The sequence below is a fragment of the Paenibacillus sp. FSL K6-4396 genome, assembly GCF_038002525.1.
Lineage (GTDB): Bacteria > Bacillota > Bacilli > Paenibacillales > Paenibacillaceae > Paenibacillus > Paenibacillus amylolyticus_B.
The window spans coordinates 1-115,343 of sequence record NZ_JBBOCR010000001.1; the positions used below are offsets into that span (position 1 = coordinate 1).

Annotated in this window: 103 protein-coding genes, 1 tRNA gene, 6 rRNA genes and 2 riboswitches (1 of these 112 running past the window's edge); of the genes, 95 read left to right on the plus strand and 15 right to left on the minus strand. The window is 47.3% G+C overall.

Annotated features, from left to right (window positions below):
* The 6 genes from dnaA to gyrB all read left to right on the plus strand — a co-directional run.
* On the plus strand, window positions 1-1,347 hold a 1,347-nt coding region (gene dnaA, locus MHB85_RS00005), incomplete at its 5' end, for a chromosomal replication initiator protein DnaA (RefSeq protein WP_301289659.1).
* A gap of 220 nt (window positions 1,348-1,567) precedes the next feature.
* Complete coding sequence (gene dnaN, locus MHB85_RS00010; protein ID WP_091012188.1) at window positions 1,568-2,710, plus strand: DNA polymerase III subunit beta; 1,143 nt, start codon at window positions 1,568-1,570, stop codon at window positions 2,708-2,710.
* 16 nt (window positions 2,711-2,726) lie between these two features.
* Window positions 2,727-2,942: a S4 domain-containing protein YaaA gene (yaaA, locus tag MHB85_RS00015; RefSeq protein WP_036611994.1), complete on the plus strand. Its 216-nt coding sequence runs from the start codon at window positions 2,727-2,729 to the stop codon at window positions 2,940-2,942.
* A gap of 57 nt (window positions 2,943-2,999) precedes the next feature.
* Window positions 3,000-4,112: a DNA replication/repair protein RecF gene (gene recF / locus MHB85_RS00020; RefSeq protein WP_017691406.1), complete on the plus strand. Its 1,113-nt coding sequence runs from the start codon at window positions 3,000-3,002 to the stop codon at window positions 4,110-4,112.
* A 14-nt stretch (window positions 4,113-4,126) separates the two neighbouring features.
* Window positions 4,127-4,375 (plus strand): extracellular matrix regulator RemB, encoded by a 249-nt coding sequence (gene remB / locus MHB85_RS00025; RefSeq protein ID WP_017691405.1) that lies wholly within the window; start codon window positions 4,127-4,129, stop codon window positions 4,373-4,375.
* 145 nt (window positions 4,376-4,520) lie between these two features.
* Window positions 4,521-6,431: a DNA topoisomerase (ATP-hydrolyzing) subunit B gene (gene gyrB / locus MHB85_RS00030; RefSeq protein ID WP_047841032.1), complete on the plus strand. Its 1,911-nt coding sequence runs from the start codon at window positions 4,521-4,523 to the stop codon at window positions 6,429-6,431.
* A 92-nt stretch (window positions 6,432-6,523) separates the two neighbouring features.
* On the opposite strand, the gene MHB85_RS00035 is transcribed toward gyrB, so the two are convergent.
* The gene (locus MHB85_RS00035; RefSeq protein WP_192136363.1) at window positions 6,524-7,471 is read right to left on the minus strand and encodes a YheC/YheD family protein; all 948 of its coding nucleotides are present in this window, start codon (window positions 7,469-7,471) and stop codon (window positions 6,524-6,526) included.
* A gap of 426 nt (window positions 7,472-7,897) precedes the next feature.
* Between MHB85_RS00035 and gyrA the strand changes: the two genes are divergently transcribed.
* The 6 genes from gyrA (at window position 7,898) to MHB85_RS00065 (ending at window position 17,910) form a co-directional block, all read left to right on the plus strand.
* On the plus strand, window positions 7,898-10,462 hold the full coding sequence (gyrA, locus tag MHB85_RS00040; protein WP_091012183.1) for a DNA gyrase subunit A: 2,565 nt from the start codon (window positions 7,898-7,900) through the stop codon (window positions 10,460-10,462).
* Between the two features lie 222 nt (window positions 10,463-10,684).
* Window positions 10,685-11,803 carry an HD-GYP domain-containing protein gene (locus MHB85_RS00045; RefSeq protein WP_192136364.1) on the plus strand — a complete coding sequence of 373 codons (1,119 nt, stop codon included), beginning with the start codon at window positions 10,685-10,687 and terminating at the stop codon, window positions 11,801-11,803.
* A gap of 467 nt (window positions 11,804-12,270) precedes the next feature.
* Window positions 12,271-13,823: ribosomal RNA gene (locus tag MHB85_RS00050) — 16S ribosomal RNA — on the plus strand.
* Window positions 13,824-14,135: 312 nt separating this feature from the next.
* Window positions 14,136-17,061, plus strand: a 23S ribosomal RNA gene (locus MHB85_RS00055).
* Window positions 17,062-17,140: 79 nt separating this feature from the next.
* Window positions 17,141-17,257: ribosomal RNA gene (rrf, locus tag MHB85_RS00060) — 5S ribosomal RNA — on the plus strand.
* Together the 16S, 23S and 5S rRNA genes form the textbook arrangement of a ribosomal RNA operon.
* A 212-nt stretch (window positions 17,258-17,469) precedes the next feature.
* Window positions 17,470-17,910 (plus strand): hypothetical protein, encoded by a 441-nt coding sequence (locus tag MHB85_RS00065; RefSeq protein ID WP_017691399.1) that lies wholly within the window; start codon window positions 17,470-17,472, stop codon window positions 17,908-17,910.
* Window positions 17,911-18,348: 438 nt separating this feature from the next.
* Here MHB85_RS00065 and MHB85_RS00070 read toward each other — a convergent pair whose 3' ends face one another.
* Window positions 18,349-18,873 carry a hypothetical protein gene (locus MHB85_RS00070; RefSeq protein ID WP_076216777.1) on the minus strand — a complete coding sequence of 175 codons (525 nt, stop codon included), beginning with the start codon at window positions 18,871-18,873 and terminating at the stop codon, window positions 18,349-18,351.
* Window positions 18,874-19,370: 497 nt separating this feature from the next.
* Between MHB85_RS00070 and MHB85_RS00075 the strand changes: the two genes are divergently transcribed.
* The 12 genes from MHB85_RS00075 (at window position 19,371) to rsmI (ending at window position 29,357) form a co-directional block, all read left to right on the plus strand.
* A complete protein-coding gene (locus MHB85_RS00075; RefSeq protein ID WP_017691396.1) occupies window positions 19,371-19,556 on the plus strand; it encodes a sigma factor G inhibitor Gin in 186 nt (61 codons plus the stop codon).
* A gap of 257 nt (window positions 19,557-19,813) precedes the next feature.
* The gene (locus MHB85_RS00080) at window positions 19,814-21,640 is read left to right on the plus strand and encodes an aminotransferase class I/II-fold pyridoxal phosphate-dependent enzyme (protein WP_192136389.1); all 1,827 of its coding nucleotides are present in this window, start codon (window positions 19,814-19,816) and stop codon (window positions 21,638-21,640) included.
* Between the two features lie 608 nt (window positions 21,641-22,248).
* Complete coding sequence (locus MHB85_RS00085; RefSeq protein ID WP_164783413.1) at window positions 22,249-22,599, plus strand: CidA/LrgA family protein; 351 nt, start codon at window positions 22,249-22,251, stop codon at window positions 22,597-22,599.
* Entirely contained in the window at window positions 22,569-23,261 is a 693-nt protein-coding gene (locus MHB85_RS00090; RefSeq protein WP_192136390.1) for an LrgB family protein, read from the plus strand. The genes MHB85_RS00085 and MHB85_RS00090 overlap by 31 nt, the downstream gene beginning before the upstream one ends.
* A 217-nt stretch (window positions 23,262-23,478) precedes the next feature.
* Window positions 23,479-24,126 carry a dTMP kinase gene (gene tmk, locus MHB85_RS00095; RefSeq protein ID WP_105602451.1) on the plus strand — a complete coding sequence of 216 codons (648 nt, stop codon included), beginning with the start codon at window positions 23,479-23,481 and terminating at the stop codon, window positions 24,124-24,126.
* A gap of 61 nt (window positions 24,127-24,187) precedes the next feature.
* A complete protein-coding gene (locus MHB85_RS00100; protein WP_017691391.1) occupies window positions 24,188-24,517 on the plus strand; it encodes a cyclic-di-AMP receptor in 330 nt (109 codons plus the stop codon).
* 343 nt (window positions 24,518-24,860) lie between these two features.
* Window positions 24,861-25,304: a YaaR family protein gene (locus MHB85_RS00105; RefSeq protein ID WP_017691389.1), complete on the plus strand. Its 444-nt coding sequence runs from the start codon at window positions 24,861-24,863 to the stop codon at window positions 25,302-25,304.
* A 9-nt stretch (window positions 25,305-25,313) separates the two neighbouring features.
* Window positions 25,314-26,285: a DNA polymerase III subunit delta' gene (gene holB, locus MHB85_RS00110; RefSeq protein ID WP_192136391.1), complete on the plus strand. Its 972-nt coding sequence runs from the start codon at window positions 25,314-25,316 to the stop codon at window positions 26,283-26,285.
* 117 nt (window positions 26,286-26,402) lie between these two features.
* The gene (locus MHB85_RS00115) at window positions 26,403-27,203 is read left to right on the plus strand and encodes a PSP1 domain-containing protein (RefSeq protein WP_053778939.1); all 801 of its coding nucleotides are present in this window, start codon (window positions 26,403-26,405) and stop codon (window positions 27,201-27,203) included.
* Window positions 27,204-27,231: 28 nt separating this feature from the next.
* Entirely contained in the window at window positions 27,232-27,600 is a 369-nt protein-coding gene (yabA, locus tag MHB85_RS00120) for a DNA replication initiation control protein YabA (protein WP_017691386.1), read from the plus strand.
* 95 nt (window positions 27,601-27,695) lie between these two features.
* Window positions 27,696-28,472 (plus strand): tRNA1(Val) (adenine(37)-N6)-methyltransferase, encoded by a 777-nt coding sequence (locus tag MHB85_RS00125; RefSeq protein WP_091018344.1) that lies wholly within the window; start codon window positions 27,696-27,698, stop codon window positions 28,470-28,472.
* Window positions 28,473-29,357 (plus strand): 16S rRNA (cytidine(1402)-2'-O)-methyltransferase, encoded by an 885-nt coding sequence (gene rsmI, locus MHB85_RS00130; RefSeq protein ID WP_036606130.1) that lies wholly within the window; start codon window positions 28,473-28,475, stop codon window positions 29,355-29,357. It begins immediately after the preceding gene.
* Window positions 29,358-29,637: 280 nt separating this feature from the next.
* On the opposite strand, the gene MHB85_RS00135 is transcribed toward rsmI, so the two are convergent.
* Window positions 29,638-29,892: an AbrB/MazE/SpoVT family DNA-binding domain-containing protein gene (locus MHB85_RS00135; RefSeq protein WP_024633700.1), complete on the minus strand. Its 255-nt coding sequence runs from the start codon at window positions 29,890-29,892 to the stop codon at window positions 29,638-29,640.
* A gap of 317 nt (window positions 29,893-30,209) precedes the next feature.
* Between MHB85_RS00135 and MHB85_RS00140 the strand changes: the two genes are divergently transcribed.
* The 14 genes from MHB85_RS00140 to MHB85_RS00205 all read left to right on the plus strand — a co-directional run bounded on the left by MHB85_RS00140 (window position 30,210) and on the right by MHB85_RS00205 (window position 43,165).
* Window positions 30,210-31,487: an HD domain-containing protein gene (locus MHB85_RS00140; RefSeq protein ID WP_091018341.1), complete on the plus strand. Its 1,278-nt coding sequence runs from the start codon at window positions 30,210-30,212 to the stop codon at window positions 31,485-31,487.
* Window positions 31,488-31,819: 332 nt separating this feature from the next.
* Window positions 31,820-32,590, plus strand: a complete 771-nt coding sequence (locus MHB85_RS00145; RefSeq protein ID WP_192136402.1) for a TatD family hydrolase — start codon at window positions 31,820-31,822, stop codon at window positions 32,588-32,590.
* Window positions 32,591-32,831: 241 nt separating this feature from the next.
* Window positions 32,832-33,085: riboswitch (cyclic di-AMP (ydaO/yuaA leader) on the plus strand.
* Window positions 33,086-33,358: 273 nt separating this feature from the next.
* Window positions 33,359-34,543: a 3D domain-containing protein gene (locus tag MHB85_RS00150; RefSeq protein WP_091018335.1), complete on the plus strand. Its 1,185-nt coding sequence runs from the start codon at window positions 33,359-33,361 to the stop codon at window positions 34,541-34,543.
* 155 nt (window positions 34,544-34,698) lie between these two features.
* On the plus strand, window positions 34,699-35,244 hold the full coding sequence (rnmV, locus tag MHB85_RS00155; RefSeq protein WP_017691379.1) for a ribonuclease M5: 546 nt from the start codon (window positions 34,699-34,701) through the stop codon (window positions 35,242-35,244).
* Window positions 35,245-35,248: 4 nt separating this feature from the next.
* Entirely contained in the window at window positions 35,249-36,151 is a 903-nt protein-coding gene (gene rsmA / locus MHB85_RS00160) for a 16S rRNA (adenine(1518)-N(6)/adenine(1519)-N(6))-dimethyltransferase RsmA (RefSeq protein ID WP_192136392.1), read from the plus strand.
* Between the two features lie 59 nt (window positions 36,152-36,210).
* The gene (gene yabG / locus MHB85_RS00165) at window positions 36,211-37,107 is read left to right on the plus strand and encodes a sporulation peptidase YabG (protein ID WP_091018332.1); all 897 of its coding nucleotides are present in this window, start codon (window positions 36,211-36,213) and stop codon (window positions 37,105-37,107) included.
* Window positions 37,108-37,260: 153 nt separating this feature from the next.
* Window positions 37,261-37,536, plus strand: a complete 276-nt coding sequence (gene veg, locus MHB85_RS00170) for a biofilm formation stimulator Veg (RefSeq protein WP_017691376.1) — start codon at window positions 37,261-37,263, stop codon at window positions 37,534-37,536.
* Between the two features lie 249 nt (window positions 37,537-37,785).
* On the plus strand, window positions 37,786-37,962 hold the full coding sequence (locus tag MHB85_RS00175; RefSeq protein ID WP_017691375.1) for a small, acid-soluble spore protein, alpha/beta type: 177 nt from the start codon (window positions 37,786-37,788) through the stop codon (window positions 37,960-37,962).
* Between the two features lie 149 nt (window positions 37,963-38,111).
* Window positions 38,112-38,966 (plus strand): 4-(cytidine 5'-diphospho)-2-C-methyl-D-erythritol kinase, encoded by an 855-nt coding sequence (ispE, locus tag MHB85_RS00180; protein WP_036606140.1) that lies wholly within the window; start codon window positions 38,112-38,114, stop codon window positions 38,964-38,966.
* A 97-nt stretch (window positions 38,967-39,063) separates the two neighbouring features.
* Window positions 39,064-39,891 carry a pur operon repressor gene (purR, locus tag MHB85_RS00185; protein WP_017691373.1) on the plus strand — a complete coding sequence of 276 codons (828 nt, stop codon included), beginning with the start codon at window positions 39,064-39,066 and terminating at the stop codon, window positions 39,889-39,891.
* 188 nt (window positions 39,892-40,079) lie between these two features.
* Window positions 40,080-40,364: a septation regulator SpoVG gene (gene spoVG, locus MHB85_RS00190; protein WP_017691372.1), complete on the plus strand. Its 285-nt coding sequence runs from the start codon at window positions 40,080-40,082 to the stop codon at window positions 40,362-40,364.
* Window positions 40,365-40,447: 83 nt separating this feature from the next.
* Entirely contained in the window at window positions 40,448-40,642 is a 195-nt protein-coding gene (locus MHB85_RS00195) for a hypothetical protein (RefSeq protein ID WP_124118801.1), read from the plus strand.
* Window positions 40,643-40,719: 77 nt separating this feature from the next.
* Window positions 40,720-42,111, plus strand: a complete 1,392-nt coding sequence (gene glmU / locus MHB85_RS00200) for a bifunctional UDP-N-acetylglucosamine diphosphorylase/glucosamine-1-phosphate N-acetyltransferase GlmU (protein WP_197997996.1) — start codon at window positions 40,720-40,722, stop codon at window positions 42,109-42,111.
* A 100-nt stretch (window positions 42,112-42,211) separates the two neighbouring features.
* Window positions 42,212-43,165, plus strand: coding sequence for a ribose-phosphate diphosphokinase (locus tag MHB85_RS00205; RefSeq protein ID WP_017691370.1), 954 nt, complete (start codon window positions 42,212-42,214; stop codon window positions 43,163-43,165).
* 105 nt (window positions 43,166-43,270) lie between these two features.
* Here MHB85_RS00205 and MHB85_RS00210 read toward each other — a convergent pair whose 3' ends face one another.
* A complete protein-coding gene (locus tag MHB85_RS00210) occupies window positions 43,271-43,516 on the minus strand; it encodes a hypothetical protein (protein ID WP_341072207.1) in 246 nt (81 codons plus the stop codon).
* A 94-nt stretch (window positions 43,517-43,610) separates the two neighbouring features.
* Between MHB85_RS00210 and pth the strand changes: the two genes are divergently transcribed.
* The 37 genes from pth to MHB85_RS00395 all read left to right on the plus strand — a co-directional run bounded on the left by pth (window position 43,611) and on the right by MHB85_RS00395 (window position 83,933).
* Window positions 43,611-44,171 (plus strand): aminoacyl-tRNA hydrolase, encoded by a 561-nt coding sequence (gene pth, locus MHB85_RS00215; RefSeq protein WP_036606126.1) that lies wholly within the window; start codon window positions 43,611-43,613, stop codon window positions 44,169-44,171.
* A 98-nt stretch (window positions 44,172-44,269) separates the two neighbouring features.
* Window positions 44,270-44,500: an anti-sigma-F factor Fin family protein gene (locus MHB85_RS00220; RefSeq protein WP_017691368.1), complete on the plus strand. Its 231-nt coding sequence runs from the start codon at window positions 44,270-44,272 to the stop codon at window positions 44,498-44,500.
* Window positions 44,501-44,772: 272 nt separating this feature from the next.
* Entirely contained in the window at window positions 44,773-48,300 is a 3,528-nt protein-coding gene (gene mfd, locus MHB85_RS00225) for a transcription-repair coupling factor (protein WP_192136394.1), read from the plus strand.
* Window positions 48,284-49,432: a peptidylprolyl isomerase gene (locus MHB85_RS00230; protein WP_091018326.1), complete on the plus strand. Its 1,149-nt coding sequence runs from the start codon at window positions 48,284-48,286 to the stop codon at window positions 49,430-49,432. Before mfd ends, MHB85_RS00230 begins: the two co-directional genes overlap by 17 nt.
* Window positions 49,433-49,763: 331 nt before the next feature.
* Window positions 49,764-50,306: a stage V sporulation protein T gene (gene spoVT / locus MHB85_RS00235; protein WP_036606123.1), complete on the plus strand. Its 543-nt coding sequence runs from the start codon at window positions 49,764-49,766 to the stop codon at window positions 50,304-50,306.
* Window positions 50,307-50,471: 165 nt separating this feature from the next.
* Entirely contained in the window at window positions 50,472-52,220 is a 1,749-nt protein-coding gene (locus tag MHB85_RS00240) for a putative polysaccharide biosynthesis protein (protein WP_341072208.1), read from the plus strand.
* A 147-nt stretch (window positions 52,221-52,367) separates the two neighbouring features.
* Window positions 52,368-53,861 (plus strand): nucleoside triphosphate pyrophosphohydrolase, encoded by a 1,494-nt coding sequence (mazG, locus tag MHB85_RS00245; RefSeq protein WP_341072209.1) that lies wholly within the window; start codon window positions 52,368-52,370, stop codon window positions 53,859-53,861.
* Window positions 53,862-54,169: 308 nt separating this feature from the next.
* Window positions 54,170-54,442, plus strand: coding sequence for an HU family DNA-binding protein (locus MHB85_RS00250; protein WP_017691362.1), 273 nt, complete (start codon window positions 54,170-54,172; stop codon window positions 54,440-54,442).
* Entirely contained in the window at window positions 54,442-54,720 is a 279-nt protein-coding gene (locus MHB85_RS00255) for an RNA-binding S4 domain-containing protein (RefSeq protein WP_017691361.1), read from the plus strand. Before MHB85_RS00250 ends, MHB85_RS00255 begins: the two co-directional genes overlap by 1 nt.
* Window positions 54,721-54,894: 174 nt before the next feature.
* Window positions 54,895-55,179, plus strand: coding sequence for a sporulation protein YabP (gene yabP / locus MHB85_RS00260; protein WP_105602444.1), 285 nt, complete (start codon window positions 54,895-54,897; stop codon window positions 55,177-55,179).
* Window positions 55,176-55,745 carry a spore cortex biosynthesis protein YabQ gene (gene yabQ / locus MHB85_RS00265; RefSeq protein WP_105602442.1) on the plus strand — a complete coding sequence of 190 codons (570 nt, stop codon included), beginning with the start codon at window positions 55,176-55,178 and terminating at the stop codon, window positions 55,743-55,745. Before yabP ends, yabQ begins: the two co-directional genes overlap by 4 nt.
* An 11-nt stretch (window positions 55,746-55,756) precedes the next feature.
* A complete protein-coding gene (locus tag MHB85_RS00270) occupies window positions 55,757-56,092 on the plus strand; it encodes an FtsB family cell division protein (protein ID WP_017691358.1) in 336 nt (111 codons plus the stop codon).
* A 198-nt stretch (window positions 56,093-56,290) separates the two neighbouring features.
* A complete protein-coding gene (locus MHB85_RS00275; RefSeq protein ID WP_017691357.1) occupies window positions 56,291-56,821 on the plus strand; it encodes a S1 domain-containing RNA-binding protein in 531 nt (176 codons plus the stop codon).
* 473 nt (window positions 56,822-57,294) lie between these two features.
* On the plus strand, window positions 57,295-59,802 hold the full coding sequence (gene spoIIE / locus MHB85_RS00280) for a stage II sporulation protein E (protein WP_179198589.1): 2,508 nt from the start codon (window positions 57,295-57,297) through the stop codon (window positions 59,800-59,802).
* A gap of 85 nt (window positions 59,803-59,887) precedes the next feature.
* Window positions 59,888-60,640, plus strand: coding sequence for a VWA domain-containing protein (locus tag MHB85_RS00285; RefSeq protein ID WP_091018321.1), 753 nt, complete (start codon window positions 59,888-59,890; stop codon window positions 60,638-60,640).
* Entirely contained in the window at window positions 60,624-61,571 is a 948-nt protein-coding gene (locus MHB85_RS00290) for a serine/threonine protein kinase (protein ID WP_036668459.1), read from the plus strand. The genes MHB85_RS00285 and MHB85_RS00290 overlap by 17 nt, the downstream gene beginning before the upstream one ends.
* A gap of 44 nt (window positions 61,572-61,615) precedes the next feature.
* On the plus strand, window positions 61,616-63,055 hold the full coding sequence (tilS, locus tag MHB85_RS00295) for a tRNA lysidine(34) synthetase TilS (RefSeq protein ID WP_192136396.1): 1,440 nt from the start codon (window positions 61,616-61,618) through the stop codon (window positions 63,053-63,055).
* A gap of 52 nt (window positions 63,056-63,107) precedes the next feature.
* Window positions 63,108-63,647: a hypoxanthine phosphoribosyltransferase gene (hpt, locus tag MHB85_RS00300; protein WP_017691352.1), complete on the plus strand. Its 540-nt coding sequence runs from the start codon at window positions 63,108-63,110 to the stop codon at window positions 63,645-63,647.
* Between the two features lie 100 nt (window positions 63,648-63,747).
* Window positions 63,748-65,793: an ATP-dependent zinc metalloprotease FtsH gene (ftsH, locus tag MHB85_RS00305; protein ID WP_036606115.1), complete on the plus strand. Its 2,046-nt coding sequence runs from the start codon at window positions 63,748-63,750 to the stop codon at window positions 65,791-65,793.
* A 299-nt stretch (window positions 65,794-66,092) separates the two neighbouring features.
* Window positions 66,093-67,031, plus strand: a complete 939-nt coding sequence (gene nadA, locus MHB85_RS00310) for a quinolinate synthase NadA (protein ID WP_036606114.1) — start codon at window positions 66,093-66,095, stop codon at window positions 67,029-67,031.
* 35 nt (window positions 67,032-67,066) lie between these two features.
* A complete protein-coding gene (nadB, locus tag MHB85_RS00315; RefSeq protein ID WP_341072210.1) occupies window positions 67,067-68,707 on the plus strand; it encodes an L-aspartate oxidase in 1,641 nt (546 codons plus the stop codon).
* Window positions 68,704-69,570 (plus strand): carboxylating nicotinate-nucleotide diphosphorylase, encoded by an 867-nt coding sequence (gene nadC, locus MHB85_RS00320; RefSeq protein ID WP_341072212.1) that lies wholly within the window; start codon window positions 68,704-68,706, stop codon window positions 69,568-69,570. The genes nadB and nadC overlap by 4 nt, the downstream gene beginning before the upstream one ends.
* 6 nt (window positions 69,571-69,576) lie before the next feature.
* The gene (locus MHB85_RS00325) at window positions 69,577-70,347 is read left to right on the plus strand and encodes a type III pantothenate kinase (protein WP_341072214.1); all 771 of its coding nucleotides are present in this window, start codon (window positions 69,577-69,579) and stop codon (window positions 70,345-70,347) included.
* A gap of 73 nt (window positions 70,348-70,420) precedes the next feature.
* On the plus strand, window positions 70,421-71,341 hold the full coding sequence (gene hslO / locus MHB85_RS00330; protein ID WP_341072216.1) for an Hsp33 family molecular chaperone HslO: 921 nt from the start codon (window positions 70,421-70,423) through the stop codon (window positions 71,339-71,341).
* Between the two features lie 23 nt (window positions 71,342-71,364).
* Window positions 71,365-72,315 (plus strand): peptidyl-prolyl cis-trans isomerase, encoded by a 951-nt coding sequence (locus MHB85_RS00335; protein ID WP_341072217.1) that lies wholly within the window; start codon window positions 71,365-71,367, stop codon window positions 72,313-72,315.
* Window positions 72,316-72,660: 345 nt separating this feature from the next.
* On the plus strand, window positions 72,661-73,599 hold the full coding sequence (gene cysK, locus MHB85_RS00340) for a cysteine synthase A (RefSeq protein WP_036606108.1): 939 nt from the start codon (window positions 72,661-72,663) through the stop codon (window positions 73,597-73,599).
* 140 nt (window positions 73,600-73,739) lie between these two features.
* Window positions 73,740-75,353 (plus strand): anthranilate synthase component I family protein, encoded by a 1,614-nt coding sequence (locus MHB85_RS00345; protein ID WP_341072218.1) that lies wholly within the window; start codon window positions 73,740-73,742, stop codon window positions 75,351-75,353.
* Between the two features lie 50 nt (window positions 75,354-75,403).
* Entirely contained in the window at window positions 75,404-75,979 is a 576-nt protein-coding gene (gene pabA, locus MHB85_RS00350; protein WP_036606106.1) for an aminodeoxychorismate/anthranilate synthase component II, read from the plus strand.
* A gap of 1 nt (window position 75,980) precedes the next feature.
* Window positions 75,981-76,865, plus strand: coding sequence for an aminotransferase class IV (locus MHB85_RS00355; protein ID WP_341072220.1), 885 nt, complete (start codon window positions 75,981-75,983; stop codon window positions 76,863-76,865).
* Window positions 76,862-77,725, plus strand: coding sequence for a dihydropteroate synthase (gene folP, locus MHB85_RS00360; RefSeq protein ID WP_341072221.1), 864 nt, complete (start codon window positions 76,862-76,864; stop codon window positions 77,723-77,725). The genes MHB85_RS00355 and folP overlap by 4 nt, the downstream gene beginning before the upstream one ends.
* A 115-nt stretch (window positions 77,726-77,840) precedes the next feature.
* Window positions 77,841-78,203 carry a dihydroneopterin aldolase gene (gene folB / locus MHB85_RS00365; RefSeq protein ID WP_053778905.1) on the plus strand — a complete coding sequence of 121 codons (363 nt, stop codon included), beginning with the start codon at window positions 77,841-77,843 and terminating at the stop codon, window positions 78,201-78,203.
* A gap of 9 nt (window positions 78,204-78,212) precedes the next feature.
* Window positions 78,213-78,761, plus strand: coding sequence for a 2-amino-4-hydroxy-6-hydroxymethyldihydropteridine diphosphokinase (gene folK, locus MHB85_RS00370; protein ID WP_341072222.1), 549 nt, complete (start codon window positions 78,213-78,215; stop codon window positions 78,759-78,761).
* Window positions 78,722-78,916, plus strand: a complete 195-nt coding sequence (locus MHB85_RS00375; RefSeq protein WP_036668438.1) for a helix-turn-helix domain-containing protein — start codon at window positions 78,722-78,724, stop codon at window positions 78,914-78,916. The genes folK and MHB85_RS00375 overlap by 40 nt, the downstream gene beginning before the upstream one ends.
* A 96-nt stretch (window positions 78,917-79,012) precedes the next feature.
* Complete coding sequence (dusB, locus tag MHB85_RS00380) at window positions 79,013-80,032, plus strand: tRNA dihydrouridine synthase DusB (RefSeq protein WP_091018303.1); 1,020 nt, start codon at window positions 79,013-79,015, stop codon at window positions 80,030-80,032.
* Between the two features lie 252 nt (window positions 80,033-80,284).
* Window positions 80,285-80,764 (plus strand): transcription elongation factor GreA, encoded by a 480-nt coding sequence (gene greA / locus MHB85_RS00385; RefSeq protein WP_036606099.1) that lies wholly within the window; start codon window positions 80,285-80,287, stop codon window positions 80,762-80,764.
* A gap of 116 nt (window positions 80,765-80,880) precedes the next feature.
* Entirely contained in the window at window positions 80,881-82,392 is a 1,512-nt protein-coding gene (gene lysS / locus MHB85_RS00390) for a lysine--tRNA ligase (RefSeq protein WP_047844500.1), read from the plus strand.
* 203 nt (window positions 82,393-82,595) lie between these two features.
* Window positions 82,596-83,933, plus strand: coding sequence for a TrkH family potassium uptake protein (locus tag MHB85_RS00395; protein WP_341072223.1), 1,338 nt, complete (start codon window positions 82,596-82,598; stop codon window positions 83,931-83,933).
* An 86-nt stretch (window positions 83,934-84,019) separates the two neighbouring features.
* On the opposite strand, the gene MHB85_RS00400 is transcribed toward MHB85_RS00395, so the two are convergent.
* Window positions 84,020-84,616 carry a TetR/AcrR family transcriptional regulator gene (locus tag MHB85_RS00400; RefSeq protein WP_341072225.1) on the minus strand — a complete coding sequence of 199 codons (597 nt, stop codon included), beginning with the start codon at window positions 84,614-84,616 and terminating at the stop codon, window positions 84,020-84,022.
* A gap of 79 nt (window positions 84,617-84,695) precedes the next feature.
* Here MHB85_RS00400 and MHB85_RS00405 point away from each other — a divergent pair, with 79 nt between their 5' ends.
* The 13 genes from MHB85_RS00405 to MHB85_RS00465 all read left to right on the plus strand — a co-directional run bounded on the left by MHB85_RS00405 (window position 84,696) and on the right by MHB85_RS00465 (window position 99,255).
* Window positions 84,696-85,247: a hypothetical protein gene (locus tag MHB85_RS00405; protein WP_341072226.1), complete on the plus strand. Its 552-nt coding sequence runs from the start codon at window positions 84,696-84,698 to the stop codon at window positions 85,245-85,247.
* A 438-nt stretch (window positions 85,248-85,685) separates the two neighbouring features.
* A 16S ribosomal RNA gene (locus MHB85_RS00410) occupies window positions 85,686-87,238 on the plus strand.
* Window positions 87,239-87,608: 370 nt separating this feature from the next.
* Window positions 87,609-90,536: ribosomal RNA gene (locus tag MHB85_RS00415) — 23S ribosomal RNA — on the plus strand.
* Between the two features lie 79 nt (window positions 90,537-90,615).
* Window positions 90,616-90,732, plus strand: a 5S ribosomal RNA gene (gene rrf / locus MHB85_RS00420).
* Window positions 90,733-91,099: 367 nt separating this feature from the next.
* Complete coding sequence (gene guaB, locus MHB85_RS00425; protein WP_036607306.1) at window positions 91,100-92,557, plus strand: IMP dehydrogenase; 1,458 nt, start codon at window positions 91,100-91,102, stop codon at window positions 92,555-92,557.
* 418 nt (window positions 92,558-92,975) lie between these two features.
* Window positions 92,976-94,364, plus strand: coding sequence for a D-alanyl-D-alanine carboxypeptidase family protein (locus MHB85_RS00430; protein ID WP_341072227.1), 1,389 nt, complete (start codon window positions 92,976-92,978; stop codon window positions 94,362-94,364).
* Window positions 94,365-94,581: 217 nt separating this feature from the next.
* Window positions 94,582-95,172: a pyridoxal 5'-phosphate synthase glutaminase subunit PdxT gene (pdxT, locus tag MHB85_RS00435; RefSeq protein ID WP_036671585.1), complete on the plus strand. Its 591-nt coding sequence runs from the start codon at window positions 94,582-94,584 to the stop codon at window positions 95,170-95,172.
* Window positions 95,173-95,446: 274 nt separating this feature from the next.
* On the plus strand, window positions 95,447-96,730 hold the full coding sequence (serS, locus tag MHB85_RS00440; RefSeq protein WP_091020218.1) for a serine--tRNA ligase: 1,284 nt from the start codon (window positions 95,447-95,449) through the stop codon (window positions 96,728-96,730).
* Window positions 96,731-96,928: 198 nt separating this feature from the next.
* Window positions 96,929-97,017: transfer RNA gene (locus tag MHB85_RS00445), tRNA-Ser, on the plus strand.
* A gap of 191 nt (window positions 97,018-97,208) precedes the next feature.
* Window positions 97,209-97,547: a hypothetical protein gene (locus MHB85_RS00450; protein WP_036607297.1), complete on the plus strand. Its 339-nt coding sequence runs from the start codon at window positions 97,209-97,211 to the stop codon at window positions 97,545-97,547.
* Between the two features lie 29 nt (window positions 97,548-97,576).
* On the plus strand, window positions 97,577-97,753 hold the full coding sequence (locus MHB85_RS00455) for a hypothetical protein (RefSeq protein ID WP_017691325.1): 177 nt from the start codon (window positions 97,577-97,579) through the stop codon (window positions 97,751-97,753).
* 21 nt (window positions 97,754-97,774) lie between these two features.
* Complete coding sequence (locus MHB85_RS00460) at window positions 97,775-97,927, plus strand: small acid-soluble spore protein P (protein WP_091020216.1); 153 nt, start codon at window positions 97,775-97,777, stop codon at window positions 97,925-97,927.
* Between the two features lie 233 nt (window positions 97,928-98,160).
* Window positions 98,161-99,255, plus strand: a complete 1,095-nt coding sequence (locus MHB85_RS00465) for a hypothetical protein (protein WP_047841148.1) — start codon at window positions 98,161-98,163, stop codon at window positions 99,253-99,255.
* A gap of 260 nt (window positions 99,256-99,515) precedes the next feature.
* On the opposite strand, the gene MHB85_RS00470 is transcribed toward MHB85_RS00465, so the two are convergent.
* Both MHB85_RS00470 and tadA read right to left on the minus strand, forming a co-directional pair.
* Window positions 99,516-100,085: a GNAT family N-acetyltransferase gene (locus tag MHB85_RS00470; protein ID WP_192136412.1), complete on the minus strand. Its 570-nt coding sequence runs from the start codon at window positions 100,083-100,085 to the stop codon at window positions 99,516-99,518.
* Between the two features lie 43 nt (window positions 100,086-100,128).
* Entirely contained in the window at window positions 100,129-100,635 is a 507-nt protein-coding gene (gene tadA / locus MHB85_RS00475) for a tRNA adenosine(34) deaminase TadA (RefSeq protein WP_091020213.1), read from the minus strand.
* 332 nt (window positions 100,636-100,967) lie between these two features.
* On the opposite strand from tadA, the gene MHB85_RS00480 reads away from it, so the two are divergent.
* Together MHB85_RS00480 and MHB85_RS00485 are read left to right on the plus strand one after the other, a co-directional pair.
* On the plus strand, window positions 100,968-103,307 hold the full coding sequence (locus MHB85_RS00480; protein ID WP_192136413.1) for an ATP-binding protein: 2,340 nt from the start codon (window positions 100,968-100,970) through the stop codon (window positions 103,305-103,307).
* Between the two features lie 18 nt (window positions 103,308-103,325).
* The gene (locus MHB85_RS00485; protein WP_091020211.1) at window positions 103,326-104,027 is read left to right on the plus strand and encodes a pseudouridine synthase; all 702 of its coding nucleotides are present in this window, start codon (window positions 103,326-103,328) and stop codon (window positions 104,025-104,027) included.
* Window positions 104,028-104,223: 196 nt separating this feature from the next.
* On the opposite strand, the gene motB is transcribed toward MHB85_RS00485, so the two are convergent.
* Window positions 104,224-105,042 (minus strand): flagellar motor protein MotB, encoded by an 819-nt coding sequence (gene motB / locus MHB85_RS00490; RefSeq protein WP_091020209.1) that lies wholly within the window; start codon window positions 105,040-105,042, stop codon window positions 104,224-104,226.
* Window positions 105,029-105,829 carry a flagellar motor stator protein MotA gene (gene motA / locus MHB85_RS00495; RefSeq protein ID WP_017691317.1) on the minus strand — a complete coding sequence of 267 codons (801 nt, stop codon included), beginning with the start codon at window positions 105,827-105,829 and terminating at the stop codon, window positions 105,029-105,031. The genes motB and motA overlap by 14 nt, the downstream gene beginning before the upstream one ends.
* Before the next feature lie 233 nt (window positions 105,830-106,062).
* Between motA and MHB85_RS00500 the strand changes: the two genes are divergently transcribed.
* The 4 genes from MHB85_RS00500 (at window position 106,063) to rbsK (ending at window position 107,931) form a co-directional block, all read left to right on the plus strand.
* Window positions 106,063-106,356, plus strand: a complete 294-nt coding sequence (locus MHB85_RS00500) for a hypothetical protein (RefSeq protein ID WP_091020207.1) — start codon at window positions 106,063-106,065, stop codon at window positions 106,354-106,356.
* A gap of 64 nt (window positions 106,357-106,420) precedes the next feature.
* The gene (locus MHB85_RS00505; protein WP_341072228.1) at window positions 106,421-106,576 is read left to right on the plus strand and encodes a hypothetical protein; all 156 of its coding nucleotides are present in this window, start codon (window positions 106,421-106,423) and stop codon (window positions 106,574-106,576) included.
* 30 nt (window positions 106,577-106,606) lie between these two features.
* Entirely contained in the window at window positions 106,607-106,903 is a 297-nt protein-coding gene (locus MHB85_RS00510) for a 4a-hydroxytetrahydrobiopterin dehydratase (RefSeq protein WP_017691315.1), read from the plus strand.
* A 44-nt stretch (window positions 106,904-106,947) separates the two neighbouring features.
* Window positions 106,948-107,931: a ribokinase gene (gene rbsK / locus MHB85_RS00515; RefSeq protein WP_091020206.1), complete on the plus strand. Its 984-nt coding sequence runs from the start codon at window positions 106,948-106,950 to the stop codon at window positions 107,929-107,931.
* A gap of 74 nt (window positions 107,932-108,005) precedes the next feature.
* Here rbsK and MHB85_RS00520 read toward each other — a convergent pair whose 3' ends face one another.
* The 5 genes from MHB85_RS00520 to MHB85_RS00540 form a co-directional block, all read right to left on the minus strand.
* Entirely contained in the window at window positions 108,006-108,362 is a 357-nt protein-coding gene (locus MHB85_RS00520; protein WP_036607288.1) for a c-type cytochrome, read from the minus strand.
* 150 nt (window positions 108,363-108,512) lie between these two features.
* On the minus strand, window positions 108,513-109,007 hold the full coding sequence (locus MHB85_RS00525) for a GNAT family N-acetyltransferase (protein ID WP_091020204.1): 495 nt from the start codon (window positions 109,005-109,007) through the stop codon (window positions 108,513-108,515).
* Between the two features lie 355 nt (window positions 109,008-109,362).
* The gene (locus MHB85_RS00530; protein WP_036607285.1) at window positions 109,363-109,833 is read right to left on the minus strand and encodes a C40 family peptidase; all 471 of its coding nucleotides are present in this window, start codon (window positions 109,831-109,833) and stop codon (window positions 109,363-109,365) included.
* A 3-nt stretch (window positions 109,834-109,836) separates the two neighbouring features.
* Window positions 109,837-109,974: riboswitch (cyclic di-AMP (ydaO/yuaA leader) on the minus strand.
* A gap of 245 nt (window positions 109,975-110,219) precedes the next feature.
* Window positions 110,220-111,071 carry a hypothetical protein gene (locus MHB85_RS00535; RefSeq protein ID WP_192136415.1) on the minus strand — a complete coding sequence of 284 codons (852 nt, stop codon included), beginning with the start codon at window positions 111,069-111,071 and terminating at the stop codon, window positions 110,220-110,222.
* Between the two features lie 10 nt (window positions 111,072-111,081).
* Entirely contained in the window at window positions 111,082-113,073 is a 1,992-nt protein-coding gene (locus MHB85_RS00540; protein WP_192136416.1) for a M1 family metallopeptidase, read from the minus strand.
* A gap of 101 nt (window positions 113,074-113,174) precedes the next feature.
* Here MHB85_RS00540 and MHB85_RS00545 point away from each other — a divergent pair, with 101 nt between their 5' ends.
* The gene (locus tag MHB85_RS00545) at window positions 113,175-113,678 is read left to right on the plus strand and encodes a YwhD family protein (RefSeq protein WP_017691308.1); all 504 of its coding nucleotides are present in this window, start codon (window positions 113,175-113,177) and stop codon (window positions 113,676-113,678) included.
* Between the two features lie 198 nt (window positions 113,679-113,876).
* Here MHB85_RS00545 and MHB85_RS00550 read toward each other — a convergent pair whose 3' ends face one another.
* On the minus strand, window positions 113,877-115,343 hold the 3' portion of the coding sequence (locus tag MHB85_RS00550; RefSeq protein ID WP_100528572.1) for a transglycosylase domain-containing protein. It continues 612 nt past the right edge of the window; only the last 1,467 of its 2,079 coding nucleotides appear in the window; its start codon lies off the right edge, out of view — the gene reads right to left on this strand; its stop codon occupies window positions 113,877-113,879.

The following is a 115,343-nucleotide window of genomic DNA, read 5'->3' on the forward strand; positions in this document are numbered from 1 at the left end:
GTGGACAGCCATACTTCTGATTTATGGCAGCAAATTTTATCAATCATACAAAACAAACTCAGCAAACCCAGCTTTGACACCTGGTTCAAAGCAACCAAAGCCACCAAGCTAAATGACCGTTCAATCGTCATTTCCGCACCAACCACGTTTGCCGTCGAATGGCTGGAGAGCCGTTACACGAAATTGGTTGGCTCGACGGTATACGAGTTGCTTGGCAAGCAAGTCGATGTGAAATTTGTCATCGAAGAGAACAAACCTGCTGAACCGGACCCGCAACTACCGGCGCCAACGCCTACAGTTGTACAGGAAGAAGCCGTACTCAGCATGCTGAATCCGAAATATACGTTCGATACATTTGTCATCGGGCCGGGCAACCGTTTTGCCCATGCCGCATCGCTGGCGGTCGCTGAAGCGCCCGCCAAAGCTTACAATCCTCTCTTTCTGTATGGAGGAGTAGGTCTCGGTAAAACTCACTTGATGCATGCGATCGGACACTATGTTCTGGAGCATGATCCGGGCAGCAAAGTCGTTTATTTGTCGTCTGAGAAATTCACGAACGAATTCATTAACTCAATCCGTGACAACCGCGGGGAGAGCTTCCGTAACAAATACCGGAGCGTCGACATTTTGCTCATTGATGATATTCAGTTCTTGGCGGGAAAAGAATCAACACAAGAGGAATTTTTCCATACGTTTAATGCGCTGCATGAGGAACGGAAGCAGATTATCATCTCCAGCGACAGACCACCAAAGGAAATTCCGACACTGGAAGAACGACTTCGTTCTCGCTTTGAATGGGGGTTAATTACGGATATCCAGCCTCCAGATTTGGAGACAAGGATTGCAATCTTGCGGAAAAAGGCACGTGCGGAAAACCTGGATATTCCGAATGAAGCGATGATGTACATTGCCAACCAGATTGACACCAACATCCGTGAACTGGAAGGCGCCCTGATTCGGGTCGTTGCTTATTCTTCACTGACTAATCAAGATGTAACCACTCATCTGGCAGCTGAAGCACTGAAGGATATTATTCCTTCCAGTCGTCCCAAAATGATCACTATTCATGACATCCAACAAAAGGTCGGCGAGTATTATAGCCTTAAGCTTGAAGATTTCAAAGCACGGAAACGGACCAAGGCAGTTGCTTTTCCAAGACAGATTGCCATGTATCTCTCTCGTGAACTGACAGACTTTTCTCTGCCCAAAATTGGGGAAGCATTCGGAGGACGAGATCACACCACTGTCATACATGCTCACGAAAAAATCTCCCAAGCGATTAAAAACGATCAGGATCTCTATAAAGTTATCAACAACTTAACCGAAAAAATAAAGAATCCAACCTGAACAAGTCCCAAGCCTATGCACAACGTATACACATGTGGATAGGCTTGGGTGTACGGGTTTATACCCACTTATCCACATATTCAGTGCCCCTATTACTATTATTACTAAAAAGATCTTAAAGATATCATCTCCAAAATAGCCATTTCGGAGCTTAGCCTTCGGCCTTTGAAAAACACCTTTTAACACCCCAACACCCAAAAAATCAGCTAGGAGTGAAACCATGAAAATCAGCATAATGAAAAACTACTTAAACGATTCCATACAGCAAGTATCCAAAGCGATCTCAAGCCGTACGACGATTCCGATTCTGAGCGGTATCAAATTCGACGTGAATCATCAAGGTGTAACGTTGACAGCAAGTGACACCGATATATCCATTCAATCCTTCATTCCGCTTGAAGATGGAGATAAAAGCGTAGTTCAGGTAGAACAACCCGGCAGTGTCGTTTTGCCAGCCAAGTTTTTCGTGGAGATCATCAAGAAGCTGCCATCACAGGAAGTGCACATGGAAGTCAAAGAGAACTTCAACACCTTTATCTCCGCAGGTGCTACCGAAATTCAACTGGTAGGTCTTGATCCGGAAGAATTCCCTGTACTGCCAAGCATCGAAGAAAACCAAACGGTCTCCATTCCAGGAGATTTGTTGAAAAATATGATCAAACAAACGGTCTTCTCCATTTCCACACATGAGACTACTCCAATCCTGACAGGTGTACTCTGGAGTTTGGGTGACAACGAATTGAAATTTGTGGCAACAGACCGTCACCGTCTTGCTACTCGATCAGCAATGCTGGATAATGCAGAAGGTATCCGCTTCAACAACGTGGTTATTTCCGGTAAAACGCTGAACGAGCTCAGCAAAATTGTTCCGGATCAAAATACCCTTGTGGATATCGTTGTTGCAGATAACCAGGTCCTGTTCAAAATCGACCGTGTATTGTTCTACTCCCGTATTTTGGACGGAACATATCCGGATACTTCTAGAATTATTCCAACGTCATACAAAACAGAACTTGTTTTAGATACAAAAAAATTAAGTGAATCCATTGACCGGGCTTATTTGCTGTCGCGTGAAGAGAAAACAAACATCGTGCGTATGCAAACGATGGATTCTGGATCCGTTGAAATTTCTTCAAGCTCTTCCGAGCTAGGTAAAGTAAGAGAAGAAATCGAACCTGCCGAGTTTACAGGAGATCCGTTAAAAATCTCGTTCAACTCCAAATACATGCTGGATGTACTGAAAGTTGTTGAAAGTGAGCAGCTGATGATCGCTTTTACAGGAGTCATGAGTCCAATTATCTTGAAACCGCTGGATGACAGTCACAGCCTTTACGTGATATTGCCATATCGAACGACCAACTAACGAAAGGAAGATCACAGTGAACCAAGTTACGATTCGTACGGAATATATTAAGCTTGATCAATTTTTGAAACTGGCTGATTGCATCCCAACTGGAGGTATGGCCAAAGCTCTGCTTCAGGAAGGACTTGTACGTGTGAATAAAGAGCCTGAGGAACGCCGGGGACGTAAGTTATACCCTGGGGATATCGTTGAAGTGGACGGAGAAGGCACATTCGAAGTTGCTGCAGAATAAGAAGACCAGTTCGATCCTGCTGCCTCCTGACGGACGGGATAAAAGGGAGGTTACCGCGTGTTTGTGAACAGCATTGATCTGCAGAATTTCCGCAATTATGAACATCTGAGACTGGATTCTTTTGGTCCCGTAAACTTGTTGATCGGGCAAAATGCCCAAGGAAAGACCAATCTTGCAGAGGCGATTTTTGTACTTGCACTCACCAAGAGCCACCGTACATCTCGTGACAAGGAGCTGATCCGTTTCGGTGAGGAACGTGCCAGACTTGCAGCAGAAGTTGACAAAAAGTACGGATCGGTCAAGCTTGAACTATCTTTGTCGCAACAAGGCAAAAAAGCAAAGATTAACGGCCTGGAGCAGCGCAAGTTAAGTGATTTTGTCGGAGCGCTCAATGTTGTGATGTTTGCACCGGAGGATCTGGAGATTGTAAAAGGCACACCGGGGGTCCGCCGCCGGTTTCTTGACATGGAGATTGGACAGGTTGCACCTGGTTACCTGTACCACCTGCAGCAATATCAAAAAGTGCTCGTTCAACGAAATAATTTGCTTAAGCAGCTATGGGGAAAAGGGGCATCGGCCCAGACCATGCTTGAGGTCTGGAACGAACAACTGGTCGAGCATGGTGTTAAAATCGTCAAAAAAAGGAAACAATTCATAAAGAAACTGCAAAAGTGGGCAGAAACGATTCATCAGGGGATTACCGGAGGCGGAGAAGTCTTGCGGCTGGCCTACCTTCCTTCCTTCAGCGAAGCCGCTGAGGAAGATGAAGCTGTCTTAATGGACCAATTTATGATAAAATTATCACAAATGAAAGAGCAGGAGATTCGCCGAGGCACAACCCTTAGTGGGCCGCATCGGGATGACCTGTCCTTTTTCATTAACGATCGGGAAGTACAAACATATGGCTCGCAGGGGCAGCAGCGCACAACGGCGTTGTCCCTTAAACTTGCGGAAATCGAACTTATTCACGAAGAAATCGGAGAATATCCGGTCCTGCTACTGGATGATGTTCTGTCAGAGCTGGACCCTTTTCGCCAGACGCAGCTGATCGAAACGTTCCAGAGCAAGGTGCAAACCTTTATTACAGCTACGGGCATCGAGAGCCTGAACGTTGACAAGCTCAAAGATGCCAGTATTTATCACGTTCATGCCGGACAGGTTGAACGCTAAGGAGTGAAGGGCTTATGTACATTCATCTGGGCGGTGAGAAGATCATCCGTTCTTCCGAATTGGTCGCTATTTTTGATATATCGATTGAAAAATCCTCAAAGATCTCCAAGCAGTATGTCACGCATGCCGAGCAGGAAAAAACAGTGGAACACATCGGCGAAGAGGAAGCCAAGTCCATTGTGGTGACCAAAAACATTGTGTACTACTCGCCTATTTCCTCAGCCACGCTGAAAAAGCGGGCTCACATTTTTCCGGATCTCTAGCGTTGTGTGGCATAAAAGATGTCACTTTTGCTGCTTGTCTTTAAATTTGAATAGCTGCTGAAATGAAGGACGTTGCCTATTTCAGCAAACAATTATTAGTTAACGCATATTTACGATATTGAATCTATAGAAGTAGGTGAAAGGCATGTCTATGAATCAACCGTCATATGATGCGAATGAAATTCAGGTCCTTGAAGGATTGGAAGCCGTACGGAAGCGTCCGGGCATGTATATCGGTTCCACCAGTTCCAAGGGCCTGCATCATCTGGTCTGGGAAGTAGTGGACAACAGTATTGACGAAGCGCTTGCAGGTTACTGCGACCACATTGAGGTCAGTATCCATGAAGACAATAGCGTGACTGTAGTCGATAACGGACGGGGTATTCCTGTCGGCGAACATACCAAAATGAAACGTCCTGCACTTGAGGTAGTTATGACTGTCCTCCATGCAGGGGGAAAATTTGGCGGCGGCGGATATAAAGTATCCGGTGGTTTGCATGGTGTTGGTGTGTCCGTTGTGAATGCACTCTCTGAAAAAGTGGTTGTAACGGTTAAACGTGAGGGACATATCTATCAACAGGAATATCGCCGTGGAGCTCCACAGTACGACCTGAAAGTGATCGGTACAACCGACGAAACAGGAACAACAGTTAGATTCCATCCGGACCCTGAAATTTTCACGGAAACAAGAGTTTATGAATATGACATCTTGCTGGCCCGTATTCGTGAGCTGGCGTTCCTGAACAAGGGTATTGGTCTTACACTGACGGATGAGCGTACAGGTGCAACCAACTCATTCCTGTATGAAGGCGGCATTATCGAATACGTCTCCTTCCTCAACCAGAAGCGCGAAGTACTGCATGAGAATCCAATTTACGTTGAAGGTTCCAGAGATAACATCCAGGTGGAAGTTGCCCTGCAATACAATGACAACTACACCGAGAATATCTATTCCTTCGCGAACAATATCAACACGCATGAGGGCGGAACGCATGAATCAGGTTTCAAGAGTGCCCTTACGCGGATTATCAATGACTACGCCCGTAAGGCGGGAGTTATCAAGGACAGCACGGGGAACCTTTCCGGGGATGACGTGCGTGAAGGTTTGACAGCTATTATTTCGGTCAAGATTCCGGAGCCGCAATTTGAAGGACAGACAAAAACCAAGCTGGGCAATAGCGAAGTGCGTGGAATTGTCGAATCCTTGTTTGCCGAGAAACTTCAGGAGTTCCTGGAGGAGAATCCTTCCGTATCCCGTCGCATTTTGGAAAAAGGTCTGCAAGCAGCACGTGCGCGTGAAGCTGCCCGTAAAGCTCGGGAACTGACACGTCGTAAAGGTGCACTCGAAGTAAGCTCACTTCCAGGTAAACTGGCAGACTGTTCATCCAAGGATGCTTCAATCAGCGAATTGTACATCGTCGAAGGTGACTCTGCAGGCGGATCAGCAAAGCAAGGCCGGGATCGTCATTTCCAAGCCATTTTGCCACTGCGTGGTAAGATTTTGAACGTGGAAAAAGCTCGTCTCGACCGGATCTTGGGTAATGCGGAGATTAGAGCAATTATTACGGCTATGGGTACGGGTATTGGTGATGACTTCGATATTGCCAAAGCACGCTATCACAAAATCATTTTGATGACCGATGCCGACGTTGATGGTGCTCATATCCGAACACTATTGCTGACGTTCCTGTATCGGTACATGCGTAAAATCATTGAGGCAGGTTATGTATATATTGCACAACCGCCATTGTTCAAGATTGAGCGTAACAAAGTGATTCGTTATGCCGGTTCCGAGAGAGAGCGCGATGAAATTATTGCAACGCTCGGCGAAAATGCGAAATTCAACGTTCAGCGTTACAAAGGTCTTGGCGAGATGAATGCCGGACAATTGTGGGAAACGACGATGGATCCGGAGAGTCGGACCATGATGCAAGTATCGATTAATGATGCCATACTTGCTGATACCATGTTTGACACCCTGATGGGGGATAACGTTGAACCGCGTCGTGACTTTATCCAGGAAAATGCAAAATACGTGAAAAACCTCGACATTTAACATATTCGAAGAGGCGCCTGAGAGGGCGCCTTTTTTATATTAGGGAAGGTAAGAACAGGGAAGGCGTAAACTTAGATCTCCCTATCCCATTGTTATCTGCGTACACGTTTTTTGGCAGATGAAGCCTTTGCTTTAGGGGATGGCCGGGAGCTCTTACCCTTTTTGGAGGGCAAACGACCGTACGCAATCGCATAACGTTTGATCTTCCGGTACGCCTCCTTGTCCGGTAATAAGCCAAAGGCGTAAATGCCTGGCAGTGTGTTGACTTCAAGAATCCAGGGACGCCCTGCTTCGTCTAGCGCAATATCAATACCAATCTCTTTGAGTCTTGGAAATGATGTTTGCAATTGCACAGCGGTATGAATACCTAAGCGGTACAGCTCAGTGCGAAGTTTCTTGAAGCCATCCTGGTGAAGATGGGGGAGTACGAGTTCTTCAAACGTGGCCAATCGCCCACCGCCATGAATGTTGGTGATGATTTTACCCGGGGCAGCAATACGTCCCAGAACACCTGTTGTTTCCCAGTTGTGCTGCAGATTTTTCTGAGTTAACACACGCAAGTCAAAAGGCAAATCTTCATGCTTCATCAGCGAGATTCCCTGTTGAATGATATACTCACGCTCCTGAATGCGATCATTCAGAACTCGTTCGAGTTCATCCAGGGAATGAAATGATCTCTCCTCTGTACCGTATTGGAGTTGATATGTTGTTGTGAGCTCGGTAGCTCTGGAGGTAATACCACTTGCTTCGAGTTCATCAGTTGGGTTCCGATCAATGGGTTCTTCCGGAACCTCTGCTTCTGTGGTGGGATCTTCGGAATTAACGACAGGTACGTATAAACGGGTTGTTTTCACCCGCATGACTCCATTACCGTAAGTACCACGGTCTGGTTTGATATAGTTGGACTCAAATAATTCAGTCATTCGTTCCAGAGTTTGACGACTATATTTTCGGGTGACTGGGATATATTCATTCACCATGCGACTGCGTTGTAACACAGTTGTTTTGGCCCATTTGCTGGAGACACGTTGGATACCCAAGATGCATCAGTCCTTTCATGTTTTGCTCAGTTCTTAAGAGGGAAAGACACGGAGAAATCAAAGGACAAGAGACGATTTCAGTGGTATAATAGAGAAATATGGCGTTTTGTGCGATGAGCTGCACAATTTGCAGTTTGATCGTAGGACGGGAATGGCTTTAGCCCCGGTAGGCACAGTACATATGCCGTTTTTCTAGCATTGTATGTGCAATTGGGGAGGAAGGCAGGGCGTATCCCCAGACACGCAGAAGTTCCCGGAAGAAAGGCTATTGCCCAGCGGACGTTTAATTATGTAACTTTTGTGAAAGTAATATAATAAAGAGTAGCGTTCTTGCGCGGTTTTAGCCTTGTTAGGCTTTTCACATATAATCAATTTTCTTGCATGACGGAATGGAACGTTTGTTGAAGGACAAGAAGGAGGTCCAGCATGGCGGAAGAAATGAACTCTCAGATTACAGATCGGGATATAGGCGTTGAGATGCGTGAATCGTTTATGGATTATGCGATGAGCATCATTGTTAGCCGTGCCTTACCTGACGTACGTGATGGATTGAAGCCGGTTCACCGGCGTATTCTGTACGCAATGTCAGAGCTCGGCATGACACCCGATAAACCACATAAAAAATCAGCCAGAATCGTCGGCGAAGTTATCGGTAAGTATCACCCACACGGTGACTCTGCTGTTTACGAGACGATGGTACGGATGGCACAGGATTTCTCCCTGCGTTATATGCATGTAGATGGACATGGTAACTTTGGATCGGTCGATGGTGATATGGCAGCAGCCATGCGTTATACCGAAGCACGTTTGTCCAAGATTGCTATGGAAATGCTCAGAGATATCAACAAGGATACGATTGATTTCCAACCGAACTATGACGGTGAAGAACATGAGCCAATCGTTCTGCCTGCTCGTTTTCCTAACTTGCTTGTCAATGGGGTCGGCGGGATCGCGGTAGGTATGGCTACCAATATTCCTCCTCATAACCTGGGTGAGGTCATTGATGGTGTACAGGCCATGATTCAAAATCCGGACATTACATCCATGGAACTCATGGATTACATTCAAGGACCAGACTTCCCTACGTCCGGCTACATTTTGGGCCGTTCAGGCATTCGCCAGGCGTATCAGACCGGACGTGGTTCAGTAACGATGCGGGCTAAAACCAACATCGAAGAGAATAACAACAAGGCACGAATTATCGTTACAGAGTTGCCTTATCAGGTAAACAAGGCGAGACTTGTTGAGAAAATCGCCGAGTTGGTACGTGATAAAAAGATTGATGGTATTACTGACCTTCGTGATGAGTCTGACCGTAATGGTATGCGGGTTGTAATTGAGCTTCGCAGAGACGTGAATCCGGGGGTTGTCCTGAACAACCTGTACAAACATACATCGATGCAATCCACTTTCGGGATTAACATGCTTGCGATTGTTAATAAAGAACCTAAAATCCTGAACTTGCGCGAAGTGTTGTATCACTACCTGCAGCATCAGATTGAGGTTATTCGCAGACGTACGCAGTTTGAACTGAAAAAGGCTGAAGCTCGTGCACACATTCTAGAAGGTTTACGTATTGCGCTGGATCATATCGACGAGATTATTACGTTGATTCGTTCATCAAGTAATGCGGATGCAGCAAGAGAAGGTTTGATTGAGCGCTTCTCACTCAGTCATGATCAGGCCCAAGCTATTCTCGATATGCGTTTGCAACGCCTCACAGGTCTGGAACGTGAACGTATTGAAAATGAATATAACGAACTGATGGTCAAAATCAGAGAGTATCGCGAAATTCTGGCCAATGAGCATCTGGTGCTTGAGATTATCAGTACGGAGCTACAAGAGATCCGCGACCGCTTCAGCGATGATCGCCGTACGGAGATCACTGTAGGTGAAGAGAGTATTCTGGATGAGGACCTGATTCCACGTGAAGAGGTTATCATTACGATTACTCATACAGGCTACGTGAAACGTCTGCCGGTATCCACATACCGCAGCCAGAAACGTGGTGGACGTGGGGTCGTTGGTATGGATACGAAAGATACCGACTTTGTCGAGCATCTGTTTGTGACCAACTCGCACAATTACCTCATGTTCTTCACTGACAAAGGTAAAGTGTATCGTCTCAAAGCGTACGAGATTCCAGAGCTTGGACGTACCGCACGGGGAACGCCGATTATCAACCTGATCCAGATCGAGCAGGGCGAATCGGTCAATGCCGTAATTCCGGTCCAGGAATTCGAAAGTGACAGATACTTGTTCTTTGCTACCCGCCAAGGGGTTGTGAAGAAGACGCCACTTGAGGATTACACCAATATTCGCAAAGGCGGCTTGATCGGTATTTCCTTACGTGATGATGACGTTCTGATCGATGTTAAGCTGACCGATGGATTGCAAGAGATCATCATGGGTACAGCTCACGGAATGTCTATTCGATTCTCGGAAGGTAACGTACGTTCCATGGGGCGTAGCGCAACCGGGGTCAAAGGGATTACCTTGGATGAACAGGACTCTGTTATCGGTATGGATGTAGTTGATAAAGAGCTTGATGTTCTGATCGTTACAGCCAAAGGTTACGGTAAACGTACACCTGTCAGTGATTATCGGATGCAGACTCGTGGCGGTAAAGGAATCAAGACTATTAATGTCACAGAGAAGAACGGCTCAGTAGTCAGCCTCAAAATGGTTAAAACCGAAGAGGATCTGATGATTATCACGTCCAGCGGTACGTTGATCCGGATGAGCATGGAAGGCATATCCACTATGGGTCGATACACGCAGGGTGTGAAGCTGATTCATATTCGTGACGAGGATTCAGTAGCTACAGTTAGCCGAATTGACAAAAATGAAGAGGAACCAGACGATGAGTCGCTTGAAGGCTTGGAAGGCGAGGAGTCCCAAGCTCCGGTAGTAAGCTTGGAAGAAGGCACCGTTTCTGACGCTGAGGTTAATGAAGTTGAGGGCGACGACGATTCCGGTTCGGAAGCATAAAATAGAATTTTATAAAGATTGATCTCTTTGAGATTGGAAGAAGATTGCGAGGGCTCCCACGGGGAGCCCTTTTGTTTGTATAAAGGAATCTCTTCTTTTATTCTTCCGAATCTGGGATGTACAGCCTGATTCCTGAGTAATATAATGGGAAATATCATGAAAAACCGGGACTATGGTCTTGTTTGTATTAACATAGAAGAACGATGAGTGAGGGGAATACACATGGGATTAATCACCCTGTCAGAAGTCAAACCAGGACTCAAACTTGGGAGTGATGTGCAAACACTTCGCGGCAACGTTCTGCTTCAGAAGGGAAAAGTCATTTTACCCAAGGATATGGAAGTGCTCAAAGCCTTTATGATTCAACAGGTAGATATTGAACAAGAAAGAACGGTGTCGAGTAGTACAGGAACCAAAGGTGCATCTGTGTCCGCAGGAAGTTCTGCCAATGACAACAATGGTGAACGGGCAGGGAAGACAGGAAACGTCACCACAGCTCCTGTAGTAACGTCTTTGCAGGATGAGTATGAGAAGATGGTCGGACTAACCAAAAATGCTTTCCTGTCCTCTCTGGCGGCTGAATTACCGGTCTATGAGTTACGTACACAGTTGGAGGCAGTGTTTGCACATCTCAAACAATATAATGTGCTTACCTTCAGTCCACGAGTAATGCAAGAACATGATTATGTATATCACCATGCCGTACTGAGTGCGATCACATCCTATCAACTGGCTCAATGGATCGATCTCCCCTCCAAGGATTGGATGCAAGTGGCTTTTGCAGGCTTGTTCCATGATATTGGTAACAACAAGGTAGATCCGCAGATACTCCATAAACCATCCACGTTGACGGCTACAGAGCAGGAAGAGATTCGTCAGCATACGAAGTATGGCTATCAGATCCTTAAACAGGCAAAGGCCATTAATGAGGGAGCCAGACTTGCAGCTTTGCAGCATCATGAAAAAGTGGATGGATCAGGCTACCCGTTGCAGCTTAGTGGGACGCAGATTCATATTTATGCCAAGATTGTAGCTATCGCTGATATTTTCCACGCCATGACGCTGGAGAAGATCTACCGCAAGGCACAATCACCATACCTAGTCCTAGAACAGATCCAAAGTGAGGCATTTGGGAAACTGGACCCTGCAATCGTAAGTGTATTTGTTCAACGGTCGACCCAGATCCATAATGGCATCCGAGTGAAACTCAGCAATAACCAAATTGGAGAGATCGTATTCTCTGATCGAGATCATCCTACACGGCCTATGGTGTCAGTAGAAGGAAACATCGTTAATCTTATGCAGCAACGGCAGCTTCACATCCAAGAGGTTATCGGATAACAATAGATATTAAAGGAACTTGATGAGAGGGTCTTTCTTTTATAGAGAGGCCTTTTACGTGAGATAAATGTGGAAATGTAGAAAAAAACAGAAAGATTATAGAAAGATATATAATTACTCAAAAAAAGACTTGCATTCAATAACTGTACATGGTATATTCTAATTCCGGCCAAGAAAACACGGTTTACACGGTGCGGCAAGCCAATGAAATAAGCTTCGAAAGAAACTTAAAAAAGAGCTTGCAAAGTTGGTTCGGATGTGATAAGATATAAAAGTTGCTGAAGAGAACAACATTCGGTAACAAAAATAAGTTTGATCTTTGAAAACTGAACAACGAGTGAGTAAACATTCTGCTTGCAGAATGAACGCGAAAGTTTGAAACAAGCCTTGGCTTGGATCGACTGGAGCACAAATGAGATTTTTAATCTCGTCAGATTCAAAATGAGCTTATCGCTCTTTTCAATACTTTATTGGAGAGTTTGATCCTGGCTCAGGACGAACGCTGGCGGCATGCCTAATACATGCAAGTCGAGCGGAGTTGATAGGAAGCTTGCTTCCTTGATACTTAGCGGCGGACGGGTGAGTAACACGTAGGCAACCTGCCCTCAAGTTTGGGACAACTACCGGAAACGGTAGCTAATACCGAATAATTGTTTTCTTCGCCTGAAGGAAACTGGAAAGACGGAGCAATCTGTCACTTGGGGATGGGCCTGCGGCGCATTAGCTAGTTGGTGAGGTAACGGCTCACCAAGGCGACGATGCGTAGCCGACCTGAGAGGGTGATCGGCCACACTGGGACTGAGACACGGCCCAGACTCCTACGGGAGGCAGCAGTAGGGAATCTTCCGCAATGGGCGAAAGCCTGACGGAGCAATGCCGCGTGAGTGATGAAGGTTTTCGGATCGTAAAGCTCTGTTGCCAGGGAAGAACGCTTGGGAGAGTAACTGCTCTCAAGGTGACGGTACCTGAGAAGAAAGCCCCGGCTAACTACGTGCCAGCAGCCGCGGTAATACGTAGGGGGCAAGCGTTGTCCGGAATTATTGGGCGTAAAGCGCGCGCAGGCGGTCATTTAAGTCTGGTGTTTAATCCCGGGGCTCAACCCCGGATCGCACTGGAAACTGGGTGACTTGAGTGCAGAAGAGGAGAGTGGAATTCCACGTGTAGCGGTGAAATGCGTAGATATGTGGAGGAACACCAGTGGCGAAGGCGACTCTCTGGGCTGTAACTGACGCTGAGGCGCGAAAGCGTGGGGAGCAAACAGGATTAGATACCCTGGTAGTCCACGCCGTAAACGATGAGTGCTAGGTGTTAGGGGTTTCGATACCCTTGGTGCCGAAGTTAACACATTAAGCACTCCGCCTGGGGAGTACGGTCGCAAGACTGAAACTCAAAGGAATTGACGGGGACCCGCACAAGCAGTGGAGTATGTGGTTTAATTCGAAGCAACGCGAAGAACCTTACCAGGTCTTGACATCCCTCTGACCGATACAGAGATGTATCTTTCCTTCGGGACAGAGGAGACAGGTGGTGCATGGTTGTCGTCAGCTCGTGTCGTGAGATGTTGGGTTAAGTCCCGCAACGAGCGCAACCCTTATATTTAGTTGCCAGCACTTCGGGTGGGCACTCTAGATAGACTGCCGGTGACAAACCGGAGGAAGGTGGGGATGACGTCAAATCATCATGCCCCTTATGACCTGGGCTACACACGTACTACAATGGCCGGTACAACGGGCTGCGAAATCGCGAGATGGAGCCAATCCCAACAAAGCCGGTCTCAGTTCGGATTGCAGGCTGCAACTCGCCTGCATGAAGTCGGAATTGCTAGTAATCGCGGATCAGCATGCCGCGGTGAATACGTTCCCGGGTCTTGTACACACCGCCCGTCACACCACGAGAGTTTATAACACCCGAAGTCGGTGGGGTAACCGCAAGGAGCCAGCCGCCGAAGGTGGGATAGATGATTGGGGTGAAGTCGTAACAAGGTAGCCGTATCGGAAGGTGCGGCTGGATCACCTCCTTTCTATGGAGAATCGTTTCCTGCAACGGAAACATTCAAATAAGCAGCTTAGCTGCAAAACACTCACTCGTTGCTCAGTTTTGAGAGCTCAAACTCTCAAAACAGCTTGCTTTTGCATGGAGCTTGTTCTTTGAAAACTAGATATCGAAACGAAACAAACGCGAATTAGAACATTCCTTTTTAGCTGAACTTGTGTTAAACAAGTTTAATAAATTGGTACTTAATTGCTTTTGCGATGGTATTGGATGGGAGTGACTTTTGGCTTTGGACGTAGTCCAAAACAAGGGAAGCGAGCAGCCAAAACCGGAGCAAACTGGTTAAGCTACTAAGAGCACACGGAGGATGCCTAGGCGCTAGGAGCCGATGAAGGACGTGGCGAACAACGAAACTGCCTCGGGGAGCTGTAAGCAAGCTTTGATCCGGGGGTGTCCGAATGGGGAAACCCAGCTGGGGTAATTTCCAGTTACTCACAACTGAATACATAGGTTGTGCAGAGGCATACCAGGGGAACTGAAACATCTAAGTACCCTGAGGAAGAGAAAACAATAGTGATTCCGTCAGTAGCGGCGAGCGAACGCGGAGAAGCCCAAACCAGAGAGCTTGCTCTTTGGGGTTGTGGGACGTCTCACATGGAGTTACAAAGGAACCGGTTAAGCGAAGAGGTCTGGAAAGGCCCGCCAAAGAAGGTAAAAGCCCTGTAGTTGAAAGTTGGTTCCCTCCGAGACGGATCCCGAGTAGTGCGGGGCACGTGAAACCCCGTATGAATCCGGCAGGACCATCTGCCAAGGCTAAATACTTCCTAGCGACCGATAGTGAAGCAGTACCGTGAGGGAAAGGTGAAAAGCACCCCGGAAGGGGAGTGAAATAGAACCTGAAACCGTGTGCTTACAAAAAGTCAGAGCCCGTTTTAGGGGTGATGGCGTGCCTTTTGTAGAATGAACCGGCGAGTTACGTTCCCGTGCAAGGTTAAGGTGAAGAGCCGGAGCCGCAGCGAAAGCGAGTCTGAATAGGGCGACTTAGTACGTGGACGTAGACCCGAAACCGGGTGATCTACCCCTGTCCAGGGTGAAGGTGCGGTAACACGCACTGGAGGCCCGAACCCACGCATGTTGAAAAATGCGGGGATGAGGTGGGGGTAGCGGAGAAATTCCAATCGAACTCGGAGATAGCTGGTTCTCCCCGAAATAGCTTTAGGGCTAGCCTCGGAAAACAGAGTCGTGGAGGTAGAGCACTGATTGGGTGCGGGGCCCGCAAGGGTTACCAAGCTCAGTCAAACTCCGAATGCCATAGACTTACTTCCGGGAGTCAGACAGTGAGTGCTAAGATCCATTGTCAAAAGGGAAACAGCCCAGACCATCAGCTAAGGTCCCCAAGTGTGTGTTAAGTGGGAAAGGATGTGGAGTTGCACAGACAACCAGGATGTTGGCTTAGAAGCAGCCACCATTGAAAGAGTGCGTAATAGCTCACTGGTCGAGTGACTCTGCGCCGAAAATGTAACGGGGCTAAACACACCACCGAAGCTATGGCTTGATGCTTTGCATCAGGGGTAGGGGAGCGTTGTATAAGGGTTGAAGGTGTACCGTAAGGAGCGCTGGACATTATACAAGTGAGAATGCCGGTATGAGTAACGAAAAGATCAGTGAGAATCTGATCCGCCGAAAGCCTAAGGGTTCCTGAGGAAGGCTCGTCCGCTCAGGGTAAGTCGGGACCTAAGGCGAGGCCGAAAGGCGTAGTCGAAGGACAACAGGTCGAAATTCCTGTACCACCGTAAGCCGTTATGAGCAATGGGGGGACGCAGTAGGGTAGTGACGCGGACTGATGGATGTCCGTCTAAGCAGTAAGGCTGATGTGTAGGCAAATCCGCACATTGTAAGGCTGAGCTGTGATGGGGAGCGAAAATTGTAGTAGCGAAGGTCATGATCTCACACTGCCAAGAAAAGCCTCTAGCCAGGTGAAGGTGCCCGTACCGCAAACCGACACAGGTAGGCGAGAAGAGTATTCTAAGGCGCGCGGAAGAACTCTCGTTAAGGAACTCGGCAAAATGACCCCGTAACTTCGGGAGAAGGGGTGCCCCGGTAGTGTGAATAGCACGAGGGGGCCGCAGTGAAAAGGCCCAAGCGACTGTTTAGCAAAAACACAGGTCTGTGCGAAGCCGTAAGGCGAAGTATACGGGCTGACGCCTGCCCGGTGCTGGAAGGTTAAGGGGAGTGGTTAGGAGCAATCCGAAGCTGTGAACCGAAGCCCCAGTAAACGGCGGCCGTAACTATAACGGTCCTAAGGTAGCGAAATTCCTTGTCAGGTAAATTCTGACCCGCACGAATGGCGTAACGACTTGGGCGCTGTCTCAACGAGAGATCCGGTGAAATTTTAATACCTGTGAAGATGCAGGTTACCCGCGACAAGACGGAAAGACCCCATGGAGCTTTACTGCAGCTTGATATTGAATTTGGGTACGATCTGTACAGGATAGGTGGGAGCCTTTGAAGCATGAGCGCCAGCTTGTGTGGAGGCAACGTTGGGATACCACCCTGATCGTATCTAGGTTCTAACCTGGTACCGTAATCCGGTGCGGGGACAGTGTCAGGTGGGCAGTTTGACTGGGGCGGTCGCCTCCTAAAGAGTAACGGAGGCGCCCAAAGGTTCCCTCAGAATGGTTGGAAATCATTCGAAGAGTGCAAAGGCATAAGGGAGCTTGACTGCGAGACCTACAAGTCGAGCAGGGACGAAAGTCGGGCTTAGTGATCCGGTGGTACCGCATGGAAGGGCCATCGCTCAACGGATAAAAGCTACCCTGGGGATAACAGGCTTATCTCCCCCAAGAGTCCACATCGACGGGGAGGTTTGGCACCTCGATGTCGGCTCATCGCATCCTGGGGCTGAAGTAGGTCCCAAGGGTTGGGCTGTTCGCCCATTAAAGCGGTACGCGAGCTGGGTTCAGAACGTCGTGAGACAGTTCGGTCCCTATCTGTCGTGGGCGTAGGAAATTTGAGAGGAGCTGTCCTTAGTACGAGAGGACCGGGATGGACGTACCGCTGGTGTACCAGTTGTTCCGCCAGGAGCACCGCTGGGTAGCTATGTACGGACGGGATAAACGCTGAAAGCATCTAAGCGTGAAGCCCCCCTCAAGATGAGATTTCCCAGTATGTAAGACCCCTTGAAGACGACGAGGTAGATAGGCTGGGGGTGGAAGTGCAGCAATGCATGGAGCTGACCAGTACTAATCGGTCGAGGGCTTATCCAATAGCAAGTGATAATTCGCATGTTTCGTTTCGAATCTAGTTTTCAGAGAACGATCTCTGAAATGTAAGCACAGCTATGCGTTTGGTGGCGATGGCGGAGGGGTTCCACACGTACCCATCCCGAACACGACCGTTAAGCCCTCTAGCGCCGATGGTACTTGGACCGCAGGGTCCTGGGAGAGTAGGACGCCGCCAAGCGAAGAACCACTGCCGATGTTATTCGGTGGTGGTTTTTATTTGTTTATAAGGATTAAGTATGATAAGTGGAAGCTCTGACATGATCGATACTGGAAGGTAACATTTTTGTTACGGATAACAGCGGCAAAACCAGTATAATAGGACTATGTTAAATATGCTAAAAGTACCTGACCACAGAGCTGGAATGTGCAGCTGTGAAAAGGAGGGTGTGTGTGTTAAGTTGGCGGAGACTTGGACTACAATCATTTCTGTTGCTTTGTTTGACCGTTGTTCTAGCAGGATGCGGTGAAGCATCAGGATCTGTATGGACTTCATATGAAGGTGCGGTGAACGAGAAGAGTTTTCCGGTGCCTAAAGTAGCGAATAAATCTGACCAGTCTGAAAATAATTCGGACATGGATTATGTTCGATATACGCTGTCTGGTATTAGTGAGAGTACTAGCTTGCCTGAGGTATATCTAGACGAGATTAAAAGCTGGGGTTGGACAGAGAGGCAAGCCAAGGGTACATCCAATGAATCCAGTACCTTGCGTGTATTTGCAAAGGAAGGACATACTGTGCATTTAGCAGTACATGATGGTTCCTTTACACTAATGGTTCCTAGAAATGATGCTACTCAAACGACAGTTAAATCATTGGCTGAAGACGATTGAGCTGTTGCGGGTAAGGTTGTATATGATTAATTAACGTTGTGATGTTCCTTAAAATATAGTAAAGTTCCCGTGTACTTGAACGGGGGCTTTTTGTTATTTAGCGAAGTAGGCTTTAGTAATGATGGGAGAAGCTATCACGTATGGTGGATCAGAGGTCATACAGGTTCAGAAGGAATGGAGCAGCGGGAGGAAAAGAGGAGAAGAACGGAGACTCGAATGGGGATAACTCATTTTACTATACCCATACTGTGGATAATGGATGAGAAAGGAACAATAAATAAAGGTTATCCACAGTGGATAACCTTTATTTGAGCATGTGAGGCTGAGTCAACTGAACGATACAACGATCATGTTTTTGTATCAGATTATTCGAAGGGCTCAGCGGTTATGTATTACAAGTAAGTGAATTACATTGAGTACTGCATAAATGAGGGAGTGTTATTGCAGATAGTATGAGACATCTTGTTCATTCAATTTGATAAGTCCGTCTTTGCGCTCGCGGGAGAGAACCATTACAACATATAAGCGAGGGCCCAGCAACCACAAATGCCAGAAGATCAGCGAGAGGGTGAAGGACAATGGCGACCATATCAAACATACTGTAATGATACATAGTCCAATCCAGCTCATGTTAAGGTGTACCCGGACAAACATACGGAAGCTAAAATGCTGATCAGGGATATAACCTAACCAGGGCATACGCAGATTCCAGCGCCAGCGTTTGGCGTAAGATGTACGGACCAGAAGTAATATGGTTCTGGCGATGACATAATGAATCCAGATGGTGATTGGACCTGCCAGTACAAAAAAGAAGAGGCCAGTCCAGGAGAATGCGAGTAGATTGAATAAGAGCATGATGACCGGCAGACACAGATAGCTGTAAATGACACTGCGGGCGATAGCCTTTTTTTTCAGAAGCCGGTATTGATAAAATGTTGCTTTATTCTCCGGTTCGGCGATCATACGATTATATATCCTCCTTCGGATTCACGTTTGTGTGGGGTAGGTATTCATTGTTCTTACACGAGTAAAAGGGAATGAATCATGCATGTATGTATATGAACCTTGTATCTCACACCATGACGATTGTACAAGATATTGAGATTCGACGGAGCTTATCTCAGTATACTCCCGAATACACGGGCTGTCAGGCTTTGATATCGCTATCATGTATTATATATCGGCTGGGATTCCAAGTTTTTTTAAGGAAATTAAATATAAGTTTGAGTCAGGCCAAGAGATACGTGATGTAGAGGTAAATGCGATGGATTGTAGGAGTACTGTATATAAATAAGCAGGTGAATGTTCTTGTAGGGAGTTGAATGTATTTTTCGGTACAGACACCCACGAGGGGGTGGGCGAATATATATATTTTATAGAAAGAAAGCACTATGAAAATGTTTAAAATAATAGAAACTGTGCAATACTGATAGTAAACGTAAAACAAGGTGGGATGGTTCATGGAAGAACATGCCGAACACACATGTATTATCTGCGAGCAAAGAAAAAGAGAAGGCATTTTTATTGTATCTGAATTCATATGTGACACTTGTGAAGCAGAAATGGTTCATACCGACGCGCAGGATGCCAAGTACAATTATTTTATTCATCAAATGAAGCAAATTTGGGTACAAAAAAACGCATAATGAATGTTGCTAATAGAAGTAGAAGCGAAACATCACATTGTAACGATGCTGATGTGTATAGAGGCCCAATGGGCCTTTTTCTGTTTTTAAGAGAAGAGAATGTCTTGTTTGCCATCTTGGGAAGGCGTATGCTGATATAATGGTATAGATCATTTGCAGTAGAGCGTGTGGAGATGGGGAAGAGTGCGTTCCCTTGGATTAGGAAGCATTTTGAAGCGCGTAGGGCGCACATTATATATGTACAGGATGGTTATTTCATGGATCATAAAAATAAATCAAGTAGAGCCCCTTTATATGAAGCGTTGCTTGCGTATCGTGATTCGAAGCAGCGTTCTTTTCATGTGCCTGGGCATAAGAATGGTCAAGCTTATCGACATTTGGTAGAACAAGCAGAAGCAGGGCAACCTCCAGTTAAGGATATCGTTAATGAGGAACACCAGCACAACGGAGAGATTCAGAGCGATGCAGGAGGGAACGTTAACGGAAGGATAGAGCAATTCAGTTCAGTGGAGAAACATGGGGCTAACATGGGGAGTGGGGAACGACTCAGCGATGAAGGGGCTCATTCGGAAATAGAACTGACACCAGTGCGTTCATTTCTCGAGATGATGGAGATGGATGTCACGGAGATTACGGGCACCGATGATTTGCATCATCCAGAAGGTGTGATCCAGGAAGCGCAGGAGCTTGCGGCAGATTGTTTTGGAGCAGAGGAGAGTTTCTTCCTTGTGGGTGGAAGTACGGCTGGTAATCTATCCTTACTTCTTACTGTGTGTGATGAGCTGAATAGTATTGTGCTGGTGCAGCGGAATGTACATAAATCCGTTATTCACGGGTTGATGCTGGCGGGCGCAAGAGCTGTATTTCTGGAGCCGTGGGTCGATCCTGCGTCTGGACTTGCGGTCATGCCGTCGGTAGAGACGGTTCAGGCTGCTGTCCAGTCCTACCCTGAGGCAAAGGGCGTATTAGTCACGTTGCCCAATTATTACGGCATGGGCGCTGATCTGACGCCCATAGCCGAAGTATGCCACGCTGCTGGCATGCCACTGCTCGTGGATGAAGCGCATGGCGCGCATTATGGGCAGCATCCGGAGCTGCCAGTCTCTGCACTGTCATGCGGAGCAGACGGTGTTGTGCAGTCGACGCATAAGATGCTGACGGCTTTCACCATGGGTGCCATGCTGCACATTCAGGGACCACGGTTAAACCGGTCCCTGTTAAGGCAGCGCCTGGCCATGGTGCAAAGCTCAAGCCCATCATACCCCGTGATGGCTTCGCTTGATCTTGCGCGCCGGCTACTGCATGTGCAGGGCGCGAACACTTTCACGGCGGGGCTCGCCGCCGTGAAAGCCTTTAAGCGCGGCCTCGCGGAGCTGCCGCGCTTCCAGTTGCTGCAGCCTGCACAGCCGCTGCAGCCAGAAACGCCAGCCGGAACAGCGAAGCCGGCTGGCTTGTCCGTGTCCGCTGCGCAGCAGACACGGGAGGGCCTGACCGCGGCGGCGATGCCATCTGCCGCGGGGTATACCGCTCAGGACCCATTCAAGGCCGTCATCTATGACGGCACAGGGGTGCTGAGCGGTTATGGGCTACAGCAGCAGCTGGAAGCATGCGGCTGTGTGCCCGAGATGAGCGACGAACGGTACGTCGTCTTGCTCTTCAGCCTAGGCTCAACGGTGCAAGATGCTCAGCACCTGTTGCAGGCTTTACACCATATCAGCTCTGCCGATGGGCATGAGCAGGTCCAATCCAATGCAGAGCCATCGCAACAGATTGCGAAAGGTTCGGCCCATTATATTTCCACGTGGAACAATTTACAAGAAAATACTTGCCACTCGGAACCGATTTCCTTTACACTGCAACCGATTGTAGAGATGGATACGATCAATGTCCCGATAGAAGAAAGCGCGGGTTGTAGATCAGCCGAGATGGTTATTCCATACCCTCCAGGGATACCGCTTGTATATTCTGGTGAACGTATTAGTACATCGATGGTGGCTCGTATACACCTCCTTCGGGATGAGGGTGCAAAGTTTCATGGGGTATCTGATGCATCTCTACAGGTATTGAAGGTTATGAAGGAATGAAGGGAATACATGAAGATCTGAATTGCATTCACCAATAGGTAGGCAATATGACCAATACGGATAGCGATATCGGACCCTACATATGTGAGGGTCTCTTGGTCATTATTTTAATTGCTAGGGTGTGTCTTCAAAACTCAGGCATGCAATACGCTGAAGAATGTCAGGTTCAACATCTTGAAGTCAAGGATTGCTGACCTGGCGAATTGTCCAGACGATTTTCTAAGGAACCGAGGACGTCTTATTTGGGCCTTCGAGTCCTCCTTTTATTTTGTAAGGAACCTGAGACATGTTATTAACCAAATTCACCCAACAAACACGCTGTAAACGGCTGGTTATTCCAATATAGCGTGTTTCAGATTCCTTAGATTGCTGCGGACGCTTCAAATCGCTGAATAAGACGTCACAGGGTCGTTAGCGCTCCGCCCCGTGCTCTGCTCCAGACACGTTCAGTTACGTTCCTGCTTTCGGCAGGTATGAAGATCCACTCTAGTTCAACTTATACAGATAGACATAAGAAAGAAGGGAACACTTTGGGTATTCCGCTAAAAAAATATACAGGAATAGTCCTGCAAGTTTTGTTGATGTACGGTTTTTATTGGATTGGAAACTTGATTCAAGCTGTATTACATCTGCCGTTAACAGGTAGTATTGTGGGCATGCTGGTATTGTTTGTCACCATTCAACTGGGATGGATCAAAATGAGCTGGGGAGAAGAAGGGTCAACGTGGCTTCAATCCCATTTACAATTATTGTTCATTCCACCTACTGTGGGCATCATTAATCATTTTGATTTTTTTAGAGCTAACACATTATTATTAGTTCTTGGTTTGATCGTTAGCACATTAATCACATGTCTGATATCTGCCAAATTAAGTGAGTGGCTTATGACATGGAGATCGTCTCATTCAGGCAAAAAGGAGGCGATCACTTGTCAGCATTCATCCTCGGAATTGGAATGATCGCGCTAACTATCGCTGTATATATTCCAGCCACTCGTCTATATAAAAGGCTGAGATGGCCAATACTTATGCCTGTACTTACAACGACTGCCATACTGATCCTTATCTTGGTGATTTCCGGTATAAAGCTGGATACGTACATGCTGGGTGGCAAATGGATACAGGAGCTCTTGGGCCCAGCAGTTGTATCTCTCGCTTTTCCCTTGTCCAGACACCTGCATGTGCTGAAGAAAAATATCATTCCAATTGTGGGCGGAACGATCGGAGGCAGTATTACAGGTGTGTCCACAGGGGCTTTAATCGCCATTCTGCTTGGCTATCCTCAGGAAATGGTCATCGCTTTATTGCCAAAATCCGTGACCACTCCTGTGGCTATTCAACTCGCTAATCAGGTTGGAGGGAATGCCTCATTCACATCGCTTTTTGTGATGATTGCAGGATTCTCAGGGATATTATTGGGGCCGATGCTCTTGAAATGGGCCAAAGTTCGCAGTAAACATGCCTATGGAATTGGACTGGGTTCAGCATCTCATGCCCTCGGCATGGCAAGGTCTTTTGAGTATGGAGAGAATGCGGTAGCCCTCAGTTCAGTTTCCATGATTGTAAGTGCCATTGCCGGATCAATTATGCTTCCATTATGGGTATGGATCATCTACGGTTGAGCGCTTTAGTTTGTTGTTCATGTTGGAGTAACTGCTGACCTATAGTATGATAGAAAGAAACAAGCTTGTATGATCTTGGTGTTATTATTACGTACCGATATAGCTGTAGCTATACACCTCTGGGCGGGGGAAATCATATCCTGTAGCAAGAGGGTCTAAGCATTTTCAATTACAGCAGCAATAGATGCAATTATCGACATAGAAAGCAGGGAAGCATATGCAGGGCAGAGGTAAATTCATTACGCTGGAAGGGGGAGAGGGTTCCGGTAAAACAACGATGATCGGTAGAATAGGTTCTTATTTTGAAGAACGGGGTATACCTTACGTAGTTACCCGAGAGCCTGGTGGAATTGAGATTGCGGAGAAAATACGTTCGATTATTCTGGACCCTCTTCATACGGCAATGGATGCTCGAACCGAAGCGCTATTGTATGCAGCTGCACGCAGCCAGCATCTGGCGGAGAAAGTAGAGCCTGCGCTGAGAGCTGGAAAAGCAGTCATCTGTGACCGATTTGTCGATAGCAGTCTGGTCTATCAAGGCTACGCCCGTGGACTCGGGATAGAGAATGTATGGGCCATTAATCGTTTTGCGATCGGTGATCTCATGCCGGATGTGACCTTATATCTGGACATTGAGCCTGAAGTGGGGCTTGCCCGGATCGATGCTCATGATGGCCGAGAAGTGAACCGTCTGGATCTGGAAAATCTGGAGTTTCACCGTAAAGTGCGAGAGGGTTACTTCCTATTAAAAGAGCAGTTCCCGGAACGATTCAGAGTTATCGATGCTTCCATGAAGCAGGAGGATGTCTTGGCAGCAATGATTTTGTCGCTGGAGACAGGGATTTTGAAGGATTTTGACGAGTAATTGTCTAATATATAGACAGGGCATTTGATAAAGGTGCTTATTCTAAAGGAGGTTATGCAGGATGAAACTGATTGTTGCGATTATACAGGATAAAGACAGCAACCGATTATCCAGCGCATTGGTCAAAGCAAACTTTCGGGCAACGAAGCTTGCCAGTACGGGCGGATTTTTGAAGGCAGGCAACACGACGTTTATGATCGGTGTCGATGATGGTCAAGTCGAATCCGTAATGAACGTCATTCGCAGCAGCTGTAAGGTTCGTGAACAGCTCGTGACTCCGGTCACACCGATGAGTGGAACAACCGACTCTTACCTGCCGCTACCTGTTGAAGTTCAAGTAGGCGGAGCTACTGTATTTGTTCTCCCGGTAGATCGCTTCGAACATTTCTAATTAAACCTATTGCATGGATCTCATGAGGGTCCTTCATGATCGATAGCATGTTGGAAACGATGGATGCAAGAAGAGTTAACAGAGTTCGTGCGTGCCACTTACGGAACGCCTTTCTTGATGAGAAGAATCAGCATACTCTTTCCGGATTGCATTTCCCAGCTGGGGGAATGGTTCATTTCGGAAAGAGGTTGACTACAAAGAACAAGTCCTTGATGGTGATGTGTATCTACCATTATATATAGAGTGTGATCAGCATATATAAAAGCCTCATTCTCACGCACAGGCGCAACGCGCACTGTGCTGATGGGCGATTGGCTAACTATGATAGAAAGCGGGCGTATCCATGAAAATCAATCCTGGATTCAGACCGATTCAGAGCGGGATCAGTTCTACTGATTCAGGTTCCAAACCGGTTCAATCCAAAAATTTCTCTGATATGATGAATCACCAGGGGGAACGGGCCTCACAAGCTGAACTGAATCGCCGGTTTAGTGAAATCCAGCTTCAGGGAGATCGCTTGGCACGTTCCATGACGATTCGTGAACTGAAGGCGTATAAGCAACTTGTTAAAAGGTTCCTGGAAGAGACCGTTCGTCGCGGTGTATCCATGAAAGAGACAAGGGGTTGGGATCGTCGTGGCAGAGGCAAGCGTTATAAGCTGATTGATGAAATTGACTCCGCTCTGTTATCCATGGCTGATGAACTGCTGGATACAGAAGAAGGAAAAATCTCTCTATTACAACAAGTAGGGGAAATTCGGGGGATGCTTATTAATTTAAGCTTCTGAGGAGGAAGTATGTCCTTTCAACAGATTATGGGTCAACAAGCGGCCAAGCAAATGTTACAAAGCAGTTTGAGACGTCATGCAATAAGCCATGCGTATTTGTTTAGCGGTCCAGCTGGTAGTGGGCAACGGAAGACGGCAATTACCTTTGCCAAGGCAATATTCTGTACAGAGCTTGAAGATGACGCTTGTGGGCAGTGTCTTGAATGCCGTAAGGTAGATCATGGTAACCATCCGGATCTAACCATGCTTGCGCCAGATGGAAACAACATTAAAATAGATCAAATCCGGGATCTGCAGCGTATTTTTTCATACCGATCAGAGGCAGGACATCCCAAAGTATATATTATAGAACAAGCTGAGAAAATGACGGTGCAGGCAGCAAACAGTTTGCTCAAATTTCTGGAGGAACCGCAGGTACCAGCAGTCGGCATCCTGATTACAGATAATGGACAGGCCATGTTGCCAACAATCCGCTCACGCTCCCAATTGGTGCCGTTCAGCGCACTTAATCCGGAAGAGATGCTGCAATCCCTGATCGAGGAAGGGAACCCTGCCAATCTGGCTCGCTCTGCCGTCCATTTAGCGTCAGGATTGGAAGCATGTAGAGAAATTCTCCAGCAGAATTGGTTTGCAGAAATTAGAAACGTAATGTTACAATTAGGGAAGGAGTCCCTGGGTAGAGGAAGTACATCATTGATCTCTGCACAGCAGAAGCTTTTTAAAACCGGACTCTCTGAACACCTGGACATGTTACTCAGTTTGTTCCATCTATGGTTTAGGGACATGCTGTATGTTCAGTACGATAGGCATGAACATATCGTTTTTATAGATCAGTTAGACATGTTATCTCAGTTGGCACATACCCGCAGCACAGAGCAGTGGGTCTCCTATATGGATATGGCCGCAGCATGCAGAAAAAAATTGCGTTTCAACGTCAATGGCCAGCTTTGTCTGGAGCAATTTTTGATCGGTTTGGCATAAGACTGGGAGAGGGCAAAGTTAGCTCCAATCATATGCAAACGGTTATAACTTCGGCCGGTTCCCTAAGAAGACGGGGCTTCAGACGAAGTGGGGTTGGCTTACAAGGGGGTTAATTTTTTGTACAGTGTAGTGGGTGTCCGTTTCAAAAAAGCGGGCAAAATTTATTACTTCGATCCCCTGGACCTTCCCATTGAGAAAGAAAACTGCGTTATCGTGGAGACAGCGCGGGGGGTTGAGTACGGTAAGGTTGTCGTAGGTAAGAAGGAAGTGGGCGAGTCCGATGTGGTGTTGCCGCTGAAGAAAGTCATCCGCGTTGCGGGCGAGACAGATGCCCGTGTGGTTGATGAGAACAAACGTGCAGCCAAAGAAGCATTCGGTACTTGTTTAAATAAAATCAAAGACCATGGCCTCAAAATGAAGCTGGTCGATGTGGAATTTACGTTTGATCGCAATAAAATTATATTTTATTTTACAGCTGAAGGAAGAGTTGATTTCCGGGAGCTGGTCAAGGATCTGGCAAGCATATTCCGGACACGAATCGAGCTGAGACAGATTGGTGTACGTGATGAAGCGAAGATGCTTGGTGGAATCGGACCTTGCGGCCGTGTGTTGTGTTGTTCTTCCTGGCTGGGAGACTTTGAGCCGGTATCAATCAAGATGGCTAAAGATCAGAGCCTGTCACTGAATCCGACGAAAATTTCAGGGTTGTGCGGAAGACTCATGTGCTGTCTGAAATTTGAGCATGATAACTATGAAAGTGTGAGAGAAGAACTGCCAGCTGTAGGCAAATTGGTCGTCACCTCATTGGGTGAAGGAAAAGTTGTCGGAATTAATGCCGGTAGCCGCACAGTCCATGTTCAACTGTTCGACATCAGTAAAGTCAAAGAACTTCCGCTGGATGACGTCGTTATCAAGTAAACCATAAAGGTTGCTTCGGGGTGGAAACTTGGAAAAGAAAAATCTGTTTACGCACATTCATGAAATGGAAACCCAACTGGGTCAGTTGCACGGTGATTTAGGAGAGTTAAAAATGATTGTGAAGGAGCTGCTTGAAGATAATCAGCGGCTTACCATCGAGAATGAGCAGTTACGCAAACTGCTCAAACGTGAGGCTCCGGCAGATCTGCCGATCTCCTCAGCACTCGCTCCTGTAGCAAGACCAGCAGGTCCGGCTACAGGCGAGGATGTTGTGGGTGAAGGGTATGATAATCTAGCCCGGTTGTATCACGAAGGCTTCCATATCTGCAACGTCTATTATGGACATTTGCGGACGGAAGGCGATTGTCTGTTCTGCCTGTCTTTTTTGAATAAATGAAGTGACCGTAGGGATCCCCTACGGTTTTTTTTCAAGGTTATAAACCTAAACTAAACGAACATGAGATATAGAGTACCGGAGGATGAGCGTAACATATGAAAGCAAATGAAGTTGTGTTACATGAGTCAGAGCGGATTGATGATCTGCTCTCTCATGATCTGAGAATCATTCAAAGTGATGAAGTGTTTAGTTTTTCGATGGATGCCGTATTATTAGCCCGGTTTGCTTCGGTACCTAAACGGGGTCGTGTACTTGATTTGTGTACGGGTAACGGGGTGGTTCCCATTTTGCTTACAACACGTACGCAGGCTAGTCTGGAAGGGATCGAGATTCAGCCACGTTTGGCTGATATGGCGCGTCGCAGTGTGCAATTAAATGCATTGGATGAGTCGATTATGATTCGTGAAGGTGATTTGCGAGAACTCGTGAAAGAAACAGGACATGCTGTATACGATGCAATAACGGTTAATCCTCCATACATGCCTCTGAATGGCAGTGATCTCAAGATGAACACACATCAGGCAATGGCACGTCATGAGATCGGATGTACCCTGGAAGAAGTGATACAAGCTTGCAGTCGACTTGTACGTAATGGCGGCAAAGTATCGATGGTTCATCGTCCGCAGCGCCTTGCAGAGATTATCTCGCTCATGCGTGAGTATAAGCTGGAACCAAAACGGATTCGGATGGTACATCCCCGTGCTCATTTGGAAGCCAACATGGTGTTAATTGAAGGAATGAAAGATGGTAAACCCGAAGTAAGGATGCTTCCTCCACTCATTGTCTACAATGAAGAGGGGAAATACTGCGAAGAGATTATGGATATTTACTATGGTCAGCAACCTGAGCGTACTACGAAAGGAGGGCTTTAGATGACTTTGCATATTCAAAAAAGCTATGCGGAGCAGCCTGAAGGATCAGGCAAGCTCTATCTGGTTGGAACACCCATTGGTAATCTGGAGGATATGACCTTCCGTGCCATCAAGACATTGCAGAGTTGTGACATCATTGCAGCAGAAGATACACGCCAGACCCGAAAGCTGCTTACCCATTTTGAAATTACACCTTCGATGCTGTTTAGTTATCATGAGCATAATAAGGGGGCGAGTGGACCTGAACTGATACGCTATATAATAGAAGGAAAAAATTTGGCACTCGTCAGCGATGCTGGTTTGCCAGCCATTTCGGACCCTGGTTCTGACCTTGTGCAGCTTGCACTGGAAGCCGGAATAACGGTCATTCCCATCCCGGGGCCCAACGCTGCATTGTCTGCTCTGATCGTGTCCGGATTACCGACGGAGCGTTTTACATTCGGCGGTTTTTTGCCGCGGGAGAAAAAGGACATGCGAAAAGTGCTGGAGGCGTTTGACGAATCCAACGGGACTTTGTTATTTTATGAATCGCCTCACCGTATCCGGAAAACATTAGTCCACCTTGAAGAAATTCTGGGTGATCGCTCGATTGTCCTGGCACGTGAACTAACCAAGCGTCATGAGGAATTCGCAAGGGGCACTGTGAGGGAATGCATAGACTGGCTTGAAGAACATCCGCCTCTTGGCGAGTACTGTTTGCTGGTAGAAGGCATTAAGGAAGAGGAGCGTAAGGCTGAGCGCGAAGCATGGTGGCAGCTCATGTCACTCGCGGATCATGTCAGCCATTATGAGGGTGAAGGACACAACCGCAAAGATGCAATGAAAAAAACGGCTACCGATCGCGGTCTGGCGAAGCGGGATGTGTATAATGCATTAATCGAGTAGTAATCTTACCAAATATCTTCTGTTGTGGGGAACATAACCTGAAAAGAAGCTTATATCCAACCTTAGTGGAATATTAAAAAGAGCAGAGTGGCTAAAAAAATTCCGAACAAATTTCATCGTTGTCTCCCAGTTCGCGTGTGACAGAATCACTTTGGGTAATGGAACCCATAACAAGGCAAAAAAATACCTTCCGCGGTGGGGTTCACACCGGGAAGGCTATTAAGGAATATTAAAAGGTTAGAAATAACAATTTAGATAAGTCCAGTATACCTGGTTTTTCTTATTTTGTCACAGGTGCAGGGATTTCGGAAATACATTCGTTACAAACAATTTTACCTTTGAAGTAAGTAACGTTCTCTGCATTACCACAGAAGATACAAGCAGGCTCGTATTTTTTCAACATGATGCGCTCGCCGTCAACGTAGATTTCCAGAGCATCTTTTTCACCAATACCGAGCGTACGGCGCAATTCAATTGGAATAACTACCCGTCCCAGTTCGTCCACTTTTCTTACAATACCTGTTGATTTCATCATTATAATCAGTGCTCCTCTCAGCTAACTATCTTTGTCATTATTCGACATTATTTTATGTTTTATGATACTCATCATACCAACGATTCCCAAATCAGTCAACCTTAAAATTAGCTTAAAATTAAGGGTGTTTTTCACAAGGTTACTGGTGGTAAGGGATTGGCAGCAGTTTTTCGCATTTAAACCTCAATGTCAGCTTTGTCGATTTGGAAAACGACAAAACTACTTCATTCGACAAAGTTCGTCATATGGTGTCGAATATTAGGTGAATCGCAGAGCTCAAAGCGTTAATATAAAAGGAATTAAAGGAGTGAGTCGACATGGAACAACGTTTAACGGAAGAGAAAGTATTCAAAGATCCGGTACATAATTATATCCACGTGCAAGATCCGGTTATATGGCAGTTAATTAACACCCCGGAATTTCAGCGTCTACGCCGGATTCGTCAGCTGGGTACTTCTTACCTTACCTTTCACGGAGCAGAGCATAGTCGGTTCTCACATTCACTAGGTGTTTATGAGATCACACGCAAGATCATCTCTCAATTTGAAAGAAGTCATTATTCGGATTGGCCGAAGGAAGAAAAGATTGTAGCTCTGTGTGCAGCTCTACTTCATGATCTCGGGCATGGGCCATTCTCTCACTCCATCGAGGAAGCTTTTGACATGAATCACGAAGATTGGACTTGTCGCATTATTACAGGTGATACCGAAGTAGGGGCGATCTTAAGACGGTATGCTCCTGATTTTCCTGAGAAAGTAGCGTCTGTCATTCAAAAAACGTATGAAAAGCCGATTGTGGTGAACTTGGTGACCAGTCCGCTTGATGCAGACCGAATGGACTATTTGCTCAGGGATGCCTATTTTACAGGTGTAAATTACGGCACGATTGACCTTGATCGTATCCTTCGGATGCTGCGTCCTTATCATGGGCGGATTGTAGTCAAGGAGTCAGGCATGCATGCTGTGGAGGATTACCTCATGTCTCGGTACCAGATGTATTGGCAGATTTACTTCCATCCGGTAACTCGTAGTTCTGAAATTATATTGCGGCAAATATTCAAGCGAGCAAAAACACTCATACAGCATGGTTTTCAATTTCGCTTCATGATTGATCCACTCCCTCAATTATTTGGAGGAGAATTATCCGTAGATGAATATTTGCAGTTGGATGAAGCCTTAATTCAGACGGCATTTACACAGTGGCGAAAGGAGGACGATACTGTTCTAAGTGAGTTATGCGAACGTTTTATGGATCGCAAGTTATATAAGTATGTAGAGCTTGAACAGGTCGACTTGACAATGATGGAAGAGATTCGGGAAGCTTTTGTACAGGCTGGTCTCGATCCCGAATATGATCTTGAAATTGATTTTCCCTCGGATAATCCGTATGATGTGTTTCGTCCGGATGAATCCACAGATAAGCAGATTCTTCTTCTGGATCGACAGGACAATTTACGTGAGTTGTCAGAAGTATCTGACATTGTCCGTTCCATCAGTGGGCTTCACCGAGGGAAACATCATTTGTATTACCCGCAAAACAAGGTGGATGCGATTATTCACGAATTACCGTCACATATACGCCCCTATTTCTTGTAATCGTGTGGGTATAATCCGATGAAGAATTTCGATATCAAAACACTTTCTAAAAGAGCTATTTTTCATGATACAGTAATCTGCTTTAATGGGGCGTATATGTAGATCGACATAATTTTGTAAATGCAAGCAGGGAGAATAAGCACAAATAGCAATATATAGATCAGAATATCCGTATATCTTCTATATATTGTAGTTGTGAAGAAACAAACGTAATGATGTAATACACAGATACCCAAAATGTTTTATGTATGAGTCATTGAATTATTGAATTTTACAAATGTGATTTTGAAAAAGAAGATAGTCGTTATTTCGACATGAAGGGAGATACAGACATGATGCTGTTCGACACACATACACATCTGGATGCACCACAATTCGACGAGGACCGCGAGGACATGATTCAGCGTGCTGTGGATGCAGGAGTTGGTCGCATGATCAACATTGGTTTTAACCGGGAGACAATTCCAACCACAATGAAACTCGCTGAAACATATGACTTTATATATGCAGCTGTAGGGTGGCATCCCGTAGATGCGATCACAATGCAGGACGGCGATTTGGAGTGGATTGCATCTTTATGCAAACATGAAAAAGTGGTTGCGATCGGTGAGATTGGATTGGATTATCATTGGGATACATCACCAAAAGAAATACAGCATCGCGTATTACGACAACAAATTGCTTTGGCGCGTGAAGTAAACATGCCGATTGTCATCCATAATCGGGATGCACATGAGGATATCATAAGAATTTTGCGTGAAGAGAAAGCGGGTGAAGTTGGTGGTGTGATGCACTCGTTCTCGGGTAGCTGGGAAACAGCCAAAAGTTGTCTCGATATGGGCTTCCATCTCTCCTTCGGAGGACCGATCACATTCAAAAATGCAAAGCAGCCCAAAGAGGTGCTGGAGAAGGTTCCTATGGACCGGTTTTTCATTGAAACAGATGCTCCATATTTGACACCTCACCCTTATCGTGGAAAGCGAAATGAGACAGCGCATGTACGTCTGGTTGCAGAGGCAGCTGCGGAAATTAAAGGCATTTCGGTGGAGGAAATTGCTGCAATAACAACCAAAAATGCCATGGAACGATTTGGAATTCGTTAAAAAAACGAGCAAATGAGGCGAAAAAGGCAGGTAAGCGGAGGTAATTTGCTCTTTGATCCAAATAAATCAAGAATATTACAATATTTTAACCAAATATTCAGAAAAACGTACTTGATCAACGCTTTACAACATGCATCAAAACAGGATATCATCTTTTCAGTGAATTGTTGTGCGGAAAATTGGACAGATGTTCGGGGGATGAACAAAGGGACACTTTCCGATGAAACAACATTACTTTCATGAATCAGTCTCGCTGAGTCTCCGTTAACGGAGAGCGGGGGAACCAATAGGGCTTAAACATCGGTGTATTTGGCCGATGCGCAACGTTCGCTGACCCAAAAGCAGCGAAGGGATCTGCGAAGCCGTATTTGATTTCTTCTTTGGGTCTCGGGGTGAATTCAAGGGCGTCCGCCATGAGCGGGTGACCCAAGATAGGGCGGCTCTCTTTCGCCCGAACCCGACAGCTAACCTCGCAAGCGGAAAAAGAGAGGCAACCTCGTGCATGAATTTCCGATATTCAAAATCATTCGGAAGCCACGAAAGAGTTCCTCTTACACTCTTTCTTTGGCTTTTTTGTTTTTGAATAAAAGAAATATTGTCATCATACGGTAGGTATTCAGGAGGATGACATCATGTTGCGAAGATTGATTCATGGTGCAGAACCGGATTATGTTGGTCCAATCTGTGTTCTGTAGAAAATTTGGTATAGTCACGTCAAAGACATCATGCATTACTTTAGACGGCGAGGCTATGAAGGAGGACGGAGAAGTGGGCACATTCCAACCAGAAGAGACCCATGAGTCACGATCATCCAGTAAGTCTTTCGCGTTGCGGTGGAAGCATGAGAACATGCGTCAAATGGCATTGATCGCGATTTTCTCAATTGCGCTTACAATCATGATCTTGTTAGTCGTTTACGGTCAGGCCGGGAAACAAATTTCACTGGTTATTGATGGCAAAGCTCAGGTGGTAGAGACTCGTACAGGAATGCTTCAGGAAATGCTGGAGGAGCAGTCGATCACAGTCAGCCCTCACGATAAGGTATCCATGTCCATGAACGGGGCAATTACAGATGGAGACCGAATTGTTATTGAGCGGGCCGTTCCAGTTAACATTACGGCAGACGGAGACACCAAGACTCTGTATACAACGGATTCATCGGTAGAAGATGCAATTCAAAAATCAGGTATTCAAGTTGAAAGTAATGATAAAGTGTATCCGGCGCTTGGAACTGCGATCAAAGCGGAGATGAAGATCCGTGTAGTGCGCGTAACAAAGCGTACAGTCGAAGTAGAGCAACCGATCGCTTACAAAGTCATTAAAACGGCTGACCCTAGCTTGTACAAAGGGGATAACCGTGTCGTTGTGAACGGCAAAGAAGGCAAACTTGTGCAGCATATCGAAAAGGTATTTCAGGATGGAGAATTGGTCTCCAAAAAAATGGTCCGCAAATCTGTCGCGAATAATCGTGTAGATAAAGTGATCGCTGTCGGCACCAAAGCAAAACCGGTCGTGAAAGAACCTGAGATTCAGACCGTATCGGCTCAAACTTCAACAACCAAAAAGGCTACAACAACGAACTCGAAGAAAACATCTGCCTCGGGCAGCAAAGTGATTACCGTATCCGGGACTTCTTTTAAATACTCCAAAGTACTTAAAAATGTATCCATGACTGCCTACTCTTCTGAAGAGCCTGGCATTGGAACTAAAACAGCTTCCGGTACTCGTGTAACGGAAGGGCGCACCATTGCGGTTGATCCCAAAGTCATTCCAATTGGCTGGTGGGTATATATCGAAGGTCTGGGATTCCGTCGTGCGGAAGACACAGGCGGTGCGATTAAAGGGAACAAAATTGATGTGTATTATGACAGTGTGAAGCATGCCCTGAATTTTGGACGCAAGAAAGGCAAGACGGTCTACGTGATCGGTCCGGTGAAGCCGGAAGCGAACTAAAATCGTTTTACTTTGAAATGGGAATGCTATAAAATAGTTGCATGAATGATTCATGCGGAATATGCGGCGGAGGAGTCTGAATTCAGTCTCCCCCGCCGTTTGGCAGAGAAGAGGATATTCCTCTTCTTTTTGCGTTAGAAAGGAAGAAATGGAACATGATAAAAGAAGTCATTGTGGTGGAAGGCCGTGATGATACGGTAGCCATCCGTCGGGCCGTGGAAGCCGATACAATAGAAACAGGTGGATCAGCCATCAACCAACGCATTCTGAAGCGGATTGCGCTTGCTCAGGAGAGACGGGGAGTCATTGTACTGACAGATCCGGATCATGCCGGCGAACGCATTCGTAAAATTATTGCGAATAAGGTGCCTGGATGCAAGCATGCTTTCATTCCGGAAGCCGATGCAACGCGCAAAGGAGACATTGGGGTGGAGAATGCCTCACCAGAGGCGATCCGTCATGCTCTGGCGCGCGTACATACATCATACGAAGGTGCTCCGAGTCTGATCGATTGGGAGGACCTGATCGCGGCAGGACTTATCGTGCATCCGCAGGCTGCTGCACGTCGCATGGAGATGGGCAATCTGCTGGGCATCGGTTATTGTAACGGTAAGCAGTTCCACAAACGTCTCAGTGTATTTCAGATTACACGGGAAGAGTTCTCTACAGCATTAGCGCAAATTGAACGTGAAGGATTGTGAGCATATGAAGGACATGGAAGATACGATAGAAATTGCAACGCCCAAGCGAACGAAGGAGATTATTCAAAAACATGGATTCTCATTTAAGAAAAGTCTGGGTCAGAACTTTCTGATCGATCAAAATATACTGAACAAAATCGTTAATGCAGCCGACCTGGACGAGTCCAAGGGCGCACTAGAGATCGGGCCGGGTATTGGAGCCCTTACGGAGCGACTGGCTCGGGTAGCCGGTCCTGTCACAGCCGTAGAGATTGATCAGCGCTTGATCCCAATCCTGGGAGAAGTGATGCAGCCTTATTCGAATGTACGTGTTCATCATGGGGATGTGTTGAAGCTTGATCTGGCTGAGTTGTTTAATACGGATTTTGCATCCGTGGACAAAGTCAGTGTCGTGGCTAACCTGCCTTATTATGTAACGACTCCAATCATGATGAAACTGTTGGAAGAGAAGCTGCCGGTAGACAGTATTGTTGTCATGATCCAAAAAGAAGTGGCTGAACGGATGGCTGCTGCACCAGGATCAAAAGATTACGGCAGTCTAAGCATCGCAGTTCAGTATTACAGTACGCCGGAGCTTGTGTGTATTGTGCCGCCCACGGTCTTCATTCCGCAACCTAATGTGGAATCGGCTGTCATTAAGCTGAAAGTGCGCGAGCAACCGCCAGTGGAGATTCCGGATGAAGCACACTACTTCGAAGTGGTACAGGCTTCTTTTGCCCAGCGGAGAAAAACAATCTCAAACAACTTGAAAGCACGTTTCTTCACAAAGGATAACCGGGGACAGGCAGACATTCTGCTGGAGCAGGCAGGTATTCAACCGTCCCGACGTGGAGAGACGTTGAGTCTGCAAGAGTATGCCACACTCAGCACCGTAATGTGGGAAGCAGGGGTACGTGCAGCGCTGTAAAATTTGAATGAACCAAACCGGGTCTCTGCCCATACGATGGGGTAGAGGTGATTACGTTGATGAATATCGGAGACTTGGTCGTTCGGAAGTCATACGGCGGCGATGTGACTTTTCGGGTGGAAGGCCTCCAGTTGGATGCTGCGGTCATTAAAGGGACTGAGTTCCGGCTGCTTGCCGATTCCCCGGTGGACGATTTGATACAGGTTCCCTATGAACCGCAAAGCGCCAAGACCAGACAGGCGCATGTTAAAGCACATCAGACCCTGTCCCGCCTGCAGCAGAATCGTATGGAACAGGCTGAGCGGAATCGCGAAGGTCTGGTACAGGATTGGTCTGCTCAGCAGGAACCGGCTTATTTTGAAATGCCTGGAAAGGTGCTTCATCTGGATGGAGATCCGAACTATTTGAAAAAAAGTATGGATCTCTATGAGCAACTTCGTGTGCCCGCAGAGGGACAATATGTCCATGAATCGGCAATGGCAGATACCTTATACCGCTTATTACCCAAAGTACGTCCGGATATCGTAGTTATTACGGGTCATGATGGGGTGCTAAAGACACGTCAGCCCTATGACTTATATAGTCTTGGTAGCTACAAGAACTCGCAAAATTTTGTGTCGGCCATTCAGGTGGCCAGACAATATGAACGCCATCTGGACGCACTCACTATTGTGGCAGGGGCCTGTCAGTCCCATTTTGAGGCACTGCTGCGCGCTGGAGCGAACTTTGCCAGTTCTCCAGGCAGAATTCTCATTCATGCACTTGACCCGGTCTATGTGGCAGCCAAGGCCTCCTTCACATCTGTGCGTGATACGGTCAATATGAGTGATGTTCTGCACAATACCATCAGTGGTAGCCAGGGTGTGGGTGGTGTCGAGACACGGGGGAGTTACCGGGTAGGTCTGCCTGGGCTGAATGATTTATCTACGTTAAAAGTGAACCCGTCGGCAGTCTGATGTAGGCCATTTAAAGTCCCAATTTGGGGCTTTTTTTGTTTGCAAAAAAATTCATTGACAACAACTTTTTGATGCTGATATAATAATTAGTTTTGATTTGACAATGACTGTAAAATCCGGTATAATGGACAAGAAAAGAGGTGGTCGTCGACAATGGCTAAAAACACGCTGTTGGATATCAAACGCAATCTCGATGCACATATTGGTCAGAAAATTATGTTGCGGGCTAATGGTGGCCGCCGTAAGACCATTGAGCGTACGGGTGTATTGGAAGAAACGTACCCTTCTGTTTTTATTGTTAAGCTTGATGAGGAGCAAGAAACCTTCAAGCGAGTATCTTATAGTTATGCGGATATACTTACGGAGTCGGTGGAAGTCATGGTTTATGACCCGGGCAGCCAGACGCATAGCTCCTATATGGAGACGTAAGTATCGATTTACAGGCGATTCGCCCCACAAGGCGGATCGCTTTTTTGTTTTTTTAAACACCAATTCGTCCTCTAACGTAACCCATACATACTCAGGAATGAGCGAGGAACGGTCGCGGCATACTATATGGACAGGTGAAGGACAGTTTCTTAAAGCAATGCAGGAAACTGAATATAGCCTGATGACAAGATGTCCAAAACGTGAACGAACTCATCACATTATGAAGGATACTTTGGAGGAGGATGGTTCATGAGTCGCAGAAGAAGAAGTGTTATGTCAGAGGATCTGAAGAATGAGCTCGCGAAAGACCTGGGCTTCTATGATACGGTCCAACAGGAAGGTTGGGGTGGAATTAAAGCCAAGGATGCAGGAAACATGGTGAAAAGAGCCATTCAACTTGCTGAGCAGGCTGCCCGCAAATCTTAATCCGATTCAAACAGACTGAAAAGCGGGGAAATCCGTCAGGAATAACCCCGCTTTTTCCCCTTAGATGCGGAATACAAATGACTTGACAGCCCCATTTTGATATAATATGTTAAGTTGTCTTAGGGAAAAGGTGAGGACGGGTGAACGCCTTGAAAATTTACGAAAAAGCGCCTGCTAAAATTAATTTGATGCTGGACGTTTTACATAAAAGAAGCGACGGATTCCATGAAGTTGAAATGATCATGACCATGGTCGATCTGGCTGATCGGCTGGAAATGTCGGAGTTGCCGCGAGATACTATTTTCATCTCCAGTCAGGCGGGTTATATCCCGCTCGACGAGAAGAATCTGGCTTTCCAGGCAGCCAGACTCATTAAGGAGCGCTATAACGTGCGTACGGGTGTCCATATTCATCTGGATAAAAAGATTCCAGTTGCAGCCGGACTTGCCGGCGGCAGCAGTGATGCAGCAGCAGCGTTGCGTGGATTGAACCGTCTGTGGCGGTTGAATATACCGGATCACGAACTGCAGGAGCTTGGAGCTGAACTTGGGTCGGATGTTCCATTCTGTATCACAGGAGGAACTGCACTCGCTACAGGCCGTGGTGAGAAGTTAACTCCCATTCCTAATCCGCCGCAATGCTGGGTAATTCTGGCCAAGCCTCCGATTAATGTGTCTACAGCCGATGTGTACGGAAGGTTCCGCAGTGACAAGATTGTTCGTCATCCGAGTGCAGCTAAAATGGAGCAGGCTATTCGCAATCAATCATTTACGGAAGTCTGTAATCAGATGGGCAATGTGCTTGAAGATGTAACGTTGAAACTGTATCCGGAAGTTCAGCATCTGAAGGATGCCATGATTCGATTGGGTGCAGACGGCGTGTTAATGTCTGGTAGCGGTCCAACGGTATTTGGTCTGGTTTCCAAAGAATCCAAGGTTGCCCGGATATACAATGGTCTGCGAGGGTTCTGTAAAGAAGTGTACGCTGTGCGTATGTTGACGTAAAATTCGCTTTTATAATGTACAAACACGTATAAAGGTGTTATATTCTTAAATAATTATTCGGATTTGGATGTTTCCGTGATCGTGAGGATGGATCTCTGTGAAGAAGTTAAAACGAAGCGCAAGGCTGGTTGAAATGACGCAATACTTATTGTCCAGACCGCATACGGTTATTCCGTTGACCACATTTGCCGAACGTTATGGTGCCGCAAAGTCTTCAATTAGTGAAGATTTGGCGATTATCAAGGAAGTGTTCGAAGAAGGTGGGTCAGGAGAACTGCATACACTGGCTGGAGCAGCAGGGGGAGTAAGATGGATTCCGAAGGTATCCCGAGAACTGGCATTGGCATTTGCGGAGCGGCTCTCGACCCAGCTCGCGCAACCTGATCGGATCTTGCCTGGAGAATACCTGTACATGTCCGACTTGCTTGGTCAGCCTGCATTGATGAATGAAGCCGGCAAGATTTTTGCAACGGCCTTTGGCAATATGAATATTGATGTGGTTATGACGGTAGAAACCAAAGGAATTCCACTGGCTTATGCGACCGGTGCCCAGCTCAACCTGCCTGTCGTGCTCGTACGCAGGGACCATCAGGCTACAGAAGGATCGGCCGTAAGTATCAATTATGTATCCGGGTCCCATAAAAGTCTGCATACCATGTCCCTGTCCCGCAGGGCGATGCGTGAGCATTCCAGAGTACTTATTGTGGATGACTTCATGAAGGCCGGGGGTACGGTGCAAGGAATGATCGATCTTTTGGCCGAGTTTAATGCTACAGTAGCCGGGGTAGGGGTACTGGTGGAATCTGGTTCTGTAGATTCAGAAGAACGCCTGTTAACAGATTATGTATCTCTGGCGAAACTAACAGCGGTTGATGCCAAGAGCAGACAGATTTCCGTCAAGCCTGGAAACTATTTCGACCTGTAGAAAGATGACGAATGTTATGTCGTTAAAAGGTCTTTTCCATCGACCTGGCATGAACGTTGTCGAATTGTGTATTAAATAAAAAAATTCCTGAAATTAGGAAATTTTTGTGGTTATAAAAAGAAGGAGTTCGTATATGCTGTGTGGAATTATACACCAAGTTCTGATGGAAAAAGGTGGTGAACACACACATGCAAATTACGGATGTCAGACTCCGCCGTGTTAACTCGGAGGGGAGAATGAAGGCTATCGCATCCATTACCATCGATAACGAATTCGTCGTTCATGACATTCGTGTCATTGATGGTAACAACGGAATGTTTGTTGCTATGCCGAGCAAACGTACTCCTGATGGAGAGTTCCGTGATATCGCCCACCCGATCTCTTCCGGTACACGTGAGAAGATTCAGGCAGCAGTTTTGACTGAATACGATCGTGCGGCAACTGAGGAAGAAGTCATTGAAGAAGGTGCCTAAGAACATTATTGGGGTTCGAAGGAAAAGAGAGCCATGTCTTATGGCTCTCTTTTCTTTTTGACCGGAATAAGATATATTCAGTATTGAGTTTATTAGCAGAGAACAAAAAGCGCATCGTGCGCTTGGTGGCAGGGCGGCATCTTAGGAATCATTGGGATTCGGTTAAGCTCGCAGGTACACGGCGTATACATATAGGTCACGATTCGTTGGTGTCCGCGTTGTTACGTGTGATTACAGAGACAGCAGGCGATGAACAGGACCGGCTTGAAGCCGGCTGAACGATACTCATTGGATATAGATAAGCAATGCATTTCAATGGGTTTTTCAGAACAGGAGGTCGTTAATTTTGAAACGAATGGCAATCGTTCTTGCCGCAGGGCAAGGCAAACGAATGAAATCAAAATTGTACAAAGTACTGCATCCCGTATGCGGTAAACCTATGGTTGGACATGTGCTGGATGCAGCACTCAGCGCAGGCGTTGAACGCAGTGTGGTTGTCGTCGGCCATGGTGCCGAAGCGGTGCAGTCATTTTTAGGTTCCAGAGCAGAGTATGCACTCCAGGCGGAACAACTGGGCACAGGTCATGCAGTACAGCAAGTTAAATCCTTGCTTGGCGGCGAAGCAGGATCCACAATTGTGGTCTGTGGAGATACACCGCTCGTGACTCGTGAGACATTGGAAGGTCTGATGAATCACAATGAGAGTCGCGGGGCAGCAGCGACAGTACTTACGGCTCAGTTGGACAATCCCAAAGGTTACGGCCGAGTAATACGTGGAGAAGATGGTTCTGTACAGCGGATCGTAGAACAGAAGGATTGCAACGAACAGGAAGATGCTGTGAATGAGATTAACACAGGCACATACTGTTTCGATAATGCAAAATTGTTCGCTGCGCTGGATAAAGTAACGAACCAGAACGCTCAGGGAGAATATTATCTCACAGACGTAATCGGCATTTTGCGTAATGATGGAGATGTGGTTGAGGCTTACATGTCGGATGACATCGCTGAATCCATCGGGGTTAACGATCGATTGGCACTTTCGCAAGCCGAAGCCTTCATGCGTGAACGTCTTGCCGTACGCCATATGTTGAACGGTGTGACAATCATTGATCCGTCATCGACATATATCGGAGCGGATGTTACGATTGGATCAGATACAGTTTTGTATCCGGGGACGATCCTCAAAGGCACAACTTCCATCGGTGAAGCATGTCATATTGGTCCTCAGGCAGATGTGGAAGACAGCGTTATTCAGGACGGAGTTACGATTAAACATTCGGTAGTATCCAATGCCGAGGTTGGTTCTGATGCAACGGTAGGTCCATTTGCTAATTTGCGTCCAGGGACTAAACTGGGTCGCAACGTAAAAATTGGTGACTTTGTTGAAGTGAAAAATGCTACAATTGATGAAGGTTCCAAAGTATCTCATCTCAGCTATATTGGAGATGCCAAAGTAGGGAAAAACGTAAATGTTGGATGCGGGGCAATAACTGTCAATTATGATGGTTATAATAAAGCTGTGACAACGATTGAAGATGATGCTTTTGTAGGCAGCAACGTCAATCTGATTGCACCGATTACGGTAGGAAAAGGCGCTTATGTGGTTGCTGGTTCCACCGTTACCCATTCCGTTCCCGAGAATGATCTGGCCATTGCTCGTCCACGTCAGGAGAATAAACCTGGTTATGCGGAGAAGATTCGCGGACGTGCCAAAGCCAAGAAACAAAATGCCAAACCCCAATAAGGGGTTTTGATAACAAGATTGCCTCCCGAAGATCGGGAGGTGCCGACATGTCGCAGACGCTTATTGATTCCAATGAACCAGCACGGAGGGTTTTTATTTTATGACTTATTTTGATTCGAAATTAAAAATATTTACTTGCAATTCTAACCCCAAGCTTGCCCATCAAATTGCTGATTATATCGGGATCCCTATGGGTGAATCTCACACAACCAGCTTTAGTGATGGCGAGATTCAAGTGAAACTCTCCGAGAGTGTTCGGGGTTGTCACGTTTATATCGTGCAGTCCACTTGCTTGCCGGTTAATGATAACCTGATGGAAATGCTCGTTATGATTGATGCACTCAAACGGGCATCTGCCAAGACGATTAACGTCGTTATTCCTTACTATGGGTATGCAAGACAGGATCGCAAGGCACGTTCGCGTGACCCGATTACAGCGAAACTGGTTGCCAACCTTATTGAAAAAGCGGGTGCAACCCGTGTTATCGCGATGGACTTGCATGCAATGCAGATCCAGGGATTCTTCGACATTCCAGTCGACCATTTGCTTGGCGTGCCAATTCTGGCTCAATATTTCCGGTCGAAACAGATCGAAAATCCGGTTGTTGTGTCGCCTGACCACGGTGGCGTAGTGCGCGCACGTAAACTGGCTGATTTCCTGAATGCACCCCTGGCAATTATCGATAAACGCCGTCCTGAGCCAAATGTGAGCGAAGTGATGAACATTATCGGTAACATCGAGGGTAAAACAGCTATCCTGATCGATGACATTATTGACACGGCGGGAACAATTGTACTGGGAGCGAATGCTCTGATGGAAGGCGGCGTAAAAGAAGTATACGCGTGCTGTACTCACCCGGTATTGTCCGGACCTGCGATGGAACGTTTGGAGAATGCACCATTGAAGGAAGTCATCGTAACGGATACCATTCCAATTACGCATGCTAATCCGACAAGCAAACTCAAAGTGTTGTCTGTAGCGCCTTTGCTCGGAGAAGCAATTATCCGGGTTCATGAGGAATTGTCAATCAGCAAGCTGTTTGAAATTGAATAAGGATGTCTGCATAAAGTAGTAGAGGGGTTACGTTTTCCGGTTCAATGGAAAATGTAACCCCTGTCGGCGTGCCGTTTTATTAAAAGTGAAACAGACGCTGGTCAGCTAATACCCCGGGCGGGAGATAAATCGGAAACGACGCCGATGAAAAAGCGTGTCGGCAATTTCGACGAATTGATTATCGAAACGTGTGATTAGACCAATCTCAATATGGGTGTCGCGGTCGTATACCTGTACAGGTACGTGATATTCGAGATGATAGATAAAATCGTTATGTTGAGTCAGTTGTCCATTGTCTTCGCGCAAAACCCGCTCACCTTCCTGGGTCGATAAAATATTAACTGTGAACACTACAGTAAATCGATCTTTACTTTCTTGATATTATATGAAATATAAGATTCGAAGTCTATGCCTCACCTCAGGCTAATCCGAAGGAGGGAACAAGATGAAGTGGATTGTCGGACTTGGAAATCCAGGCTCGAACTATGCCAAAACCCGTCATAATATCGGTTTTATGGCACTGGATCGGTTGGCTGATCGTCATAATATCTCCATTACACAGAATAAATGTAAAGCGCTGATTGGAGAAGGCAATATTGGCGGTGTGAAAACTGTACTGATCAAACCAATGACCTATATGAACTTGTCTGGTGAATCGGTTCGAGCATATATGGATTTTTATAAAGTTAGTCTTGAAGATCTGATTGTTGTGTACGACGACATGGATACAGAGATTGGCAAAGTCAGATTGCGTTACCAAGGTAGTGCAGGCGGACATAATGGAATCAAGTCCATTATTCAGCATACCGGTACACAGCAGTTTAACCGGGTACGCATGGGAATATCCCGGCCTGAACCAGGACATGCCATTGTTGATTATGTACTGTCGACATTCATGAAGAAAGAAAAAGAAGCCCTTGATCAGACCATTGAGCAAACATGTGATGCTCTGGAGCATAGCTTGACTCATACGTTTGAACAAACAATGGCGAAGTTTAACGGTTAATTTTGTTAGACATACTGATAAAATGATCATACAAGACGGGTTCAATTCAGCCATACTGGACATACTGGATGTATAAACCATGTTCAGGAGGCATAAACATGTCAGTGAATTACGTATGTAGGCATTGCCGTACCTTTATTGGACGAATCGATTCTGCCCGGATAACGGAAGTAGAGCTCGGCTTTCATTTCTTGACCCCCGACGAGCGGAGGGATATAATAGCGTATAATTCCGGTGGTGACATTACCGTTCGGATTACATGTGATTACTGTAAGGAAGCCCTGGAGCACAATCCAGAGCTTAGCCTGCTCGCGAGTCCGCTTCAGTAGACATCGCCCGTACAGGATCGAATGACAGTTGAGGGCGGTTGCGTAATAACGCTCCACCTTTTATAGCCTTGGCAGCCTGCTGAGGCTTCTTTTCAGTTGGCATGAAAGCCATCGCTATCTCGAAATCAGGCTCAGCCGCATCAACAGATGTGGCAATGTTACGAGTAATCCGATATGATGAAACAGGACAAAAAGGAATTTGTATCCATTTTAATAGTGATGTTACGCGTATGCGTGAGATAATCAAGTAAGTTATAAGAGAGGTGCCCCTTTTGTTACAAGCACTTATACAGGCTTTTTCCAAAGATCCGGACTTCGGGTCCATTACAGCCGGAATCAAGTCCGGCATGAAGGAACAATTGGTTTCAGGTCTATCCGGCTCGGCGCGTCAGATTATGCTGGCTGCCTTGCATCAGGAAATGAACCGACCATTGCTCGTAGTAACACATAATATGTTTTCAGCTCAAAAAATTGCAGAAGATTTACAGGAAGCGCTTTCACCTGATCAGGTGTTAATCTATCCTGCCAACGAACTTGTCGCTGCTGAAGCTGCTGTTTCCAGCCCGGAAACATTGGGTCAGCGTATTGATGTGTTGGTCCGCTGCGCCCAGGGATTCAGGGGCGTTGTTGTTATTCCTTTTTCCGGGGTAAGACGTTATGTTCCGCTTCCGGAAGTGATGGCCAATGCTCGAATTTTGATTAAACAGGGCAACACACTTCAACTGGACTCTTTCCTGCTGGAGATGGTAAAGCTCGGATATGATCGTGTGGAACGCGTGGAATCTCGTGGTGAGATGAGTGTACGCGGAGGTATCATCGACTTCTATCCGGTTACTTCATCGATCGCATATCGGGTGGAGTTATTTGATGATGAGATCGACTCCATTCGGACATTTGACCCCGCGGATCAGCGTTCGATTGAACGGATTGAGGAAATTACGGTTTTACCATGCAAGGAGTTAATTGCAGATCGTGAACGAATGGAAAAGGCTGCCGATGCGGCTGCTCTTTTGCTGGAGCAACAGCTGGAGAAAATGACGGATCGGCAGGCGAAGCTGCGTCTCCGTGAAGAAATTCACCGGGAGATCGAGCTTTTGCGGGAGCACGTGTATTTCTCCGAAATGTATAAATATATTTCTCCGCTCTATCCGGAGAACAAAACGATCTACGACTATATGCCAGAAGATACCCTGCTGGTTCTTGATGAGCCTGCCAGACTATCGGAGACATCGAAACAGCTTGACCGTGATGAATCGGAGTGGAATCTTCATTTGATGCAAAACGGAAAAACACTTCCGGATCTTCCTTTATCTGCAGACGGTGATGAACTCTTGTATGAGCGTCCATTCCAGACGCTATTTATGTCGATTTTTTTGCGCCAAGTTCCACACACCCAACCACAGAACATTCTGAACTTCATCAGTCGTGGCATGCAGGATTTCCACGGACAGATGAACGTACTGAAGGCAGAGATGGAGCGTTGGCATAAGGCTGGAGTCCAAGTGCTCATGCTGGCGAACGGTGAGGAGCGACTCGAGCGGATGCGCCGGGTACTGATGGACTATGATATTCCAGAGCCAGAGATGATGATCGGTAATTTGCAAACGGGATTTGAAATGCCGTCCATTCATTTGGCTGTTGTGACCGAGGGCGAGATGTTCTCGCAAAAACAGCGTAAAGTACGCAAACCGATTCGGAATGTAGACAATGCTGAACGGATCAAATCCTATAGCGAGCTAAAAGTGGGCGATTATGTCGTTCATCAGAACCACGGGATTGGTAAGTACCTTGGGATCGGCACCCTCGAGGTAGGCGGTATTCATAAGGACTACATGCATATTCTCTATGCGGGTGGAGACAAACTGTCTGTACCTATTGAACAGATTGATTTGATTCAGAAATATGTAGGTTCCGAAGAAAAAGAACCGAAAATATACAAACTGGGCGGCAATGAGTGGACACGGGTTAAAAATAAAGTCCGCACATCCGTACAGGATATTGCTGATGATCTAATTAAGCTGTATGCAGAGCGTCAGACCTCCAAAGGGTTTGGATTCGACAAGGATTCTGCGGAGCAGCAGGAATTTGAGGACATGTTCCCTTACGATGAGACACGTGATCAGGTGCGTGCGATCGAAGAAATCAAGAAGGACATGGAACAAAACCGTCCAATGGATCGTTTATTGTGTGGGGATGTTGGTTACGGCAAAACCGAGGTGGCTATTCGGGCTGCATTTAAAGCAGCTATTGAAGGCAAACAGGTGGCTGTACTCGTGCCAACAACCATTTTGGCACAGCAGCATTTTGAGACGTTCCGTGAGCGCTTCTCCGGTTATCCGTTCAACATTCATGTGCTTAGCCGGTTCCGCTCCCGTAAAGAGCAGAATGAAACAGCCAAAGGCATCAAGGCAGGCACAGTGGATATTGTCATCGGGACGCATCGATTGCTGTCGCAGGACCTGGTGTTCAAGGACCTGGGACTGCTGATTGTCGATGAAGAGCAGCGCTTCGGAGTAACTCATAAGGAAAAACTGAAGAAGCTGAAAACCAATGTGGATGTGCTGACGCTGACGGCAACGCCGATTCCGCGTACGCTCCATATGTCCATGCTGGGTGTGCGTGATCTGTCCGTTATCGAGACTCCTCCAGAGAATCGTTTCCCGGTGCAGACCTATGTGGTTGAACACAGCCAGGCGCTTGTTCGGGAAGCCATTGAGCGTGAGCTTGCCCGTGGTGGGCAAGTGTATTACCTCTACAACCGTGTTCAGGGAATTCAGGAGATGGCTGCCGAAATTTCTGAGCTTGTGCCTGAAGCCAAAGTTGGTGTGGGACATGGTCAGATGTCGGAAACAGAGCTGGAGAAAACGATTCTGGACTTCCTGGATGGTGAATATGACGTGCTTGTGAGCACAAGTATCATCGAGACCGGGGTAGATATTCCAAACGTAAATACACTGATCGTACATGATGCGGATAAAATGGGACTTTCCCAGCTGTATCAGCTGCGCGGGCGTGTGGGTCGTTCCAACCGTATTGCGTATGCCTATTTTACGTACCAACGGGATAAAGTGCTTACTGAAGTTGCTGAGAAACGTCTGCAATCCATCAAAGAATTCACCGAACTGGGTTCAGGATTCAAAATCGCCATGCGTGACTTGTCGATTCGTGGTGCGGGAAATCTGCTAGGAGCGGAGCAGCATGGTTTCATCGCTTCCGTCGGGTTTGATCTGTATTCCCAGATGCTCGCAGAGGAGATCAACAAACGCAAAGTTACGATGCTTGGTGAAGAGCCGGTACCTTCAGACGAGTGGAACACAACCCTGGATCTCAGTATCGATGCCTACTTGCCGTCCGATTATATCTATGACAGTATCCAGAAGATTGAGATCTACAAAAAAGTGGCGGTCATTGCATCCTTCGACGATGCAATGGAGTTGGAAGACGAATTGGTTGATCGGTTCGGTGATCTTCCGGAAGCTGTCATTAACTTGCTGGCTGTTGCGCGGATGAAAGTATACGGCAAAATCTACGGCATTGAATCCATCTCCCAACGTGGTGAGGACATTACTGTGAAGTTCTATGAAGGGCGTGAACATGCCTTTGAACTCTCAAAAATCGCGCACATTGGAAATCAGTTCGAAAGACGTGTACAATTTGAACAAGGACCCCATATGCTGATTCACGCTAAAGGCAAGGGGCTTGGGGATAAGCAACTGATGGAGCTGGTAGAGAAAATTCTGGAGTCCATGAAAACTGCTTTTAAATCAAAGGGGGAACTAAAGGATGTTACCAAAGTATAAAAAAGTAGGAAAAGTACTGTCTGTGAGCATGGTCGCAGTACTATCCTTATCACTGCTTGCTGCATGTGGCAAGAAGGAAGAAGCAAAAACACCGGAATCGACGGATACAAGTGCTGTAGTCGCTACGTATGATGGTGGTACTATTACAGCCAATGAATTTGACATGGAGCAACGTGTCATGAAATTCCTCTATCCGGAGTATGCACAAATGATGGATATGGACGATTTCAAAGAGTATCTGGTGAAACAGGAAGTTGCTTATGAATATCTGAGTGGCAAAGCAAGCGAAGATGCCAAAACAGCCGGTACCAAAGCGGCAACTGAGCAATTCGATAAAATGAAAGCTTCTGTTCAGGCAGATCAATGGACAGAAATGCTCAAAGCTCAGAACCTGACAGACGATAACATTAAAAACTACATGACTCGGATCATGACAGTAATCAAAGATAAAGAAACAGGCGTTACGGACGATGCAATCAAGGCTGAGTTTGAGAAAAACAAAGATCAGTTCACAACGGCTTCCGTCCGTCACGTGCTGATTAACTTCACAGATCCAAAAACGCAAAAAGAGCGTAAAAAAGAAGATGCACTTAAAATTGCAAAAGAAGTAAAAACCAAGTTGGATGGCGGAGCTGATTTTGCTGAAATTGCAAAAAAATATTCCGAAGATCCAGGTTCTGCTGAGAAGGGTGGACTGTATGAAAATACACCTGTAGGCAGCTGGGTAGAGGCATTTAAGGAAGCTGCAAAAACATTGCCACTGAACAAAATCAGTGATCCAGTAGAGACAGAGTACGGTTACCACGTCATGAAAGTGGAAGCTCGTACAGAAGCTGACTTTGCTAAATTGACGGCTGAACAAAAAGAAAGTCTGAAGAGCCAATTGGCAGCTGCTGAGATCGATACGTTCATGCAAAATGAGTTGGACAAAATCGTAAAAGAAGTTAAGTTGCCAAAAACAGAAAAAGCTGAAGAAGGCAAAACTGAAGGTACAACGGGTACAGGAACTGAAGGAGAGAAAACAACCGAACCAAAAACGGATGACTCCACAGGTACGGATACCAAGACTGACCAAGGTACGACTGGAACAGACAAAGATGCAACTACAGATGAAGGTACAAGCAGTAAGTAAGCTGGTAAAATTGCTGTGTTAGCATACGTTCAGGGTTGAATTCGCCCGAAATGAATGCCTTGTACTACGTAAATATGGACAACCATACAGAGAAGCAAGGGGAGGACTTAGGACCTCCTTCTTGCTTCTTCTTTTATATATTCAAGCCGTATGGGTACATGGTCGCCTTCTTCGAAAGTTACACAACTATATTCTCCGAAGCATGTATAAGGAAATGGGAACAGATGAATACTATGGTCAAGATATCACACTAAACGTTCTGGGACTTTCCTCTACCCATTAAGGAACAGTAGTTGAAAAATCTTCTCGAGAAAGTGGGGCAACATGTGAAATGAAAGCTACTGGTATTGTCCGCCGTATAGATGACCTTGGTCGTGTGGTCATTCCAAAAGAAATCCGCCGTACGTTACGTATTCGTGAAGGTGATCCACTGGAAATTTTCGTGGATCGTGATGGAGAAGTTATCCTTAAAAAATATTCGCCAATTGGCGAACTTGGTGATTTTGCCAAAGAATATGCAGAATCCCTGTATGAGAGTACAGGACATGTAACGATGATTTCTGACCGGGATACCATTATCACGGTGGCAGGTGGTTCGAAAAAAGAGTATTTGGACAAGCAGGTAGGTCAACTGTTAGAGGGATGTATGGAAAACAGAAAGACCATTTTGGAAACCAACAACGGTTCTTATGAGCTTAGCAAAGATCATGACGAGACGTTATCCTCTTTTGTTATTGCGCCGATTATTTCAGGTGGTGACCCCATCGGAACGGTTATCCTGTTCAATAAGGATGAATCGGTGAAGATGTCTCAGATGGAAGTGAAGATGTCCGAGACAGCTGCTGGTTTCCTTGGCAAGCAAATGGAACAATAGACCGCAGATCAACTCCTGGTGCCCTGTCTTGGGCATACGGGAGTTTTTGCATTTCAAGGGACAACGAAGATAATCCGGATGATTGTGATGGGGAGGGTTAGTCTGTGTGCCTTCAGGCAGTTATAATAGCAAGGTATGCTTAAAAGGATTACGCAGGAGGGACTTATGAAACAGCCATCTACAGGCTCAAGGCTGCTACAGGGTGCATTTATACTTGGTCTTGCCGCCATTATCTCCAAAATCATTGGTGCTTTTCAGAAGATTCCGCTGCAGAATCTGGGAGGAGACGGTGTATTTGGCATTTATAATACGGTGTATCCGTTATATATGCTCATTATCACGCTTGCTGCTGCAGGACTGCCGCTGGCCGTATCCAAATTCGTAGCAGAACAGAACGCACTCGGAAGACCAGACGAGAGCAGAAGAATTATTCGACTATCTTCCCTACTGCTCGGGGGAATTGGAATTATAATGGCGCTCATGATGTATGCAGGTGCGCCGCTGATCGCTGACATGATTGGCAACCGTCATGTGGTTCCATCAATTCGTGCTGCTTCGTGGGCGTTGTTGTTCGTACCGTTGATGACAGGGCTGCGTGGATATTTTCAGGGATTACAGCAGATGGTTCCAACAGCGGTATCACAAGTGGTGGAGCAGACGATACGTGTCACCGTCATGATTGTTCTGCTTCTGTGGTTGATGAGACGGGACGCTTCGCTTGAGACGATTGCCGCTGGTGCAATGATGGGCTCCGTTGCTGGTGGAATGGTTGGGCTGTTAACCATGTTAGGGTACATGGTGCGTCATCGGCGGAAAGACAGGGAAGTGGTCACAGGGCAATTGGATTCGGAATGGAGCAGTAATGGCGGAGAGGTTGGATCAGAACGTCAGGAGCATCAAGAGCATAGACCAGTTACGCCACAGAGGAAAATGGTGAGTGCTGTTAGCCCCGCTCTGGCAGAACGATCACGATCCAATGGTGAGTGGATCAAGACGCTGCTCATGTACGCCATTCCCGTCTGTCTCGGGTCGCTGGCTGTACCGCTGATGAATCTGGTAGATACCTTCACCGTGCCCCGATTGCTGCGGGGAGAAGGACTGGATGAGCTTCAGTCGATGGTTTCCTTTGGCATCTACAACCGTGGATTGCCGCTGGTTCAACTGGTGACGATGCTGGCTACGTCACTATCTGTGCTGTTTATTCCGGCGATGGCGGAAGCCCGATTAAAGGGCGGGCCAGAAGCCGTCCGGCAGCAAGCAGGCCTCGCGCTGCGCTGGTTCTGGTTGATCGGCCTGGCGGCATCCGCGGGTCTCGCGGTGCTGGCGGAGCCGATTAACCGCATGCTGTACGGAGATGCCGCAGGCACCGAAGCACTGCGGTACATGGCGCTGACGGCTGCGGGCAGCACCGTCAGCATTATTGCGGCGGCGCTGCTGCAAGGCCTCGGCGCCGTGCGTGCACCCGCGTTCAGCATGCTGGCCGCCGCAGGCGTCAAGGCACTGCTGAACGTCATGCTTGTGCCGGCGCTGGGCATCAGCGGCGCGGCTCTGGCAGGCGCAGTCGCCTACATGCTGGCGGCTGGCATGAATGTGGCGTTGCTGGCGCGACTTGTCGCCCTGCGCCCTGCCCCTGGCGCCGTCCTGGCGAAGCCGGCGCTGGTGATCGCCGCCATGAGTCTGGCGGCGTTAGGCACGGCCTGGGCCGCCGAAGCGGTACTCGGCGGCATGGGTATCGCGGCCGACCGTCGGCTGGCCGCGATGGGCGTGAGCCTGCTGGGCATTGCCGCAGGCTCGGCCGTGTTCTTGCTGGCGGCGGCCCGGACAGGGCTACTTACCGCCGCAGAGCTGGCGGTCGTGCCCAAGTTAGGGCCTCGCCTTGCCAAGCTGCTGCACAGACTGCGTGTGCTGCGCTAGCTCCATGCTCACGGTGCTTCTACACCCAGCACAGCTAATATACAATTATAGGATATCGAATGATTCTGGTATAATACATGTAATTAGTCCTGTTCAGACACGAGGATTATGAGCCTGGACAGGGTAGTCCGGATGGAGGTTTATGTAATGAGTGCAGCTTTAACCGTAGTGGGTCTTGGATCTGGAGATGCAGACCAACTGACCGTAGGTATTATCAAAAAAATGAAACAGGCAGCTACGCTGTATGTACGTACCCTGGATCATCCCGTATTGAATGATTTGAAGCAGGAGGGACTAAAGATGACATCATTTGATGGCATCTATGAGGCGAAGTCCTCCTTCCCCGAGGTGTATGATGAGATCGCGAATCAACTGATAGAAGCCGCTCGCAAGGGTGAGGCCGGAACGGAGATTGTGTATGCCGTACCCGGTCATCCGATGGTAGCAGAAGCAAGTGTACGCCTGCTCAAAGAACGTTGTCCGCAGATGGGTATCTCATTGCGTGTCATGGGCGGGGAGAGCTTCCTAGATGAAGCTTTTATACGACTTGGATTCGATCCAATCGAAGGGTTTCAACTCCTGGATGCCAGCAGCCTGAACACAGAACTGGTACAACCACAGCTACATACGTTGATCGGACAAGTCTACGATGTGTTCACTGCTTCGGATGTGAAGCTATGCCTGATGGAGGTTTACCCGGATGATTATCCGGTATTTGTTGGTCACGCGTTGGGTGTACAGGACCAGGAGGTCATTCACAAGATTCCATTGCACGAACTGGACCGGATCGAAGGGTACGGCAATCTGTCACTGATCTATGTGCCGAAGAACACTGATGATGCCCTGCGTCGCAGATCCTTTGCGCGTTTACATGAGATCGTCAATATTCTTCGCAGTCCGGGTGGCTGTCCATGGGATCAGGAGCAGACACATCAGTCCATTCGCAAAAACCTGATTGAAGAGACCTATGAGGTCATTGAGACGATCGATGAGGATGACCCCGACCATATGAAAGAAGAGCTGGGTGATCTGCTGCTGCAGATTTTATTGCACTCCCAGATGGAAGAAGAAGTGGGCACATTTAATGTGTATGATGTCATCGAAGGTTTGAATGATAAGCTAATCTTCCGCCATCCACATGTTTTTGGAGATAATCAGGCAGAAGATGCGAATGAAGCTCTTCAGAACTGGGAACAGATGAAGGCAGAGGAGAAGAAGCGCAAAGGCCAGGATCAGCAGAAGGTTTCCGTGTTGGATGGTATACCGCGTGACTTGCCTGCGTTGATGAAGGGATACAAGTTACAGAAGAAAGCAGCCAAAGTAGGCTTTGACTGGGATGATGTTGAAGGTGTGTTTGCCAAGATCGAGGAAGAACTGGCGGAGTTGAAAGAAGCGGTGCAACAAGGCCAGTCTGCGGAAGAACGGAAGCTCGAACTGGGTGATTTATTATTCGCAGCTGCGAACGTTGCAAGATTCATCGATACGGACCCGGAAGAGGCGCTTGCTGCGACCAACCGCAAGTTCTTCGGGCGGTTCCAGTATATCGAGGAGCGTTTGCGTGAACAGGGAAGAACACCAGCAGATAGCAATGTAGAAGAGATGGAGCAATTCTGGCAGGATGCGAAGAAGGCAGGATTATAACGGGTTCAATTTTCTGGGAAAGCCAGATAACTTTATTCCATTCATGCTATGCAGTGTGTTATGATAATACGAACATGTGTTCATCTGTGTAAATTGGAGTTGGTGTTTAGCGACAGATGGTTTCGGGTACTGGTCTTAGACTGTTGCCTGCGGAACATCGACAAAAAGCTAAAAAAAGTCGCGGACCAAGGCAGGATTTCAGATACCAAGCCAGAATACATGTGTAGTGACCTAACGCGAATCAGCGGCAATCGATGCATTGTCAGGAATCGCAGATACTTTTTTTTCAATTTGGGAGGCTTTTAAAAATGAACAAAACAGATCTGATTAACAACATTTCAACCAAAAGTGGTTTGACTAAAAAAGACGTTGAGTCCGTATTGAACGGCTTTTTGGGAGAAATTACAGATGCACTTGCCAGCGGAGACAAAGTACAATTGATCGGCTTTGGCACTTTTGAGACCCGCAAACGTTCCGGTCGTACCGGACGTAACCCACAAACAGGGAATGAAATCGTGATTCCTGAGTCCACTGTTCCTGCATTCAAAGCAGGCAACAAACTTAAAGAAGCCGTAAAATAATGCGTCTTGATAAATTCCTGAAGGTCTCCCGGCTAATCAAACGCCGCACTGTGGCCAAGGACGTCTCTGAACAGGGACGTGTTCTGGTGAACGGACGTGAAGCAAAGCCCAGCGCCGCTGTCAAAGTGGGCGATGAGCTGACGGTTCAGTTCGGTCAGAAACTGGTCACCGTGAGGGTGGAACGAATTGCCGAGAGTACTAAGAAGGATGAGGCGAGCAGCCTCTACACCTTGGTGAAGGAAGAGCCGATCGCCAAGGATAACGGAATGAACTGGTAACAGTACATCTGGTTTTAAATATTCAATCAATGCAAGTTGAATCGAAACGTCCTTCTGTAACAGGGAAGGGCGTTTTTGTTTTTTTACTGGATACCGGGTTATTTGTTCAACAACGCTGGTTCTATTCCAACCTCCTCATCCATAAGCTAGGTGTAAGAAGGAGGGGTACATGCCATGGTTGAGCACGGTAAGGCCAAACAGCATCATCTGAGCATGCAGAATCGGAAACTGCTGGATCTGACGGGTGTCTCCAACGTGGAGAGCTTCGACAGTGAGGAATTTTTGCTGCAGACTGAACTTGGGCATCTGACCATCCGGGGGCACAATTTACATATCAAAAACCTGAGCCTGGAGGAAGGTCTCTTATCCATTGAAGGCACAGTTAGCTCTCTGCAATATCTGGACCCCGGTTCCCAGAACAAGAATAGTAAAGGCCTGTTTGGCAAGATGTTCCGATGAGTCCGGATACTCAATGGATCACATTGATGTGGATGCTTACTTCGGGGGTCGTGATGGGAATGGCCTACGACAGTTACCGGGTACTGTCCGGACAGCTGCGGTTTCCGAGATGGAGTATTCACACGCTCGATCTGTTGTACTGGGTTGCTTCCGCGCTGTTCGTTTTTCGGATGCTATACGCCGGAAACCACGGACAGTTGCGGTTTTATGTCTTTTTGGGGCTGATTATAGGGGTTTGCTTCTATTTTTGGCTTTTAAGTGTTACAACCCAGCGTTTTGTGGTAATGTTAATTAAACTCGCAAGAACGCTGATTCATTGGTGTGGACATATCCTTAACATCCTGATCGTTATGCCGGCTAAAGGAATTTATAAGTTAATTCGCGTATTATTCGGTTTTGTAATTGCGATACTATTATTCCTGGGCAGGCTGGTGCTGCAGTGTTTGGTACCTTTCGGCAAGTTGTTCCGCTGGATGTTTAGGCCGCTCCTGAAATATTGGGTAACGCCACGCTTCATGATCCGTGTGGGTACAAGAATTGCAGCGATATGGAAACGCTGGTTTTAAGGAGGTCCGTAATGGGTAAAACACCTGTGGGCAGATCAAAGGCTCCAACTAACCAAGGAAAATCTGCCGGTGCAAAAAGGCGCCTCATGCTTTGGATGACGTTTATGATTGTATTTGTAATATGGGCAGGATATACATTCCTTGTGCAGACTGCACAAATTTCGGACAAGAGTTCTCATCTGGCCACTCAGCAAGCTTCAAAGGAAGATACGTTGAAGAAGCTGGAACAGTTGAAGTACGAAGTCAGCCGGTTGAATGACCCTGAATACATAGGACAGCTGGCACGGAAAAAAGGATATTATCTTCCTGAGGAAACGCCGATCCAGGTTGAAGAGTCAGGGAACTGATGGAATTCGGTCTATTACCGAGCTAGGTTTGTTATCCGTGTGTCTGAAGCCGTTAAACCGGAAAAAATAGGCTCTCTGATGGGGTAGTGTTCAGTTGACCTTGGTTTATGGCATAAGGTATAATTACATTAGCGCAGCATTGATTTTGGCATTCAAAAAATCGGGTTGTATATTTTTAAGGGAGGATCATTTTATTCTATGGCAATTGAAGTGGGCACCAAGTTAGAGGGCAAGGTGACAGGAATCACGCATTTTGGAGCATTTGTGGATCTGTCAGGAGGTGTCACGGGTCTCGTTCACATCTCGGAAATCGCCGACAATTACGTCAAAGATGTCAACGACCACCTGAAGCTGAATGACCTCGTTACAGTGAAGGTTATCAACGTTGACAAGGATGGCAAGATCGGACTTTCCATTAAGCAAGCTGTTGACAAACCGGTTGAGCAACAAACCCAATCTAGACCCCCGAGAGCTCCTAGACCGGAACGCAGTGGAGGAGATCGCGAACGATTCAGCGGCGGAGGCCCAAGTGGTGGCCAAGGTCGTGGTGGTGGCGGCGGTGGATTTAACCGTGGTGACCGCGGAGGCCGTTCTTTCAAGCCCGCAGCAGGCAAACCTTCATTTGAGGATAAAATGTCACGCTTCCTGAAAGATAGTGAAGAGCGGATCTCTTCGCTTAAGAAGAACACAGAAGGCAAACGCGGAGGCCGTGGAGCCAAGCGTGTGTAATCTGTCACAACCTGATCTAAACATATAAGTAAAACCGTTAGCCTATGGGCTAACGGTTTTTTTGCGTTTCTTTCACAGATGAGTAGTTGAATAGCTTTTTTTGTAAGGTGAAGCTCCATATCCCCAGTTTTTCTGCACGGCAAAATGAAACCATAAGAACATTTGTCGTCTACCATTTTTTACCGACAGGTTTCCGTGGCATTCCACAGTTATCCTGCTCAAATGGTGGCGAGACCCAACCATCTCCGGTTCAAAATCAGACATTCCGTTTGTCGGAATCAAGTAGGGGAATGAATGAAACTACAATAAGGCCGGGGGTTTCGCTCCACCGCGCCAGACTCATTTCTTTTGTCGTAAACTTTTTGGACCCTGCCCACCTATTCTGACAAACTACGTCTTCTATTCTATCTATAATCAGAACCATCGAGAACGAAACACGAAAATTCAAATTAATCGAATGGGGTGCCTTGAGGATGATGGAAAAGTGGAATGTCATTCAATTTCCGGGAATGAAAGCAGGTAAAGGTGGTACGGAAGCTCGGGAGGAGCTGTCGGTACGTCTGAAACATTGGCTTGGCTCCCGCAAGGCTGTCCAGATGGTTGCTTCCCGCAAATGGGTACTGCTGCTTACGTTTATGGGTTTCCTGCTCGGAAAGGCAATGATTCTGAATGAGTTATCTCCCTTTGCCATTGCGTACTTTGCCGTAATTGCTTTCATGCGCAGGGATTACATCATTCCGGTAGGCGCTGCACTTCTCGCAGGCAGTCTCTTTGCACCGTTTCCAGTACCACTCATTGTTGCATCGGAGATCGCCATCTTTTATCTGCTCTTCCGCGGTCTGGAGTCATATGATCGTGCTGAATTATCTTATGCGCCAACGATGGTGTTTACGACTACATTTATGGTCAAATTATTCGCGGTTGTGATCGGGCCATCCTTCAGTTGGTACGCCATGCTGATGCTCACGATGGATTCCGTACTAAGCTTTGTGCTCACCCTTGTTTTTATACAAGCCATACCGATCTTCACCTACCGCAAAAAAAAGTTCAGCCTAAAGAACGAGGAGATCCTCTGCCTAATCATATTGCTCGCTTCCGTTATGACGGGAGCCGTAGGGTGGACCATTCAGTCTTTATCCGTCGAGCATATGCTCTCCCGTTATCTCATATTAATCTTTGCGCTGGTGGGCGGAGCCCCCCTGGGAGCCTCAGTTGGGGTTATTACGGGCTTGATTCTGAGTCTGGCTGACATGTCAGCGGTATATCAGATGAGCCTGCTTGCTTTTGCCGGGATGCTGGCGGGTATGCTTCGAGAGGGCAAACGTGCGGCGGTTGCACTGGGCATGCTACTGGGTTCGTCCATTCTATCCATATATCTGGGAGGACCGGGCGACGTTATGAACTCATTATGGGAGACGTGTGCAGCTATCGTACTATTCATGTTAACACCTAAAAGCCTGATGACGGCGATATCCAAATATGTACCGGGTACGCAGGATCATACGAAATCCCAGCATGAGTATGCCAAACGGATACGGGATATCACGGCAGAACGGGTAACCCGATTCTCGCAGGTATTCCGTCAATTGTCACGCAGCTTTGATCAGATGTCCGGGGCGGGCGAACAAGTACAGAAAGAAGGTGGAATGGATCATTTCATGAATGCGGTTGCCGAGGGCACATGTGCAAGCTGCTTCAAGCGTACACAATGCTGGGATGCAAAGTTTATTCAAACCTACAAATATATGACGGACGTGATGAGTACGATTGAAGCAAATCCGGAGATCTCAGGCAAGCAGATTCCAGTGGACTGGAACAGGGTGTGTGCGAAGCCGGAAGAGGTACTTGAAGTCATGCGTGCCCAGTATGGACTGCATCAACATAACATGCAATGGAAGCGTCAAATTATTGATAGCCGGCAACTGGTTGCAGAGCAATTGTCCGGTGTATCTCAGGTCATGGAGGACCTGGCCAAAGAAATTCAGCGGGAAAGTGATGAGATGGTACAGCAGGAGGAGCAGATTCGGGACGCACTGGAGTCATTAGGTTTGTCCATTCACTCCATTGAGATCATCAATCTGGAAGCGGGCAACGTAGAGATTGAAATTGTACATGCATATACACGTGGATTCGATGAGTGCCGGAAAATGATTGCTCCGCTGATCTCGGATGTACTGGACGAGCATATTGCCGTCTTGCATGAGACCATGACCGATCCTCGTCAGGGACTGGCAACCGTCACGTTTGGTTCGGCCAAAACCTTCGAGGTTACCACGGGTGTTGCTGCCGCCGCCAAAGGAGGAGATGTGATGTCAGGCGACAGCTTCAGTACGGTTGAGTTAGGCAACGGTACATTTGCAGTGGCGCTCAGTGATGGAATGGGCAATGGAGAACGGGCACGGATGGAGAGCAGCGCGGCGCTGAACATACTGGAGCAGTTGTTACAGTCCGGCATGGACGAGAAACTGGCGATCAAATCCGTGAACTCCGTTCTGATGCTGCGCTCCCCTGAAGAGATGTATGCAACAGTGGACATGGCACTGATTGATGAATATACGGCAGAGACAACGTTTATGAAAATCGGATCGACGCCAAGTTTTATCAAACGAGGACAGGAGGTTATTCAGGTTTCAGCCAGCAATTTGCCAATCGGTATTATTAAAGATATTGAAGTGGATTTGGTGACAGTACAGCTACAACCAGGGGATATCCTCATTATGATGACGGATGGCATCTATGATGCACCGGGGTATGCGGTGAACAAAGAGTTATGGATGAAACGGCTCATTCAAGAGATTGATACAGATGATCCACAAGATTTGGCCGATTGCCTGCTTGAAAGTGTCATAAGATATCAGCAGCATGAGATATTGGATGATATGACCGTCGTTGTTGGAAAAGTAGAGCATTTCCGCCCTGAATGGGCCACACTGCGTGTGCCTGGCATCAACCGAATGGAGCGTCCACGGACCGTCAGTTAATTGCATATTCTTCTGTTTGAAGTCTCTTCATTCTGGCAATGCTAGTCATAGAGTTGGAGAGTAACGAATAACGGAGGGATATCGGATGAAGCAAATCTTATTGATCACCGACGGTTGTTCCAATGTAGGACCAAGTCCGGTGCTGGCAGCGGCCGAAGCACAGGAAGAGGGAATTACGGTTAATGTGGTTGGTGTGATTGATTATGGAACCATTGGTGAGTTGGGCAGTCGGGAGATTGAGGATATTGCCAGAGCCGGAGGTGGAATCAGTCAAATTGTAGGTACACGGCAGCTTGCCCATACGATGCAGATGATGACAAGGAAAACGGTGGTTCAGACCATTCAGCAGGCGGTTAATAGAGAGTTAACACAAATTTTGGGAGAGAAGGAGCCCAAAACGGTAACCGATCTGGAGCCTGCACAACGCGCCCGGGTCGTGGAAGTGATGGATGATATGGCTGAAACTACAGCCTTACAGGTTATATTGCTAATAGACGTCAGTGCCAGCATGAAGCCCAAACTGGCTGCGGTAGAAGAAGGCATTCGTGATTTAATGTTAAGTTTGCAGGCGCGTATAGGTCAGAGCAAGCTTTCCGTATTTCATTTTCCCGGACGACACAGTGGAGAAGATGCGGTAATGGATATTGACTGGACAACGGATCCAGGCCGTGTTCGGTCCCTGTTTGGTAGGTTGCAGATGAAGGGTGCAACGCCGACAGGTCCTGCAATTCAGAAGGTGATTGATTTTTACCGTTATGGTACACTGGAGAAACAGCAGGAAATAGAAGGGAACTATCGCATTGAAAGAGAAGGGATGCTCGGTGACAACGTTGTCTGACGCCTCTTTCCCGCCAGGAACCGTGGTTACAGGGAAATGGAATCGCAGTCGTTACACGATTCGGAAGCTACTGGGCAAAGGAGCAAATGGCATCGTTTTTCTTGTCCAACGGGGTGAAAATGGCAAACACTACGCGCTAAAAATGGGATTTGATCCGGTTGATCTGCAATCGGAAGTCAATGTGCTCAAATCTTTTCAACTACAGCGTAATCATGAGGCCCTTCGGCAGAGCGGCATTCCTTCCTATCTTAAAGATGTGGATGATTATGCCGTTCGTGGCCGGGATATTCCCTTTTATGTGATGCGTTATGTTCGAGGTGAGGCACTTCATCACTTCATTCGGCGTCAGGGGACAGACTGGACACTTCTGGTGGGACTTAGACTCTTGCAGAAGCTGGCACAATTGCATCAGGCGGGATGGGTGTTTGGTGATCTCAAACCTCAGAATGTGTTGGTATCCGACTATGGGCAGGTGGAATTGATCGACTACGGCGGAGTTACGTCGATTGGTCGAAGCGTCAAACAGTTCACTGAATGGTATGATCGGGGCTTCTGGAATGCAGGCAGCCGTACAGCAGATGGTACCTATGATGTATTTGCATTTGCACTATTGTTGATTCATGTACTTGAAGCAGACGCGCTCAAGGCACTGGCAGCCGAAGGATTACCGCAACTGCGAAGTGTGAATCAGCTTGTAGCGCTGGTGGAGCGCAGTGAACGACTGGGTCCTTTTCGCAATTGGACGACTCAGGCATTACGAGGTCAGTTTCGTGATGCAGGTCATGCGGCACAAGGATGGAAGGAAATGATGGCACGCCCCACGCCTCTCCGCCGTCGTTCCAAAAGTACAACACCGCGCTGGCTTAAAAACGCATTTGCTGTATCTGTGATATTACTTATTGGAGTGCTCATCTATGCACTACTTTTTTGATCTGTGAGAGTGCATATACATAACGCAAGGAATGAGGAACAGGTATGGAGGCTTTACGCTGGAACATGCTGGTGAAGAACGTGCTGGATGCAGCGGAAGAGCATCAGTTATGGGTTCCCGGGGATCGGATTGTCGTCGCAGTATCGGGCGGGCCGGACTCGGTAGCTTTTTTGCATATCATGCACGAGATCAGCAAGCGGCATGTGCCACTTGAATTGATCTGTGCCCATGTACATCATGGCTTCCGGAGTGAATCTGATGACGAAGCGGAGAAAATGATGGAACTGGCACAGCAGCTTGGTATACCATTTGAATGGACCAAGGCCGATGTACCTTCATATATGGAGCTTACGGGTCAAGGACCACAGGAAGCAGCCCGCAACAAGCGATATGCCTTTCTTCATGAAGTGGCTTCCAAATATAATGCAGCAAGCATCGCTTTGGCACATCATGCCGATGATCAGGCGGAGACGGTCATGCTTCATTTGCTTCGTGGAACCGGCTTGTCGGGACTCTCAGGAATGAAGTTTAAAAGACGAGAAAAAAATGTGGAACTTATTCGTCCATGCCTTCGTATAAACAAGACAGACCTTGTAGAAGCTTGTAATACCCAGGGTTTTATGTATTTCAATGATGAGAGCAACGCCCTGCGTAAATATCGGCGTAATGCCATTCGCTTGGATGTGCTTCCTTTTTTGGGGCAGTATAATGGACAACTCACGCCGTCATTGAATCGGCTTGCCGAAATTGTGGGTGATGAAGACGATTTCATGGAGCAGAGTGCACATGACACATACAGGTGTCTAGTGCAGGTGAACGGCGGAAGGCAAACCTTTGAGGTGCCTTCCTTCTTGAAGTTACATGTCGCTTTACAACGAAGGTTGATTAAACTAATATTGAATTATCTGCCTTTGGACAGTGATTTTGTCGACTTTACCCGTATAGAAACCATTCGGCACAAGGTCATGGAGACCCATGTGACGACCTGGAGCCTGGATATAGGACAGACACTCGCCTGCACTCGGGAGTATAATCTGATTTCTTTTGGCATACGGACGGACGTACAGGATCAATCTTACGAATATCGTCTTGCGCAATGGAGTGGAACTTATGAGCTTTCACTCACCCCAATTAACCGGCATATTCGGTTGATGACGGTGAGTCCCGAGGACTATCATGTACCGGAATCGGCGGATCAAGCCGCGTTTGATGCGGATCAACTGCTTATGCCGCTGGTTGTGCGTTCACGGTTACCTGGAGATACCATGAAAGTGATGGGATTAAACGGAAGCAAAAAGGTGAAAAATATTTTCATCGATGAGAAAATCCCCCCATCTGTCCGTCCACGTATTCCTGTGGTATGTGATGGAGCAGGTCATATCATCTGGTTACCGGGTGTTCGACGGTCCAATGTGGCTCCTGTCAGGGAGGGCACTTCCGCAATCCTGTACATGACTGTAGGCGATTCAGCGATTCAGGGGTAGTGGTTATGGTTCAGGTAAGGCTTTCATAGTATAACTTAGGAGGTTCGCACAGTTGCAGAACGACATTCAGGAAGTATTGATCAGTGAAGAAGAAATTCAGAGTAAAGTCAAGGAATTAGGCGCAACACTAAGTGCCGAATATGCAAATCGCAATCCTTTGGTCATTTGTGTGCTCAAGGGTGCGTTTATATTTATGGCTGATTTGGTTAAAAACATAACGGTACCTGTTGAAATGGATTTTATGGCGGTATCCAGTTATGGCGCTTCAACCAAGTCATCAGGTGTTGTCAAAATCATTAAGGATCTGGATGTATCCGTTGAAGGACGGGAAGTTCTGATTGTCGAAGATATTATCGACAGCGGACTTACACTCAGCTATCTGATTGAACTGCTAGAAAACCGCGGTGCCGAGTCGGTGCGTGTGGTTACGCTGTTCGACAAGCCTTCAGGCCGTAAAGTTGAGTTGGAAGCTCATTACACAGGCTTTGACATTCCTGACGCGTTCATCGTTGGTTACGGTTTGGATTTTGCGGAGAAGTACCGGAACCTGCCCTATATCGGGATTTTGAAGCCGGAAGTCTATAGTAGCTAATATCCTGCCCGACCCAAGCCTTGAGCTGTTCTTGGCTTCTGTTGAGAAGCCATGTCGGGCTATGTTAAAATAATTAAAGTGTCTCGAGAGGAGGTAGGGGATGAATCGGTTCATCCGGAATTCTGGTTTTTATTTGATTCTTTTTTTAGTTGTGGTGGGGATAGTCCAGTTCGTCAGCAATGGCGGCGAAGCCACCGATAATCCTAGATATGATCAGTTGCGTGCAGCGATCAAAGCCAACAATGTCTCTGAATTGACGGTTCAATTCAACGGTCAAACGTATCTCGTGACCGGTCAATACAAGAAGGCACCTGATGGCGCCAAATCAGAAAATTTCTCAACGTATATTCCTCCTACGGATGAGGCAATTAGTGAGCTTGTAGCTGCAAGTGAAACTAACAATTTCCAATATCATCAGGAGCCAATGAAAGGTGACAGCATCTGGTTGACGTTGCTGACTTCCTTTATTCCTTTGATCATTATGTTCCTGCTGTTCTTCTTCCTGTTTAATCAGGCTCAAGGCGGCGGCGGTAAAGTAATGAACTTTGGTAAAAGCCGTGCTCGTCTCTACAACGAAGAGAAGAAGCGGGTTACATTTGAAGATGTTGCGGGTGCTGACGAAGAGAAACAGGAACTTGTTGAGGTTGTAGACTTCCTCAAAGACCCTCGTAAATTCGCAGCTGTAGGTGCACGGATTCCTAAGGGCGTGTTGCTCGTAGGCCCTCCAGGTACCGGTAAAACATTGCTCGCTCGTGCCGTAGCCGGTGAAGCGGGTGTACCATTCTTCACTATTTCAGGTTCCGACTTCGTGGAAATGTTTGTCGGTGTCGGTGCATCACGTGTACGTGATTTGTTTGAAAATGCGAAGAAAAATGCCCCGTGTATCATCTTTATCGATGAGATTGATGCTGTAGGACGTCAGCGTGGTGCTGGTCTCGGTGGTGGTCACGATGAACGTGAACAGACACTCAACCAGTTGCTCGTTGAGATGGACGGATTCGGAGTTAACGAAGGTATTATCATCATAGCCGCAACGAACCGTGCAGATATTTTGGACCCTGCCTTGCTGCGTCCTGGACGTTTTGACCGTCAAATTACGGTTGACCGCCCTGACGTAAGAGGTCGTGAAGCTGTCCTGAAAGTACATTCCCGTAATAAACCACTGACCAAAGATGTGAAGATGGATATCATCGCGAAGCGTACAACAGGTTTCTCTGGTGCGGATTTGGAGAATCTCTTGAACGAAGCGGCATTACTTGCAGCGCGTCGTAACCGTAAAGATATTTCCATGAAGGAAGTTGACGAAGCGATTGACCGTGTCATCGTTGGTACGGAGAAGAAAAGCCGTGTCATCAGTGATCGCGAGAAACGAATCGTTGCTTATCACGAAGCAGGTCATACCATTGTAGGGTACTTCCTCGAACATGCTGATATGGTACATAAAGTGACCATTATTCCGCGCGGACGTGCGGGTGGATATGTAATCATGTTGCCAAAAGAAGACCGTATGCTGGTTACCAAGCAGGAATTGCTGGATAAAGTAACCGGACTTCTCGGGGGTCGTGTAGCTGAAGAATTGTTCATCGGAGAAATTGGTACTGGTGCATACAGTGACTTCCAGCAAGCGACAGGTATTGTTCGCAGCATGGTTATGGAATACGGTATGAGTGAGAAATTGGGACCTATGCAATTCGGAAGTTCACAAGGACAGGTATTCCTTGGTCGGGATATCGGTCATGAACAGAATTACTCGGATTCCATTGCTTACGAGATTGATCAGGAAATGCAACGCTTTATCAATGACTGTTATGAGAAGTGTAAGGACTTGCTTGTTAAACATTCAAAAGAGATGCACCTGATCGCTCAAACTTTGCTTGAGGTTGAGACTTTGGAAATGGATCAGATCAAGCAATTGATCGAAACAGGTTCTTTGACTCCAAAAGCAGAGAATGACAATGATGGTGAAGGCACACCAACTGAAGGCGGAGAGCCAATCATCGACACCATCGGTGATGTGCGTGTTCGTATTCAAGGTAAAGATGAAACGCCTGAGCCACCAGCCGGAGATATTCCAAACGAAGCTCCGAATCTGGAAAAGGGTAATAACAATAACCCGGATGATGGCGGAACGAAGCCAACGTCTTAATGCACAATACATCTGGCTATGATAGCAGGTGAAATCAAGAGAGCCCTCGAGGCTCTCTTTTTTTATCCATTATTTTAAAAGAGGATAGATAAAGATAAACGGGAGTTAGATGGCGAACCAGTTAGCAAACAGGTGGTTACAGCGCTGTTCCGGGCCTTTTTCATTTATTGACAGAGTCGTGAACGTTGTGTAAATTAGTTGTTAAACCGCTTGTGATTCGTTTCTCAAGCGAAGATAACGACTTAGGTTAGCCCACGAAACAGCGCATGACGCTGTCCCGATAAAGGAGAGGATCACAGGTGGAAGCTCTGGCTTTAGAGCGCAAGGCTGAGATGAACCGCGAGCTGCGTGAGCGGCTTATGGTGTTGAAGAAGGAACGAAATGCCATTATTCTTGCCCATTATTATCAACGTGACGAAGTACAGGAGGTTGCCGACTTCCGTGGAGATTCATTTCTGTTAGCCCAGAAGGCAGCACAGACAGATGCGGATGTGATCGTTTTCTGTGGTGTTCATTTTATGGGTGAAAGCGCTAAAATTCTGGCGCCAAATAAAACAGTTATTATCCCGGACGAACGTGCGGGCTGCCCAATGGCAGATATGGTGAATGTGGATGGACTACGCAAATTGAAAGCACAACATCCTAATGCCAAGGTGGTTACGTATATCAATTCCTCGGCTGAGATCAAAGCAGAGACTGACATCTGTTGTACATCGGCGAACGCAGTCCGGGTTATTCAATCGGTGGATTCCGACGAAATTATCTGGGTACCGGATAAAAACCTGGGACATTATGTGCAGCAGCATACAGACAAGAAAATGATTATCTGGGAAGGTTACTGCAACACTCACGATATGCTCACAGTCAAAGATGTGGTGGAGATGAGAGCCAAGCATCCAAATGCAGAGTTTGTTGTCCATCCAGAGTGTCGCCCTGAGGTTGTAGAGATGGGTGATTTTGTAGGCAGCACAACAGCTATTCTGGAGTATTGCAAAAATTCATCAGCGAAGGAATTTATCGTAGGTACCGAAGATGGTACAGGATATCAGCTTCGTCTGGATAGTCCGGATAAACAGTTCCACTTTGCTACCAAGTTCCTCGTATGTCCCAACATGAAGGTGAACAACTTGAAGAAACTGGTGAAATGCCTGGAAACGATGAAGCCGCAAATCTACGTGCCACCGGCCGTTGCCGACAAAGCCAGAGAATCACTAGAGCGCATGTTGTTGGTAAAGTAGGATGCGCTACTCTTGCTCCAAGACAGGTGAATAACATGATACCGCAATATTTAGTTGATTTTGATCTGTCTGCGCTACCCATGGTAGAGACGGATGTACTGGTTATAGGCTCAGGAATTGCTGGTTTGTTTACCGCCATTAAGGCAAGTGAACAACAACGTGTATTAATGATCACGAAGAAGTCTTTACTTGAAAGTAACACCAGATATGCGCAGGGAGGCATCGCTGCGGTTATTGCTGAGGATGATTCACCTGCTTACCACTTGCAGGACACACTTGTAGCAGGAGCGGGCTTATGCCGCTCCGAAGCGGTAGAGGTATTGGTGAATGAGGGTCCGGACGGAGTGAAGGAACTGATTCGTTTGGGTACTTTATTTGATCTGGAGAACGGCGAGTTGGCGTTGACGCAGGAAGGTGCGCATAGCCACCGCCGTATTTTGCATGCCAACGGAGATGCAACAGGATATGAGATTGTACGTGCGCTTGCTGTTGAAGTGAATGAACATCCCGGGATTGAAGTATGGGATGAGCATTTTGTTGTTGACCTGATTACAGATCGAGATCGAGGGGAATGCATTGGCGCTCTGGTTCAGAAGGATGACGGATCCCAAGTGTTCGTTAAGGCACAGGCAACTGTTCTTTGCTCTGGTGGGGCAGGACAACTGTACCGATACACGACGAATCCGGATGTAGCTACTGCCGATGGTGTAGCCATGGCCTATCGGGCTGGGGCTATTGTTCGTGACATGGAATTTATCCAATTCCACCCCACCTCTCTTTGTTACCCTGGGGCCCCGCGCTTCCTTGTGTCAGAAGCCGTACGTGGCGAAGGAGCATATTTGCGCAATGTGAAGGGTGAGCGCTTCATGGATCGTTATCATACCCAGCTTGAACTGGCCCCACGCGATATCGTGGCACGAGCGATTGTTAGTGAGATGGAGTCCACCAACAGTACCTTTGTGTATCTGGACATTACACATGAACAGCCAGAGATGATCAAGCATCGGTTCCCTACCATATATGAGACTTGTATGCGTTATGGATTAGACATGACAACGGACTGGATTCCCGTTGCACCTGCTGCCCATTACATGATGGGTGGAGTGAAAACGGATTTAAGTGGAGAGAGCAGCATCTCCCGATTATTTGCTTGTGGCGAGGTGTCTTCTACAGGAGTGCATGGAGCCAACCGTCTGGCAAGCAACTCCTTGTCAGAAGCGATTGTATTTGGCCGGAGAATTGTTGATCGCATTCAATCACTTTCCCCGCTCGGTTCATTACAAGTAAGAGGGGCTGCGCATTCATCTGTGGACATGAATAACAAGATCAATAAGATCACGGAAGAGCAAAAGCCGGTATCCGAAAGACGTTTACGATTACAGAAAATGATGGTTCGTCAGGTAGGCTTGCGCCGGAATGGTGAGGACCTGCAGAAGGCCATGGACAAGCTGCAACAGGAATTGCAATTTTTTGATCAGACACTCATGCATAAGGAAGAGCTGGAGTATGCCAACCTTCTGACCTGTGCCTGGTTAGTTACCAGCGGTGCATTACATCGCGAGGAGAGTCGGGGGGCTCACTATCGTGAGGATTTCCCGGCACGTGATGATATCGTGTGGCAGAAGCATAGTCTGCAGCAGCGAGAACAAGCGATTGTGGAGGAATTGATGTCATGATACTGAATGGATATAATGAAGGGCTTATCGAATCGATCAAAAACTGGCTTCGTGAAGATGTTGGTGCAGGTGACGTTACAACAAGTGTGACGATCCCGGCAGGCAACCAATCCAAGGCCATTATACACGCCAAAGACAATGGTATTATTGCAGGCATGACCGTAGCTGAACTTGTATTTCAAGTCGTTGATCCTGATCTTGTATTTTCACCGAAGGTAACAGACGGCGACAAGGTTGCCCATGGCACGATTTTGGCCGAGGTAGAGGGAAGTACACATTCACTGCTTACGGGGGAACGACTGGCACTTAACTTGCTGCAACGTATGTCCGGAATAGCTACGCGTACGCGTGCCTACGTGGATGTGCTGGATGGTCTTGAGACCAGGCTCGTGGATACACGTAAGACAACGCCGGGCCACCGACTACTTGAGAAATACGCAGTGCGCGTGGGTGGCGGAGCGAATCATCGATTTGGACTGTACGATGCCGTTATGATTAAGGATAACCACATCAAGGGTGCAGGCGGAATCACCGAGGCGGTACAGCGTGCGCGAACCGTTATCCCACATACGATGACGATTGAAGTGGAGACTGAAAATCTGGAGCAGGTGAGAGAAGCCTTGCAAGCCGGGGCAGATATCATTATGCTGGATAACATGCATCCAGAGCGGATGCGTGAAGCGGTTGAACTTATTCGTGAACAGGCTCCTCATGTGAAGGTTGAAGCATCCGGTAACGTGTCTCTTCAGACCATTCGTGGTATTGCAGAGAGTGGTGTGGATGTAATTTCGGTTGGCAGGTTAACCTATTCCTTTGAGAGCCTGGATATTAGTCTGGATTTAAATGAAAAGAAAGAGGGGTGAACCTCTTTGATTCTAGTTGTAGACGTGGGGAACAGCAATATGGTGCTCGGCGTATATCAAGGCCGGGAATTGCTGCACCACTTTCGTCTGAGTACATCACGTCAGTCAACAGTGGATGAATACGGCGTATTGATTTATAATTTATTTCATATGTCCGGCATCAGGGCAAGTGACATCGAAGGTGTCATCATCTCATCTGTGGTTCCGCCACTGGTGAATGTAATCGAAGCGATGTGTGAGAAGTATGTAGGCAAAAAAGCTTTGCTCGTTGGGCCTGGTATCAAAACTGGCTTGAATCTGCGATACGAGAACCCTCGTGAAGTGGGTGCAGATCGTATTGTTAATGCAGTGGCAGCCGTTGAGAAGTATGGCGGCCCTCTCGTCGTGGTCGATTTTGGTACCGCAACGACCTTTGACTGTATTGACGAGAAAGGTCACTACCTGGGGGGAGCTATTGTACCTGGCATTCAGGTCGCCACTGAAGCGCTCTATGAGCGGGCATCCAAGTTGCCTCGTATAGAGCTGGAGAAACCTAAAAAGGTCATTGGCCGTAATACTATTCATGCTATGCAAGCGGGTATTATATATGGCTATGCAGGGCAGGTAGATGGTATTGTAGAACGTATTCGCGAGGAGATGGGAGCGAAGCCCCGAGTTATCGCGACGGGTGGTCTCGCTACACTTATCGCAGAAGAAACCCGTAGTATAGAGGAAGTTGATCCGCTGCTTACGCTTGAAGGGCTGCGTATTATATATGAGCGGAACCGGGAAAGGTGAGCATAGTGACGGCATACAGCGGGCTGAGATTACAGCTTAAGTGTTGTGCCGTTTTTTCTGTGTTACGACTATTATGGCGATACGCCAAAGGAGGCTGAATGACTTGGAAAACAACAACAAGCATGACCGGTTAATTCGTGGTACAGCAATGAATGGAAAGGTAAGAGCCTTTGCTATCCAGACTACGGAACTGGTTGAGGAACTACGCAGAAGACACGATACGTTTCCCACGGCTACAGCTGCCATGGGGCGTACGGTTACAACAGCAGCCATTATGGGTGCAATGCTCAAAGGTGAAGAGAGGTTAACGGTACAAGTCAACGGTGATGGGCCCATTGGACAGATTGTAGCTGATGCCAATGCGAAAGGCGAAGTACGAGGATATGTTTCTAATCCGCATGTACATTTGCCAAGCAATAGTGTGGGAAAACTGGACGTTGCAGGCGCAGTTGGAACGGAAGGTTTCATCAACATAACGAAGGATTTGGGACTGAAAGAGCCATATCGTGGCAGTGTGCCTATTATTTCAGGAGAACTGGGCGAAGACTTCACGTACTACTTTGCTCAATCGGAGCAAACCCCTTCTGCTGTAGGCGTTGGTGTGCTCGTTGATACGGATAATTCCGTTATTGTCTCAGGTGGATTCATTATGCAGCTGTTGCCGGGATTGACAGATCCAGAGATCACGGCGATCGAAAACGCCATTAGTACGTTGCCGCCAGTGACGACGTTGCTGGAGCAGGGACTTGAATTGGAAGAGTTGCTTCGCCGATTGTTGCCAGATGTACAAGTGATGGAAGGATTGGATATTCATTTTAGCTGTGAGTGTTCACGTGAGCGGGTAGAGAAGACACTAATCAGCCTGGGCCAAACGGAGATGGAGCAATTAATTGAAGAAGAGGGCCAGGCTGAAGTGGTCTGCCAATTCTGTAATGAAGCCTATGACTTTAACAAAGAACAACTTGAGACCATCCTAGAGCAAGCCAAGAACTGATCTATGCGGGGACGGGATGCGGAATGACAAGACAGGAAAAAGGGTTGTGGACGGCTGTAATTGTCTTGACGCTAGGTATGCTGGTCATGGGTAGTGTGATGGCTATGCATGGTCTCAGACAGGGCAAAGACGAGGCAGATGCATCCCATGATGCTAATACGGAAGAAGGAAGCACCGTAGCGACGATCAACGGAGAAGTTATCACGGACAAAGAGTGGACCGATGCGCTGAAAAGACGCTATGGCAGCGAGTTATTACTCCAGATGTTAAACCGTAAAGCAGTATTTGCCGAAGCAATTGAACGCAAGCTGACAGTCACTCCCCAAGAGATTGCAAGAGAACTTGCCGCCGCGATGGATGGGTACGATTCAGAGAAATCATATTTTGACGAAATGAAGTCTCAATTGGGCCTGTCGAAACAGGAACTTGAGTTGGAAGCCGGCTACAGGCTGCTGCTTGAGAAAATCGCAACGATCGGCATACAGATCAAGGATGCAGATATTGAGCATTACTGGACTGAACACCGTGAGGATTACGTTTCCCCCGAGAAATATGACTTGTCCATCATCGTAGTGAAGGAAGAAGATGAAGCCGATTCCTTACTGGATGCGTTGGAGAAGGGGGAGGACTTTGAAGAAGCTGCTCGCAAGCAATCGACAGACAGCTTCTCTCGTGATGCTGGTGGCAGGCTGGGATGGATTGAGCGCAATGATCCATTCCAGTCAGAAGAAATCCTTCAACTTGCTGCCGGGCTGGATATAGGCGATATTGCTGGTCCAGTTCAAGTGGAAGAGGGCTATGCTATTATCAGACTTAATGATAAAGAAGAACGCCAGGTGCAGTCGGCCGAAGAGGTTCGTGAGGAGATTCGAATGCAACTGGCTCTGAGTCAGGCTGATCCGTTGCCGCAGGTAGAGCAAATGTTGCGTAACAAGTATGAAGCCGTAATCCTGTCCGAGATTCCTGCCTCCTGAATGCAATGGAAAATATTGTATCGTACTACTGCATCTTGATAAAAATACTCTGTCTGCGGTCTTAGGGCCTAAGGCAGAGTATTTTTTTTGAGTACTCATATTGACAATAAGGGTTAACGTTGATAAGATGAAAATAATAAATACCTACTCGTTTACTCGGATATAAAATATTTATTTATGAACAAAGAAACTTTCGGAAACCTCCACCCTGTCTAGAAATCTTAGCAGTAAGGGATAGGATCAACAGGATTTCCGCAGTTCTTCTATAACAGCTAGAGGCTACCGGCCGCACAGTATAGGTTAACAGGACTCAAGTTTTATTCATCCACTAAGGAGGGCATTCATATGGCTAAAGTAGTTAATAACGTAACAGAACTCATCGGAGGTACTCCGCTTGTTCGTCTGAACCGTATCGTACCTGAAGGCAGTGCTGAAGTATTCGTGAAGCTGGAGTACCAGAATCCAGGTTCAAGCGTGAAAGACCGTATCGCAATTAGCATTGTGGAAGAAGCGGAAAAAGAAGGCAAGCTGAAACCAGGTGATACCATTATCGAAGCAACAAGTGGTAACACGGGAATTGGACTCGCGATGGTGGCTGCAGCCAAAGGCTACAAGTCCGTTATTGTAATGCCTGAGACGATGAGCTTGGAACGTCGCAACTTGCTTCGTGCATATGGTGCTGAGCTTGTGCTTACACCTGGAGCTGAAGGTATGAATGGTGCTGTTAAAAAAGCCGAAGAACTGCTGAAAGAAAACCCATCCTATTTCATGGCTGAGCAATTTAAAAATAAAGCCAACGTGAAGATCCACCGTGAAACGACTGGCCCTGAGATTGTTGAAGCAATTCAATCTGTAGGCGGTACGTTGGATGCTTTCGTTGCAGGAATCGGTACAGGTGGAACAATTACAGGTGTAGGGGAAGTGCTGAAAGAAGCTTTCTCTGGTATTAAAATTGTTGCAGTTGAGCCAGCAGCTTCGCCAATTCTCGCAGGCGGCAAACCAGGACCTCATAAGATCCAGGGGATTGGCGCCAACTTTATCCCTGAGATCCTTGATCAGGAAATCTATGATGAGATCATTCACATTGAGAATGATGATGCCTTTGAGACCGCTCGCCAAGTAGCGAAGGAAGAGGGCATTCTGTCTGGTATTTCTTCCGGTGCGGCGATCCGTGCAGGTCTTCAGGTTGCGAAACAGTTGGGTGAAGGCAAGCGCGTGGTCGTAATCGTGCCAAGTAACGGCGAACGTTACCTCAGCACACCTCTTTACAACTTCGAAGGCTAAGTCTACAAATGACAAAACCAATCCTCCTTGCCCGTATGACGGGTATGGAGGATTTTTGGCGTAATGCTTTTAAAAGGGGCGACGCTTTAGTATACTATCAGACAATAGAACTAGCGACAGATGGAGGGCGGCACACCGCAATGACACACCTGATGACAACATACGCCGACTGGATGGAGTGGGCTGAACAAGGCTGGACCATGATGCCCTATATCACAAAGTCGGATGAGGGACCGTATCATGGCGGTTTACCGTTATCGTGGGAGGCAGCCTGGGAGCAGGCATCACCATACGCAATTGTGCTGGAGAATGGCAAAGGCGGGAGATATACATTTCTGGGGTTAGACCCCGTATCCGTTATTTCCGGTAAAGGTCAAGAATCGGTTATTCATGATGTGACGCAAGGAACCACCTCGACGGACAGCGGTAAGCCGCTTGATGTATTGAAGAGATGGACTGCCCCATATAACGCACCCAAGGTTAATGGGGCTCCAGACTTTGGGGGTGGATACGCAGGTTATCTCAGTTACGATGTAACAAGATCATTGGAGAAGCTTCCAGTCTTGGCTGAAGATAATCCGGCTCTACCGGATTATTGGTGGATGCGCTTTGAAGAAATATGGGCGTATGACCATGAGCAACAGGCACTTTTCTGCATGGTTCATCTGGCTATAGAGCCTAACCGGAACGAAACGGATATCCGTAGTCTATATTCAGCGGCAGAAGCACGAGCGACAGCGATGCAGAAACGTTGGCTTCATATTATGGGGGCTGCACAGGCTGAGGAACAACAACATGCACTGGAACGCCGCAACAAGCAGGTCAATCGTACCCCGCAGCCTGAAGATGCGGAAAGGGAATCGGAAGGATGGGAAACCTCCTTTCCCCAGGAGGACTTTGAACAAGCTGTGCGTACGGTACAGGAATATATCAGGCAGGGCGATGTGTTCCAGGTGAATCTGTCCTTAAGACAGGAAAAGCGTCTTCATTCGAGCGCTGAGCATATTTATGAATGGCTGCGCCTTGTGAATCCATCACCATATATGGGTATGCTGCGTAGTCCAGACTTTCAACTGGTAAGTGGTTCTCCCGAACTTCTGGTCAAAGTGGAGAATGGCAAAGTCAGTGCACGTCCCATCGCAGGGACCCGAAGAAGGGGCCGGGATGAAGCAGAGGACAAAGCTATGGCGGATGAACTGCTCAGCAGTGAGAAGGAACGGGCGGAGCATATTATGCTCGTTGATCTGGAACGGAATGATATCGGACGGATTGCAGCCTATGGTTCGGTTCATGTGCCTGAATTGATGACCATCGAGAAGTATTCCCATGTCATGCATCTCGTTTCCCAGGTGGAAGGCAGGCTGGCAGAAGGGTTATCCGTATTTGATGTGATCGCTGCGACATTCCCGGGTGGAACGATTACAGGAGCCCCGAAAGTCCGCACCATGGAGATTATCGAGGAACTTGAGCCTGTGCGGCGTGGGCCTTATACGGGTTCCATCGGGTGGATGGATTACAGTGGGAATATGGAATTGAACATCGTCATTCGTACACTTGCCATCAAGGATGGTATTGGCTATGTACAGGCGGGTGCAGGTATTGTTATTGATTCCGATCCATATCGGGAATACAAGGAATGCCGCAACAAGGCAAGAGCGATGATGAGAGCTGTGAATTACAGCGAAGAGGCGGAAGCAAGCAGAGCTATTGAACAAGAACAAGCGGAGCGAACAGAAGCTGTTAATCAAAAATAAAACGAAGCAACCGTCACTTTCATTGACGGAAGATGAGGAGGAGCAGGCATATGATACTGGTTATCGATAATTACGATTCTTTCACGTATAACCTGGTTCAATATCTGGGTGAACTGGGCGAGACGGTGGAAGTTCGCCGCAACGACGAGATTGATCTGGCAGGCATAGAGGCACTGGCACCTGATCATATTCTGATCTCTCCGGGCCCGTGTACACCGAATGAAGCGGGCATTAGTCTGGCAGTCATCGATCATTTCAAGGGAAGCATTCCGATCTTTGGTGTGTGCCTGGGGCATCAGTCCATTGGACAAGCGTTTGGTGGCAATGTCATTCGTGCGGAGCGCATGATGCACGGCAAAACATCCGAGATGCACCACAATGGGACATCGGTCTTTGCCGGATTGCCATCTCCATTCACAGCTACCCGTTACCACTCCCTGATTGTCGAGCGCAGCAGCTTGCCTGACTGCCTGGAGATTACAGCGGAGACAGCTGAAGGTGAGATTATGGGTTTGCGCCACAAAGAATATGCGATTGAAGGGGTTCAATTCCACCCGGAATCCATTATTACAGACCATGGTCATCAGATGCTTCGTAACTTTTTGTCCCAACAAGTGAAGGTTTAACATGCAATATGCCGCGATAAACGGAGAGTTGGTCAATATGGCGGCGGCCGTGGTTCCTGTAACGGATCACGGCTTTTTGTACGGACTTGGACTGTTTGAGACGTTCCGGACGTATCAAGGTGTCCCATATCTTTTGGAACGGCATCTGGAGCGCATGGCTTCGGGGTGTAAGGAACTTGGCATTCCTTTTACAACGACCGCGGCAGAGGTGACAGGTTGGCTTCAACGTTTGATGGATGCGAACGGACTTCGGGATGCGTATGTGCGATACACGGTATCAGCCGGTGAAGCACCGCTAGGCTTACCTTCTGGTGATTATTCGAAGCCAAATCATATTTTACTGGCAAAAGCATTACCTGAACCTTCTCCCTCTTTATATGAGAGCGGCAAAATGCTCCAACGGTTGTCTACACCTCGCAACACGCCCGAAGGAGCAGTTCGGTTCAAGTCGCTACATTACATGAACAGCATTCTGGCGAAACGGGAGCTTAATGGATACGGGCAGCATGTGCAGGGTGCGGAAGGGTTACAATTAACGCGGGATGGCCATATAGCGGAAGGGATCGTCAGCAATGTGTTTTGGGTACGGGAAAATGTTCTCTACACGCCAGCACTCTCAACCGGCATTCTGCCGGGTATCACGAGAGCTGTGGTAATGGAGATTGCCTCGCAGCAAGGAATCCCCTGCATAGAAACGTTAGCTTCCTGGGAGGATCTCCTGCAAGCAGATGAAATATTTCTAACCGGCTCGGTGGCCGAACTGGTTCCGGTGACAACTCTGCGGGATCAGGACGGAGCCGAAACGATAATTAGCAACGGACATATAGGCCCGGTTACAGCAGTCCTTCTGGGTATGTACCGGCAGAAAGCGGGGTATACTTCATGACACTTACACCTGTCATCTATGAACGGAACTATACATGGGGGCCAGCTGAGTTGAAGCTGGGTACAAGAACACAGATTATGGGCATTCTTAACGTCACGCCTGACTCATTCTCGGATGGTGGACGTTATACCAACGTGGAGCTGGCGGTTGCTCATGCCAAGCAGATGATGGAGGACGGGGCGGACCTGATTGATATCGGCGGGGAGTCCACCCGGCCAGGTTCAGATGTCGTGGGCGCCGATGAAGAGCTTAGCCGGATTATTCCGGTTATTGAAGCATTGCATCAGCAAGCCCCGCACATTCCGATATCGGTAGACACGTATAAGGCCGATGTTGCACGTCAGGCTATTCTGGCCGGTGCTCATATTATTAATGATGTGTGGGGTGCCAAGACAGATCCAGATATGGCCCGCACGGCAGCAGAGCTGGGGTGTCCCATCATTTTGATGCATAATCGGCAGGATCGGAATTACACCGATTATCTGAGTGATGTCGTCAGTGATTTGCAGGAGAGTATACAGATTGCGTTAACAGCCGGCGTGAAAGCAGATCAAATTATCCTGGACCCGGGCATTGGTTTTGTGAAGGATCTCGGAGAAAATCTGAAGCTCATGTCATCGCTCGGTTTGCTCAATGAAATGGGGTATCCCGTTCTGCTAGCCACCTCACGCAAAAGATTCATCCAGAACACCCTGAATGTCGGGGCGGATGATGCGCTGGAAGGAACCGCTGCGACCGTTGCATTTGGCATTGCCCAAGGCTGCCAGATGGTTCGGGTTCATGATGTGAAGCCGATTCGGCGGACGGCAGATATGTGTGATGCCATGTTATATGCTTCTCCGGGTATACGGAGGAAATAATGCTGGCGGGTCCCTGGTGACCCGTCCAGTGGAAGCGCAGCGTTTTTCAAAGGCGAAGCAAAAAGATATCTTCAAATAGATAAAAATTTCAATATATAGAGGGCAGGCGGATCGTATGGATAGAATGGTTATGCATCGAATGGAGTATTACGGATATCACGGTGTATTTGCCGAGGAGCGGAAGCTAGGGGCACGTTATTATATTGATCTGGAGATTGACATGGACCTGGGTGAGGCTGGGCGTAACGATGATCTGACCAAAACGATCAATTATGCGGAGATCCATGAGCTGGTAAAACAGATTGTAGAGAATAAATCATTCCAGTTAATTGAAGCTTTGGGCGAACATATTGCATCTTCTTTACTAGACACTTATACTATTATCAATGCATTGACAGTCAAGGTGACGAAGCCACATCCGCCATTCGATATTCATTTTGGGGGCGTAACGGTAGAGCTTCGCCGCACAAGAAAGTGAGAACCGATCATGATTGCACATTCGACCTCTGAATCTTCAGAGGCTTATATTGCTTTAGGGGCCAATTTGGGTGACCGGGAACAGACGTTGCTTGAAGCATTGTCTTTGCTCGATGAACACCCTCATATATCCGTTCTGCGTTGTTCAGCGCTATATGAGACGGAACCTGTAGGATATGTAGATCAGCCTGCGTTTCTGAATATGGCAGTCGCCGTACAGGTGATGCTGACACCGGAGCAGTTGCTTACAGAATTACTGGATATCGAGAATCGGCTCGGCCGTGTTCGTGATATTCGCTGGGGACCGCGCACCGTTGATCTGGATCTGCTCTGGATGCAAGGTGAGACGCGAGATACCGAATTGCTTCAATTGCCTCATCCCCGCATGGGAGAACGGGCTTTTGTGCTAGTCCCACTGTCGGATATCGTACCGGAGGGCGAGACTTCAGGTTTGTATACCTTTGTACACTCATCGTTGTCTGTACTGGATGGAAAGGATGGAATACAGCTTTGGAAAACATGCAATTGGCCAACCGAATCCGGGCATTCCGGAAGCTGAAAGGTTTAACACAACATGAACTTGCGGCCGAGACCGGCATCTCGCTGGCCATTCTGGGAACCATTGAACGGGGAAACCGTAAGGTATCACAGCAAGAGCTCGATCGAATTGCTGGTGTGCTGGCAATCAGTATCGAGGAGTTGCGGGGCAACTAGGACCGTTTCGGTTTCGCCATGTTACAACAACCAAGACACTGATCGAACTTTACATCGTGATATATACAGAATTAAAAAAGGAGTGGAACGACTACCGTGCTTAACATTGGTGGCATTGAAATGAAAAACCAGGTCGTACTTGCGCCGATGGCTGGCGTATGTAATCCGGCTTTTCGTTTGATCGCAAAAGAATTCGGAACAGGCCTCGTATGCGCGGAGATGGTGAGTGGCAAAGCCATTGTCCATGGCAACCAGCGTACACGTGAGATGTTGTTTGTAGATGAGCGTGAGAAACCGCTGAGCCTTCAGATTTTTGGGGGAGATCGTGATTCCCTCGTAGAAGCAGCCAAAATCGTGGACCAAGAAACCAATGCAGACATCATCGACATTAACATGGGATGCCCTGTGCCAAAGGTAACGAAATGTGATGCTGGTGCACGTTGGTTGCTTGATCCGAACAAAATCTATGAGATGGTATCCGCTGTTGTGGACGCGGTGGAGAAGCCGGTGACGGTCAAGATGCGTATCGGCTGGGATAACGAGCATATCTTCGCGGTGGAGAATGCGCTCGCGGTTGAACGTGCTGGTGGACAGGCGGTAAGTGTACACGGCCGTACCCGTGAGCAACTCTATACAGGCACAGCTGACTGGTCACATATCAAAGATGTAAAAGAAGCTGTCTCTATCCCAGTGATCGGCAATGGTGATGTCCATACACCAGAGGATGCACGCCGTATGCTGGATGAAACGGGTTGTGACGGAGTTATGATCGGTCGTGCCGCCCTGGGTAACCCATGGATGCTGTATCGTACCATTCAATACTTAAGCACGGGGGAATTGCTTCCTGACCCGAATGGCGAAGAGAAGATCCGTGTTGCCATCCTGCATATGGATCGCCTGATCGCATTGAAGAATGAGACAGTTGCCGTACGCGAGATGCGCAAACATCTGGCTTGGTATTTGAAAGGTTTGAAAGGATCTGCCCGCATCAAGGACGTTATTATGGAAGGAACCAAGCGGGACGAGATGGTACAGATTCTGGAGAACTTTGTGAGTCAGCTGAAAAGCGAAGGTAATTTGGAGTCAGAACCGGTAATCGCCGGAAATGCATCTTAATTATAAAACGCATCTGTAAAACGTTTACACCTATAGGGGACGTAACATTGACTTTTCGAGATCGTTCCCCTATAATTTCTCAGTATAAATTCGCCATGTGCGTTAATAAGGCTATAGCATCAGGAGGAATATTCTATTTCTCTGGAGAACTTCATATAGTTTTGAAGATGTATGCGAGCGGAGCTCTGTAACAAGCACTGATTCCGTTGCCGTACAATCAAATTTATTCCCATGACAGGAGAATCGGTTGAGATGAGCGACAAGGAAGTTATCCTTACACCAGAAGGACTCAAGAAGCTGGAAGAAGAATTGGAAACATTGAAATCAGTGAAGCGCCGCGAAGTGGCTGAACGGATTAAGGTAGCCATCGGGTATGGAGATATCAGTGAAAACTCTGAATACGAAGACGCGAAGAATGAGCAAGCTTTCATTGAAGGACGTGTAATCACGTTGGAGAAATTGCTTCGTAACGCGCGGATTATTAACAGCGACGAGATTGATACCGATGCCGTAAGTGTGGGTGCAACCGTCACTGTAGAAGATTTGGAGTTTGGCGACATCACGGAATATACGATTGTAGGTACCGCGGAGGCAGACCCGCTTCAGAACAAGATATCGAACGAGAGCCCTGTAGGTAAAGCGATTCTCGGCAAGAAAAAAGGTACAGTTGTTGATGTAAGTGTACCTGCTGGCGTAATTCAATATAAAATTATGGACATTAAAAAGCTATAGCAACGAAGCAGTTGGGCACGGTAAACAAAAGCTTCCTTAGGGAAGCTTTTTCAACATTAGAGGAAAAACGTCCTTTCACGATGCCTGCAATGTAAATAAGGAGATGAATACAGATCATGACGGATGAAGTCTTGAATCAGGAAACCGAACTTAGCGAGCTTTTACAAATTCGCCGTGACAAATTGGACGAGCTCCGCAAATTGGGAATCGACCCTTTTGGCCAAAAATACGTACGTACCGAAGAAGCCGGCTCCATTCTGAAGAAGTATGAAGAACTGACCAAGGAAGAGCTGGAAGAGAAGCACATCGAAGTCAGTATTGCCGGACGGATTATGGCGAAGCGGGGAATGGGTAAAGCAAGCTTCGCACATATTCAGGACCTGAGCGGCAGAATCCAGATCTATGTTCGTCAGGATAGCGTGCCTGAAGACAAGTATGCGGCATTTAGCCTGCTGGACCTTGGCGATATCGTTGGGGTAACGGGTGTGATCTTTAAGACCAAAACAGGTGAAACTTCTGTCAAAGTGAAAGATCTTGAAGTGCTGTCCAAATCGCTCTATCCGCTTCCGGATAAATTCCATGGTCTCACCGACGTAGAGCTGCGTTACCGCCAGCGTTATGTTGACCTGATTATGAGCCCGGACGTACAACAGACCTTTATCGCACGTTCCAAAATCATTCAATCGATGCGTCGTTACCTGGATTCCCTTGGATATCTGGAAGTGGAAACACCTACGTTGCATACCATCGCAGGAGGAGCGGCAGCACGTCCGTTCATTACACATCACAATGCGCTGGATATGGAACTGTACATGCGGATTGCGATTGAACTTCACCTGAAACGTCTGATTGTTGGCGGACTGGAGAAGGTATATGAGATCGGCCGTGTATATCGGAACGAAGGGATGTCCACACGTCACAATCCGGAATTCACAATGATTGAGTTGTATGAGGCATATGCCGACTACAAGGACATTATGCAATTAACGGAGAATCTGGTAGCTCATATTGCACAGGAAGTACTGGGTACGCAAGTAATCCAGTATGGAGATTATGAAGTAGATCTTACGCCGCAGTGGCGTCGTGTTACGATGGTGGATGCAGTTAAGGAAGTTGTGGGCGTAGACTTCTCCGTACACATGACGGATGAGGAAGCACATAACCTGGCGAAGGAACATAAGGTTCCGGTTGAAAAACATATGACATTTGGTCATATTCTGAACGCGTTCTTTGAAGAGTTTGTGGAAGAGACGTTGATTCAACCGACATTCATTATGGGACATCCTCTTGAAATCTCACCACTTGCGAAGAAAAATGATGTAGATCCGCGCTTCACGGATCGCTTCGAATTGTTCATCGTTGGACGTGAGCATGCCAATGCCTTCACAGAGCTGAATGATCCAATCGATCAGCGTCAACGCTTTGAAGCACAGATGCTGGAGAAAGAACATGGGAACGACGAAGCTCATGAGATGGATGACGACTTCATCCGTGCGCTCGAATATGGTATGCCACCAACAGGCGGATTGGGAATCGGGGTGGATCGTCTGATCATGCTGCTTACCAACTCCCCGTCGATTCGTGACGTACTGCTCTTCCCGCACATGCGTCCTCGTACGCAAGATTAAATAAGGAACGTAGTATACGTTCATAATAGAAGAGGAACCTGCCGTTCAGTATCATGCTGGGGCAAGTTCCTCTTTAGGTTTACATAGACGCTAAAAATAAAGTTGTCAGAAGGCCGTTGCTCACAGCACACCATTAGGGTAGCATCGCGTCTTGAAATTGTTAGATTAACCTGTACGTATTTTTGTTAAAAGAGGTGCCCTTCATGCAGTTCAGGCTTCACTTTGCCAAATTCTTATCTCCTCCGTTAATTCTGGTCGGTGGTTTTCTGCTTATCATTGCGATTGGAACGGTGCTTCTCATGTTGCCAATCTCCAACCAAAGCGGTATGCATTTGGCGTTTATTGACGCGCTCTTTACATCAACCTCTGCCGCATGTGTAACTGGACTTGTCGTTGTGGATGTAGGGACGACCTTTAATTTGTTTGGTCAGTTCGTCATTATGGTATTAATGCAGCTTGGTGGACTCGGATTCATGACCATGGCTACTCTCTTTGCACTTGTATTGGGCAAGCGAATTTCACTCAAGGACAGGTTATTACTCAAAGAAGCCATTAATGCAGATAGTATGGAAGGGATAGTACGCATTATCCGCAAGGTGTTGATTTTCTCCTTTACCATTGAAGGGGTGGCGGCTGTCATATTAGCACTGCGCTGGGCAACAGAGATGCCTTTGAGTCAGGCCGTATACTATGGATTATTCCACTCTGTTTCATTGTTTAATAACGGCGGATTTGATCTGTTTGGTAACAGCTTCCAATACTACACTGGAGATTGGATATTCAATGTGACCGCTTCTGTGCTCGTTGTCTCTGGTGGACTGGGTTTTGTTGTATTGAATGACCTGTTTGAGTATCGCAAACGTCGCCGTTTATCTCTTCAGTCCAAACTGGTGCTGTCTGTATCCGGAGCGCTGATCGGTATAGGAGCGATTGTCTTGTTTGTTTTCGAATTCACCAATGGACATACACTGGCTTCACTCACATGGAGCGAGAAGATCTACGCGTCCTTCTTCCAGTCTGTCTCTACACGTTCGTCGGGAACGAGCACAATCGATATCACGGAGATGAGGCAGGCTACCCAATTCTTCTTCATTCTGCTGATGTTTATCGGAGCTTCCCCTGGATCGACCGGGGGCGGAATCAAGACGACTACATTCTTGATCATGATTGGTGCAGTGTATGCCATGATTCGGGGGAATAAGGATATTGTGTTTTTCCGCCAGCGTGTTCCGAAAGAACTGCTGATGAGGGCTTTGACCATTATTATGGTTTCTCTGATCATATTCATGATCGTGGTGATGCTTCTGCTTACGACAGAGGATGCGCCATTCCTTTCACTGATGTTTGAAGCTGCATCCGCAATCGGTACCGTGGGTCTTTCTGTGGGAGTGACTGATGAGTTGACCAATTGGGGAAAAATCATTATTACCTTTACCATGTTTGTAGGTCGGATTGGGCCATTAACCATCGCGTATGCCCTTCGTCCGCGCAAAGAGAAGAAACTGTATCGTCATCCGGAAGGCCGGATCATTATCGGATAAAAAGAAAAACCGTCAGACATTCAGAACTAACTCCTGTTATCGTAACGGGCCTTAGTCACAACGAATGTGCTGCGGTTTTTTTTGGTTTAACGGCACAAGGAAGCAAGATGTAAGGTGAGAACATCGTCCATAAGCTTGGCATTCATCTGATCCGGTCTAAGCACGGTATGTATGCCTAAGCCATCCACCAGTGCATACAATCTTTCAATCTCCAGTTCTTTGTCCAGATCGGTTCTGGAGAGGTCGAGCTTTATCAGGTAGGTGATAACAGAGCCTACGGCTTGTCTGAGTTCATCATATACGGTATTAGCAAGTTCTTTGAGTGTAGGATCGGTTTTCGATCTGGCTGTAAAAGCGTACCACACCTCCATTTCGGCCAGTTTTTCTTCCGTGTTTGGTAAGAATTCAAGCAATAGGCATTTCATATTGTGCATGGGAGGACCGGTAAAGGACATTTTTTGGACTCGATGAGACACCCGTTCAGATACCAGATTCATGGCATATCGTAGTAGTTCCGATTGAGTAGAAAAGTAGTGGCGCATTGAGCCAACCGAAACTCCAGCTTCTTCAGCGATATTCCGAACAGAGGCTTGTTCCATGCCATCTCTTCGTATAATACGCCAAGCTGCCTCGGCCACGAGCACGCGCTGTTTATCATGATCAACAATTTTAGGCATAGGCATATTATATCACTGTTGATTATTATAGTACATGCGTGTTAAATTATATTTAATACATATGTACCAAAAAGGAGGGGCTGAAATGATTGGTTATTTCATTATAGGTTGTGAGATTGCCTTTTGGGTGTTTGTGTTCACGGGTCTGAGTGTCAGGTATCTCCTTGGCATGAAGCGGTTAGGCATCGGTTTGTTAATGGCAACGCCGGTTATCGATCTGTTATTGCTGGTAGCTACAGTCATGGATCTACAGCGAGGAGCTACAGCAAGTATGATTCATGGTATAGCTGCGGTGTATATAGGGGCAAGCATTGCTTATGGTCACCAGATGATCGCTTGGGCGGATCGATATTTCCTATATTGGTTCAAGGGTGGAGAAAACCCTCGCAGCATCAAGTTATATGGTAGAGAGCATGCGAGTCGTGAACGTAGTGGATGGTTTAGACATCTATTGGCTTGGGCTTTAGGAAGTGCTTTTTTATTCGCCATGATATGGTGGATTGGAGATGCTGAACGTACAGCTGCCTTCAATAATCTGATCAGAGTGTGGGGAATGATACTCGGAATCGATTTTCTGATAAGTTTTAGTTACAGTTTATGGCCAAGAAAGGTTCCTGCTAGGAATGTTAAACATTAAAGTGAAAATGGACGTGCGTATGAACTTGCTAAGTTGGGAGAGTACCATATGTACGTCTGTATTAAATCAAACCGATTGTTAATATAGTTTCAAAAAAAGACTTGCATTCAATAACTGTACATGGTATATTCTAATTCCGGCCAAGAAAACACGGTTTACACGGTGCGGCGAGCGAATGAAATAAGCTTCGAAAGAAACTTAAAAAAGAGCTTGCAAAGTTGGTTCGGATGTGATAAGATATAAAAGTTGCTGAAGAGAACAACATTCGGTAACAAAAATAAGTTTGATCTTTGAAAACTGAACAACGAGTGAGTAAACATTCTGCTTGCAGAATGAACGCGAAAGTTTGAAACAAGCCTTGGCTTGGATCGACTGGAGCACAAATGAGATTTTTAATCTCGTCAGATTCAAAATGAGCTTATCGCTCTTTTCAATACTTTATTGGAGAGTTTGATCCTGGCTCAGGACGAACGCTGGCGGCATGCCTAATACATGCAAGTCGAGCGGACTTGATGAGAAGCTTGCTTCTCTGATAGTTAGCGGCGGACGGGTGAGTAACACGTAGGCAACCTGCCCTCAAGTTTGGGACAACTACCGGAAACGGTAGCTAATACCGAATAATTGTTTTCTTCGCCTGAAGGAAACTGGAAAGACGGAGCAATCTGTCACTTGGGGATGGGCCTGCGGCGCATTAGCTAGTTGGTGAGGTAACGGCTCACCAAGGCGACGATGCGTAGCCGACCTGAGAGGGTGATCGGCCACACTGGGACTGAGACACGGCCCAGACTCCTACGGGAGGCAGCAGTAGGGAATCTTCCGCAATGGGCGAAAGCCTGACGGAGCAATGCCGCGTGAGTGATGAAGGTTTTCGGATCGTAAAGCTCTGTTGCCAGGGAAGAACGCTTGGGAGAGTAACTGCTCTCAAGGTGACGGTACCTGAGAAGAAAGCCCCGGCTAACTACGTGCCAGCAGCCGCGGTAATACGTAGGGGGCAAGCGTTGTCCGGAATTATTGGGCGTAAAGCGCGCGCAGGCGGTCATTTAAGTCTGGTGTTTAATCCCGGGGCTCAACCCCGGATCGCACTGGAAACTGGGTGACTTGAGTGCAGAAGAGGAGAGTGGAATTCCACGTGTAGCGGTGAAATGCGTAGATATGTGGAGGAACACCAGTGGCGAAGGCGACTCTCTGGGCTGTAACTGACGCTGAGGCGCGAAAGCGTGGGGAGCAAACAGGATTAGATACCCTGGTAGTCCACGCCGTAAACGATGAGTGCTAGGTGTTAGGGGTTTCGATACCCTTGGTGCCGAAGTTAACACATTAAGCACTCCGCCTGGGGAGTACGGTCGCAAGACTGAAACTCAAAGGAATTGACGGGGACCCGCACAAGCAGTGGAGTATGTGGTTTAATTCGAAGCAACGCGAAGAACCTTACCAGGTCTTGACATCCCTCTGACCGGTACAGAGATGTACCTTTCCTTCGGGACAGAGGAGACAGGTGGTGCATGGTTGTCGTCAGCTCGTGTCGTGAGATGTTGGGTTAAGTCCCGCAACGAGCGCAACCCTTATATTTAGTTGCCAGCACTTCGGGTGGGCACTCTAGATAGACTGCCGGTGACAAACCGGAGGAAGGTGGGGATGACGTCAAATCATCATGCCCCTTATGACCTGGGCTACACACGTACTACAATGGCCGGTACAACGGGCTGCGAAATCGCGAGATGGAGCCAATCCCAACAAAGCCGGTCTCAGTTCGGATTGCAGGCTGCAACTCGCCTGCATGAAGTCGGAATTGCTAGTAATCGCGGATCAGCATGCCGCGGTGAATACGTTCCCGGGTCTTGTACACACCGCCCGTCACACCACGAGAGTTTATAACACCCGAAGTCGGTGGGGTAACCGCAAGGAGCCAGCCGCCGAAGGTGGGATAGATGATTGGGGTGAAGTCGTAACAAGGTAGCCGTATCGGAAGGTGCGGCTGGATCACCTCCTTTCTATGGAGAATCGTTTCCTGCAACGGAAACATTCAAATAAGCAGGTTCTTAGAACCTGCGACAGCGATTCATTTTGGTCCATCACTTCGGTGTGGATGAAATGAAGAGCACAAGCAACTCACTCGTTGTTCGGTTTTGAGAGCTCAAACTCTCAAAACAGCTTGCTTTTGCATGGAGCTTGTTCTTTGAAAACTAGATATCGAAACGAAACAAACGCGAATTAGAACATTCCTTTTTAGCTGAACTTGTGTTAAACAAGTTTAATAAATTGGTACTTAATTGCTTTTGCGATGGTATTGGATGGGAGTGACTTTTGGCTTTGGACGTAGTCCAAAACAAGGGAAGCGAGCAGCCAAAACCGGAGCAAACTGGTTAAGCTACTAAGAGCACACGGAGGATGCCTAGGCGCTAGGAGCCGATGAAGGACGTGGCGAACAACGAAACTGCCTCGGGGAGCTGTAAGCAAGCTTTGATCCGGGGGTGTCCGAATGGGGAAACCCAGCTGGGGTAATTTCCAGTTACTCACAACTGAATACATAGGTTGTGCAGAGGCATACCAGGGGAACTGAAACATCTAAGTACCCTGAGGAAGAGAAAACAATAGTGATTCCGTCAGTAGCGGCGAGCGAACGCGGAGAAGCCCAAACCAGAGAGCTTGCTCTTTGGGGTTGTGGGACGTCTCACATGGAGTTACAAAGGAACCGGTTAAGCGAAGAGGTCTGGAAAGGCCCGCCAAAGAAGGTAAAAGCCCTGTAGTTGAAAGTCTGTTCCCTCCGAGACGGATCCCGAGTAGTGCGGGGCACGTGAAACCCCGTATGAATCCGGCAGGACCATCTGCCAAGGCTAAATACTTCCTAGCGACCGATAGTGAAGCAGTACCGTGAGGGAAAGGTGAAAAGCACCCCGGAAGGGGAGTGAAATAGAACCTGAAACCGTGTGCTTACAAAAAGTCAGAGCCCGTTTTAGGGGTGATGGCGTGCCTTTTGTAGAATGAACCGGCGAGTTACGTTCCCGTGCAAGGTTAAGGTGAAGAGCCGGAGCCGCAGCGAAAGCGAGTCTGAATAGGGCGACTTAGTACGTGGACGTAGACCCGAAACCGGGTGATCTACCCCTGTCCAGGGTGAAGGTGCGGTAACACGCACTGGAGGCCCGAACCCACGCATGTTGAAAAATGCGGGGATGAGGTGGGGGTAGCGGAGAAATTCCAATCGAACTCGGAGATAGCTGGTTCTCCCCGAAATAGCTTTAGGGCTAGCCTCGGAAAACAGAGTCGTGGAGGTAGAGCACTGATTGGGTGCGGGGCCCGCAAGGGTTACCAAGCTCAGTCAAACTCCGAATGCCATAGACTTACTTCCGGGAGTCAGACAGTGAGTGCTAAGATCCATTGTCAAAAGGGAAACAGCCCAGACCATCAGCTAAGGTCCCCAAGTGTGTGTTAAGTGGGAAAGGATGTGGAGTTGCACAGACAACCAGGATGTTGGCTTAGAAGCAGCCACCATTGAAAGAGTGCGTAATAGCTCACTGGTCGAGTGACTCTGCGCCGAAAATGTAACGGGGCTAAACACACCACCGAAGCTATGGCTTGATGCTTTGCATCAGGGGTAGGGGAGCGTTGTATAAGGGTTGAAGGTGTACCGTAAGGAGCGCTGGACATTATACAAGTGAGAATGCCGGTATGAGTAACGAAAAGATCAGTGAGAATCTGATCCGCCGAAAGCCTAAGGGTTCCTGAGGAAGGCTCGTCCGCTCAGGGTAAGTCGGGACCTAAGGCGAGGCCGAAAGGCGTAGTCGAAGGACAACAGGTCGAAATTCCTGTACCACCGTAAGCCGTTATGAGCAATGGGGGGACGCAGTAGGGTAGTGACGCGGACTGATGGATGTCCGTCTAAGCAGTAAGGCTGATGTGTAGGCAAATCCGCACATTGTAAGGCTGAGCTGTGATGGGGAGCGAAAATTGTAGTAGCGAAGGTCATGATCTCACACTGCCAAGAAAAGCCTCTAGCCAGGTGAAGGTGCCCGTACCGCAAACCGACACAGGTAGGCGAGAAGAGTATTCTAAGGCGCGCGGAAGAACTCTCGTTAAGGAACTCGGCAAAATGACCCCGTAACTTCGGGAGAAGGGGTGCCCCGGTAGTGTGAATAGCACGAGGGGGCCGCAGTGAAAAGGCCCAAGCGACTGTTTAGCAAAAACACAGGTCTGTGCGAAGCCGTAAGGCGAAGTATACGGGCTGACGCCTGCCCGGTGCTGGAAGGTTAAGGGGAGTGGTTAGGGAGTAATCCCGAAGCTGTGAACCGAAGCCCCAGTAAACGGCGGCCGTAACTATAACGGTCCTAAGGTAGCGAAATTCCTTGTCAGGTAAATTCTGACCCGCACGAATGGCGTAACGACTTGGGCGCTGTCTCAACGAGAGATCCGGTGAAATTTTAATACCTGTGAAGATGCAGGTTACCCGCGACAAGACGGAAAGACCCCATGGAGCTTTACTGCAGCTTGATATTGAATTTGGGTACGATCTGTACAGGATAGGTGGGAGCCTTTGAAGCAGGAGCGCCAGCTTCTGTGGAGGCAACGTTGGGATACCACCCTGATCGTATCTAGGTTCTAACCTGGTACCGTAATCCGGTGCGGGGACAGTGTCAGGTGGGCAGTTTGACTGGGGCGGTCGCCTCCTAAAGAGTAACGGAGGCGCCCAAAGGTTCCCTCAGAATGGTTGGAAATCATTCGAAGAGTGCAAAGGCATAAGGGAGCTTGACTGCGAGACCTACAAGTCGAGCAGGGACGAAAGTCGGGCTTAGTGATCCGGTGGTACCGCATGGAAGGGCCATCGCTCAACGGATAAAAGCTACCCTGGGGATAACAGGCTTATCTCCCCCAAGAGTCCACATCGACGGGGAGGTTTGGCACCTCGATGTCGGCTCATCGCATCCTGGGGCTGAAGTAGGTCCCAAGGGTTGGGCTGTTCGCCCATTAAAGCGGTACGCGAGCTGGGTTCAGAACGTCGTGAGACAGTTCGGTCCCTATCTGTCGTGGGCGTAGGAAATTTGAGAGGAGCTGTCCTTAGTACGAGAGGACCGGGATGGACGTACCGCTGGTGTACCAGTTGTTCCGCCAGGAGCACCGCTGGGTAGCTATGTACGGACGGGATAAACGCTGAAAGCATCTAAGCGTGAAGCCCCCCTCAAGATGAGATTTCCCAGTATGTAAGACCCCTTGAAGACGACGAGGTAGATAGGCTGGGGGTGGAAGTGCAGCAATGCATGGAGCTGACCAGTACTAATCGGTCGAGGGCTTATCCAATAGCAAGTGATAATTCGCAGGTTTCGTTTCGAATCTAGTTTTCAGAGAACGATCTCTGAAATGTAAGCACAGCTATGCGTTTGGTGGCGATGGCGGAGGGGTTCCACACGTACCCATCCCGAACACGACCGTTAAGCCCTCTAGCGCCGATGGTACTTGGACCGCAGGGTCCTGGGAGAGTAGGACGCCGCCAAGCGAAGAACCACTGCCGATGTTATTCGGTGGTGGTTTTTATTATATAGATTTATTAAGCAGTTTGGGATTGAAATACAGATTGAATTTGGTAATTTATCAGCACAATAGGATGTATAAAATTAACGTTATTCGATACGAATTGACGTTTTTTTGCGTAATAAATAGACTTGTCCGCTCTGGAAAAACAGTTGTGTTCATCAGGCAATACACCTGATATAACCAAGTACTTTTCCTTGACAGTCTAAATATCGCTTTGCTAAGATGGCAATAATAAATTTTTCAGAAAACGTATTTTCGGCGTAAAATACAGCCTGGAATCTTCGGGTTTTGGACCGTAAAGCTGAGCAAACATAAGGAGGAACACTTGCGTGTGGGAAGATAAATTTGGTAAGGAAGGCCTCACCTTTGATGATGTATTGCTAGTGCCACGGAAATCCGAGACACTGCCTAAAGAAGTAGATGTATCTATTCGTTTGAGCGATACTGTAAAGCTAAATATCCCTTTGATCAGTGCGGGTATGGATACAGTAACTGAAGCGACATTGGCTATTGCCATTGCACGTGAAGGCGGCATCGGTATTATCCATAAAAATATGTCAGTTGAACAACAGGCAGAAGAAGTAGATCGTGTTAAACGTTCGGAGAGTGGTGTTATTACGAATCCATTCTCACTGACGGCAGATCATCTGGTATCTGATGCGGAAGCAGTAATGGCGAAATATCGGATCTCTGGTGTACCTATTATTGAAGGAGATCAGAAGCTGGTTGGTATTTTGACTAATCGCGATTTGCGTTTTATCCATGATTACGGCATCAAAATTAGCGAAGTCATGACTCATGAGAATCTGGTTACCGCTCCTGTTGGCACTACACTGCAAGAAGCTGAAGGTATCCTTCAGAAGCACAAGATTGAGAAACTTCCATTAGTTGATGAGACAAACACGTTGAAAGGTCTTATCACGATTAAAGATATTGAGAAAGCCATTCAATTCCCTCATGCAGCCAAAGACGCTCAAGGACGTTTGTTGGTTGGTGCAGCAATTGGTATTTCCAAAGATACATTTGAACGTGCAGATGCTTTGGTACAAGCTGGTGTCGACCTGATTACGGTAGACTCGGCTCACGGACACCACATCAATATCATTGAAGCTGTACGTCAGCTTCGCGAACGTTTCCCTAGCCTGACCATCGTTGCAGGTAACGTCGCTACTGGCGCTGCCACTCGTGACCTGATCGAAGCAGGGGCTTCGGTAGTCAAAGTGGGTATTGGTCCAGGTTCGATTTGTACAACACGTGTTATTGCTGGTATTGGTGTACCTCAAGTAACTGCAGTGTACGATTGTGCAACAGTGGCACGCGAATATGGAGTTCCGATTATCGCGGATGGCGGAATTAAATATTCTGGTGAAATTACGAAGGCACTGGCTGCAGGCGCACACGCGGTGATGCTGGGAAGTTTGTTTGCCGGCACAGCGGAAAGCCCGGGGGAAACTGAAATCTTCCAAGGACGTAGCTACAAAGTATACCGCGGTATGGGTTCAATGGCTGCAATGAAACAAGGTAGTAAAGATCGTTACTTCCAAGATGATGACAAGAAACTGGTTCCGGAAGGAATCGAAGGTCGTGTCGCTTACAAAGGACCATTGTCTGATACGATCCACCAACTGATTGGTGGTCTGCGTTCGGGTATGGGATACTGTGGTACAAGTAACTTGGAGCAACTTCGTAACGATACAGGCTTTATCCGAATTACAGGTGCGGGACTTCGCGAAAGTCATCCCCATGATGTACAGATTACCAAAGAAGCACCTAACTACTCGTTGTAATCTGAAGAGAGTTAATTATTTCCAGGGCAGGCTCGGTGATTTTCACCGGGTCTGTCTTTTTTTGCAGATACCCCTGTGATAGAATAGAACAAGCGGTGACGATCCAAGGGTGGATTAAGGCGTTGCGGCGGCTATTTGACGTGAATCTATGAACATGCTTTTGAAAAGCAAATGCAGTGCCAGAAAAGGCTGCCAGTTAAACAGAAGCGCGGACGTCCTTTTTTACATAAGCATTTGGAAAATGCGGACTAAGTGACAATCGATAACGAACTTTAGGAGCAATAATATTGCTCGTTCGATACAGCGCATATAGCACACATCTCATACATCAAACACGCAGGTTGGGGAACAAGAAAATCGCAGCATAAGCTGCACTGAAGCAATTAACAATGCTTTGGATCGAAGGGAGTATTCATCATTGAAAGCCAAACACATGAATAAAAAGAAACGCCAAATGCTCAAAAAGAGCGTAGCCTCGGTAATGCTAATTAACATGCTTTGCATGTCTGCAGTCATGCCGGTCATGGCTGCTGCGGATAACTCCGGTCAGGTTCTAACTGCTGCGGCAACAACAACGAAGACGGAGAAAGCCGTACAGGTGCCTGGGGTAGACTCACTTGGGCTTGAGGTTAGATCAGCGGTGCTAATGGAAGCATCAACGGGACAGATTCTACTAAATGTCGATGCGGATAAAGCGATGCCACCTGCAAGTATGACCAAGATGATGACAGAGTACATTGTCGCAGAACAGGTCAAACAAGGTAAATTCGGCTGGGACGATATTGTAACTGTTAAAAAGAATGCTGCACAAAGTATCGGGTCGCGAATTTTCCTCGCGGAAGGTGACCAGCACACAGTTAAGGATCTCTATATTGCAATGGCTGTTGGCTCTGCCAATGATGCTACGGTTGCTTTGGCTGAACATGTTGCTGGTTCGGAAGAAGCTTTCGTGAAAATGATGAATGATGAAGCGAAGCGTATGGGCATGAAGGATACCTTCTTCATCAACTCTTCCGGTCTCGACCGAGCAGATATGCCTGCTGATTTCCGCCCAGCTGAAGACAAGGAAACGGTGATGTCCGCTCTGGATGCTGCAATTCTATGCCGATATATCATCATGGATCACCCGGACTACAAAGATTTCACAACGATTCAATCCTATAAGTTCCGTCCCAATGATAAAGCTCCAATTATCAATTACAACTGGATGCTGGAAGCGAATGAAAATATAACCAATTTCAAAAGCTATGCCTATGAAGGTCTGGATGGAATGAAAACAGGCCATACCACGAACGCAGGTAATAACTTTACAGGTACAGCAGAACGTAACGGTATGCGTCTAATTAGTGTCGTTATGGGCACAGATTCGGAATCCGCACGTTTCAGAGAAACTAAAAAGGTATTGGACTATGGATTTAACAACTTTGAAGTGAAACAGGCTGTTGCAGGCAAGACCAAAGTGACGGGCTGGGAAGCGGTACCTTTGAAAAAAGGGAAAGAAACAACCGTTCCTGTTGTAACAGATAATGCGGTAAGTTTCGTTGTACCCAAAGGTACTCAGAACCTGGATGTGACGTTCAAAGCCAACGTAACTGAGGCTGACAAGTTGGTAGCACCACTCAAGGCAGGTACAAAGGTTGGTACAGTAACGTACACGTATAAAGCAGATGGAATTGAGCCACAGGAAAAAACAGTGAACTTGATCACTGCTGAAGAGGCTGAAAAAGGCGGATGGTTCCGTTTGTTCTTCCGTGCCGTGAAGGATTTCTTCGTGGATCTTTTTGACGGAATCAAAAACTTGTTCTAACCCTTAGCAGACTTCATGGAAAGAGTATGATCATGATTTTATTGCTTACATGGTCATATCATTGACAAAATACAAGTTATTCCGACCGGATGGATTGTATATTTACAATTTTTCCGGTAAAATATCAAGTTAGAATTCACGTATGATGAAGTGAAAAAGTACAATGTTCGTTTACCGTATGCAAGATCGTGGCTGGTAAGAGAAGGGGAATGAGCGTATGAAGATCGGCGTTTTAGCACTTCAAGGAGCTGTCACAGAGCATATTCGAAGTATTGAACGTGCTGGAGCAGAAGGTATAGCTATCAAACAGGTTCAGCAATTGGAAGACTTGGATGGTCTTATCCTTCCTGGTGGGGAAAGCACGACGATCGGTAAACTGATGCGCAAGTATGGGTTTATGGATGCCATTCGGGCGTTTGCTGCTGAGGGCAAACCGGTATTTGGTACCTGTGCTGGCTTGATCGTTATGGCTAAACACATTGCAGGGCAAGAAGAAGCTCATTTGGAGCTAATGGATATGACAGTATCCCGAAATGCATTTGGACGGCAGAGAGAGAGTTTTGAGACGGATTTGCCAGTCAAAGGTATTGAGGAAACGGTAAGGGCTGTATTTATACGGGCGCCCTTGATTGAGAGTGTCGGAGACCAGGTGGAGGTTCTCTCCACATACAAGGATGAGATTGTTACGGCTCGTCAGGGACATTTGTTGGCTTGCTCCTACCATCCGGAATTGACGGATGACTATCGTCTGCATACTTATTTTGTAGACATGGCCAGATCCTACAAACACACGGTAGACTCTAAATAATGCATGATGTACAACCTATGATCTCCCGGTCATCGGATCACTTCCCCAGAGGCCGTGTAAGGCCACTGGTTGGCAGTTGCATCTGAACGGATGCCTTGATGTTGCCTGTATCTGCTTCATAGCGGGAATCGCAGCGGAGGGTGACAAGGGGGATATAGGTTGTTTTTTGGGTTACAGGTTCCGATAAGTATATAGTAAGGTGTATACAATAGAGTTCTGAGAATGGATTTAACATAAGGCTTCACGTTGTGAGGTTATTTAGGAGGGGTATATCGTGCTTGATGTGAAAATATTGCGGAATGAGTATGCACGTGTAGAAGAAGCGTTGACTAAACGTGGCAAATCGCTGGATCTTATCGCTGGATTTACCGAGATGGATGCCAAGCGTCGGGAGTTGCTTCAAGAGAGTGAAACACTGAAGAGTCGTCGGAATACAGTCTCCGCGGAAGTTGCTAGACTGAAGAAGAATCGTGAGAATGCTGATGATCTGATTGTGGAGATGCGTGAAGTCTCTGATCGAATCAAAGCCATGGACGAGGAAGTTCGGGAACTGGAAGTAAAGATCAATGATCTCACAATGGCGATTCCTAATATTCCTAACGAAAGCGTACCAATTGGAGCTTCTGAAGACGACAATGTTGAGATTCGTCGTTGGGAAGAGCCGAAGTCATTTACTTTTGCACCAAAAGCACACTGGGAAATTGCGCAGGATCTCGATATTCTTGATTTTGAAGCGGCTGCCAAAGTAACAGGTTCACGTTTTACCTTTTATAAAGGATTAGGCGCACGTCTGGAACGTGCATTGATTAACTTCATGATGGATCTTCACAGCGATCAACATGGATATGAAGAGATTCTGCCTCCATACATCGTTAATCGGGATAGCTTGTTTGGAACAGGTCAACTGCCCAAGTTTGAAGAAGATCTGTTCAAGTTGAAAGATACCGAATATTATCTGATTCCTACTGCTGAAGTTCCGGTAACGAACTATCATCGCGAAGAGATTCTGAATGTAGATCAATTGCCGAAGCACTTCGTGGCATACAGCTCTTGTTTCCGTTCTGAAGCCGGTTCAGCTGGACGGGATACACGCGGCTTGATTCGTCAGCATCAATTCAACAAAGTAGAGCTGCTCAAGCTCTCTACTCCGGAGACTTCATATGAAGAGCTGGAGCAAATGACTCAAAATGCGGAGCGTGTGCTTCAATTGTTGGGCTTGCCGTATCGCGTCCTGACTTTGTGCACGGCAGATATGGGCTTCACTTCAGCTAAAACGTATGATATTGAAGTATGGTTGCCTGAGAGCGACACTTATCGTGAGATTTCTTCGTGCTCCAACTGTGAAGACTTCCAGGCACGTCGTGCCAATATCCGTTTCCGCAGAGAGCCAAAAGCCAAACCGGAATTTGTTCATACATTGAACGGGTCAGGATTGGCCGTTGGACGGACGGTAGCTGCTATCCTGGAGAACTATCAACAGGAAGATGGTACGGTTGTCATTCCTGAAGCATTACGTCCTTATATGGGCGGTGCAAGTGTGATTGCACATCGCTCTTAAGTAAGAGTTAGCTAACCTTCCTCATCAAAGGGAATACAAATTCAATCCGTCATTTTGGAATGGCGGATTGGAGTGTTTTGTATAACTGAAGCAGTTGTCTGATACGGGATCATCATTTTTAATATAAAAAGGTTGCATTATAATGTCGAGATGTGGTATGATACTTTTCGTGGCAAGTTTATAAAAGTTAATTTCCCTGGAGAGGTACCGAAGCGGTCATAACGGGGCGGTCTTGAAAACCGTTAGGGGGCAACTCCACGTGGGTTCGAATCCCACCCTCTCCGCCATACTACACTTATAACAAGGATTCGAGCGATTTCGCTCGGGTCCTTTTTTGCGTTGTGAGTTTGTCCGGCGTAGTGAGCATACAGGTTGGTAACCGACATATACGTTGCACAGTACAACGTTTATTTAGAATAGGGCTAACATGTATAAAAACATCTTCATCGCCGCACTTTATAGGAGTGGAGGTGGTAAGATGAACCGCGAGTTAAACATCGATCAGACAGAGCTTGTAGGGGCTTGGCAAGAACGTTTGCCTCAAGTCCTGAATGTTGGAGACCAGGCTCAGGTAATGGCCGATGAAGCCGATCAGCAGGCGATTCGGATACACATTGCTACAGCAGGGCACGAGATGTACTCTTTTGATTTCAAATGTGCATATGTCGATTCCCGTGAAGTCAGCGTACAGCTGATTGATGTGGAACGGGATGGACGGACGACGGATGAGCGTACAGAACCGATTCAGGAACTGGCTCACGATTATACACGGCACATTCATGAATGCGCCCAGTCGTTACAATCACAGACGAGATAATAGCCTGAAATCTGAAGGAGTGAAATCAATTGACTAAAGCCAAAGCGGGAGTAGACAAAAACCTGCAAAATGTAGTCGATGATCTGGAGCAACCTGCCGTAAACAGTCATCATGCCCAGCAAATTCAGCAAGATATTAATGATCGCCGTCATCAGGATGCACTGAATCATGACAAAACGGAAGATAGGGACCCATCCCATTCCTAACAATGATGAGGGGGCAATAATATGAGCAAACCAAAAACAATTCCCGTACCGGAAGCGCAAGCATCCGAACAGCATCATCATTCATCCAAACGCACTTCCATGCAGGAACCATTATCCGGTTCCAAAAAAGTGAAAAATCAAAATCATGTGGATCATTTGAACCCCCAAGGTTAATAGAAGAAACCAAATCACGCAAAAGTCCCTTGTTACCTAACAGGGGGCTTTTGCGTATTCATACATATATAAAGACAGGCACATGGTTATTCCCAAAGCTGACATAGGTCTTTGTAGCCATTTTAAAGAGGAAAGATCACATTTTTCCCAAATTAGGTTTCGGTATCTGGTGATATGGTATATCATTGATATTGAATTACTTTTTTGGGGTTATCACGAGAGGAGAGACAAAAATGACTAAACGTATGGGGGCGCTTCTTCTTACGTTGCTGTTAACCGTATCTATGGCATTGACAGCATGTAGCAGCAAGCAGGAACCAAAAGAGGCATTGAAGACGGCTGCAGCCAATGCTTCCAAATTAACTTCGTATGAGATGAGTTCCAACTTTACAATTAATGAATTGAGCTATAAACCTGGGGATGCTTCACAAACTGATCCTACTATGACTCAGTTTATGAGCATGCTGAAGGATGCTCAGTTGAATGTAACGGGTGTATACCAAAGTGAGCCAATGCAGACAGAGATGACTCTTGGCATCGAACTTAAAGGCGACATGGGGATGACCTTTAACATCCCAATGGTGATGACGGCAGAGAAACTCTATGTGAAAGTGCCGAATATTCCGTTCTTCCCGATTCCGGAGAACGTTGTAGGCAAATTCCTGGAACTTGACCTGAAAGAACTGGCTGAGCAAGAGGGTACGGAATGGAACCCGGATGCTATGGACGCAGCCAAAACGCAAAAGCTGAGCAACGAAGTTATGGACGCAGTGCTGAGCGAGTACGATCAAGCTAAATTCTTCAAAAATCTAGACACCAAAGATGCAAAACTTCCTGAAGGTGTAGATGCGAAGCAAGTTGTACAATTCTCGGTGAATAATGACAATGTTAAAGAAGCAGTTACTGTACTGGTAACAAAAGCTATGCCTAAAGTATTGGATATTCTGTCCAAAGAGGAATATCGTGAAATGCTGCAAATGGATCAGGCTGATATCGACAAAGCTAAAGAAGATCTGAAGATCACTGAAGCAGATCAGGCTGAAATGGCTAAAGACTTGGATAAATTGAAAGATGTTCTGACAATTAACCAATTCAACATCGATTTCGCATTGGACAAAAACGACTTCCCTGTATATCAAAAGATGGTCGCTGATGTGCTGATCAAGCCAGAAGGTACAAAAGACGAAGTGAAATTGGCATTTACCGGTTCCAATACGTACACCAAGATTAACGAAAAAGCAGCATTCAAAATCAACATCCCTACTGGCGATGACGTAATTACTATGCAAGAGTTCGAAGAATTGATGAACGCTTCATACGGATACTAATCTCGCTGAGTTCAAACCGTCTGTGATTCAAGTGAAGGATAATCTTCTTCCGCTTGGATACAGGCGGTTTTTTTATGTTAGACAGCATAAGAGGGGATATCCGCAGAATGATTGATCTTTGATTTTGAATTATGGCTGGGGACATACAAATAAAACCGCACTCTCTCCTACATAACTAGGGTAGTGCGGCTTTGAATATTGAATTTGTATCGTCTTGAATTGGGAATACAGACAGCTCTGTGGTGGAGCTTCTAAATTAATTAATCCGCAAGTTCATCCAAGTCTTCAGCAAGTACAGCATAGATCTGATGATCCTGATACTTGCCATTGATCTTGAGGTATTTGCGAGCCGTACCTTCAAACTGGAATCCATTCTTCTCTAATACGCGTTGCGAACCTTTGTTGGTGGGTAGTACCGCAGCCTGAATCCGATTTAACTTCAGTGCACGGAAGCCATAAGCTACGGCCAGTTTAACCGCTGCTGTCATTCGTCCGCCACCCTGATAATCCGGATGGATAAAGTAACCCATATCCGCATAATTGGCAACGCCCAATACGACATTGTTGATACTTACTTGTCCAATCAACAGGCTGTCTTTAATGGTATAGATTCCAAATTGATATCCTGTACCATCTTCTGCTGCCCTGACCCGATCCTCAATCCGCCGAGTCTGAACATCCAGTGTATAAAAATCATTCTCCCGCACGGGTTCTACAGCTTGATAGGGGACACGTGTAACCTGAATCAGGTCCAGATAGGATTGTGTATCCTGAGATGTGAGCAACCGAAGGCTTATGCCATTGGCTGTATCATAGAGTGTTAGTGCCATTGCAGCATACTTCCTTTCTAATTGGGATGTTTGTAGTCGGGGACTACTTTAACTTTTGGCGCAGACTTCTGAAAAATTGAGTTAGCATCGTGGAGCATTCAGGCTGGAGGATATCCGGGATCACCTCCGTGCGATGGTTAAAACGAGGCTCCTGTAGCAGATTCATCAGTGTACCTGCACAGCCTGCCTTGGGATCAGCCGTACCATAGATGACGCGGGGAACTCTGGATTGTACAATTGCACCTGCACACATCGGACAAGGTTCCAGTGTGACGTACAGGGAACAATCCAATAAACGCCAAGCCCCAATGGTCTCGCTGGCCTGACGGATAGCCACCATCTCTGCATGGGCGGTGGAATCCAGCGTAGTTTCACGCAGATTGTATCCTCGACCAATGATTTGGTTATTTTGTACGATTACAGCTCCAATCGGCACTTCCCCAAGAGCCTCAGCTTTGTAGGCCTCGGCAATGGCCTCCCGCATCCAGTGCTCATGCTGAGCTTCCTCAGATAAATGCGCAAGATCGGTCGGAAGAAAATGGTCAGTCATTACTATATAACTCCTTCCAAAATCGTTTATTCAGCGAACAAATATTCGGGTTGTTAACATGTTGTGCATAGAATTGTGGATAACCTTGTAGCTGCTCACATAGTTATAAACAAACTATCCACAAGCCTGTGGGTATGTGGATAAATACAGTGATTAATTTCATTGTAGAGTTCGAAAATGCAAAAAACAACGAATTTCGAGCTTTTCAGTCATTCGGTAACTTTTGGACACAGGTCAATTATCCTTTTCAAAAAGACATACAAGCGTTATGATGGAGATAGGTTTTGCCATATATCGCCAGAGGGTACAAGCCGAGAGGTGAACAAAAAAACTTGTCTATTAAAACGAAATTATCCATGATTATGTCGTGCTCAGTGCTCGTTATTTTAGTGTTGAATATCGCACTGAGTTATTATACTACAGAAGAGAATCTGAGGCAGGACAGTGAAACCAAGATGGTGCTCACTGCAAAGCAGATTGCAATTGCTGTCGAACAGAATCAATACAGTTCGGATTATGTAAAACGGCAGATTGGAAACAATCTGTGGCTTGCTGCTGTCATGGCAGCGGAAGAATTGGACCCGGATATTAATAATATCACAAATGAAGAACTTGTACGCTTGAGCCAAAAGGTCGGCGTCTCACATATTTCGTTAATGGAGCAGACGGATGATGACATCGTTGTTAGCCGCTCCTCAGATCCGAGAGAAATCGGGCTGTCCACCAAATCCATGACTTATTGGTATCAGGCCTTTAAGCAGTTGTTTGAAAAACAACAGGTGACGATTCCCCAAGGGCAGAAGTTGGAGCATTTCTGGTCAGATGGATTCGAATACTCGACATCCAGTCCTTCCGATATTGATATCTGGGGCTACTACCATGATGGAAAGAGAAACTACATAATCAATCCCTTCTATAATAATACGGAAGTTGATGACTATGTGAAAATCTCTAGTCCGGATGAGATTTTAAATAAAATTCGTGAGGTCAATCCCTCCATTCTGGAGATTACAGGCATCAATCCGTTGACTTTTGGCAGCCCGAACATGGGTGATGACGGAAGAGATTCTAACTATAGCAAGTTGAATAACAGACCGATTCGTTTTGGTACATACCAGTATGGTTCTACGGATGAGGATCATCGTGCTGTGGTGCGCGCCATTCGAACAGGGCAAAATGTATCTTTTGTCAGTGAAACGCACGAACAGAAGGTACTGAAGAGTTTTATTCCCATTTTCACACCCAATCAGTCTTCCTATGTGATCAGTATTGTCATGGACTATAAGCAAATATCCTCCATGGTATCTGAGCAGTTGGTGAGTCATGCCTCCATATCGTTGGTTTTGCTGGAGATTGTGATCTTTGGCAGCTATTTGCTCGCAGGGTATATTACACGTCCGATCCAATCCATACTGGGCAAAGTGAATGATGTAGCGGACGGGCACTTTGATTTCCGTCTGAAAGTACGGAGGAAGGATGAACTTGGCCAACTGGCCAATCGTATTAATGCCATGATACGTAATCTGGGCCATTATACGAGCCGTCTGAAACAGATGTATGAAGAGAATCGGGCGGTGAAAGAACATCTGGAGTCCATTATCAATCAGACTGCGGATGCCATTCACATTACGGATCTTGAAGGGAAAGTTCTGCGGGTTAACCGGGCATTTGAACAATTATATGGTTTTCGAAGTCGTGAGGTGGAAGGTCGTAATCTGAAGATCATCCCGCCAGAGGCAGAAGAAGAAATGAAACGCCAGCATGCCCAACTCGTTGAAGGGATGTCCATTACGTCTAACGAAACCACCTGGATGAAGAAAGACGGGACTAGGGTAGAGGTCAGTGTCAGTACGGCTCCGGTAAGAGACGAAGCTGGAGAGATTACTGCGCTCATAAGTGTCTCCAGGGATATTACAAGTCGTAATCGGATGGAAGAGCTACTCAGACGCTCTGAGAAGCTTACAACCGTGGGTCAGCTTGCAGCAGGTGTGGCACATGAGATTCGTAATCCACTGACCACGCTGCGCGGATTCCTGCAGTTACAGCAAGAGAGCAACAAGCTGAATCATCGTCATCTGGATCTGATGTTATCAGAGTTGGATCGCATCAACCTTATTGTTGGTGAATTTCTGATTCTGGCGAAACCGCAGGCGGTTCATTTTCAGAATCGGGATATTCGTTTTATTCTTGGCGATGTCATCTCGTTACTGGATAGTCAGGCGCATCTGCATGGTGTAGAATTTGTACTGCGTGCCTCATCCGATTCGGCTATGGTACACTGTGAAGAGAACCAGTTGAAGCAGGTATTCATCAATTTGCTGAAAAATGGTATGGAGGCCATGCCAAATGGAGGAAGCATCCACATCAAGCTCAAGCATGACGAACAGTCGAAACGCGTCAGAATTGAGATCAGGGATGAAGGGATCGGTATCCCGGAAGAGATGATGCCCAAGCTTGGGGAGCCTTTCTTTACGAATAAAGAGTCTGGAACAGGGCTTGGCCTGATGGTCAGTCAGCGCATTATTCAATCACATAAGGGCATGATGGATATTAAAAGCGTCATGAACAAGGGAACAACGGTTATTATTGAACTGCCTGCATCCGAGCAACAACCGGAGGTTATTGAGGTAGATCAAGTAACAGATGACACACTTACAGATGAAGAGAAATAGATGAGGTGAGATTACCTTTTGCGTATTAATAAATTTATTAGTGAAACAGGTTATTGCTCCCGGCGTGAAGCCGACAAGTTGGTGGATCGTGGGCTGGTAACCATTAATGGAGTTAAGGCTGAACTGGGCAGTCAGGCAGAAGAAGGCGACGATGTACGAATTAATGGCAAGCCGATCAAGGAAAAGAGAAAACACGTATATATCGCGCTGAATAAACCGATCGGGATCACAAGTACAACCGAGCAACATATTCAGGGGAATATCGTTGATTTTGTCGGGCACGATGAACGTATCTTTCCAATTGGGCGCCTGGATAAGGACTCAGAAGGTCTGATCCTGATGACCAATGATGGTGATATCGTTAACCGGATTCTTAGATCAGAAGGGCGCCATGAGAAAGAGTACATCGTTACTGTTGATCGATCTGTAACCCCGAGTTTCCTTAGAGGCATGAGCACTGGGGTGAAGATCCTGGGTGAAATGACCCTGCCTTGTACAGTGACCCGGATGACGGATCGAGTATTCCGTATCATCCTGACTGAAGGAAAGAACCGTCAGATTCGGCGGATGTGTAGTGCCTTTGGTTACGAGGTTCGTAAGTTGAAGCGCATTCGGATCATGAACATCCATCTTGGAGAAATGGCGACAGGTTCATGGAGAGAGCTTACCCCTGCTGAAAAAGCGGAGTTGGGCGGTCTGTTGGACTATTCACTGGAATAGTTGATTTGAGTTCGACTAATTAACTGATTGAAGCCCTGCTTTCCGAAAAGGAGCGCAGGGCTTTTTGGTGTAGAGAAAGCTGGTCAAATAGTACGGAAATATGTAGATGAACCAGGCATAAGTCTTATATAAACCCCAAAGACCGTTCTCCTTGTACCTGGAGAACGGTCTTTGGTTAATGAATCGCTGCAGGCCTCTAGTTTCCTCCGCCAACGGCTTTTACATTTGTATTGTTACTTTGATACTTCCGAATGATAGATACCTCTACGCGGCGATTCTGTGCCCGTCCGGCGTTGGTGTCGTTACTGGCAACCGGGTGATACTCTCCATAACCACTTGGTGTGAATTTGGAAGGGTCCAATTGTGTGTTCAGCAACAGGATTTTCAGGAAGTTGAGCGCACGGTCTGCACTCAGATCCCAGTTATCCTTATATTGGTTGTTCGAAATGGGAATATTATCGGTATGACCGGATACAACCACTTCGTATTCAGGAAACTCTTGCAGCATGCTTGAAATGGCTTTGGCTAGGGATCGTGATTCAGGCTTCACATCTGCTCGCCCTGAGGAGAACAGGGCGTTATCACTGATGGTGATTTTCAATTCAGACTGATTCAGCTTGGTGTTCAGCTGGTCCGAAAGGCCGTTCTTCGATATATACTGGTCAAGCCGTTTCTTGAGCTTCTCCAGATCTTCCTGCTCTTTTTGAGCCATCTGTGCATCCGTAATCTGAGCTGGTGTTTTTTTGGTGATTTCTGTAGGTTCCTGTTTGTTCTTACCCAGATCGGCACCTGGCGTATCTGGATTCATGGACGTATGATCCAGAACACCGGAGCCTCCATTCAATGCACTGCTTAGCGCGGAAGCCATCTGCTCGAACTTGGCTGCATCGAGTGAACTCATGGAGAACAACGTGATAAACAGGGCAAGCAACAAGGTCATCAAGTCAGAATAGGGAAGCAACCAGCTCTCGTCTATATGTTCTTCATGTGGTTCGTGCTTTTTAGCCTTTTTCACCTGATGATCCCTCCTTCTCTTCCAGTTGTTTACGTTCGGAAGGTGTCAGGAATACGGATAACTTTTGGTTGATGGCAATGGTGGATACACCGGATTGTATGGATAACAATCCTTCAACCATCATCAGCTTGATCTCCATTTCTTGCTTGGACATCCGCTTCAGCTTGTTAGACATCGGGTGCCATAACACGTAACCACTAAATATACCAAGGAGTGTTGCGATAAATGCTGCCGCAATCGCATGGGAGAGTTTCTCCATGTCACTGAGATCGGCAAGTGCTGCGATGAGACCTACAACGGCCCCGAGAACCCCGAGCGTTGGCGCGTACATCCCCGCCTGGGCGAAGATCAAGGCACCGCCGCGGTGGCGCTCCTCTGTAGCATGAATATCTTCCATCAGTACATCACTTACAAATTCCTGATCGTTGCCGTCGATAATCATACGCATACCGCCACGAAGGAACTGATCGTCAATCTCTTCTACTTTTGATTCCAGTGCAAGCAAACCTTCACGACGGGTAGTGGAAGCCCAATCCATAAACGTGCCGATCAGAGACACTCGATCAATTAGTACTTGATTTTTGAAAATAATCCCGAAAAGCTTAGGGATTTTCTTAACTTCTGACATAGGAAATGCAATAAAAATGGTTCCTGCCGTACCTACAAAGATAATAACGTAGGCTGCCGGATTGTTAACCAGGTTGATTAAGGGCGCACCCTTCAGGAACATACCGAGTACAAGGGAGACCAGACCAAAAACTAGTCCAATAATCGTTGAAATGTTCATCATACACCTCATCCATGAGATAAAATTGAATCCTTTCAAGCGGCTGTATTCGGGCTTCCGGACGAATTTTTGGCCGCAATCCGTTCAATGTTAGGCATTCCTTACGGTTGCTAAAACAGTTAAAACGGTCATATATGTATTTATCGACCAGAAGGCCTTTTTTTTTAAGGGCTATTTTCAGGTATAATAAGATCAAATCCGCTCCTCAGGGGCCGAATAGGAGTGAAAAGCCAATGGGCGTAAAGCATGGACGGGATTATGAAGGAATTTTGACAGATCTGACAACGGCAATCGGACGCATACCGGATCGGTATGTTTTCTTTGAAATGGACGCGGAAGAGTGGGATAGACTGGCTGCATCTGACCAACTTGAAGTGGATGAGGCGTTGGCGGAGGATTTGTTCTATGCGCTGGGCGAGGAGTCCGTTATTCCGGTTGGAAGTGGCGTGGTCATCCATGATAAGGAACAGCACCGCATTCATATTTTGATCGGGGAAGAAGAGTTGACATTTGTACCTTTAATTTAGTGTGTTCACATGCATTTTCAGGGGTCTAAATGGAATTGGAATTTCCCTCAAAGCCTTATGGTTATTGGTTCTAAGCCACGTAGTTGATTGGATTTTGAAGCTTGTCCGTGGTAAGATGTTAGTCGTGAAATGGGCCAACCGCATGGCGGTGAGCCTGGCCTTTGAGGCTGCTGTTGATAGCGCCGAAGGTGTCGGTGGTTATACGGACTCACGTCTGTAATGTACCATCCTATGGGGAGGAAGATAACGCATGGTTTTTTCGCAAGAGGAAGTCGAAGCTCATCTGGGAAGGCTGGAAGGCTGGGAACTGGAAGAGGGACGGTGGATTGTACGTAAATTCGTGTTCTCCAACTACATGAAAGGGATTGCATTTGTGGATGAGGTCGCTGCGATCTCGGAAGCATTCAATCATCATCCTTTTATTACGATTGATTATACAACGGTTACGCTGCGTCTCACATCATGGGATGCGGGTGGTATCACATCTGTAGATATCAAGGAAGCAGGGCAATATAACGAAGCTTATGACAAAATGAGGTCGCAATAACGAGGTCGGTTATTATCACGCGGCCAGAAGTGAGTGAACTATATATGTCAGACTATAATCAGAAACAACCTCTTATTGCTGTCGTAGGCAGTCTCAATATGGATCTTGTGGTGAAGACAGACACGATTCCGGAAGAGGGAGAGACAGTGAGCGGTGAGGAGCTGCATTATCTCGCTGGTGGCAAAGGGGCGAACCAGGCTGTTGCCGCTGCGCGTCTGGGTGGACAGACTACGATGATTGGTGCGGTGGGATCGGACGGTTTTGGCGAACGTCTGCTGCACAGTCTGACGGAAAGTGGTGCAGATGCCTCGCAGGTTCGCATCTTGGAAGACACGGTTACAGGGACGGCTTCCATCTGGCTCTCTCGGGGAGACAACCGGATTATCGTTATTCCTGGTGCAAATGGGCAAGTGGTGCCTGAGATGCTGGAAGAGGCGGATACGGTAAAAAGCCTGACTGCAGCCGCAGCGGTGCTGCTGCAGCTGGAGATCCCGCTGCCAGCGGTTACCCGCGCCGCCCAACTGGCGGCTGAAGGCAGCGCACTGGTGGTGCTCAACCCGGCTCCCGCGGTGCCGGGTCTGCCCCAGGAGCTCCTGCGGTGCGTCGACGTTGTCACGCCGAACCGCAGTGAGCTTGCCGTGCTTACCGGCCGAGATCATCTCCGGCCGGAAGACCTGGATGCGGCGGTCGCAGAGCTCGCCGCATCCCTCGGGGCCGCTGTCGTCACGACGCTCGGCCCCGAGGGGGCTGTGTACGCGGCAGCGCCTGGTGGCCGCGTACAAGCAGGGCGTGCCGGCGCATGCCGTGCGCCCGGCTACGCCGTAAGCGCCGTCGATACGACCGGCGCTGGCGATTGCTTCAATGGCGCGCTGGCGGTAGCCCTCGCGCGCGGTGAGACGTTGGACGCGGCCGTAGGCTTTGCCATGGGTGCGGCCGCGTTATCCGTGACGAAGCTCGGCGCCCAGTCCGGGATGCCGTTCGCACGTGAAGTGGAGGCCTTTCTGGACGAGCATGCGGCAAAGGCTTAATAATTGATACAACAAAGAGGCTCTTACTCTCCGAAAAGGGGATTAAGGGCCTCTTTGTTATGCGTGTGCAGAGATTATTTCTTCTCTGAAAGCCACATGGCGATATTTGCAATCTCTTCATCTTGCAGCTTGCCCTTGAAGGAAGGCATGCCACCTTTACCTTTGACAATCGTAGAATAGATCTTCTCCAGATCATCCTGGCTGCCGATGTTTGCCAGAGCAGGTCCTACGCCACCTTGCAGCTGATCCCCGTGACAGGAGATACAATTGGCTTTGACCAGTGCTTCAGCCTGTCCGGCATCCAATGTGACTTCCGGCATGGTTGGCTTGGCTTCTTCAGCCACTTCTTCTTTCCCTGGAAGCGTAAACATTAAAACAATAGCTAAAGCGCATGCTGCAAAAAATACTCCGCTCATGATCCATTTGTGCATCCCTTATGTCCCCTCCAGAATGAAAGATCATCTAACCTAAAACTATCCATATCATTATAACGGAACCTGTACTGACATCATAGCATTTTGTGGGAAAATTTTGAACTAATCACATAACAAGGCGCAAATTTAGTTGTTTTGCAAGAGATTCTAATCACGAGGCCCTTCATAAACCATACAGTGAAAGGGCTTTAAGCCGCTTGGGGTCTGTCGTTCGTATGTATCCTGGGTGACAAATCCACTCTTCAGATAGACTTGAATGGCACGAGCATTCCAAGTGAGCACTTCCAGATCGATCTCATTCTTCGGATTTCGGCGAATGGCTTCCTGTACAATGGCCGTGACAAAAGCTGTCCCTTGACCCTGACCACACAGCTCTGGATGCATGCCGAGGCCAATCCGGGTTACCCCTTGAAGTGGGAAGTATTGAGCAAATCCACATATACGATCGTTCTGATCCAGGACGATTGCATATTGCTCCTGTCGCAGCTGTGCATCTCCGAATTCCACTTCCAGAGCTTTCATCTGCTCCCAGGGGAGCCAGCTGTAGATATTGTAAGGCGGATCATACTGCCAACTGCAGATGAGCTCCGCATGTTCTTCTCGCATGGGTACAACGTGAAACGTCACAGGGGCTTCCTTCATACACTTGCATGCTCCTTTCCTTGAAACAGAACTCTTTGTCCACTCTACAAAAGTGATGTTCTTTTAGCAAGTCTTCCTTCCCCAGAAAAAAAATGAAACAAAAGTTCCGGTAATTTCGTTTATATTATAACGGGATGGGTAAAAACATCATAAGGGCACGGACGAACGAACGCAAAATGAACCTGTTGATGTCGCAGGATATACCCAGAGTATACCTTGCAACATGAATAAGGATTGAAGCACAAAAAAACCGCCGGATACATTCCTGCGGAGAATGTACCGGGCGGTTCTGTTATGCTTCTTGCTTCGTTCCAGTATGGTTAATGGTTACAGCATTATGTTGCTCAGCTTGTCCCTAGTCAAGGGCCAGTGATTCATATGCGTCCGTGCTCATAATCCGTTTCGCGCCAACATAACGATTGGCCCAATAGTTTTCACTCAATGCACTGATCGTAACGCCTTTGGAAGAAGAGGAGTGTGCAAACTTTCCATCCCCTACAAAGATTCCTACATGGGATACGCCTTTACCTGTTGTATTAAAGAACACCAGATCGCCAGCTCTCATTTCCATGCGGGATACAGAATCGCCCATGTCGAATTGGGAACTGGATTGGCGTGCCAAATCAATACCCAACTTGTCGAATACATACCGTGTAAATCCGGAGCAGTCAAAGCCGTTAAGCGTTGTTCCCCCACTTTTGTATGTAGTTCCCATTGCTGAATCAATTACTGTGTCCATCTTTGAATCTGCGAATGCGCTACCTGCACCAAGCGATAAAGCGAATGTGATGCTAAGTACAGCTGCGGTTAATTTCTTCTTGAACAAGAGATATTCCCCTTCCAATGCCTGCGAGGTTAGCTTAAGGATTCGGTTGAAGGTCCCCTATGATCCCTCTGTAGCAAGATCAATTCACCCATAACTGGTTCCCCCGCTTCCCAGGTGCCAGGAATTTGGCTGTGCTAGTTATGCACCTGCGAAATCAAGAAATGACGATTTAATTTTAAGTAGTTACAAATATGAATGTAAAGATTACAAAGTTGTTACTAAAAACTCACTGCGATTATTGTAACAGAGGAGTACGGCTTTGGCAACGTTTAGCAACAAATTTAGCAAAAAAAACCTCGACCTTTGACGGGGAAAGGTTGAGGTTTGCCTATTTATAAGTACATATTAGGCCATGAGTTTAACTTGTGATGGTAACAATTTTTAATCTATCTGCTCTCACCTTTGGATATTTTGGACTGCCATAATCGGAAATGGCTGCATATTTTCCACAGACTCAATAGACATCTGGCAAGTGGATACGTCTGTTGTAGTATAAGTCCGGTAAGTCCCGTTAATAACCATGAGGCTGAAGTGAATGCCCCAAAGACGAGCAGGTGTACTCCGCCCAGCAGGAGTGCAATGCCGATTACAGCGATGAGATGACGCAGTGCAATCCAGAGTGCTTTGAGGGTACCGTGAGCCCCGCCTTCTCCTTCTGGTGCCGAAACACCGAACTGCATGTAGAGTATGGCATGGTGGATGATCCAGCCATATACAATCCAGGCAGCAACATAAGGTATACCAGGCAAAAGTAATTGAAGGGAATGAAAACCTTCCATGAGAATAGAGTAGAGCTTCGGTATGAGCCAGTAGGCGGGCAGAAGGATCAATAATGTACGTACGGTGTGTAGCAGCAGCATCGGTTTCCACAGATTTTTGATTCCGCGGACAAAGGGGATGCGCTCTTCTGTAGAATTAAAGTGCTGAAGTGAGTAGAGCAGTCCTGCCTGAATGAGGGGGCTGATCAACATGCGAACCAGCAGCATGCCCCCGAGAATCCATAGATAACGATGAACCTCCGGATGGGTAGACAGGTTAAGTTGACTTTCCATTTTGAACAAAAGTGTACTCAGCTCCCCCGCATCAGCATCTGGATAGCGCAGGAGCAGTGGGATGACCGCCGATTGTACCATTCGATAGAAGAAATATCCCCAAATGAGTTGATAGAGAAATAAGAGTGCGGCAATGAACATATGCTGACGGACGAGAAACCAGCCTTCACGTATTTTCGCTTTCACCGTTTCCACCTCACCATGACAGACCTCCGAATATGGCTTCTATTAGTTTGGTTACACTCATGCTCCAGCGGGACTTCGCCCGCTCATCCAGTCCGGATTTCAGGAAATTGTTCATATGGCGGTTCTCCAGCACGATCGAGTACAGGGGATCGGTCATGGCCCAGGATACGGGGGATGTGTGAGTTAATTTATAGGTGATGCGATCTTCTTTGCCATTCCATTGCTTGGTGAGGATATGCCCGTCTTCAAAAGCAATGCGAACAGGAACGGCGCTGTAATCACTCCCTTTTTTTGCGATCGTCACGGATGACTCGTACAATGTTTGACCGTCTTTCTGTACGGGCGTAACACGAATCTTCTCTACAGCAAAGTCAGCCATCCCGTTACCATAGACATATTGATCAAAATAATCAGACCAGGAAGTGCGGGTCACTTGTTCCACAACGTTCTGAAAATCAGCCGAAGTGGGATGTTTGAAGCGGTACTTCTTCACATAGGTAGAGAGAATGCGTTCCATCTTTTTGGCACCGACTTGGTGTTCAATACCAAGCAATACAAGCTTGCCACGTGTATAGACATTGGCTGCATACTCATTCTGTGAATCGAACTTCCAGGATTCTTGTGTTAACGATGAAGGAGAAGTAATCAGTCCCGATTGTACCGGCAGATTTGGAATCAATCCGTATTCCTGCTCCATTAGTTTGTCTTCTGCATAAGAGGTGAACCCCTCATCCAGCCAGGCTTCCTCGAATTCGTTGCTGGCAACCATGCCGTAGAAGTACTGGTGTCCGATCTCGTGGACTACGGTACGTTCCAGGTCATAACCTGGCGTAGTATCATCGGCTCCAAAGGCCGTAACTAGTGTAGGGTATTCCATACCTCCAGCACCGTTCCCCGCTTTGGGTGGAACTACGATGGATAAGGTAGCATAAGGATATGGGCCAAACCATTTGCTATAATTGGCTAGAGCGGCCTTCGCGGCGTAGAAATAACGTTCTTTCAGATCCTGATGAGCTGGGTCCAGATATAACTTGATTCGTACACCAGGCACATTGGGTGCAGAGAAGGGTTCCTCGGCGTACACAAAATCGGGTGAGGCTGCCCAGGCGAAATCATGCACATCATCGGCATAGAATTGATAGACCTTTTCTCCATTTTTCACCACGGCTTGCTGCGTCGGAAATCCGGTAGCAGCCACTTTGTATGTTTCAGGCACCCGAATACGTACACTATATATACCGAAGTCGGCGTAAAACTCTGAGTTGCCATGGTACTGGTGCAGATTCCAGCCTTCCGTTGTTTGTCCACGCCTGCCTACAGGTTCATAGGCACTTAATTTGGGAAACCATTGACCTGCCATGACAAAATGATCAGCAGTTCCCATTCGTGCAAAAATCTTCGGCAGATTCACTTCAAATCTGGTGTGGAGCGTAATGCTTTCCCCGCCTTTGACGGGTTTGGGCAAGCGTACTTTAATGAGGGTGGTGTCCTTGATATTTCCGTCATCTGGTTGCACATACTGCATCCGATGCAGCAGAGAGAGCCCGTCCTCCGTTTTCATTTCGGTAATGTTCATGGAGCCATAACCATTGGTAGGCATGACATCACCCCGAAGCTTTCCACCGGATTCCTTCATAAAGGTGGTGTCAGCAGAAGAGAAGGCGTTGGGATACATATGAAAGTAAAGCTCGCTGACGGTCTTTTTACCTGGATGTGTCCAGGTAATCGTCTGAGTCCCTTCCAGTACATTCCCTTCGACCAGTTTTACATCCATGTGATATTCCACAACACGGTTGCTGTACACTTCGGCAGTAGGGGTCTGTACACTTTCTGGAGGAGCTGGTGTTGGAGCTATTGCCTTGGGCTTGCCCGATTCGGGGGCGAGTACTGGCAATTCGGAATGAGTTGAGCGATTATAACCCAGAGTGATCCATATCCCTCCGGCAAGTACACACAGGGCCAGGGATACAGTGAGCCAGCTCTTGGCGCGTCGTGGAATCATCGTTAAATACCTCCCGTTGACAAGCATCTACAGCATGTATATGTTTGCAATGGGACAATTATTAGTTAAAATATTTGTATCAACCCTTGGAGGCTATAAACATGGACCAAAACGAGCAAAACGGCAAAAAACAGATTGCCTTGAATATCGTTAGTGCAAAAAGCAAGCATAAAGGCTTCGGTGCAGGCTCCATTGAACTGAATAACCTTTCCCCGGTCATTATTGATAATGGCGAAGCCAAAATCGATATTGGTGCGATGCATGCGAAGAGCAAAGTGGAACGCAATATCAAGTTCTCTACCAATCGTGAGGATGTGCCCAACGGACGCCAGGTATGGCTGGTATGGGTAGCTGTCGATCGCACGGAGGAAGGCCAACTGTATGGTGGAGCAACGGCATGTGAGATGTGGATTGATACGGAAGCAAGACGTGGATGGAAACTGCTGGCGGAACATGTGAATCGCATGGATTATGCCTTGAAGCGTCGCTTCATGCTGGATGAGCTTGGACCTGAAGCTCGAGCTGCACTTAAGACACTGCTGATCTCACACAACGAAGACTGGTGGAATGCTTCTCCAGATGTATTGAAGGAAGCACTCGCCTAGGGCGGATCTTTAAACACAGTCTAAAAGAAAAAAAGCAAAAGGCCCCTTGACCGGAAAGATCGGTTGTGGGTCTTTTGCTTGTGCATTAATCGTATTCATCGATCTGAATAATTATGAGTTTTCATCCGAAGTGAATTTCCAATTGTTCAATATAACCAGGAGTTATAGGTGACGTAACTAAGTCATCGCGCATTTACGTCATTCTACCCACCAACGTTTGAAATCTCCCCACCAGGAATGTTTCTCTTCCTGTATACCTTGTTGATTCTGTACCTGACGGGTCTTCTCATCTTCTCCGGAATCCGAATCATCCGTTGTGCCATGACATACCTCTGTCGGTTCAGTACCATCAATAAAAACTTCCAATCGTTTCTCTTCACAACCGTTGCCTGCCAGCTTGCCGGATTCCGGATCAATATAGACACTTACGACATGATCAGGCACGGTGAAAATTTTGGGTGGTACGCTCGCAAGTGCCTGCTCTGTGAACTGGGCAAAGATCGGAGCCGCCCGGCGGCCATCCGAAGTCGAGATGGCTTTGCCTTGATCGTACCCAACCCATACCGCGGTGGAGAGCTCCGGTGTGAATCCTACGAGCCAGGCATCCGTGTTGGTTGTTCCCGTTTTTCCGGCTACCGGACGTTTGATCGCCTTGGATACCCGGTTGCCCGTTCCTCCATTTTCGAAGACACTTTCCATTAAACGAGTCAGGACATAAGCTGCTGCAGGTTCCACAACGGTCTCAGCCTTGGTTTGAGGCGATTCATAGAGCACACGTCCTGCGGCATCCGTCACTTGCAGAATGGCTACAGGTGGCGTCCGTTGTCCACCAGCAGCAATGACGGAAAAGGCCGACGCCATCTCCAACGGGCTGACAGGTGACGTTCCCAGTGCAAGAGAAGGTACGGCGCTCAGGTTGCTTGTAATGCCGAGATTTTTTGCCATACTCACAACCTGCTCAGGACCGATCTGCATAATGGTGTTCACCGCATAAATATTATCTGAAGCGGCGATCGCCTGTCTTAGATCAATCTCACCCAGATACTTGTCTCCAAAGTTGCCGGGTTTATAAGTTTTGCGGTCATTGTCATAGTGAAACAGGGTAGGTTCACTGTTAAATATGGATGCACTGGTGAGCTGCTTGGATTCCAGGGCTGCCAGATACATAATCGGTTTAAACGCCGAACCTGGCTGGCGCGTTGTCGCCAGAACATGGTTAATCTGATTGGTGCGGTAATTCTTGCCGCCAACCATGGCTTTGATGTAACCCGTCCGAGGGTCGATGGACACCAGAGCCGTCTCCAGCTCACTTTTGGCATCCATGCCCTTCGCTATGGCGTCTTCAGCTGCTTTTTGAACACGCAGATCCAGGGTGGTGTAGATGTTCAATCCCCCATGATCCAGCATCGCTTCACTGATTCCCAACTCTTTGATCGCCAGATTCCGGATATAGTCACGGAAATAAGGGGCGCTTTCCACCGTTTTACGCTCGCTTTCCGGTTTGAACGAAAGCATTTTCTCATAGGCCTTATCCGCTTCGGCCTGGGTGATCTTGCCGATATCAGCCATGGCATTCAGCACAATCTTCTGTCGGTCTTTGGCATTCTTCATATGGTTATAGGGTGAATAGTAGGTAGGTCCTTTCGGGATTCCTGCCAACATGGC

Bases quoted from the DNA above. Each gene is read 5' to 3' on its own strand.
- dnaN (WP_091012188.1), top strand. From the start codon at position 1,568: ATGAAAATCAGCATAATGAAAAACTACTTAAACGATTCCATACAGCAA.
- remB (WP_017691405.1), top strand. From the start codon at position 4,127: ATGTACATTCATCTGGGCGGTGAGAAGATCATCCGTTCTTCCGAATTG.
- gyrB (WP_047841032.1), top strand. From the start codon at position 4,521: ATGTCTATGAATCAACCGTCATATGATGCGAATGAAATTCAGGTCCTT.
- gyrA (WP_091012183.1), top strand. From the start codon at position 7,898: ATGGCGGAAGAAATGAACTCTCAGATTACAGATCGGGATATAGGCGTT.
- MHB85_RS00045 (WP_192136364.1), top strand. From the start codon at position 10,685: ATGGGATTAATCACCCTGTCAGAAGTCAAACCAGGACTCAAACTTGGG.
- MHB85_RS00070 (WP_076216777.1), bottom strand. From the start codon at position 18,873: ATGATCGCCGAACCGGAGAATAAAGCAACATTTTATCAATACCGGCTT.
- MHB85_RS00075 (WP_017691396.1), top strand. From the start codon at position 19,371: ATGGAAGAACATGCCGAACACACATGTATTATCTGCGAGCAAAGAAAA.
- MHB85_RS00080 (WP_192136389.1), top strand. From the start codon at position 19,814: ATGGATCATAAAAATAAATCAAGTAGAGCCCCTTTATATGAAGCGTTG.
- tmk (WP_105602451.1), top strand. From the start codon at position 23,479: ATGCAGGGCAGAGGTAAATTCATTACGCTGGAAGGGGGAGAGGGTTCC.
- MHB85_RS00100 (WP_017691391.1), top strand. From the start codon at position 24,188: ATGAAACTGATTGTTGCGATTATACAGGATAAAGACAGCAACCGATTA.
- MHB85_RS00105 (WP_017691389.1), top strand. From the start codon at position 24,861: ATGAAAATCAATCCTGGATTCAGACCGATTCAGAGCGGGATCAGTTCT.
- holB (WP_192136391.1), top strand. From the start codon at position 25,314: ATGTCCTTTCAACAGATTATGGGTCAACAAGCGGCCAAGCAAATGTTA.
- MHB85_RS00125 (WP_091018344.1), top strand. From the start codon at position 27,696: ATGAAAGCAAATGAAGTTGTGTTACATGAGTCAGAGCGGATTGATGAT.
- rsmI (WP_036606130.1), top strand. From the start codon at position 28,473: ATGACTTTGCATATTCAAAAAAGCTATGCGGAGCAGCCTGAAGGATCA.
- MHB85_RS00135 (WP_024633700.1), bottom strand. From the start codon at position 29,892: ATGATGAAATCAACAGGTATTGTAAGAAAAGTGGACGAACTGGGACGG.
- MHB85_RS00140 (WP_091018341.1), top strand. From the start codon at position 30,210: ATGGAACAACGTTTAACGGAAGAGAAAGTATTCAAAGATCCGGTACAT.
- MHB85_RS00145 (WP_192136402.1), top strand. From the start codon at position 31,820: ATGATGCTGTTCGACACACATACACATCTGGATGCACCACAATTCGAC.
- rnmV (WP_017691379.1), top strand. From the start codon at position 34,699: ATGATAAAAGAAGTCATTGTGGTGGAAGGCCGTGATGATACGGTAGCC.
- rsmA (WP_192136392.1), top strand. From the start codon at position 35,249: ATGAAGGACATGGAAGATACGATAGAAATTGCAACGCCCAAGCGAACG.
- yabG (WP_091018332.1), top strand. From the start codon at position 36,211: ATGAATATCGGAGACTTGGTCGTTCGGAAGTCATACGGCGGCGATGTG.
- veg (WP_017691376.1), top strand. From the start codon at position 37,261: ATGGCTAAAAACACGCTGTTGGATATCAAACGCAATCTCGATGCACAT.
- MHB85_RS00175 (WP_017691375.1), top strand. From the start codon at position 37,786: ATGAGTCGCAGAAGAAGAAGTGTTATGTCAGAGGATCTGAAGAATGAG.
- spoVG (WP_017691372.1), top strand. From the start codon at position 40,080: ATGCAAATTACGGATGTCAGACTCCGCCGTGTTAACTCGGAGGGGAGA.
- glmU (WP_197997996.1), top strand. From the start codon at position 40,720: ATGGCAATCGTTCTTGCCGCAGGGCAAGGCAAACGAATGAAATCAAAA.
- MHB85_RS00205 (WP_017691370.1), top strand. From the start codon at position 42,212: ATGACTTATTTTGATTCGAAATTAAAAATATTTACTTGCAATTCTAAC.
- pth (WP_036606126.1), top strand. From the start codon at position 43,611: ATGAAGTGGATTGTCGGACTTGGAAATCCAGGCTCGAACTATGCCAAA.
- MHB85_RS00220 (WP_017691368.1), top strand. From the start codon at position 44,270: ATGTCAGTGAATTACGTATGTAGGCATTGCCGTACCTTTATTGGACGA.
- MHB85_RS00230 (WP_091018326.1), top strand. From the start codon at position 48,284: ATGTTACCAAAGTATAAAAAAGTAGGAAAAGTACTGTCTGTGAGCATG.
- spoVT (WP_036606123.1), top strand. From the start codon at position 49,764: ATGAAAGCTACTGGTATTGTCCGCCGTATAGATGACCTTGGTCGTGTG.
- MHB85_RS00240 (WP_341072208.1), top strand. From the start codon at position 50,472: ATGAAACAGCCATCTACAGGCTCAAGGCTGCTACAGGGTGCATTTATA.
- mazG (WP_341072209.1), top strand. From the start codon at position 52,368: ATGAGTGCAGCTTTAACCGTAGTGGGTCTTGGATCTGGAGATGCAGAC.
- MHB85_RS00250 (WP_017691362.1), top strand. From the start codon at position 54,170: ATGAACAAAACAGATCTGATTAACAACATTTCAACCAAAAGTGGTTTG.
- MHB85_RS00255 (WP_017691361.1), top strand. From the start codon at position 54,442: ATGCGTCTTGATAAATTCCTGAAGGTCTCCCGGCTAATCAAACGCCGC.
- yabP (WP_105602444.1), top strand. From the start codon at position 54,895: ATGGTTGAGCACGGTAAGGCCAAACAGCATCATCTGAGCATGCAGAAT.
- yabQ (WP_105602442.1), top strand. From the start codon at position 55,176: ATGAGTCCGGATACTCAATGGATCACATTGATGTGGATGCTTACTTCG.
- MHB85_RS00270 (WP_017691358.1), top strand. From the start codon at position 55,757: ATGGGTAAAACACCTGTGGGCAGATCAAAGGCTCCAACTAACCAAGGA.
- MHB85_RS00275 (WP_017691357.1), top strand. From the start codon at position 56,291: ATGGCAATTGAAGTGGGCACCAAGTTAGAGGGCAAGGTGACAGGAATC.
- spoIIE (WP_179198589.1), top strand. From the start codon at position 57,295: ATGATGGAAAAGTGGAATGTCATTCAATTTCCGGGAATGAAAGCAGGT.
- MHB85_RS00285 (WP_091018321.1), top strand. From the start codon at position 59,888: ATGAAGCAAATCTTATTGATCACCGACGGTTGTTCCAATGTAGGACCA.
- tilS (WP_192136396.1), top strand. From the start codon at position 61,616: ATGGAGGCTTTACGCTGGAACATGCTGGTGAAGAACGTGCTGGATGCA.
- ftsH (WP_036606115.1), top strand. From the start codon at position 63,748: ATGAATCGGTTCATCCGGAATTCTGGTTTTTATTTGATTCTTTTTTTA.
- nadB (WP_341072210.1), top strand. From the start codon at position 67,067: ATGATACCGCAATATTTAGTTGATTTTGATCTGTCTGCGCTACCCATG.
- nadC (WP_341072212.1), top strand. From the start codon at position 68,704: ATGATACTGAATGGATATAATGAAGGGCTTATCGAATCGATCAAAAAC.
- hslO (WP_341072216.1), top strand. From the start codon at position 70,421: ATGGCGATACGCCAAAGGAGGCTGAATGACTTGGAAAACAACAACAAG.
- MHB85_RS00335 (WP_341072217.1), top strand. From the start codon at position 71,365: ATGACAAGACAGGAAAAAGGGTTGTGGACGGCTGTAATTGTCTTGACG.
- cysK (WP_036606108.1), top strand. From the start codon at position 72,661: ATGGCTAAAGTAGTTAATAACGTAACAGAACTCATCGGAGGTACTCCG.
- MHB85_RS00345 (WP_341072218.1), top strand. From the start codon at position 73,740: ATGACACACCTGATGACAACATACGCCGACTGGATGGAGTGGGCTGAA.
- pabA (WP_036606106.1), top strand. From the start codon at position 75,404: ATGATACTGGTTATCGATAATTACGATTCTTTCACGTATAACCTGGTT.
- MHB85_RS00355 (WP_341072220.1), top strand. From the start codon at position 75,981: ATGCAATATGCCGCGATAAACGGAGAGTTGGTCAATATGGCGGCGGCC.
- folP (WP_341072221.1), top strand. From the start codon at position 76,862: ATGACACTTACACCTGTCATCTATGAACGGAACTATACATGGGGGCCA.
- folB (WP_053778905.1), top strand. From the start codon at position 77,841: ATGGATAGAATGGTTATGCATCGAATGGAGTATTACGGATATCACGGT.
- folK (WP_341072222.1), top strand. From the start codon at position 78,213: ATGATTGCACATTCGACCTCTGAATCTTCAGAGGCTTATATTGCTTTA.
- MHB85_RS00375 (WP_036668438.1), top strand. From the start codon at position 78,722: ATGCAATTGGCCAACCGAATCCGGGCATTCCGGAAGCTGAAAGGTTTA.
- greA (WP_036606099.1), top strand. From the start codon at position 80,285: ATGAGCGACAAGGAAGTTATCCTTACACCAGAAGGACTCAAGAAGCTG.
- lysS (WP_047844500.1), top strand. From the start codon at position 80,881: ATGACGGATGAAGTCTTGAATCAGGAAACCGAACTTAGCGAGCTTTTA.
- MHB85_RS00395 (WP_341072223.1), top strand. From the start codon at position 82,596: ATGCAGTTCAGGCTTCACTTTGCCAAATTCTTATCTCCTCCGTTAATT.
- MHB85_RS00400 (WP_341072225.1), bottom strand. From the start codon at position 84,616: ATGCCTATGCCTAAAATTGTTGATCATGATAAACAGCGCGTGCTCGTG.
- MHB85_RS00405 (WP_341072226.1), top strand. From the start codon at position 84,696: ATGATTGGTTATTTCATTATAGGTTGTGAGATTGCCTTTTGGGTGTTT.
- pdxT (WP_036671585.1), top strand. From the start codon at position 94,582: ATGAAGATCGGCGTTTTAGCACTTCAAGGAGCTGTCACAGAGCATATT.
- MHB85_RS00450 (WP_036607297.1), top strand. From the start codon at position 97,209: ATGAACCGCGAGTTAAACATCGATCAGACAGAGCTTGTAGGGGCTTGG.
- MHB85_RS00460 (WP_091020216.1), top strand. From the start codon at position 97,775: ATGAGCAAACCAAAAACAATTCCCGTACCGGAAGCGCAAGCATCCGAA.
- MHB85_RS00465 (WP_047841148.1), top strand. From the start codon at position 98,161: ATGACTAAACGTATGGGGGCGCTTCTTCTTACGTTGCTGTTAACCGTA.
- MHB85_RS00470 (WP_192136412.1), bottom strand. From the start codon at position 100,085: ATGGCACTAACACTCTATGATACAGCCAATGGCATAAGCCTTCGGTTG.
- tadA (WP_091020213.1), bottom strand. From the start codon at position 100,635: ATGACTGACCATTTTCTTCCGACCGATCTTGCGCATTTATCTGAGGAA.
- motA (WP_017691317.1), bottom strand. From the start codon at position 105,829: ATGAACATTTCAACGATTATTGGACTAGTTTTTGGTCTGGTCTCCCTT.
- MHB85_RS00500 (WP_091020207.1), top strand. From the start codon at position 106,063: ATGGGCGTAAAGCATGGACGGGATTATGAAGGAATTTTGACAGATCTG.
- MHB85_RS00510 (WP_017691315.1), top strand. From the start codon at position 106,607: ATGGTTTTTTCGCAAGAGGAAGTCGAAGCTCATCTGGGAAGGCTGGAA.
- rbsK (WP_091020206.1), top strand. From the start codon at position 106,948: ATGTCAGACTATAATCAGAAACAACCTCTTATTGCTGTCGTAGGCAGT.
- MHB85_RS00520 (WP_036607288.1), bottom strand. From the start codon at position 108,362: ATGCACAAATGGATCATGAGCGGAGTATTTTTTGCAGCATGCGCTTTA.
- MHB85_RS00525 (WP_091020204.1), bottom strand. From the start codon at position 109,007: ATGAAGGAAGCCCCTGTGACGTTTCACGTTGTACCCATGCGAGAAGAA.
- MHB85_RS00540 (WP_192136416.1), bottom strand. From the start codon at position 113,073: ATGATTCCACGACGCGCCAAGAGCTGGCTCACTGTATCCCTGGCCCTG.
- MHB85_RS00545 (WP_017691308.1), top strand. From the start codon at position 113,175: ATGGACCAAAACGAGCAAAACGGCAAAAAACAGATTGCCTTGAATATC.